At 59.7% G+C, this 114,555-nt stretch carries 103 protein-coding genes, 1 tRNA gene, 1 other RNA gene and 1 pseudogene (2 of these 106 cut by a window edge); 51 read left to right on the top strand and 55 right to left on the bottom strand.

What is annotated here, in order from left to right; genetic code table 11:
* Nucleotides 1–831, top strand: partial view of a flavin-dependent oxidoreductase gene (locus tag AB4Y87_RS10195; protein WP_442004226.1) — the 3' portion only. The gene continues 414 nt to the left of window position 1, outside the view; the window shows 831 of its 1,245 coding nt (coding positions 415–1,245); the start codon falls outside the window, past its left edge; it ends in the stop codon at nt 829–831.
* Nucleotides 818–3,637 (top strand): FAD-binding and (Fe-S)-binding domain-containing protein, encoded by a 2,820-nt coding sequence (locus tag AB4Y87_RS10200; protein ID WP_442004227.1) that lies wholly within the window; start codon nt 818–820, stop codon nt 3,635–3,637. Before AB4Y87_RS10195 ends, AB4Y87_RS10200 begins: the two co-directional genes overlap by 14 nt.
* Nucleotides 3,638–3,867: 230 nt before the next feature.
* Here AB4Y87_RS10200 and AB4Y87_RS10205 read toward each other — a convergent pair whose 3' ends face one another.
* Complete coding sequence (locus AB4Y87_RS10205; RefSeq protein WP_442004228.1) at nt 3,868–5,256, bottom strand: M24 family metallopeptidase; 1,389 nt, start codon at nt 5,254–5,256, stop codon at nt 3,868–3,870.
* A gap of 194 nt (nt 5,257–5,450) precedes the next feature.
* Nucleotides 5,451–7,007, bottom strand: a complete 1,557-nt coding sequence (locus tag AB4Y87_RS10210) for a carboxylesterase/lipase family protein (protein WP_442004346.1) — start codon at nt 7,005–7,007, stop codon at nt 5,451–5,453.
* A 259-nt stretch (nt 7,008–7,266) separates the two neighbouring features.
* On the opposite strand from AB4Y87_RS10210, the gene AB4Y87_RS10215 reads away from it, so the two are divergent.
* Entirely contained in the window at nt 7,267–8,088 is an 822-nt protein-coding gene (locus tag AB4Y87_RS10215; protein WP_442004229.1) for an IclR family transcriptional regulator, read from the top strand.
* A 13-nt stretch (nt 8,089–8,101) separates the two neighbouring features.
* Here the strand turns inward: AB4Y87_RS10215 and AB4Y87_RS10220 are convergent, their stop codons facing one another.
* The gene (locus AB4Y87_RS10220) at nt 8,102–8,647 is read right to left on the bottom strand and encodes a flavin reductase family protein (RefSeq protein ID WP_442004230.1); all 546 of its coding nucleotides are present in this window, start codon (nt 8,645–8,647) and stop codon (nt 8,102–8,104) included.
* A gap of 471 nt (nt 8,648–9,118) precedes the next feature.
* Here AB4Y87_RS10220 and AB4Y87_RS10225 point away from each other — a divergent pair, with 471 nt between their 5' ends.
* From AB4Y87_RS10225 to AB4Y87_RS10235, 3 genes are read left to right on the top strand one after another with little or no spacing between them, the layout of a single operon-like run.
* The gene (locus tag AB4Y87_RS10225; RefSeq protein ID WP_442004231.1) at nt 9,119–10,255 is read left to right on the top strand and encodes a cupin domain-containing protein; all 1,137 of its coding nucleotides are present in this window, start codon (nt 9,119–9,121) and stop codon (nt 10,253–10,255) included.
* Complete coding sequence (locus AB4Y87_RS10230; RefSeq protein ID WP_442004232.1) at nt 10,255–11,094, top strand: fumarylacetoacetate hydrolase family protein; 840 nt, start codon at nt 10,255–10,257, stop codon at nt 11,092–11,094. The genes AB4Y87_RS10225 and AB4Y87_RS10230 overlap by 1 nt, the downstream gene beginning before the upstream one ends.
* Nucleotides 11,094–11,849 carry a maleylpyruvate isomerase family mycothiol-dependent enzyme gene (locus tag AB4Y87_RS10235; protein WP_442004233.1) on the top strand — a complete coding sequence of 252 codons (756 nt, stop codon included), beginning with the start codon at nt 11,094–11,096 and terminating at the stop codon, nt 11,847–11,849. The genes AB4Y87_RS10230 and AB4Y87_RS10235 overlap by 1 nt, the downstream gene beginning before the upstream one ends.
* A gap of 717 nt (nt 11,850–12,566) precedes the next feature.
* Here the strand turns inward: AB4Y87_RS10235 and AB4Y87_RS10240 are convergent.
* From AB4Y87_RS10240 to AB4Y87_RS10255, 4 genes are all read right to left on the bottom strand, one after another.
* Complete coding sequence (locus tag AB4Y87_RS10240; protein ID WP_442004234.1) at nt 12,567–12,791, bottom strand: hypothetical protein; 225 nt, start codon at nt 12,789–12,791, stop codon at nt 12,567–12,569.
* 169 nt (nt 12,792–12,960) lie between these two features.
* Entirely contained in the window at nt 12,961–13,899 is a 939-nt protein-coding gene (locus tag AB4Y87_RS10245; RefSeq protein ID WP_442004235.1) for an aldo/keto reductase, read from the bottom strand.
* 372 nt (nt 13,900–14,271) lie between these two features.
* Entirely contained in the window at nt 14,272–14,658 is a 387-nt protein-coding gene (locus AB4Y87_RS10250; RefSeq protein ID WP_442004236.1) for a RidA family protein, read from the bottom strand.
* Nucleotides 14,659–14,743: 85 nt separating this feature from the next.
* Nucleotides 14,744–15,355: an HD domain-containing protein gene (locus tag AB4Y87_RS10255; RefSeq protein ID WP_442004237.1), complete on the bottom strand. Its 612-nt coding sequence runs from the start codon at nt 15,353–15,355 to the stop codon at nt 14,744–14,746.
* A gap of 164 nt (nt 15,356–15,519) precedes the next feature.
* On the opposite strand from AB4Y87_RS10255, the gene AB4Y87_RS10260 reads away from it, so the two are divergent.
* Nucleotides 15,520–16,857 (top strand): amidase, encoded by a 1,338-nt coding sequence (locus AB4Y87_RS10260; protein WP_442004238.1) that lies wholly within the window; start codon nt 15,520–15,522, stop codon nt 16,855–16,857.
* A gap of 316 nt (nt 16,858–17,173) precedes the next feature.
* On the top strand, nt 17,174–18,487 hold the full coding sequence (locus tag AB4Y87_RS10265; protein WP_442004239.1) for an MFS transporter: 1,314 nt from the start codon (nt 17,174–17,176) through the stop codon (nt 18,485–18,487).
* Nucleotides 18,488–19,444: 957 nt separating this feature from the next.
* Here the strand turns inward: AB4Y87_RS10265 and otnC (AB4Y87_RS10270) are convergent.
* The 4 genes from otnC (AB4Y87_RS10270) to AB4Y87_RS10285 are packed head-to-tail and all read right to left on the bottom strand — an operon-like array spanning nt 19,445 to nt 22,798.
* On the bottom strand, nt 19,445–20,092 hold the full coding sequence (gene otnC / locus AB4Y87_RS10270; protein WP_442004240.1) for a 3-oxo-tetronate 4-phosphate decarboxylase: 648 nt from the start codon (nt 20,090–20,092) through the stop codon (nt 19,445–19,447).
* Nucleotides 20,089–21,342, bottom strand: coding sequence for a 3-oxo-tetronate kinase (gene otnK / locus AB4Y87_RS10275; protein WP_442004241.1), 1,254 nt, complete (start codon nt 21,340–21,342; stop codon nt 20,089–20,091). The genes otnC (AB4Y87_RS10270) and otnK (AB4Y87_RS10275) overlap by 4 nt, the downstream gene beginning before the upstream one ends.
* The gene (locus AB4Y87_RS10280) at nt 21,339–22,013 is read right to left on the bottom strand and encodes an aspartate/glutamate racemase family protein (protein ID WP_442004242.1); all 675 of its coding nucleotides are present in this window, start codon (nt 22,011–22,013) and stop codon (nt 21,339–21,341) included. The genes otnK (AB4Y87_RS10275) and AB4Y87_RS10280 overlap by 4 nt, the downstream gene beginning before the upstream one ends.
* Nucleotides 22,010–22,798, bottom strand: coding sequence for a hydroxypyruvate isomerase family protein (locus AB4Y87_RS10285; RefSeq protein ID WP_442004243.1), 789 nt, complete (start codon nt 22,796–22,798; stop codon nt 22,010–22,012). The genes AB4Y87_RS10280 and AB4Y87_RS10285 overlap by 4 nt, the downstream gene beginning before the upstream one ends.
* 208 nt (nt 22,799–23,006) lie before the next feature.
* Here AB4Y87_RS10285 and AB4Y87_RS10290 point away from each other — a divergent pair, with 208 nt between their 5' ends.
* A complete protein-coding gene (locus tag AB4Y87_RS10290) occupies nt 23,007–23,672 on the top strand; it encodes a GntR family transcriptional regulator (protein WP_442004244.1) in 666 nt (221 codons plus the stop codon).
* Here the strand turns inward: AB4Y87_RS10290 and AB4Y87_RS10295 are convergent.
* The 5 genes from AB4Y87_RS10295 to AB4Y87_RS10315 form a co-directional block, all read right to left on the bottom strand.
* Entirely contained in the window at nt 23,665–24,360 is a 696-nt protein-coding gene (locus tag AB4Y87_RS10295) for a molybdate ABC transporter substrate-binding protein (RefSeq protein ID WP_442004245.1), read from the bottom strand. The two genes, AB4Y87_RS10290 and AB4Y87_RS10295, sit on opposite strands and share 8 nt — an antisense overlap.
* Before the next feature lie 77 nt (nt 24,361–24,437).
* Nucleotides 24,438–25,421: a phosphoglycerate dehydrogenase gene (locus tag AB4Y87_RS10300; RefSeq protein WP_442004246.1), complete on the bottom strand. Its 984-nt coding sequence runs from the start codon at nt 25,419–25,421 to the stop codon at nt 24,438–24,440.
* Between the two features lie 621 nt (nt 25,422–26,042).
* Complete coding sequence (locus tag AB4Y87_RS10305; protein ID WP_442004247.1) at nt 26,043–26,249, bottom strand: hypothetical protein; 207 nt, start codon at nt 26,247–26,249, stop codon at nt 26,043–26,045.
* Between the two features lie 199 nt (nt 26,250–26,448).
* Nucleotides 26,449–27,888 carry a dihydrolipoyl dehydrogenase family protein gene (locus AB4Y87_RS10310; RefSeq protein ID WP_442004248.1) on the bottom strand — a complete coding sequence of 480 codons (1,440 nt, stop codon included), beginning with the start codon at nt 27,886–27,888 and terminating at the stop codon, nt 26,449–26,451.
* Nucleotides 27,885–28,445, bottom strand: coding sequence for a hypothetical protein (locus tag AB4Y87_RS10315; RefSeq protein ID WP_442004249.1), 561 nt, complete (start codon nt 28,443–28,445; stop codon nt 27,885–27,887). The genes AB4Y87_RS10310 and AB4Y87_RS10315 overlap by 4 nt, the downstream gene beginning before the upstream one ends.
* 155 nt (nt 28,446–28,600) lie before the next feature.
* Between AB4Y87_RS10315 and AB4Y87_RS10320 the strand changes: the two genes are divergently transcribed.
* Nucleotides 28,601–29,161 carry a TetR/AcrR family transcriptional regulator gene (locus AB4Y87_RS10320; RefSeq protein ID WP_442004250.1) on the top strand — a complete coding sequence of 187 codons (561 nt, stop codon included), beginning with the start codon at nt 28,601–28,603 and terminating at the stop codon, nt 29,159–29,161.
* A gap of 274 nt (nt 29,162–29,435) precedes the next feature.
* Here the strand turns inward: AB4Y87_RS10320 and AB4Y87_RS10325 are convergent.
* The 12 genes and pseudogenes from AB4Y87_RS10325 to AB4Y87_RS10380 all read right to left on the bottom strand — a co-directional run.
* A pseudogene (locus AB4Y87_RS10325) lies at nt 29,436–29,672 on the bottom strand (aldo/keto reductase); the annotation flags it as partial.
* A 134-nt stretch (nt 29,673–29,806) separates the two neighbouring features.
* Nucleotides 29,807–30,502, bottom strand: coding sequence for a 3-oxoacid CoA-transferase subunit B (locus AB4Y87_RS10330; protein WP_442004347.1), 696 nt, complete (start codon nt 30,500–30,502; stop codon nt 29,807–29,809).
* A 2-nt stretch (nt 30,503–30,504) separates the two neighbouring features.
* Complete coding sequence (locus AB4Y87_RS10335) at nt 30,505–31,191, bottom strand: 3-oxoacid CoA-transferase subunit A (RefSeq protein ID WP_442004251.1); 687 nt, start codon at nt 31,189–31,191, stop codon at nt 30,505–30,507.
* Between the two features lie 14 nt (nt 31,192–31,205).
* Nucleotides 31,206–32,420 carry a thiolase family protein gene (locus AB4Y87_RS10340; protein ID WP_442004252.1) on the bottom strand — a complete coding sequence of 405 codons (1,215 nt, stop codon included), beginning with the start codon at nt 32,418–32,420 and terminating at the stop codon, nt 31,206–31,208.
* Between the two features lie 418 nt (nt 32,421–32,838).
* Entirely contained in the window at nt 32,839–34,038 is a 1,200-nt protein-coding gene (locus tag AB4Y87_RS10345) for an XdhC family protein (protein WP_442004253.1), read from the bottom strand.
* 211 nt (nt 34,039–34,249) lie between these two features.
* The gene (locus tag AB4Y87_RS10350) at nt 34,250–35,545 is read right to left on the bottom strand and encodes an MFS transporter (RefSeq protein ID WP_442004254.1); all 1,296 of its coding nucleotides are present in this window, start codon (nt 35,543–35,545) and stop codon (nt 34,250–34,252) included.
* Nucleotides 35,546–35,680: 135 nt separating this feature from the next.
* Nucleotides 35,681–36,205, bottom strand: coding sequence for a (2Fe-2S)-binding protein (locus tag AB4Y87_RS10355; protein WP_442004255.1), 525 nt, complete (start codon nt 36,203–36,205; stop codon nt 35,681–35,683).
* Between the two features lies 1 nt (nt 36,206).
* Nucleotides 36,207–37,085 carry an FAD binding domain-containing protein gene (locus tag AB4Y87_RS10360; protein ID WP_442004256.1) on the bottom strand — a complete coding sequence of 293 codons (879 nt, stop codon included), beginning with the start codon at nt 37,083–37,085 and terminating at the stop codon, nt 36,207–36,209.
* Nucleotides 37,082–39,454, bottom strand: coding sequence for a xanthine dehydrogenase family protein molybdopterin-binding subunit (locus tag AB4Y87_RS10365; RefSeq protein WP_442004257.1), 2,373 nt, complete (start codon nt 39,452–39,454; stop codon nt 37,082–37,084). The genes AB4Y87_RS10360 and AB4Y87_RS10365 overlap by 4 nt, the downstream gene beginning before the upstream one ends.
* Nucleotides 39,455–39,507: 53 nt before the next feature.
* Nucleotides 39,508–40,314 (bottom strand): enoyl-CoA hydratase/isomerase family protein, encoded by an 807-nt coding sequence (locus tag AB4Y87_RS10370; protein ID WP_442004258.1) that lies wholly within the window; start codon nt 40,312–40,314, stop codon nt 39,508–39,510.
* Between the two features lie 2 nt (nt 40,315–40,316).
* Nucleotides 40,317–41,105, bottom strand: a complete 789-nt coding sequence (locus tag AB4Y87_RS10375) for a cyclase family protein (protein WP_442004259.1) — start codon at nt 41,103–41,105, stop codon at nt 40,317–40,319.
* A gap of 244 nt (nt 41,106–41,349) precedes the next feature.
* Entirely contained in the window at nt 41,350–42,378 is a 1,029-nt protein-coding gene (locus tag AB4Y87_RS10380) for a LacI family DNA-binding transcriptional regulator (RefSeq protein ID WP_442004260.1), read from the bottom strand.
* A 1,122-nt stretch (nt 42,379–43,500) separates the two neighbouring features.
* Here AB4Y87_RS10380 and AB4Y87_RS10385 point away from each other — a divergent pair.
* Together AB4Y87_RS10385 and AB4Y87_RS10390 are read left to right on the top strand one after the other, a co-directional pair.
* Nucleotides 43,501–44,190: an aspartate/glutamate racemase family protein gene (locus tag AB4Y87_RS10385; RefSeq protein WP_442004261.1), complete on the top strand. Its 690-nt coding sequence runs from the start codon at nt 43,501–43,503 to the stop codon at nt 44,188–44,190.
* Nucleotides 44,191–44,274: 84 nt separating this feature from the next.
* Complete coding sequence (locus tag AB4Y87_RS10390; protein ID WP_442004262.1) at nt 44,275–44,556, top strand: hypothetical protein; 282 nt, start codon at nt 44,275–44,277, stop codon at nt 44,554–44,556.
* A 125-nt stretch (nt 44,557–44,681) separates the two neighbouring features.
* Here AB4Y87_RS10390 and AB4Y87_RS10395 read toward each other — a convergent pair whose 3' ends face one another.
* The gene (locus AB4Y87_RS10395) at nt 44,682–45,320 is read right to left on the bottom strand and encodes a VOC family protein (RefSeq protein ID WP_442004263.1); all 639 of its coding nucleotides are present in this window, start codon (nt 45,318–45,320) and stop codon (nt 44,682–44,684) included.
* A gap of 455 nt (nt 45,321–45,775) precedes the next feature.
* On the opposite strand from AB4Y87_RS10395, the gene AB4Y87_RS10400 reads away from it, so the two are divergent.
* The 4 genes from AB4Y87_RS10400 (at nt 45,776) to aceB (ending at nt 49,357) form a co-directional block, all read left to right on the top strand.
* Nucleotides 45,776–46,696, top strand: a complete 921-nt coding sequence (locus AB4Y87_RS10400; protein WP_442004264.1) for a VOC family protein — start codon at nt 45,776–45,778, stop codon at nt 46,694–46,696.
* Between the two features lie 69 nt (nt 46,697–46,765).
* Nucleotides 46,766–47,095: a hypothetical protein gene (locus AB4Y87_RS10405; protein WP_442004265.1), complete on the top strand. Its 330-nt coding sequence runs from the start codon at nt 46,766–46,768 to the stop codon at nt 47,093–47,095.
* Entirely contained in the window at nt 47,092–47,640 is a 549-nt protein-coding gene (locus AB4Y87_RS10410) for a DoxX family protein (protein WP_442004266.1), read from the top strand. The genes AB4Y87_RS10405 and AB4Y87_RS10410 overlap by 4 nt, the downstream gene beginning before the upstream one ends.
* Nucleotides 47,641–47,749: 109 nt before the next feature.
* Nucleotides 47,750–49,357: a malate synthase A gene (gene aceB, locus AB4Y87_RS10415; protein WP_442004267.1), complete on the top strand. Its 1,608-nt coding sequence runs from the start codon at nt 47,750–47,752 to the stop codon at nt 49,355–49,357.
* 412 nt (nt 49,358–49,769) lie between these two features.
* Here the strand turns inward: aceB and AB4Y87_RS10420 are convergent, their stop codons facing one another.
* Nucleotides 49,770–50,234: a cupin domain-containing protein gene (locus AB4Y87_RS10420; protein ID WP_442004268.1), complete on the bottom strand. Its 465-nt coding sequence runs from the start codon at nt 50,232–50,234 to the stop codon at nt 49,770–49,772.
* 228 nt (nt 50,235–50,462) lie between these two features.
* Between AB4Y87_RS10420 and AB4Y87_RS10425 the strand changes: the two genes are divergently transcribed.
* The 12 genes from AB4Y87_RS10425 to AB4Y87_RS10480 all read left to right on the top strand — a co-directional run bounded on the left by AB4Y87_RS10425 (nt 50,463) and on the right by AB4Y87_RS10480 (nt 63,835).
* Nucleotides 50,463–51,311 (top strand): fumarylacetoacetate hydrolase family protein, encoded by an 849-nt coding sequence (locus AB4Y87_RS10425; protein ID WP_442004269.1) that lies wholly within the window; start codon nt 50,463–50,465, stop codon nt 51,309–51,311.
* Between the two features lie 73 nt (nt 51,312–51,384).
* Entirely contained in the window at nt 51,385–51,789 is a 405-nt protein-coding gene (locus AB4Y87_RS10430; protein ID WP_442004270.1) for a cupin domain-containing protein, read from the top strand.
* 49 nt (nt 51,790–51,838) lie between these two features.
* Complete coding sequence (locus AB4Y87_RS10435; RefSeq protein ID WP_442004271.1) at nt 51,839–52,543, top strand: GntR family transcriptional regulator; 705 nt, start codon at nt 51,839–51,841, stop codon at nt 52,541–52,543.
* Between the two features lie 343 nt (nt 52,544–52,886).
* Complete coding sequence (locus AB4Y87_RS10440; RefSeq protein WP_442004272.1) at nt 52,887–54,443, top strand: sugar ABC transporter ATP-binding protein; 1,557 nt, start codon at nt 52,887–52,889, stop codon at nt 54,441–54,443.
* Entirely contained in the window at nt 54,440–55,483 is a 1,044-nt protein-coding gene (locus tag AB4Y87_RS10445) for an ABC transporter permease (protein ID WP_442004273.1), read from the top strand. Before AB4Y87_RS10440 ends, AB4Y87_RS10445 begins: the two co-directional genes overlap by 4 nt.
* A gap of 40 nt (nt 55,484–55,523) precedes the next feature.
* Complete coding sequence (locus AB4Y87_RS10450) at nt 55,524–56,921, top strand: amidohydrolase family protein (protein WP_442004274.1); 1,398 nt, start codon at nt 55,524–55,526, stop codon at nt 56,919–56,921.
* Between the two features lie 124 nt (nt 56,922–57,045).
* Nucleotides 57,046–58,239 carry a sugar ABC transporter substrate-binding protein gene (locus tag AB4Y87_RS10455; protein WP_442004275.1) on the top strand — a complete coding sequence of 398 codons (1,194 nt, stop codon included), beginning with the start codon at nt 57,046–57,048 and terminating at the stop codon, nt 58,237–58,239.
* Complete coding sequence (locus AB4Y87_RS10460) at nt 58,239–59,828, top strand: amidohydrolase family protein (RefSeq protein ID WP_442004276.1); 1,590 nt, start codon at nt 58,239–58,241, stop codon at nt 59,826–59,828. The genes AB4Y87_RS10455 and AB4Y87_RS10460 overlap by 1 nt, the downstream gene beginning before the upstream one ends.
* Nucleotides 59,829–59,873: 45 nt before the next feature.
* Complete coding sequence (locus tag AB4Y87_RS10465; RefSeq protein WP_442004277.1) at nt 59,874–60,278, top strand: Dabb family protein; 405 nt, start codon at nt 59,874–59,876, stop codon at nt 60,276–60,278.
* Nucleotides 60,279–60,340: 62 nt separating this feature from the next.
* Nucleotides 60,341–61,168 carry an alpha/beta fold hydrolase gene (locus tag AB4Y87_RS10470; RefSeq protein ID WP_442004348.1) on the top strand — a complete coding sequence of 276 codons (828 nt, stop codon included), beginning with the start codon at nt 60,341–60,343 and terminating at the stop codon, nt 61,166–61,168.
* A gap of 61 nt (nt 61,169–61,229) precedes the next feature.
* Nucleotides 61,230–62,249 carry a ketopantoate reductase family protein gene (locus AB4Y87_RS10475; protein WP_442004278.1) on the top strand — a complete coding sequence of 340 codons (1,020 nt, stop codon included), beginning with the start codon at nt 61,230–61,232 and terminating at the stop codon, nt 62,247–62,249.
* A gap of 866 nt (nt 62,250–63,115) precedes the next feature.
* A complete protein-coding gene (locus tag AB4Y87_RS10480) occupies nt 63,116–63,835 on the top strand; it encodes an amidohydrolase family protein (protein ID WP_442004279.1) in 720 nt (239 codons plus the stop codon).
* Nucleotides 63,836–64,405: 570 nt separating this feature from the next.
* Here the strand turns inward: AB4Y87_RS10480 and AB4Y87_RS10485 are convergent.
* Nucleotides 64,406–64,912 (bottom strand): heme-binding protein, encoded by a 507-nt coding sequence (locus AB4Y87_RS10485; protein WP_442004280.1) that lies wholly within the window; start codon nt 64,910–64,912, stop codon nt 64,406–64,408.
* 133 nt (nt 64,913–65,045) lie between these two features.
* On the opposite strand from AB4Y87_RS10485, the gene AB4Y87_RS10490 reads away from it, so the two are divergent.
* Nucleotides 65,046–65,240, top strand: a complete 195-nt coding sequence (locus tag AB4Y87_RS10490) for a hypothetical protein (RefSeq protein WP_442004281.1) — start codon at nt 65,046–65,048, stop codon at nt 65,238–65,240.
* Between the two features lie 543 nt (nt 65,241–65,783).
* On the opposite strand, the gene xdhC is transcribed toward AB4Y87_RS10490, so the two are convergent.
* The 6 genes from xdhC to AB4Y87_RS10520 all read right to left on the bottom strand — a co-directional run bounded on the left by xdhC (nt 65,784) and on the right by AB4Y87_RS10520 (nt 72,278).
* On the bottom strand, nt 65,784–66,587 hold the full coding sequence (gene xdhC / locus AB4Y87_RS10495) for a xanthine dehydrogenase accessory protein XdhC (protein ID WP_442004282.1): 804 nt from the start codon (nt 66,585–66,587) through the stop codon (nt 65,784–65,786).
* A 1-nt stretch (nt 66,588) separates the two neighbouring features.
* Nucleotides 66,589–68,976, bottom strand: a complete 2,388-nt coding sequence (xdhB, locus tag AB4Y87_RS10500) for a xanthine dehydrogenase molybdopterin binding subunit (RefSeq protein ID WP_442004283.1) — start codon at nt 68,974–68,976, stop codon at nt 66,589–66,591.
* The gene (locus AB4Y87_RS10505) at nt 68,973–70,460 is read right to left on the bottom strand and encodes a xanthine dehydrogenase small subunit (RefSeq protein ID WP_442004284.1); all 1,488 of its coding nucleotides are present in this window, start codon (nt 70,458–70,460) and stop codon (nt 68,973–68,975) included. Before AB4Y87_RS10505 ends, xdhB begins: the two co-directional genes overlap by 4 nt.
* Nucleotides 70,457–70,780 (bottom strand): hypothetical protein, encoded by a 324-nt coding sequence (locus AB4Y87_RS10510; protein ID WP_442004285.1) that lies wholly within the window; start codon nt 70,778–70,780, stop codon nt 70,457–70,459. Before AB4Y87_RS10510 ends, AB4Y87_RS10505 begins: the two co-directional genes overlap by 4 nt.
* Complete coding sequence (locus tag AB4Y87_RS10515) at nt 70,749–71,051, bottom strand: hypothetical protein (RefSeq protein WP_442004286.1); 303 nt, start codon at nt 71,049–71,051, stop codon at nt 70,749–70,751. The genes AB4Y87_RS10510 and AB4Y87_RS10515 overlap by 32 nt, the downstream gene beginning before the upstream one ends.
* Before the next feature lie 219 nt (nt 71,052–71,270).
* Nucleotides 71,271–72,278, bottom strand: coding sequence for a Gfo/Idh/MocA family protein (locus AB4Y87_RS10520; protein WP_442004287.1), 1,008 nt, complete (start codon nt 72,276–72,278; stop codon nt 71,271–71,273).
* Between the two features lie 122 nt (nt 72,279–72,400).
* On the opposite strand from AB4Y87_RS10520, the gene AB4Y87_RS10525 reads away from it, so the two are divergent.
* Nucleotides 72,401–73,174: a GntR family transcriptional regulator gene (locus AB4Y87_RS10525; protein ID WP_442004288.1), complete on the top strand. Its 774-nt coding sequence runs from the start codon at nt 72,401–72,403 to the stop codon at nt 73,172–73,174.
* A 302-nt stretch (nt 73,175–73,476) separates the two neighbouring features.
* On the opposite strand, the gene AB4Y87_RS10530 is transcribed toward AB4Y87_RS10525, so the two are convergent.
* On the bottom strand, nt 73,477–74,532 hold the full coding sequence (locus AB4Y87_RS10530) for a LacI family DNA-binding transcriptional regulator (RefSeq protein ID WP_442004289.1): 1,056 nt from the start codon (nt 74,530–74,532) through the stop codon (nt 73,477–73,479).
* Between the two features lie 150 nt (nt 74,533–74,682).
* Between AB4Y87_RS10530 and AB4Y87_RS10535 the strand changes: the two genes are divergently transcribed.
* From AB4Y87_RS10535 to AB4Y87_RS10565, 7 genes are all read left to right on the top strand, one after another.
* Complete coding sequence (locus AB4Y87_RS10535) at nt 74,683–75,900, top strand: M24 family metallopeptidase (RefSeq protein WP_442004290.1); 1,218 nt, start codon at nt 74,683–74,685, stop codon at nt 75,898–75,900.
* Nucleotides 75,901–76,422: 522 nt separating this feature from the next.
* Nucleotides 76,423–77,505, top strand: a complete 1,083-nt coding sequence (locus AB4Y87_RS10540) for an adenosine deaminase family protein (protein WP_442004291.1) — start codon at nt 76,423–76,425, stop codon at nt 77,503–77,505.
* A complete protein-coding gene (locus tag AB4Y87_RS10545) occupies nt 77,502–78,530 on the top strand; it encodes an ABC transporter substrate-binding protein (protein ID WP_442004292.1) in 1,029 nt (342 codons plus the stop codon). The genes AB4Y87_RS10540 and AB4Y87_RS10545 overlap by 4 nt, the downstream gene beginning before the upstream one ends.
* Before the next feature lie 28 nt (nt 78,531–78,558).
* Nucleotides 78,559–79,362: an ABC transporter ATP-binding protein gene (locus AB4Y87_RS10550; protein ID WP_442004293.1), complete on the top strand. Its 804-nt coding sequence runs from the start codon at nt 78,559–78,561 to the stop codon at nt 79,360–79,362.
* On the top strand, nt 79,359–81,020 hold the full coding sequence (locus tag AB4Y87_RS10555) for an ABC transporter permease (RefSeq protein ID WP_442004294.1): 1,662 nt from the start codon (nt 79,359–79,361) through the stop codon (nt 81,018–81,020). Before AB4Y87_RS10550 ends, AB4Y87_RS10555 begins: the two co-directional genes overlap by 4 nt.
* A 286-nt stretch (nt 81,021–81,306) precedes the next feature.
* Nucleotides 81,307–81,660, top strand: coding sequence for a YgjV family protein (locus tag AB4Y87_RS10560; RefSeq protein WP_442004295.1), 354 nt, complete (start codon nt 81,307–81,309; stop codon nt 81,658–81,660).
* Nucleotides 81,661–81,763: 103 nt separating this feature from the next.
* A complete protein-coding gene (locus tag AB4Y87_RS10565; protein WP_442004296.1) occupies nt 81,764–82,972 on the top strand; it encodes a hypothetical protein in 1,209 nt (402 codons plus the stop codon).
* A 761-nt stretch (nt 82,973–83,733) separates the two neighbouring features.
* Here AB4Y87_RS10565 and otnC (AB4Y87_RS10570) read toward each other — a convergent pair.
* From otnC (AB4Y87_RS10570) to AB4Y87_RS10585, 4 genes are read right to left on the bottom strand one after another with little or no spacing between them, the layout of a single operon-like run.
* Nucleotides 83,734–84,384: a 3-oxo-tetronate 4-phosphate decarboxylase gene (gene otnC, locus AB4Y87_RS10570; RefSeq protein WP_442004297.1), complete on the bottom strand. Its 651-nt coding sequence runs from the start codon at nt 84,382–84,384 to the stop codon at nt 83,734–83,736.
* A complete protein-coding gene (otnK, locus tag AB4Y87_RS10575; RefSeq protein WP_442004298.1) occupies nt 84,381–85,634 on the bottom strand; it encodes a 3-oxo-tetronate kinase in 1,254 nt (417 codons plus the stop codon). The genes otnC (AB4Y87_RS10570) and otnK (AB4Y87_RS10575) overlap by 4 nt, the downstream gene beginning before the upstream one ends.
* On the bottom strand, nt 85,631–86,302 hold the full coding sequence (locus tag AB4Y87_RS10580; protein ID WP_442004299.1) for a hypothetical protein: 672 nt from the start codon (nt 86,300–86,302) through the stop codon (nt 85,631–85,633). The genes otnK (AB4Y87_RS10575) and AB4Y87_RS10580 overlap by 4 nt, the downstream gene beginning before the upstream one ends.
* Entirely contained in the window at nt 86,299–87,087 is a 789-nt protein-coding gene (locus tag AB4Y87_RS10585) for a hydroxypyruvate isomerase family protein (protein ID WP_442004300.1), read from the bottom strand. Before AB4Y87_RS10585 ends, AB4Y87_RS10580 begins: the two co-directional genes overlap by 4 nt.
* A gap of 238 nt (nt 87,088–87,325) precedes the next feature.
* On the opposite strand from AB4Y87_RS10585, the gene AB4Y87_RS10590 reads away from it, so the two are divergent.
* The gene (locus tag AB4Y87_RS10590) at nt 87,326–88,177 is read left to right on the top strand and encodes a GntR family transcriptional regulator (protein ID WP_442004301.1); all 852 of its coding nucleotides are present in this window, start codon (nt 87,326–87,328) and stop codon (nt 88,175–88,177) included.
* On the opposite strand, the gene AB4Y87_RS10595 is transcribed toward AB4Y87_RS10590, so the two are convergent.
* Both AB4Y87_RS10595 and AB4Y87_RS10600 read right to left on the bottom strand, forming a co-directional pair.
* Nucleotides 88,154–88,894, bottom strand: a complete 741-nt coding sequence (locus tag AB4Y87_RS10595) for a substrate-binding domain-containing protein (RefSeq protein ID WP_442004302.1) — start codon at nt 88,892–88,894, stop codon at nt 88,154–88,156. The genes AB4Y87_RS10590 and AB4Y87_RS10595 overlap by 24 nt on opposite strands.
* A gap of 757 nt (nt 88,895–89,651) precedes the next feature.
* Nucleotides 89,652–90,320, bottom strand: a complete 669-nt coding sequence (locus AB4Y87_RS10600; RefSeq protein WP_442004303.1) for a four-carbon acid sugar kinase family protein — start codon at nt 90,318–90,320, stop codon at nt 89,652–89,654.
* 284 nt (nt 90,321–90,604) lie between these two features.
* Here AB4Y87_RS10600 and AB4Y87_RS10605 point away from each other — a divergent pair, with 284 nt between their 5' ends.
* The 6 genes from AB4Y87_RS10605 (at nt 90,605) to AB4Y87_RS10630 (ending at nt 96,918) form a co-directional block, all read left to right on the top strand.
* Entirely contained in the window at nt 90,605–91,987 is a 1,383-nt protein-coding gene (locus tag AB4Y87_RS10605) for an MFS transporter (protein ID WP_442004304.1), read from the top strand.
* 176 nt (nt 91,988–92,163) lie between these two features.
* On the top strand, nt 92,164–93,075 hold the full coding sequence (locus AB4Y87_RS10610; protein ID WP_442004305.1) for an alpha/beta fold hydrolase: 912 nt from the start codon (nt 92,164–92,166) through the stop codon (nt 93,073–93,075).
* Nucleotides 93,072–93,968: a carbon-nitrogen hydrolase family protein gene (locus AB4Y87_RS10615; protein ID WP_442004306.1), complete on the top strand. Its 897-nt coding sequence runs from the start codon at nt 93,072–93,074 to the stop codon at nt 93,966–93,968. The genes AB4Y87_RS10610 and AB4Y87_RS10615 overlap by 4 nt, the downstream gene beginning before the upstream one ends.
* A 239-nt stretch (nt 93,969–94,207) precedes the next feature.
* Complete coding sequence (locus tag AB4Y87_RS10620; protein ID WP_442004307.1) at nt 94,208–94,951, top strand: sulfite exporter TauE/SafE family protein; 744 nt, start codon at nt 94,208–94,210, stop codon at nt 94,949–94,951.
* 173 nt (nt 94,952–95,124) lie between these two features.
* Nucleotides 95,125–95,520, top strand: a complete 396-nt coding sequence (locus AB4Y87_RS10625; RefSeq protein WP_442004308.1) for a RidA family protein — start codon at nt 95,125–95,127, stop codon at nt 95,518–95,520.
* A 253-nt stretch (nt 95,521–95,773) separates the two neighbouring features.
* Nucleotides 95,774–96,918 (top strand): IS3 family transposase gene (locus tag AB4Y87_RS10630; RefSeq protein ID WP_442004309.1). Its coding sequence is split into 2 segments (ribosomal slippage): nt 95,774–96,050 and nt 96,050–96,918, totalling 1,146 coding nucleotides; the frame shifts between segments, so codons are not numbered across the junction.
* Here the strand turns inward: AB4Y87_RS10630 and AB4Y87_RS10635 are convergent.
* The 3 genes from AB4Y87_RS10635 to AB4Y87_RS10645 form a co-directional block, all read right to left on the bottom strand.
* Nucleotides 96,915–97,688 (bottom strand): GntR family transcriptional regulator, encoded by a 774-nt coding sequence (locus AB4Y87_RS10635; RefSeq protein ID WP_442004310.1) that lies wholly within the window; start codon nt 97,686–97,688, stop codon nt 96,915–96,917. The genes AB4Y87_RS10630 and AB4Y87_RS10635 overlap by 4 nt on opposite strands.
* Before the next feature lie 329 nt (nt 97,689–98,017).
* Complete coding sequence (locus tag AB4Y87_RS10640; protein WP_442004311.1) at nt 98,018–99,382, bottom strand: MFS transporter; 1,365 nt, start codon at nt 99,380–99,382, stop codon at nt 98,018–98,020.
* Nucleotides 99,379–99,942 (bottom strand): TetR/AcrR family transcriptional regulator, encoded by a 564-nt coding sequence (locus tag AB4Y87_RS10645; protein ID WP_442004312.1) that lies wholly within the window; start codon nt 99,940–99,942, stop codon nt 99,379–99,381. The genes AB4Y87_RS10640 and AB4Y87_RS10645 overlap by 4 nt, the downstream gene beginning before the upstream one ends.
* A gap of 933 nt (nt 99,943–100,875) precedes the next feature.
* On the opposite strand from AB4Y87_RS10645, the gene AB4Y87_RS10650 reads away from it, so the two are divergent.
* The 3 genes from AB4Y87_RS10650 (at nt 100,876) to AB4Y87_RS10660 (ending at nt 101,858) form a co-directional block, all read left to right on the top strand.
* Nucleotides 100,876–101,106: a hypothetical protein gene (locus AB4Y87_RS10650; RefSeq protein WP_442004313.1), complete on the top strand. Its 231-nt coding sequence runs from the start codon at nt 100,876–100,878 to the stop codon at nt 101,104–101,106.
* A 201-nt stretch (nt 101,107–101,307) separates the two neighbouring features.
* Nucleotides 101,308–101,667, top strand: coding sequence for a LapA family protein (locus tag AB4Y87_RS10655; RefSeq protein WP_442004314.1), 360 nt, complete (start codon nt 101,308–101,310; stop codon nt 101,665–101,667).
* Nucleotides 101,664–101,858, top strand: a complete 195-nt coding sequence (locus AB4Y87_RS10660) for a hypothetical protein (RefSeq protein WP_442004315.1) — start codon at nt 101,664–101,666, stop codon at nt 101,856–101,858. The genes AB4Y87_RS10655 and AB4Y87_RS10660 overlap by 4 nt, the downstream gene beginning before the upstream one ends.
* 101 nt (nt 101,859–101,959) lie before the next feature.
* Here the strand turns inward: AB4Y87_RS10660 and AB4Y87_RS10665 are convergent, their stop codons facing one another.
* A complete protein-coding gene (locus tag AB4Y87_RS10665; protein ID WP_216921958.1) occupies nt 101,960–102,259 on the bottom strand; it encodes a DUF4193 domain-containing protein in 300 nt (99 codons plus the stop codon).
* Nucleotides 102,260–102,416: 157 nt separating this feature from the next.
* On the bottom strand, nt 102,417–104,909 hold the full coding sequence (locus AB4Y87_RS10670) for a beta-glucosidase (RefSeq protein WP_442004316.1): 2,493 nt from the start codon (nt 104,907–104,909) through the stop codon (nt 102,417–102,419).
* Between the two features lie 139 nt (nt 104,910–105,048).
* On the opposite strand from AB4Y87_RS10670, the gene AB4Y87_RS10675 reads away from it, so the two are divergent.
* On the top strand, nt 105,049–105,645 hold the full coding sequence (locus AB4Y87_RS10675; RefSeq protein WP_442004317.1) for a TetR/AcrR family transcriptional regulator: 597 nt from the start codon (nt 105,049–105,051) through the stop codon (nt 105,643–105,645).
* A gap of 72 nt (nt 105,646–105,717) precedes the next feature.
* Here AB4Y87_RS10675 and AB4Y87_RS10680 read toward each other — a convergent pair whose 3' ends face one another.
* Nucleotides 105,718–107,064 carry an aspartate kinase gene (locus tag AB4Y87_RS10680; protein ID WP_442004318.1) on the bottom strand — a complete coding sequence of 449 codons (1,347 nt, stop codon included), beginning with the start codon at nt 107,062–107,064 and terminating at the stop codon, nt 105,718–105,720.
* Nucleotides 107,065–107,270: 206 nt separating this feature from the next.
* Here AB4Y87_RS10680 and AB4Y87_RS10685 point away from each other — a divergent pair, with 206 nt between their 5' ends.
* Entirely contained in the window at nt 107,271–108,392 is a 1,122-nt protein-coding gene (locus tag AB4Y87_RS10685) for a hypothetical protein (RefSeq protein WP_442004319.1), read from the top strand.
* On the opposite strand, the gene recR is transcribed toward AB4Y87_RS10685, so the two are convergent.
* From recR to ffs, 3 genes are all read right to left on the bottom strand, one after another.
* Nucleotides 108,346–108,945 (bottom strand): recombination mediator RecR, encoded by a 600-nt coding sequence (recR, locus tag AB4Y87_RS10690; protein ID WP_216921891.1) that lies wholly within the window; start codon nt 108,943–108,945, stop codon nt 108,346–108,348. The genes AB4Y87_RS10685 and recR overlap by 47 nt on opposite strands.
* A gap of 33 nt (nt 108,946–108,978) precedes the next feature.
* Complete coding sequence (locus AB4Y87_RS10695) at nt 108,979–112,224, bottom strand: DNA polymerase III subunit gamma and tau (protein WP_442004320.1); 3,246 nt, start codon at nt 112,222–112,224, stop codon at nt 108,979–108,981.
* Between the two features lie 34 nt (nt 112,225–112,258).
* An RNA gene (gene ffs / locus AB4Y87_RS10700) (signal recognition particle sRNA small type) lies at nt 112,259–112,355 on the bottom strand.
* A 465-nt stretch (nt 112,356–112,820) separates the two neighbouring features.
* Between ffs and AB4Y87_RS10705 the strand changes: the two genes are divergently transcribed.
* The gene (locus AB4Y87_RS10705; protein ID WP_442004321.1) at nt 112,821–113,309 is read left to right on the top strand and encodes a hypothetical protein; all 489 of its coding nucleotides are present in this window, start codon (nt 112,821–112,823) and stop codon (nt 113,307–113,309) included.
* 14 nt (nt 113,310–113,323) lie between these two features.
* Here AB4Y87_RS10705 and AB4Y87_RS10710 read toward each other — a convergent pair whose 3' ends face one another.
* Entirely contained in the window at nt 113,324–113,647 is a 324-nt protein-coding gene (locus tag AB4Y87_RS10710) for a hypothetical protein (protein WP_442004322.1), read from the bottom strand.
* 303 nt (nt 113,648–113,950) lie between these two features.
* Between AB4Y87_RS10710 and AB4Y87_RS10715 the strand changes: the two genes are divergently transcribed.
* Nucleotides 113,951–114,035 (top strand) — tRNA-Ser (locus AB4Y87_RS10715).
* 179 nt (nt 114,036–114,214) lie between these two features.
* Here the strand turns inward: AB4Y87_RS10715 and AB4Y87_RS10720 are convergent.
* On the bottom strand, nt 114,215–114,555 hold the final stretch of the coding sequence (locus tag AB4Y87_RS10720) for a LysR substrate-binding domain-containing protein (protein ID WP_442004323.1). It continues 589 nt past the right edge of the window; the window shows 341 of its 930 coding nt (coding positions 590–930); the start codon falls outside the window, past its right edge; its stop codon occupies nt 114,215–114,217.

Consider the following 114,555-nt stretch of genomic DNA (forward strand, 5'->3'; position numbering starts at 1 on the left):
GTGACCGCTGTGTTCGCTGGTTTTGAGGGTGCTGCGATTGAACCTGTACGGGGAGACTTCCAGGTTGGGGCAGACGGAGTCCACTCTGTGGTTCGAAAGTCGTACTATCCGAACGAAGGCGCACCTGTTTTCCATGGCATCAACTTGTGGCGCGGTGTCACAAAGATGCGGCCGTTCCTGAGCGGTGCAAGTGCGACCCGCATCGGTGCGCTCCATCGCACCGGAAAACTCGCAGTGTACCCAATCCGCAACAACATTGACTCCGAAGGTAATCAGCTCGTCAACTGGATCGCGGAGGTGGTCACCGATCATCAGGCACCCGTTGATTGGAGCGCGCCGGGAAACTTGGAAGACTTCATGCCTTACTTCGAAGATTGGCGATTCGACTGGCTAGACTGCAAGGAATTGCTCAGCAGTAGCGAAGGCGTGTTGTCGTATCCAATGGTCGACCGGGATCCCGTCGACCAGTGGACGTTTGGACGCGTGACGCTCCTGGGCGACGCGGCCCATCCAATGTATCCGCGTGGGGGAAACGGCGGGGCCCAAGCCATCCTCGATGCTGAGGCGCTGGCGAAAGCACTCTTAGCCGAGAACGATCCGAATGCGGCGTTGCTTGCTTACGAGAAGGAGCGTTTGCCGATCGTTAACAACATCGTGTTGACCAACCGTTCGACGCCTCCTGACAGCATCATTGAGGTGGTGGAGCAGCGGACAAACGGTGAGAGGTTCGAATCTCTCGATGAAGTGATCTCGCTCGAGGAGATTCAGGAGATCAGCCTCGGCTACCAGCGCGTCGCGGGATACGACAAGGAAACCATTGCAGGGAAATAAGAAAGCGCGGGAGACACACCGCCTGACAGAGATCATGCGTGCGTTCCAACAGGACCAGATCGAGGCCTCCACGAGAGCATCAGATCGACTGGCGATGGCGCATGATGCATCGCACTACCTCCTGACGCCGGCCGTGGTTGTCACGCCCGCGAATGTCGAACAGGTTGCCAAGGTGTTTGCCCAGGCAACCGCGCACGTGGCGCAAATCACCTTCCGTTCGGGCGGCACTAGCCTCAGTGGCCAGGCGGGAACGGACTCCCTGCTGCTCGACACACGGCAAAAATTCAGACAGGTCTCGGTCCTCGACGACGGGGCAAGGGTGACAGCCGGTGCAGGAATGACCGTCCGTCAAGTCAATCAACGTCTCATGAGGCATGGTCGAAAGCTCGGACCAGACCCCGCCAGCGAAATCGCATGTACCATCGGTGGCGTTGTGGCCAACAATTCCAGTGGCATGCTCTGCGGGATATCAGAGAACACGTACCGGACCCTTGATTCACTAGTCATGGTCCTGCCGAGCGGACTGGTGATCGACACTGCACAACCAGACGCTGATGACACACTCCGCACAGAAGCATGGGACGTTCATGCCGGCCTGGGGCGGATCCGCGACCGGATCCGCTCCGACCCGTCAATGATTGAGCAGGTCCGGGCGCTCTACTCAATAAAGAACACCATGGGATACGGTCTCAACTCGTTCTTGGACCACACCAAACCGATCGATATCCTCGAACACCTTTTAGTGGGCAGCGAAGGAACACTGGCCTTCGTCGCGGAGTCCACCTTTACGACCGTCCCAGTGAAATCGCACGTGGCAACCTCTCTCTTGCTGTTCAAGAACCTCTCCGAGGCCACCCTCGCATTGCCTTCTCTTGTACAGGCTGGATTTGCTGCCATCGAACTCATGGATGCCACGAGTCTTCGTGTCGGCAAAGGCGATCCTCAAGCTCCCGACGTCCTCGTCGAGTTGGACGTCGCTGACCACGCCGCCTTCTTGGTGGAGCTCCAAGAGGAGACAGCAGAGCAACTAGAGAAGCGCATGAGCGAGGTCTCGACACTGCTGGGCTCTCTTGCTCTGGTCCACCCACCCTCGCTGTCGACAGAGCCGGTTGCCCGCGCACGCCTGTGGCGTCTGCGTAAGGGTCTGTACACCCTCGTCGCAGGGAACAGGCCCTCCGGGACGACCGCACTTCTTGAAGACGTTGCCGTTCCGGTCGGCCGGCTCTATGAAACGTGTACTGAACTCATACGCCTCTTCGAGTGTTATGGATATGAGCAGAGCGTGATCTTCGGGCACGCGAAGGATGGCAACATCCATTTCATGCTCAATGAGCACTTCGATGATCCGGAGTGTGTGAAGAGGTACAGGGCCTTCACCGAGGATCTTGTAGCTCTCATTCTGGCCCAAGGTGGCACTCTGAAGGCCGAACACGGAACTGGTCGCATGATGGCACCATATGTCCGTCGGCAGTTCGGTGATGCGCTGTACGAAATCATGGTCGAAATAAAGCGGCTCGTGGACCCAAAGGGCATCCTCAACCCGGGGGTGCTCCTGTCCGAGGACCCGGAATCGCACGTCCGTAACGTGAAGAGCGCACCCGCGGTTGAAGCTGAGGTCGACAAGTGCGTCTCGTGCGGCTACTGCGAACCGGTTTGTCCGAGCAAGGATCTGACGCGCACTCCTCGTCAGCGCATCATGTTGCGTCGCGAAATCCGCCGCGCACAGCTGGCGGACAACGCGTCCCTGGTGCAAGAGCTTGAACGTGACTTTCGCTATGAGGGCGTCGAAACATGTGCAGCCGACGGTATGTGTGAAGTAGCTTGCCCGCTACTTATCAATACCGGCGATCTGGTGAGAAGGCTCCGTGCCGAGCAGGCAAATCCGGTGCAGTCCGCCATCTGGGAACAGGCGTCCGGTCACTGGGATGGAATAACACGGATCGCGGGGACCGCGCTTAGCGTAGCGAGTAAGGTTCCTTCCAAGATCCCAGCAGCGGCCACCCGCGTGGGACGTCTTCTCGCAAAACATGACGACATGCCCCTTTACGACGAGGGCCTGCCCGCCGGTGGCGGGCGGCGACCGGCATTGTCTTCGACATCACCGGCAGCTGTCTACTTCTCGAGTTGCACCGCGACCATGTTCGGGCCCGAAAAGGGGATCGGCGTCGCGGAGTCCTTTGTGCAACTATGCAAACGAGCCGAGGTCCCGCTGATCACGCCTGATCGTCTGCCCTCGCTATGTTGTGGCACACCCTGGAAGTCGAAGGGTATGACAACTGGATACAACTCCATGAAGAAGCAGGTTGTTTCAGAACTTGGCAGGGCAACAAACAACGGTCAGCTGCCCGTCGTTTGCGATGCATCCTCTTGCACGGAGGGATTGAAAATTCTCCTCGAGGCGACCGACGAGCTGGACATCCGTGTGCTCGATAGCGTTGCGTTCGTCGAAGAGCACGTACTTCCGCGGCTCAAGGTGAACCGCAAGCTTTCCGACATCACCCTTCACCCGACGTGCTCATCCCACAGGTTGGGCTTGGACCCGGCGCTCGTTCGCACGGCAGCGGCGATCGCCCAGATGGTGGTCGTTCCTGACAACTGGGGGTGCTGTGCGTTCGCAGGCGACAGAGGGATGCTGCATCCGGAACTCACCTCATCGGCGACAGCCCTCGAGGCCCAGGAGGTGGCGGCACATCCTACTGCCGCGCATGCATCGCTCAATCGGACGTGCGAACTCGGCATGACGCGGGCGACTGGAGAGTCCTATCGGCACATACTCGAACTCGTCAATGAGGCCACCGCGCCTTGACGAGCAGCCGCCGCCAAATTTCACCTTCCAGAGGTCTTCGTCGCAGATCGAGGCATAAGGCGGTTTGTTCAGTAGTCAGAAACGCTCGGCTGGGTAACCAGCCGAGCGTTTCTCAGTGGTGGGGTCACTTCTTAGGTGACTGACTGATGCTGCGGGTCCCTGGACGCCAGGAGGCCGATTGCGTTAGAAACCCAACGTAGAGCAGGGTACTCGCCCTAGGAGCAAGGGGGTCAGCTCACACCCAGTTCTTTCGGCGGATTCACAAGAACCTCGGCGCCGCCCCGGCGGACGATCATGCTCCCGCCATACATGATGCCCACGTCAGATTTCCATGACTGATCGTGGAGGTCGATGTTGTTGCCAAAGTGCATGCCCTCTTCGAGCACAAGGTGACCGATACCCGAACCGTTCAACGAACGCGACCCGTATCCGTCGTCGTAGACAACCGTCGGGAACTCGGGCGAGGCCAATCCCATCGCGTGGAATCCCAGCTCTACCCAATTGACGCCCGCCTTGGCTGCCGGTTTGCGGATCTCTGCCACGGCCTCGGCGATGGTCTTGCCGGGCACCAAGGCTGACTTACTGGCCTCGAAGCACTCCAGTGCGACGTCGAACAGACGGAGTAGCGCGGGAGGCACCCGTGGGCCGACATGACAGCTGTACTCCGTGTGTACCAGGTACCCGCCCCACTTTGTGTGCCACTCGGCGACGACGAGGTCGCCGTCGGCGATGGGACGCATGGTAGGGACCATCGGCTGGTCAGAGCCGTGAAGCAGGTGCCACAGCTCCGACTCAGGATGCTCGACTGGGCCTGAGGCGAAAAGGTTGAAAATGTTCGGCTCGCCACCGTTCGCGATTTGTGTTCGCACCATTTCCGCGTAGACCTCGGCCTCTGTGGCGCCCACTTTGGCAGCGCCCACAAGTGCCTCAATGGTCTTCTCCGCGACCACAGCGGCCTTGCGGAGCATTCCGATTTCTTCTGCGCTTTTGACCATGCGGAGTTTCTGGAAGGCGTATCCGAAATCCACAAGCTGAGCTTCCGGCAATAGCGCCTTCAAGGCAGCCTCGTCAGCAGAGAGGATTGTTGAAGTCGTCTGGATTGTGGACGAGAAGCCGACCAAGCCGACCCGTGCCCCGCCGAGACCCCTGTCCTTGAGTTCTGCAGCAATTTCAGGGATACCGTGCCCGATACGAATGTCCTCAACCCAGCCGTTCAGCGCCTCTTGAAAGTGGAACGGTTGACTCATGTGGGCGACCGCGTTGTAGAGCACCGGATCTTCATCCATGAAGAACAGCGCATTCGACCCCATCTTCGCAGCGATGCCCGTAACGTAGCGAATATTCGCGATGCCCATGTCCCAGTAGATGTCATTGCCGAGAAGCACAAGTACGTCGAGGTTAGCCATCAGCATGTCCTTGCGCAGCGCATCCCAGCGACGGTCCCGTTCGGTAAGACTCAGTCTTGGATGGTAGTCGCCAGGCACCTTTGACGGCTTGGCACCTCTCGGGATGGGGTGCGGCGGGAACGGGGGAATGAAGTCCAGCGCCCTCACTCGGGGCCCGAGTCTCGACGAGATTCCCGTAACAAATTCGGTGTCCGTGGTGACTTCAATGGTCATAGCTCTTCTATCCTTACTGGGTTCTGCGCCCCGGCCCATAATGAGAGTGCCGATTCTCCGATTCCCCACATGTCGAACGACGTTGTTCGGCATTCGTTGATGCATCGAATGCCATACGTCATATCGTGGGCGCGATCGACAGTTCGAGGAGCAAAGTTCTTTCAGGTGGAAATCGCCGGGCCGTTCGCAATCCCTCAGTTTGCGAATTTTGAGGATGCACGATATTTCTCCCAAAAAGCGACCTTGGCCGGGTCGGAAATGTCGCCCAATCCATCGGAGACGTCCCAGAGCTTTGACATGCGAACGCTGCTCCGGAACGCCGGCCATTGGATGGTTCCGCCGTCGGTAGGATCCCCGGTCTTGGCGAACGAGATCCATGCGCGTTGCATTCGGTCGGCGAGTGCTCGGTCCTCATCCGTCCAGCCCCACTCTAGATCGGCATATGTGCCGAAAACGTAAAGGACATCGGCGCCGTGAAATGCTCTGGCGTAATCCTTTTCGGCCACATCGCCCTCGACTGGCGGCTCGCGAAGGAACCGAAAGTGCCAGACGGGCGCGGTCAGCGTGCTGCTATGAAGCATCGCGGCGTTCCAGGACGACAGGATGAATATCTCATCACCAAGGAGATCCAAACTGGCCTGTCTTGCTTCCGCATCGGAATGGGCGGGATACAGCTCGAATGCTGTATCGGCTAACGCGCCGAATGTCTCGGAAAGGTACCTTTTAACCGCAGCTACGGAGGTGAGGTAGCGGATCCCAGGTTGCTCGTTCGTCACGTTACCGACGATGGAGGGCACATCTGCGGCGCGTCCTTCCATAAACGTGCGTTGCTCAGGTTCGACCAACACATAGCCGTCGATCACTGGATACCCAGTGTCGTACCGGTGGACACTGAGCCCAGGCCCAGGGGCTGTATCAGAGGACCAATCGCCCTTAGCCCGCGCGATACCGGCGGCAAGGATGCTCTCCGGGCTAAGGGCGCGGGCCTCGGTTATCGAGTTGACCCCGAGCGATGTCAGTAGCTGGGCGCCCGCCTCTTCGCCCGCTGCCAAGGTCGAGACGTAGGCAGGATGTCCTGGTCCATTGATGGCGGGAGCCACACCAGGTCCGCTGTGGGCAATTGTCTTATGAAACAGTCCCGCTGCCAGCGGAGAGCAACGCAGCTTGTGCACACTGTCGCCCCCTGCCGACACGCCGAAGATCGTGACATTCTGGGGGTCGCCGCCGAACGCAGCTATGTTACGACTGACGAACCGAAGCGCCTCTATCTGATCCATTAGGCCATAGTTGCCCGACCCGCCATACCCGGATTCGGCTGTTAGTTCAGGGTGAGCCAGAAAGCCCAGACGGCCGAGGCGATGATTGATCGACACGAGCGTGATCCCCTGCGCTGCGAGCCGTTCTCCGTCGTACATCGGGTTATTGGCGGAGCCGAACTGGAATGCGCCGAGATGAATCCAGACCATCACCGGGCGCCCTGTTTCCCCCTCGGCTCCCGTCCAGATATTGAGATTAAGACAATCTTCGCTAAAGTTCTGCTCACCGCCCGCGTAGAGGGAGTTGGGTGCCACGGGGACCTGCCAACTAACGGAACCGAAAGCGGTAGCATCTCGAGTGCCCTTCCAGGGAGTCGCCGGCCGTGGCGGACGCCAGCGGTGCTCACCTGCCGTTGAGGCCCCGTAGGGCACTCCGAGGAATCGTCTCACGCCTGATCCAGGCAATGACGTTCCCCGGAGTTTTCCGTTTTCCATGGTCACCTCGGTATAGACCAATGAACCGTTCCTCCTTGGACATGAGGTACTGACTGACAGTCAGTACCTGCGGCCGGGAGCATCAATACACTCGCGGACTAGGGCAGATTTTATTTGGAATTGAGTGCCGGGCGGCGCGTTCGGGCCCGGGTCTTTGGGAGCGGCTGTAGTCTCCACGTGTCCCTTCAGCACTAAAAACTTCTTGACCGTGGAACTCGCCACCGGCGACAATAAATTGTTCTGAAAGTGGGATCCCGCAATGAGGCAAGAGATTTCTGAGTACCATAAACCTACGTACTCCATTGGCTCGATAGACAATGTGCTGAAGACAATACATATTCTTCGCGACTTCGGGTCGACCCGGTTGTCTGAGTTGGCGAAGATTCTGGGTGTCGCCGATTCGACGGCTCACCGGATTATGGCCATGCTGACGTATCACGGCTTCGCCGTTCAGGACGACCACCGACGGTACTGGGCAGGTCCAGCAATGTACACGCCGGTCATCTCTTCTGAGAAGGTGCGGGCCGTCCAGGAACTGGCCCAACCGATCATCGACACACTTGTTGCTGAGTTCCGCGAAACCGTGTCCCTCTGTACGCGTATCGGCGAACACTCGCGAGTGCTTCTCTCCGTCGCGCCGGAGTTCTCTGACCATGTTCCGGAGCGTACAGGTAACGTGATGATGGCCCACGTAAGCGCCGCTGGGCGTGCTCTCCTGGCTTTGTTGCCCCAAGAACAGGTGGAAAGGCTGTATCAGAGCAAGGCTGCCGAATCTCGAGGATCGATCCTCTCCGAGCGAGACTATGCGATCTTGCTCAGTGAACTCGAAGCGACGCGTAAACGAGGATATTCCCGCTGTGTCGATGCGATTAATTCCGGGATATCGGCGATTGGAGTTCCTGTTGCTCCGCCTAATACGCCGCCTGTTGCCATTGTCATCAGCACTCCAACTCCTCGGTTGCCAGCCCTGTACCGTGACCCTGGCCGCCTGAGGTTGCTGTTTCATGCACGTGACGAACTCACCGCCGCGCTCCGATCTGATAGCGTGCTGGCCGAGGATTCTGTCGAATTCATAGCTTGACCACCAGACACCGCTAGCCTGCAAGTACGGACTGGTCACCGAGTTGGTGCCATGTGCGATTGCAGTAGACCAAGGGGACGGCCGGCTGTTCGGAACCGAACGCGCGGCCGCCGATTGCCTGACCCTCGACCGCGAGAATTGTTGCGCCCGTGACGTCGAGGCGGCCGATAACCTTGGCCTGAATCCAGATGCGAGCGTCTTTGAAATATGGTTCACCCGTATCGAGGCGGCCCCAGAGGGCAGAATCCTCAAAACGGTTGATGCCGCTTGTTGCGCCAAGTTTTGCCAGATGGATGCTGTCCGCGTCGAGCAAATGCACCACGGCAGTTTCAGCCACCCGGAGAGCTGGCGTACTGGAAGAGAACTCGGAGACCGAGAACGCCATCGTTGGCGGTTCGGCACTCAGCGAAATCACTGAGGTAGCTGTGAGCGCTGCCGGAGCGAATGCCCCGCCCGGATCAGCGGTGATCAAGGCTACTCCGCCTGGGTGTTCCCGGAAAACGTTCTTGAAATGGTCAGCGGACATGGGATGGCTGTTTAGGCTCTCTGTCGCAATCACGGTCATTCTCCTTCATCGGTTGTCGCCCTAGCCCGCTTTGCCGGCCCGGGCTTGTATCTGCGTATGAATCACTGTGCGACGGGACTTCGAAGGCATGCGGCACTTTCTTGATGGTGGAAATCCGCCTTCGCTGGTGCGGGAAAATGTAGTTTGGCTGCCTAACCAGTCGAGTGAGAGGGGAAGCCCCGCAGGCCACGAGTCGAAGGAGAAGGCCACAATGAACAAGCCCGAGGGCGCCCCGCGCTTTGCGAAGGATCAAGACCACAGAGCTAACTCAAGACTGGAAAAGGTTGGGGCGGGGTGACCCGGTTGTCGTTATTGACACTCAGGACCAAAAGCCTCTGGGCTGATGGGGCCTGCGCGACAGTTGGATTGGCCAGTTGCATTCTTCATTGCAGAATCTTCGGCGTGGTCCTGAGGGTCTGCCTTTACTGTGGCGCTACACCGAACATCATATTGAAGGAGACCATCGTGTCCATCAGCGCCGAAAATCCGACGCACGAGTCCGTTGCCCAAGGCATGGCCGTTCCGGAACCCACACCCGAGGAAACCGCCCAACTGGAGCAGCTTTACCGCGACTTCGACAGCGAAAACCTCATCCCGCTCTGGACCGAGATCGCGGACCTGATGCCCTTGGTCCCGTCCCCCAAGGCGGTGCCCCATGTCTGGCGCTGGAACGATCTGTACCCGCTGGCTGCCCGCGCCGGCGATCTGGTCCCGGTCGGCCGTGGCGGTGAGCGACGCGCCATCGCCCTCGCCAATCCGGGTCTTGGCAACGCCCCCTATGCCACCCCCACGCTGTGGGCAGCCATCCAGTACCTCGGGGGACACGAAACCGCACCCGAGCACCGGCACTCGCAGAATGCGTTCCGGTTCGTCGTCGAAGGAGAAGGAGTGTGGACCGTGGTGAACGGCGATCCCGTGGCCATGCGCCGCGGTGATTTCCTCCTGACTCCCGGCTGGAACTTCCACGGTCACCACAATGAGACCGACCAGCCCATGGCTTGGATCGACGGCCTGGACATCCCGTTTGTGCACTACTCCGATGCGGGGTTCTTCGAGTTCGGCACCGAGCGCGTTACTGATGAGGCCACTCCGGACATCTCGCGCTCCGAACGTTTGTGGGCGCATCCTGGCCTGCGTCCGCTCTCTGGGCTGGATGACACCACCAATTCGCCCATCGCCGCCTACCGCTGGGAGCACACAGACACCGCACTGCGGGAACAGTTGCTGCTTGAGGACGAGGGCCATCCCGCCACGGTGTCCCAGGGCCACGCCGCCGTCCGGTACAGCAACCCCACCACCGGCGGTGATGTGATGCCAACCATCCGCGCAGAGTTCCACCGTCTCCGTGGCGGTGCTTCGACCCAGCCGCTTCGAGAGGTCGGTTCCAGCGTCTGGCAGGTCTTTGAAGGCACCGGCACCGTGAACATGAACGGCGAAACCAAAGCCCTGGCCAAGGGCGACCTGTTTGTTGTCCCCTCCTGGGCCCAATGGTCCCTGCAAGCCTCCGCTGACGGTGAATTTGACCTCTTCCGCTTCAGCGACGCGCCCATCTTCGAACGCTTGAACTTCAACCGCACCTACACCGAAGGACGCACCCAGTAATGAGACTCCTCACCCTCCGCCTCCTGGGCGGCACCGGCAATGACAGCACGACGGCGGTCCGTCAGGACGGGGGCACCCTCACCGAAATTCCGGGCTACTCCGACGTCGGGGCCTTGCTGCAGAATCCCGACTGGGAAACCACGGCGAAGGCGGCCAACGGGGTAACGCACGCGCTCGACGGCGCCGACCTCGCCGCCGTCGTGCCTGCACCCGGAAAGATCATCTGTGTCGGCCACAACTACCGCAACCACATCAAGGAAATGGGCCGGGAAATCCCGGAGCACCCCACCCTGTTCGCGAAGTACACCGAGTCGCTGATCGGCCCCAATGATGACCTGGCGTTGCCGCAGGAATCAGACACTGTGGACTGGGAAGCCGAACTGGCGGTGATCATCGGCAAGAAGGGCCGCCGCATCGCCGAAGCCGAAGCGGGAGACCACATCGCCGGGTACGCGGTCCTGAACGACATCAGCATGCGCGACTACCAGTTCCGTACCATCCAGTGGCTCCAAGGCAAGACGTGGGAGAAATCCACCCCGTTCGGGCCCGCGTTGGTCACAAAGGACGAATTCACTGCAGGCCCGCTGATGACCTCTGCGGTGGACGGCGAAATCCAGCAGTCCACCCGTGTCTCGGACCTGGTGTTCACCCCGGCGTTCCTGGTCTCCTATATCTCCACCATCATTACGCTGAACCCCGGCGACGTGATCGCCACCGGCACACCCGGGGGCGTGGGCCATGCTCAGGACCCCAAGCGCTACCTGCAGGAAGGCCAGGTCTTGGTCACCACCATTGAGGGACTCGGCCAGCTGGCCAACCGCGTGGTTAAAGAAGCCTGATGGTCGCTCGGCACGACGAAACCACCGATCCTGTCCTGCTCGACGGACTCCTCCAGGCCAGGCGCGGCACCGCGTTCTTTGCCCGCAAGCTGAACGAGTTGTCCGACATGGACCTTGACGCCCCCTCGCTGCTTCCGGGCTGGACGCGGCGACACGTCGTTTCCCACGTGGGCTACAACGCCCGCGCCATCGCCAGGCTGGTGGAGTGGGCGGCAACAGGCGTGGAGAACCCGATGTACCCCTCGCTGGAGATCCGCAACCACGAGATCGACTTCGGCGCCACGCTGAGCCCCATCGCGCTGCGCAACCTATTCGACCATTCGGCGATCCACCTGAACGTCGAATGGCGGGACCTGCCCGCCGACAGCTGGCACCACAAGGTCACGACTGTGCAGGGCCGTGTAGTCCAGGCCGAGGAAACTGTGTGGATGCGGACGCGGGAAGTGTGGGTGCACGCCGTCGATTTGGACAACGGGGCGTCCTTTCACGACATCCCCGCCCCCGTTCTGGCCCGTCTGCTCAAGGACATCTCCGGTGCCTGGTCCTCCCGAGGCACGGATAAGGGACTGCTGATCGAGGTTACGGGCCACTCCTCCACCTTGGTGTTCGGCGACGTCGCAGGGAGTTCACCGGTGAAGGTCTCCGGTCCGTTGGCCGCGATGACCGCGTGGGCCACCGGCCGGGGCACCGCCAGCGTCACGGCAAAGCACGGAGTCGAAGCAATTGCGCCGCCGGCTGCGCCCCCCTGGATTTAGCCCGATGCGGTATGGAAAACTGGCAAACGTATTGTGCCGGTTCGTTTCCCTGGCGTGCTCAGATAGATAAGGAGGAATTGGAGGCCTGCCACGTAAACTACGCCTCGACTTTGTAGAAGACGCTTCTTCGCCCGCTCCGGCTGCTCACCTGTCCGGCAACATCGGGGCGATTTGATTGATGTCCTTTTGGTCGTCGTCGTGATCGTCCTGATCATTCACTTTGGCCGCAGCCCGTCCCGAGTCTAAATCTGTAGGGGAACGGCAATCTTCGCAGCCACTTCTACTCCCGTGGGTTAGACGCCGATAAGCACCCTTCCGTCAATCTGGGGCGGCCGAATCGGATACTTGGAACGACCACGCCTTGGGTCAAGACGGCGGCCGACGGCGCGGCACCACCGCCTGGGCGCGAACGAGCAGCCAGAGGCAAGAAATCACGCAGCCGCGCAGCAAGGGATGCTACGTGTTTCAAGGAATGGCCTGACCGTCAAGGGGCTTCAAGAAGATCACGAGGGGTTCTCACGAGCGATCTTCATGGGGCACGCTGAGCTTTCCGTACCGAATGTATACGTGAGCGTGTGCGGACCCCATACGGGCTTCTACGACGGTGCCGTCGGGATCAGTGATCCCAAGGCATGTGTTTCATAGCGGCTGGTTCGAGGGCTTGCCAATGGCCGACAGACATACAGTGGCGAAATGTACACGGGCTGTCCTCCCGCACTACGGCTTTTCAAGCCACTTTGCGTGCGTTTGCCCGTGCGGTACATCATCGCTGGCAGCGACGACGAACGTAGTAGGACTGGTCCGGGTAATCAAGATACCGCCACGACTTTCCGAGGATATGTCGGCCCGGATGGCGAGCTCAGCCCGCTCAAGATCCTCGTCCATGGTTCTAGGGTTGGTGACGGTAACGCTAATTGATTTCTGTTGAAATTTACCGCTCATTTGGGCTTTCCTTTCAAGTACGAACGTGGAGCAGATAACAGGATCCTGAGCCTGCCGTCCCGGGCTCAGCCGCCATTTCCGACCGCGGCCAGTGGATGGGGGTGACTAGGGACGTTCCACGAGGTGATACCGCTGTATTGTCCTAGCTCCAGAATGACCGGTGTTGGGACTACGTCCCTACAGTGGTGATTCGCTCCAGACGGGAGATTTGGGCGCTTGAAAGGCGGAGACCGGCCGCTGCCAATATGTCCGGTAACTGTTCCGATGAACTGGCAGAGACGATTGGCCCTGTGACACTCTTCCTCGACAGCTCCCAGGCGAGGGCGACTGTAGCCGGTGCGACGTTGGCTTCATCGGCAATTCCGACCAGCACGTCTACCACCCGGAATGCGTGGTCACCGTAACTGCTGAGTCTGCGTTCTCGAGCGGTTCCGTGCACGGCAGCAGGCGTGCGGTACTTGCCCGTCAGGAAACCGGCAGCCAGTGATAAGTAGGGAAACACTCTTAGCCCGTGCGTACGCGCGAGCGGCTCATAGTCTTGCTCGTAACTTCTTCGGGCAAGAAGATTGTAGTGAGGCTGGAGCGCGGCAGGACTAGCGAACCCATTGACCTCCGCGGCCCGCACCCATGCGGCGATACGCTCCGGACTCATGTTTGAAATTCCGATCCGTAGCACCTTACCCGTACGGATCAGCGAATCGAATGACGCCGCAATGTCCACGATGTCCTGCTGTGGGTCGTCGTTATGGGCGTAGTAGAGGTCGAGGTAGTCGGTCCTAAGACGACGAAGGGTCTGTTCGATGGCCGCGCGGATGTTTTCGCGAGCCAATCCACGGTACTGCGGATGCTGGCCCACTTTCGAAGCAACGAAAATCTCGCTCCGGCACCCGCGCGACGACAACCAATTTCCTATGACGGTCTCCGATTCGCCGCCCTCGTTTCCAGGCGCGAATGCTGAGTAGTTGTCAGCTGTGTCAATGTGGTTGCCGCCGGCTTGGAAAAACGCATCCAAGACTTTGAATGAAGTAGCCTCGTCGCTCGTCCACCCAAAGGTGTTGCCGCCGAGCGTGATAGGGAAAAGGTTAGGAAACGTTGCTGACTTGCCCATTGTGTGCCCTCTCTATGGCGGTCCCAGCATCTGCTTGACGTCCGCTGGCTTACTACTAAACGCGTGGCGGGTTTTCGCTGCCGGTGGAGAAGTGCTGGCCTGGCGCCGCACTGGACCGCCAAGTTCCAGTGCGGCCGGCCAGGGTCGAGGGTAGCTTTATCTGTGCCCAGCACCCAGTTCCCGTGCACGCCGCGAATACTAAGAGGTATCTAATTATTCGTAGGACTGTTCCGGACAAATCCTCACGAGATCCAGCGGACGAACGTGCAGCAATGAGCACCAATAAGGCATTGAAGAGAGTGGCCTACTCCGGTTTAGAAGAAGCCGACCGCACTTTTCGTCGTTGCGCCTACGAGGCACCAAGAATTGTTCCTAGTCTCCGACAGGAATGTATGCGACCGCTTCGATTTCGATACGGAGGTCGGGGTTGGACAGCGGCGCTACGATCGTTGCCCGGGCGGGATAGGGCTTTTTGAAGTATTCACGATACACACTGTTCATCGGTTCGAACAGAGTGGCGTTGAGCAGAAATACCGTGGTCTTGCAGACATCGGCGAGGCTTCCCCCGGCAGCTTCAACAGCGGCGCTGATGTTGTCCAAAACTGCGCGCGTCTCCGCGGGGAAGTCACCAATAACCAGGCTTCCGTCAGAGCGAACGGCGATCTGTCCGGAGACGTATACGTAGTCACCGGCTCGCACGACATGGGTAAGAGGGACGTCGATGGGGGCAATGCGGTCGCTAACAATTTCCTTGATCACAGTTGTTTCTCCTTTGATGTATGCATTTCCTGCGAGTGGTCATCAGAAGGGCGGAGCCCGTTCTGATTGTGTTGATGATGCGGACCTAGCCTTTCTTGGACAGGCGGTCCCTTGGATTCATGTCGAGAAGGCCGCCCTTCTCCGCCGCCGCCCAGAAGGCATGGTCCGCGTGGTGCACGATGCTGTTCAAAAGGCTGCGATAGATCAGCTCTCCCTCACCGGAATGCGCGCCGCACACGTGGGCAAGTGACTCCGGCAGCCCAACGGTCAAGGCGATGTGGACGCCATAAACTGAGTGGCGTATTGAAGGGAACCCGGTCTTGCCTGGGTCGTCCTGCCACCGCTTCTGGTTTATTCGACTGTTTTCGAAAGGCTTACCGAGGTCGTGCAATACGCCTCCTGCATAAAGCATGTCGCGATCAAGCCCGAGAGGGCCGAGTACCCGTTCCAGCTCCTCGCCCAACGCGACGGTAAGTTGGCCAACTCCTCGGATGTGAGTGGCCTGGGTACCACCACGCAAGCTCGGGGAGTCCGGATTTGCTGATCCGGGCATATCCTCGATGCTCTCGAATTCCGTTTGGGACAAAGACAGAGTCCAAGCCTCAACGATCTTCTCTGCAAGATCTTGATCAGCAAAGTCTGCAAGTTCTGGAAGGCTGGCACGCACTCCGGATCGGATTCGTTCGATATCAGGCATTTCCTTCTCCTCTATAGTATAGCGTAAGGCTATATCGTGTCGTATGCTACACACCATGGAAACGATATTCAATACTCACGATGTACCCGAGGGCTCGGCGAGCTCGTGGAGCAATCCCATCAGCCGGAGTCAGCCGGCGGGACGACGAGACGGGCGGATCCGCCATGACCTCTGATACCGATCTCCCCATGAAGATGCCAAACGAGACTCGAACACTGACGGAACTACGCCGTGGTCTTGACCGGGGGGAGTTCAGTCCAGTTGACCTCGTAGAGCACTACATCGGGGCCATTGACGCCACTGCCGAATCAGTCAATGCATTCGTAGGCGTACACCGCGCGGAAGCCACAAAGGAGGCGGCCGAGAGCGAGAAGCGGCTCCGCGCAGGGGATCGACTCTCCGCGATTGACGGCATCCCCTTCGGCATCAAGGACGTGATTCACATTCGCGGGCACGTCATGGCCGCCGGTTCCCGCTCAGTCCACGTGGTTCCCGAACTTGATGCAGGGATCATCACCAGGCTCCGACGGGCGGGAGCAATAATTCTTGGTAGAACGCGACTTCATGAGCTCGCCTATGGACCCTCCGGGCTGAACGAGTACGACGGTGGGGCGAGAAATCCGCGATTCCCGGACAGCATCCCTGGCGGATCCAGCAGCGGCTCGGCGGCAGCCGTCGCGGCCGGACTTTCGCCCATTGCCCTAGGCACAGATACCGGAGGCTCAATCCGCGGTCCTGCAACACTGTGTGGAGTCGTTGGATTCAAGCCGAGCTATGGATTACTACCGACGACGGGAGTACTGCCCACCGCGCCAACAATGGATCACGTCGGATTGCTGGCACTGTCAGTTGAGGACGTTCAGATTGCCATGGGTGCGCTAACGGGCAGCCCATTTCACAATGAAGGCGCCGGCACTGGTCGTCGCTTGGCCATCTTCGAGGACTCCGACGTGCCGGTCGATTCTTCGATCGCCGCAAGGCTGGAGGCTACGTGGCAACAACTGGCACGTCACGGTTGGAGCATTGATATCGTCGAGGCCCCCACTGACGTTGACATCATGGACGTATCCTCGACGATCATGGCCTATGAGTCATACCGAGTCCACAGCCGACGGCTGGCCGACGCCCCGGAATTAATCGGGGGGGACGTGCGCCGGCGACTGCAGGATGGAGGGCAAGTGTCGCGGGAACAGTATGAACGAGCTCGCTGGGAAGTCCGTAAACTCCAGGTAAGAATGGCGGAATTGACTATTCAGTACGACGCGCTGATGAACGCTACGATCCCGATTGAGGCACCGACGATCGCCGAGGGGGCGACATCAGGGGTCCGTCGGCAACTGGTGCGGAACACTCGTTTGCAGAACATGTTGGGTACACCGGCGATCGCCCTGCCTGGCAATGCGGAGTCCGGGCCCTGGAGCGTCCAGCTTTTCACTACTAAAGGCCGTGACGCGGCACTCCTTGCGACGGCGTCTGGAGTCGCTAACCAATTGCTCGGATAGCCAAGCAGAAACCGCTCCGCTACGAGCATGCGAATTCTTCTGGTCGCAGAGACCCCGGCAGGGCCGGCTATGGCTTGCCGCCTCTGCCGGGGGACCGCAGGGCTGCGGCCGGACAGCAGGTGCTAGGTGGGCAAAAACGCCGCTGCGCGGCCGGAACTATCGTCGAGCAAGCTACCCATTGCGATAGCATTTATGACAACGCTATACTATATCCAGTGGGTCGGTTTGTTTGCAGTGCCTTCGCATTGACGCGATGTGTTGGTCCGACCTTTACTTCGGCTTCACCCTGAGAACCACTTAAAGGAGAGTGTTTTTCATGACCACGAGCAATAAGACGAAACTGGCGCCGGCACCGGCGCAAAGTGTTCGCAAGGTTACCGTCGCCGGCAGCATCGGCATGTTCGTTGAGTTCTACGACAATGGTGTTTACGGGTTTCTTGCTGGCATCCTCGCGCTCAACTTCTTCCCACCAGGCGCAGAGAGCGTAGCCCTGCTATTTTCATTTGGCATCTTTGCCGTTACCTTCGTCTTCCGCCCGGTTGGCGGTGTCCTGTTGGGAATGATGGCGGACCGCGTTGGTCGTCGACCCGTGATGGTGCTGGCGTTGACGCTGATGACCGGAGCAACAACCGTGATCGGTTTGCTGCCTGGTTACGCCAGCTGGGGGATAGCGTCGGTGGTGGTGCTGCTTCTGATGCGGATTATCCAGGGAATTTCCGCAGGGGGTGAGGTATCCACAGCGATGTCGTTCGTTGGGGAGTACGCCCAAGCGAACCGGCGGGCCTTCATGATGTCGTGGCCGCAGATGGGCACCACAGTCGCACTGCTTACCGGAACGGGCATGGCATATTTCTTGACGTCGACGCTCGCGCGGGCCGACATGGAGAGCTGGGGCTGGCGTATTCCCTTCCTCGTGGCAGCACCTTTGGGAATCATCGGCTTTTACATCCGCAGGAAACTAGAGGACACGCCCGCCTTCGTCGAACTCAAGAGCAGGGGAAAGGTCTCCCGCAACCCGTTGCGTGAATCGTTCTCTCGCGGTAACCGCGGAAAGCTGGCATTGGCATTTGCCATCCCAATGCTCAACAGCTCAGGTTTCTACGTGCTCTTCGTTTACATGCCGACCTATCTGTCCACCCAAGCTGGATTCTCCCGCCCCAATAGTCTGATGGTTGGCGCGGCTGTGATCATATGCTCCACCCTTGCGATTCCATTCGCCGCACATCTCTCCGATAGAAGGGGACGCCGCCCTGTGATGCTCGGGTCCTGTATCGCTATCGCGGCCTTGGCCTACCCCTGTTATCTCCTGCTCGGCACCGGCGACATAACTCTCGCCCTGCTCGCTGGAGTGCTGCTTGGGCTGGCATTCGCCGGGACCGCGGGCGTCATTCACCCAGCACTTCTCGAAATGTTCCCCACAAATGTCCGCAATACGGCATACTCGCTGGGCTATAACCTCACCACAGCGATTTTCGGCGGAGCAGCTCCACTGATTCTCACCGCTCTCATCGGCCAGACTTCGAACATCCTCATGCCGGCTTTCTTCGTGATTCTGACCGCAGTGGGTTCAGGTGTGGCGGTGCTTGTACATAAAGAGACGTCTCACCGCTCCCTGACAGACGAGGCATAAAGCGACAGGAGTCCAAAGGGATATTCGTCGGCGCAGACGGCGACCAGGACAGGACGGCAGCATTCCCACTGATGTCCACGGGGATGCTGCCGCCGTTCGATGCAGTTGGGCTTCTCTAGCATGTTCACCCGTTCAGAGGCATGGTGACTGTCCGGGTCCCCGACAGGAACGCTGCCGTTTGTACTACATCCCCGTTATCGGTTCCGTCCACCAACAACGAAGGCCTGGCATGGAACCGTTCGTCGCCTCTGATTGAGTGAGAGGACTTCGTCCCGTGTGTAGACCGCTTCCAGCTCGCCGTCACCCAGCAAGTCGAGGGGGCGAGTCCTTCAGGCCATCCGTGCTGTTTTCGGTTTCGTGTGTTGTGCATCACCGCCAAGACTCGAGATGCGCACCCTACGCGGCACGAGTCACCAAGCCGTCCCGATCTTCCTAGGAAGTGGCGGAATCACCTTCCAAAAACGGACAAGCCCGCGTCCATCTCGTGCGCGGCAAGGTACGTAATCCCGGAAATCGAGCGCCCAGGGAGCGTGCGACGTGGCCTCCGATGTACCGTCGCTACCGCAAATTGTTTGAGCACAGGACTCATGAGCCCAGCCTCTCGTGGCGGCTACGCCGCGGAAGCTTCAGCAGGGCGTTGGTCGAGCGGCTGGACATCCGGAGCAGGGATTTCGGGCTGCGGGGTTGTGTCATCGTGGCGAGGCTCAGGCATGTATGGCGGTAGATGTTTGCGTGTCGGCTTGGGTGAGCAGCGAGTGATACCTGATGAGGACCCCCTCACCCCGTTCATCCAGTGCCTAGCAAGGTCCCCAGGTACGCAATATCGAGACTGTAGGATCATTGCTCATCCGAGGCGATGTCGGGCCCGTTTGTTTCGTGCGCGATTGATTATGTCTTCGACGGTTGGGGGTTGAATAGCTGGGTGAATCGGACAGAAGTTGTTATCTGGTCAGACACTTATGCTCTTGGTGCCCTCTGACCCGAGGAAAGCGTTGTCGCCTGTTCCGGGGTCAGCGGCCTGGTCGGGATGTTACGAAGTAGAAGGAAGAGTCGTGCGGTTTCTTCCAGCTCTTCGAGCGCATCCATGCCCGCGGGAAGGGTTTTTCCGGCCACGACCGGCCCGTGATTACTTAGCAACATCGCGTGGCTGTCGACGGCGGTGGCTTCGGCAAGACCTTCCAACTCGGCGTCACCGGGGGCGTGATAGGGGAGAAGTGGGAGCTGCCCGATGCGCATAGCGTAGTAGGCGGTGAGCGGAGGCAACACGTTATCCATATCGAGGCCGCTCATGCAGGACACCGCGGCGCTGTAAGTCGAGTGGGTATGGATGACAGCGTTCGCGTCAGGCCGTGCACGTAGTACTGCAGCGTGCAGGAACGATTCTTTCGAGGGCTTCGGTCCGGACAGGTGCCCGCCGCCACCATCGATGAGCGACAGATCTCCTACGGAGACCGTGCCCAGACTGCATCCTGTTGGGGTAACCAGGATTCCTTCTTCCGTGCGCACGGAAATGTTTCCCGTGCTGCCGTGCGTGAGCCCTCGCGTAAATAATGAGCGGGCAGACTGAATGATCTGCTCAGCGGCTGTTTTCCTGTCGATGCTCATGGGTGGGTTCCTTCAGTTGAGGCGGCAACGAGGAGGTTGGGTTCACCGAAATTGCCGGACTTCAACAGAACGTCCAAGTTTTGATCAGTGTGGATCCAGGGCACTCCCAAGGCAGCCTCGGGTCCGATGATGCCGCCTTGAATGCCAAGGGCGCTGACTATGGATCCAGAGGTCTCGCCACCTGCCGCGACAAAGCGAACGACACCACGATCGCGGAGGCCACGCGCGACCTCGCCGATTGCGCCTTCAAGAATCTCGGCAGAACGTTCCACGCCCAGGATGTCCTGTACTTCGTGGAGCTCTGTTGGTGGAAGTGACGAATAAATAAGTGGTGCGGGCCCACCCGGCAGTGCGTCGTACCAGTTGAGCGCTTCTCGGGCCAGGCTCGACGCGTCCTGTGCGCCCAACGCATCCAACCGGTAGGCCGGCCGCCCCGCGCGATGCATTTGCTCGATCTGTTCGAGCGTGCGGCGCGAGCAGCTTCCTGCAAGAACAACTGCGCGGCCCGTGGGCGCTGGCTGAAAGTCGTCGGTGATGCTGACGCCACGGCGTTCCACGTGGGCCCGTGCGATAGCTCCGGCCAACCCAGCTGCCCCGGCAACGAGCGGCTCGTCGAGGACCCCGTGGGCAATGGCGAGGAGGTCATCGTCAGTGATCGCATCCGGGAAAAGGTATCTCGCCGCGCCACGGGCATGGTCGAGACGCTCTCTGATTGCGTGCGGACCGCGGCGTACGGTTTCGTGATCGATCACGACGCTGCCACCTCGGGTCTGCGCGTCCATGAGACGTGTGAGTGCAGAGTCCGTCATTGGAGTGAGGGGATGGTTGCGCATGTGGGATTCAGACAAAAGCAGTTCGTGCACGAAGAGGTATCCGTTGTAGGTTGTTCGCCCGTGCTCTGGTGAGCTGGGCGTTGAGACTACCAGGTCGGTGCCAGCGAAGCCGGCCAGGGCATCCAAGACCGGGCCTATGTTGCCCGACGGGGTGGAATCGAACGTGGAGCAGTACTTGAAATACAGTTGTCGGGCTCCGGCAACCCGTAGTAACTCGGCTGCTTTCAGTGTCTGCCCGACCGCGTCGGGTGAGGGGAGAGTGCGAGACTTCAGAGCGATGACAGCTGCATCCAGGCCGGGCTCGATCACGGAGGCGTCGGGCAGGCCGAAGTAAACTCCAACCCGCAATCCCTGACGACGGAAAGCGACAGCTGCGTCGGTGGCGCCGGTAACGTCGTCGGCGATGATCCCGATCATGCCCCGCTACCCCCTGAGAAAATGCGGTGCAGGGCAACGGCCGAACTTTTCGGTCCTGAGATGACAGGGACGCCCAACGCTTCCTGCAATCTGGCACCGGCTGGGGCGAGGGAATACTGCGCGAGGAAGACAGCCTCCACGTCGCCTGGACGCAGAAGGCATGCGTCAATGAGGGCGGTGACGAGTGCTTCGTGATCTCCCGCCTTTGTCGCCGCCATTGCGGAGGGCACCGTTAGACCAGTGACGCGAGTGTTCTTGCCGGTTGTTCGTAGCGTTTGCTGAAGGCGTTCAACCGAGTCGTCCCTTGCACCGTCGAACGAAGCTATGACCAAAACGGATCCGTAGTCGGCGGCGGCGATATCGGCGAACGCGGCCTCATCGGGTGCCAAGACGGGTACGTCGGAGTGAGTTGCCTGCGCAACGGGACCGTAGAGAGAACAGGTAAGGAGCACTGCCGCGGCGTGCTCTCGCAATGCGTGCTCGATAAGGCGGTTCATTCGAAGGCACAGGTCGTCGTCCAGTCCGCCGCGGTCTTCTGCATCACTAAGAAGTCGGTCGTCGAGGATGTTCCAGACCACCACGTCAGGGAAACTCTCACGTAAGGCGGATTGCGCTGGTGGGATGGAAGCGGGGACGGCACTGATTAGCGCAATCTTGGGGGTGATGTTCATCGGGTGATCTCTTTCATCCATGTTAGGCCGGCCACAGTTTCAGACTTAGGCCGGTACTCGCAGCCGATCCACCCGTCATAACCGGAGGATTCGATGGCCGCAAAGAGCGCCGCCCATCCGACCTCACCGGTGCCTGGTTCATTACGGGAAGGGGGGTCGGCGATCTGCAGGTGGAGTGTGATGTCCTTAAACCGCTCGTACGTATGAATGAGGTCGCCTTCGTCAATTTGCGCATGATAAAAGTCCAGCAGCAGCCCCACATTATCGTCGCCAACTGCTTCGACCACGGCGGCGGCGTGCTCTTGTGACCTCAATACGAAACCCGGAGCGTCACGCTTGTTCTGTGTCTCGAGAAGCAAGCCGATTCCGGTCCCGTGCGCCTGTTCCGCAGCCCAGGCTATGTTGTGTACGTAGCGCGCATGCGCTCTCTCAGGGCTGACCCCGTCAGGGACGATTCCGCCGACAATGTGGAGGAACCGGGCGTCCAACGCAACTGCATATTCCAAGCCGCGAAGTACACCGTCCCGGTATTCGGGAACCAGATCGGGCATGCATGCAAGTCCAGACCGTGTAGGCGATCCGGGCGGCCCCATGGGCGTATTGATCAAGACCTGTTCGAGGCCCGCATTATTCAATAAACTGCGCAACTGCGCCGGTCCATATTCGTATGGAGAGGCATACTCGACAGCTGCGAAACCCGCGTTGGCGGCTGCATCGAACCGCTCGACGAACGGGACCTCAGTAAATAACCATTTCAGATTCGCGTCGAATCGAAGCCTCGTCATTTCGTCCTTTCGGGGGGCATCCCCGCTCCGATGAACAGGGCCAATGTGCGCAATACCATCTAAGTGACTCAGATACTATATTACTGACTCTTATAGTACAGTTAATATGGCAGTACGATCGGTGAGAAGAAGTAACAATAGTTAACAGCCCTGCCCTTCTGTCAATGAGCATGGTCGACGTAGCTGAAGAACCATCCGAGGAGAACCGTTGAGAAAGCTTCCCCTGGCAGATCGCATGTACGAGGTACTGCTCACCCAACTTATGGACGGTACCCGTCGCCCTGGTGAACCACTGAACATCGGGGCCATTAGTCGAGAATTGGATGTGAGCCAGACACCTCTTCGCGAAGCGCTTGCACGGCTGGAACATTCCGGTCTGGTCCAAAGGGAGGCCTTGCGGGGCTATTTTGTCGCTCCACCTTTCACGGCTCGAGAAATGGGTAAGCTTGCCACTGCACGGGAGTTGATAGAGCCTGCGATCGCCGCCGAGAGCGCGCTGCGGCGCACGCCCGATTTTCTTGAGGAGCTCGCAGGGACGATCCAGGAACTCATTGACTCTGCGGCGGGTGCGGATGAGGACCCTGCTGCGTTCCGGCTCTATTGGAGCGCGGATGACAGGTTCCACCGGCTGATTGCCGCCCAGGCAGACAATCCATTTCTTGAAAGCGCCTATCTTGCGCTCAGCGGGCAGGTGCAGCGCTTCCGGCTGTTCATGAAGTCTGGCCACACCAATGCTTCCGAAGCGGCCGCCGAGCACCAGAGCATCCTGGACGCTCTGGCGACCGGTGACCCGAATGCCGCTTCGGAAGCAATGCGCATTCATGTGCGGGCTGCTGTAGAGCGAGCTCAGACTGCTCTGGAGCCTGTCAGCTGAGCGGTTCGAGAGCGGTGGCACGGTACGCCGGCGCTGACTGCGGCCCAACGATGTATTCGACGAACGCGCGTACATCTGGGTTACTCACGGAATCTACCGCGATCCCAGCAGCGAATTCCGTCCATTTTTGAAGTTCCTCCGGGAGCGGCCCGACAATCTCGGCCTCGGGCACGAACATGAGTTCGCTCAGCTGCTGGACTGCGAGGTCGGCCTCTCCTGTGAGCAGAGCTGCGGCGGTGAAGCCCCTATCGAGGACTGTGGCTTTAGGCAACACCATGTCGTCGATGCCGAGCCGTTTGAGGAGCTCTACGAAGTAGATTCCGCTCTGCCCCGTGCGCGAGTAAGCGACAGAGCGGGCAGCGGTCAGGGTCTCAATCAGCTCCTCCGTGGTGCCGATTTCGGGGTGGTTTGCACCGGAAGCCACAGCGAAACCGATTCCAGTGCGCACAATAGGTGCAGGCGCCGGGGCAACGATGCCACGCGCGACCAAGTCGCTAAATGATGGCATCGCACTGATCAACACGTCGAAGGGTTCGCCGGCTTCGATGCGCCGCAACAGCTGAACTGTTGGATCGAAAACCGGGGTGACTCCGACCCCGGTTTGCCTCAGGAAGGCTGCAAAAATCTCGTCATCAAACGCTTTGCGCGTGGCGAGTCCACTCATCATGATGATGGATCGGTTTGGCATGAATGATCTCCCTATATTGAGGAGAGGCTGGCGGCCTGCTCCTGTCGTTGTTTATCGCGGCCGGCATTGAAGACCGGCTAGCTCTTGATTGCAGTCGCTTCCCGGTTGGTGGCATAGCGGGGAATTGAGCCAGCCAGTGCGTCGATCACGGCCTCTGCCGCCATCGCACCAGACCGATCCCGGCCCTCAAGCGTTGCCCCGGCGATGTGAGGGGTCAGCAGCAGATTCTGGACCCCGAGCAGAGGGCTGTCGGAGGGCAACGGCTCTTGCTCGAAAGTGTCCAACGCTGCACCGGCAAGCTTGTTCGAGCGGAGAGCATCAAGCAGTGCCCCCTCGTCGACAACACCGCCACGGGCGGCGTTGACAATGATTGCGCCATCTTTCATCGTCTCGATCGCGCGAGCGTCGATCAGGTGCCGCGTATCGTCGCTAAGAAACACGTGCAGGCTGATGGCGTCGGAACACGCGATCAGCTCGGGCAAGTCAAGGCGCCCAACCCCCATCTCCTTTGCGAATGCCTCATCGAAATAGGGATCGTAGGCCACCACTTCCATGCCGAACGCCCGAGCCAACTGGGCAACTGTCTTGCCGATGGCGCCCAGACCAACGAGGCCCAGGGTCATGCCATGCAATTCGCGGCCGCTCGCTTGATCCCAACCGCCCTCCTGCAGCGCCAGACTATGTTCAGGGATACGGCGAACCAGGTTCAGCAATGACGCGATAGCGAACTCCGCGACGGACTGCCGGTTCACGCCAGGCGTTGCGCACACGACGATGCCGAGTTCATTGGCAGTAGCGAGGTCGACGTTGTCATATCCAACCCCGGTCCGGGCCACCACTTTCAGATTTGGTGCGGCCCTCAGCACGTCGGCATCAAAGAGCTCGACGCCGGCGATTACTCCGTCAGCATCCGCGATGACGTCCTTTAGCGTGAGCCCCTTGCGTCGAAGGTCCGCAGGCCGACCATAAATGACCTCGTGCCCGGCGTTGACAAGAGTGTCATGTACGGTTCCACCTTCGGCTAGCCACGACGTAGTGACCAGAACTCGCTTTTTGTCCATGCCCATCGTTCTCCTTATCGAATACGGAGGCAATACCACATTTCCCGTAAAAAGTGAATGCTGAAATCTCCAGCAGTACAGCATTACCATAATTCTATAGTATAGCCTATTTTGCATTCTGAAGCCTCGATTAGGCCTTAGAATCGTCAAGACCGCACAGGATTGCGCGGTAGAGGGTGAAGACACAGGGGTGAAGGGGCTATGCCGGTATTACGACACAAGACCGAAGGCGGGTTTGGCGCCGCCGGCAAACCCGCCTCGGCCCGCGGGTCAGCCCTCGACGAGTTCGTCCATGAGCTGTTGGCGAGGGTGTGTTCCCGGTAGCCCTTCTCGGCCGAGGCAGATGGTTAGGTGGGAGTTCCCGGTGCCGGAGTCGCCGGTCAGGCTTTGAGATGATCCTTTGCGATCCAGTTCACGGTGGCCAGAGTGCGGATGGTGCCAGAGTCGATGTTCGTATTGGGATAAAGGTTTGCTTGCAAGGACATCACCAAACGCCCGTGGGTGCTTGGTGAGCCGGGCAACCGAGCGTGACTTGCCACCCTGGCGCCTTCACTGTGCGGGTCTTCCTCACTGTTCCTTGCAAGTTGTCGTTAGAGTCGACCCCGCGTGCTTTACGGGTCTTCAGAACGAGTGATCAACGTCTGTGAAGAGTCCTGTGAAGGTGGTTCCGATCGCCCCGATCCCACCGAAGAAACCACGGGCTTCGCTCGCTTCCACTGCTGCTGAGGCATCCTCGTAGTTGTCAAAGTACAGATCCAGGGTCCGATGGGCTGGGGTTTGTGTTCCGTCTTCTTTGGGCCAGACTTTGGCCGATTCGAGCCTTTGCAACTTGGGAATATTCCGCGCCAGGTTAGGTAGCTGATTGAAGGCCTCCTCGAATGCTTCCGGGTTGGGGGGTTGTCGAAGATCAGTGTGATCTTGGTTGTCATGGTTTTTCCTTTGCGTCGGTGGGGTGTTTGGTGCCGGGAAGCTCAGGGATGCGTGTTGTGACAGCTGGCACGGGGCGGCCCGGGCTTGGGCGGCGTCGTTATCTGCCTGCGGTTTCGAGGAGTCGGAGCCAGACTTCGCTGGTGGTGGGGTAGGCGGGGACTGCGTGCCAGAGCCGTTCCAAGGGGATCTCGCCGACGATGGCGATGGTGGCGGCGTGGATGAGTTCCGTAACGTCCGGGCCCACCGCGGTGAACCCGAGGATGGTGTTCGTGTGTTCGTTGATGACGATGCTCGCCCTGCCTTTGTAGTTGTCGGCGTGCAGAGCTGCTCCGGCTACGGCGCTCAGGTCATATTCGACTGTCCTTATTTGATGCCCAGCTGCTTGTGCGGCTTTGGTGGTGAGGCCGACGGAGGCGATTTCCGGGTCGGTGAAGACGACTTGCGGCACGGCGCGTTCGTCGGCGGTAGCAGCGTGTCGTCCCCAGGGGGCGTAATCGACGGGTGAACTCACGGCTCGAGCGGCGATGGCATCGCCCAAAGCGCGGGCCTGATACTTGCCTTGATGCGTTAGCAACGCGCGACGGTTAACATCCCCTGCTGCGTACAGCCACTCAGGGCCGGCGGGCGCACCTTCTGTATTGACCACTTGAAGGGTGTCGTCTACGGTCAGCCAGCTCCCGGGCGCGAGCCCGATCTGGTCGAGTCCGAGGTCCCCGGTGTTGGGCTTTCGACCGGTGGCGACGAGAAGCTCTTCTGCTTCAATGACGGCTCCGTCAGCCAAGGAGATATGCACGGTGCCTTTGGTATCGCGGGTGATCAGGGAAGGATCGGCACCGATCATGACGTGCACGCCCCTGTCCCGGAGGGACGCGACGACGTGTTCTGCTGCGTATGGCTCGACGTTTGGCAGAACTCCGTCGCGTGCGATGAAGGTGACGGCTGAACCTAGAGCGTTGTACGCCGTGGCCATCTCCGCTCCGACGACGCCTCCGCCGATGATGGCCAGCCGGTCAGGAATGGTGCTCGAGGATACCGCTTCACGGCTGGTCCAAGGTTTAGCGTCGGCGAGGCCCGGAATTGGGGGAAGAACGGCGCTGGTGCCTGTAGCGATGACTACTGCGTGACGGGCGGCCAAAGAAAGCACGCGCCCATCTGCGTCGGTCACCGAGACTCTGCGGGGGGCAGTGATGCGTCCGCGGCCTCGGACTAGGGTGATGCCTGCTTGGTTGAGCCAGGCTACTTGGCCAGCGTCCTCCCAGTTAGAGGCGAAGCGATCGCGGCGTGCCAGGATCGCGTTGACGTCCAGTTCGCCGGTGACCGCGGCGGCAGCACCAGGAAGAAGCCGGACAGCGCGAAGAGCGGCGGCATCGCGTAGCAGTGCTTTCGTGGGCATGCAGGCCCAGTACGAGCATTCGCCGCCAACGAGTTCGCTTTCGACGACCACCGCTGTGAGTCCGCCTTGGACAACACGGTCAGCGACGTTTTCCCCTACCGGTCCGGCACCAATGATGATGACGTCGTATTCCGTGGCGCTCATCGGTTGCCGGCTTTCCCAGCGCGGCGCAGACGCAGGGCCGAGACGAGGAAGAACACGCCGCCCAGCGTCGCGTAACCGGCGAGGCTGGCCAGGGTCGCCTTGGGCCCACCGGACTGCAAAATGAACCCAGCGCCGGCAAGAACGGAGATGCCACCGCTAAGAATCATCGGCCACTGCCCGCCCATGGCGCGCCGGCTGACCCCGACGATGAGTTGCACGATCCCGGCAGTTATGGCCCATGCACCCCAGACGATCAGGACGGCCGGAAGACCTGAAGTGACTGCCACACCCAGGCCGATAGCAGTCAACAGGCTCAGCGCCATATTGACGTACAGCGCAGGCGTGGGCTTCGTAAGGCGGGACGCCCGGTAATCAATAACCGCCGCAGCGAGGTCGAACCCAGGATAGAGCAGGAGAAGGACGACGCTCAGCGGACTAAGCGTGGACGCGGAAATGGCCAGAAGCAAGGCCCATACAATCGCAAACCCAAATCGGATGAAGTACAGCTTTCCCAATGCCCCGGTCATGGTCGGAGCCTGAACAACACTGGTAGTCATAGCAATTCTCTCTTTTCACTGGTTGAGCCGAATCATTTGATAGATAGAACGATCGGTCTATCGATCATTGCACATCAAAAGGATGGCTGTCTAGACCGATCGTTCTATCTGCTACGTTTGAGTCAGCGAAGCCAACAACGTGAAGGAGGAAACCAGTGTCCGAAGCGCGATCTCGATTGCTGGAAACGGCTACCCGGCTCTTCTACACCGAAGGGCTGCACGCCGTTGGCGTGGACCGGGTGATCTCGGAAGCGCGGGTTACGCGAGCTACTCTGTACAAGCATTTTCCGAGCAAAGATGACCTCATCGTCGCCTACCTGACCCAAGCAGACGAGGCAATCCGAGCAGGAATCAGCGCCATTGCCACCCAAGGCATGGATCCTGATGATGCCGTCCGAACTATCAGTCGATCCATCGCCGATGATATTCAAAGGGCTGACTTCCGAGGATGCGCTTTCCTTAATGCAGCGGCCGAGTACCCCGACGCGGGCCACCCTGTTCACAAGGCAGTCCTCAAGCATCGACAGTGGTTTCTGGCGACCATGACTGAGCTCTTTTCAGGTACCGGCAAGATCGATGCAGAACCCGCTGCGCGGCACTTCGTCATGTTGCGAGATGGTGCCATGTCCGCCGGGGGCCTGACCGAACCGGAACCCATTCGGGAGACATTCCTGCGCGGGGTGGAGGGACTTCTCACATATCGCAGTGGTCAGTGATTAGCTTACGGGACAGACTTTGGGCTGGCACGGCGCGCCGAACGCAGTGCAAACCTGCCAAGGGATTATTGATTTTGTTGGCAGCCTCCTGCAGCTGTAAGCATGACAACGCAGTGACGGGTCCGGAGATCACGGTCAGATCGATGGCGCCGATAAGGATGGAGAAATTCTACTTGAGATGTTCCAACGAAGACGTACCCGGGATTGGAGGCGCAACAGGCCACCTCTTCAGTAGCCAGGCTATCGCCAGCTGCGCTGGCTAGGGCACGGATAAAAGCGCTTCCTCGATGAGTTCCTCGGCGATGAAGGGACCGTATGAATCAACGGTGTCGATGAAATCGACGCCCGTTCAACGGCATGACGCAAGGTTTGAATCGCCTCAGCGCGATCCCGGGGAGGACCCCAGACTCCGGGGCCAGGAAGGCACAGTGCCGAATCCAAGGCGGTGGACCGGCAAATCGCCACCCAAGCTGAAGATTCCAGAAGAATGAACGGAAAGTTGAGATGTCATCTGTTCTACTCCATCAGTTCAGAAAATGCGTCTGGCACATGCGGCAACGCTTGCTTGGCGTGGTAGCGGGCATGAATTGACTCGGAATGGATTTCGGGATCTGAAAACTACAACTGCGCGGCCGCTTTATAGGATTACATAACGAGATTTAGAAGCCCGAAAACAGGCCCGGCTGCCAAGGGCAGCGGCACGAGTTCCTGGATTTCTTCGAAGGTGCAGCCGAACGTCTCGCGGACAGTGACGCCGTCGGGTCCTGTGAGGAAGACGGCCTTGTCCGTGTACACGCGGGTCACGCAGCCCACTCCGGTCAACGGGTAGGTGCACTGCTCCACGAGTTTGGACACGCCCTCGCGCGTCAACAAGGTCATCATGACGAACACGTCCTTGGCGCCCGTGGCCAGGTCCATGGCACCACCCACAGCCGGGATGGCGTCCGGGGCGCCGGTGTGCCAGTTGGCGAGATCGCCCGTTGCGGAAACCTGGAACGCGCCCAGGACGCAGATGTCCAGGTGCCCACCGCGCATGATCGCGAAGGAGTCGGCGTGGTGGAAGTACGACGCTCCGGGCAGCTCGGTGACGGGGATCTTTCCGGCATTGATCAAGTCACCATCGATCTCGCCGCCCTCAGCCGCGGGGCCCATCCCCAGCATCCCGTTCTCCGTGTGGAGCGTGATGTTCTGTTCCTCGGTGAGGTAGTTGGACACGAGGGTGGGCTGGCCGATGCCCAGGTTCACGAATGAGCCAGGCGCGATGTCGCGTGCCACCAACTGGGCGAGCTCGTCGCGACCCAACGGCTTCTCGGACGTCTGGATACTTGTCGCAGTGCTCATCATCAAGCCACCTTCCCATCGAATTCTGCAGAACCAATCCGGACCACACTGTTGACGTAAATTCCCGGCGTCACCACGTTCTCCGGATCCAATGAACCGGTGGGGACGATCTCGGAGACCTGCACAATGGTGTGCTTGGCAGCGGCCGCCATGATGGGGCCGAAGTTCCGGGCAGTTTTTCGGTACACGAGGTTGCCCTTGCCGTCGGCCTTGAGTGCCTTGATGAGGGCGACGTCGGCGTGGATGGGGGTTTCGAAGACCTGCCACTTTCCATCCAGCAAGCGCGTTTCCTTGCCCTCAGCAAGGGTGGTGCCGTAGCCGGTGGGTGTGAAGAACCCGCCAATCCCAGCGCCCGCGGCACGGATGCGCTCGGCCAGGTTGCCCTGCGGAACGAGTTCCAGCTCGATCTCACCCGCGTGGAACTTGGCATCGAAGTGCCAGGAATCGGACTGCCGCGGGAAGGAACAGATCATTTTGCGGACTCTGCCTTCCTTGATCAGCAACGCGAGGCCCTGATCGCCCTGGCCTGCGTTGTTGTTCACCACGGTGAGGTCCTTCGCGCCGCAGTCCATCAGGGCGTCGATCAGTTGGAATGGCTGCCCGGCGTTGCCGAAGCCGCCGATCATCACGGTGGACCCGTCCTTGATGCCGGCAACAGCCTCACTAACAGTGTCAATGAATTTCAGCATGACTCTTTACCCTCCTATGCCGACGCGCCGGCAGTGACGTTTTCGAGCAGCACGGCCAGGCCTTGGCCCACGCCGATGCAGATTGCCGCGACACCCCAGCGCTGTCCGGAGGCCTGCAGGGAACGGGCAAGCGTGCCTAGGAGGCGGGTGCCGGAGGCACCGAGTGGGTGGCCCATCGCGATAGCCCCGCCATGCTGGTTCACGATTCCGGGGTCGATCCCCCAGGCGTCAACGCAGGCCAGCGATTGCGCTGCGAACGCTTCGTTAAGTTCGACGGCGCCAACCTGGTCCCAGCCGATGCCCGCCTTCGCGAGGGCTTTGTTCGCCGCCTCCACCGGGGCGAACCCGAAGAACTGGGGATCATTGGCATGCGCACCACGGCCAGCGATACGGGCCAGGGGTTCGAGACCAAGGATCGAGGAGGCCGCCTCAGAGCCGATCCACGCGGCCGAAGCACCATCATTCAAAGGCGAGGCATTCCCGGCGGTGACCGTGCCGCCGTCGGGCCCGTCAGACTCGGCACGGAAAACGGTCTTCAGCCCAGCCAGCTTCTCCGCGGATGAACCAGCCCGGATGCCCTCATCACGAACCAGGTCAGTGCCCGGAACCTGCGAAACAAGGTTGTCATAGAAGCCTTCGTTCCACGCAGCATCGGCCAGGTTGTGCGAGTCCGCAGCGAACTGGTCCTGGCGCTCACGCGTGATCCCGTACTTCTCACGCAGCCTCTCGGTGGCTTCGCCCAGTGAGATGGTCCAGTCTTTGTTCATGGCCGGGTTCACCAAACGCCAGCCGAGTGTCGTGGACGCCAAGGTCATGTCCCCGGCGGGGTACGGCTTGGAAGTCTTCGGCAACACCCACGGCGCACGGGACATGGACTCTGCCCCACCTACGAGGATGAGTTCGGCGTCGCCGGCATTGATCTGGCGGGACGCAATAATCGCCGCATCCAACGACGAGCCGCACAGGCGGTTGACCGTTGTCCCGGGAATCGACACGGGCAATCCTGCCAGCAAGGTCGCCATCCGGGCCACGTTGCGGTTTTCCTCGCCGGCGCCGTTGGCGTTGCCGAACACCACCTCGTCGATCCGCTCAACATCCAAACCCGGAGCACGCTTAACGGACTCGCGGACCACATGGGCAGCAAGGTCATCCGGACGGACAGCAGCAAGTCCGGAGCCGAACTTGCCAAAGGGTGTGCGTACGGCGTCGTACACAAAAGCCTGATTCATGCTTTATTCCCTTCAGGGATTCGTAATGATCCTTTGGTATGTATATATTTCGAACAAAGGCATATGTTCACCTATATAGACGTTTAGGAGCGGCGCGCCTAAGCGCTGCGAGAATCTATTTTGCAGTCGTAGGCATTGAGTAGCTTTCTTCACGAGTCAGCGTATATACCAGACCACGCCATGACTCGGCGCGGACATGTCGACGATTCCTCGCACAAGACCTCCGCTTGCGTCCAATGCTTCTACATAGTCACTTGGTTTCAGCGACTCGTAGGCGCTTATGATTTCTTGCATATCGTCTTTCACAGTGAATCTTCTTTCAGTGAATGACCTTCCCAGAGGGATCAGGGGCTATGCCTAGCACGGGGTGATTCTGTCCCGATATTTAGGCGGTCCTTGTTTGGACTGCCCAAGCGTTCTATCGACTTTGGACAGTTAGGTCATCCGACCCGGAATAGTGCCTTTTGTAGTCGAACGTATCAGGCTCCTCAGAGGTTGCTGCCCGGCCGACTGCCGGAGTAAAGGTCCGATGGATAGGGGTTTCCATCGATCGCAAAGGCTTGCCACTGCCACCCCATGCGGACGCGATGATTTCTGCAGCGATTGACACAGCTGTTTCCTCTGGTGTGCGCGCTCCGAGGTCCAACCCGATGGGTGAAGAAAGACGGTTCAGGCTCGACCGGGAAACACCCATTTCTTTAAGGCTCGCAATGCGCATCTTATGCGTGCGACGGCTTCCCATGGCCCCTATATAGGCAGCGGGTGATGCCAGGGCGACTTGGAGTAATGGCACGTCAAATTTTGGATCGTGAGTCAAAACACAAATTACCGTCCGCTCATCTATGGGTGCATTGGACAAGAATTCATGAGGCCATCGGACTACAACTTCATCGGCATCGGGAAACCGTTGCGGTGTAGCAAATATAGGCCTGGCATCACATAGCGTGACATTAAAACCAAGGAACTTTCCAATGCGTACCATTGCTCCGGCGAAATCGATGGCGCCAAAAATGTACATCCGGGGAGGCGGTACAAAGCAAGAGATGAAAACTGTCACTTCGTCGTCCAGAATCTCTCCGTTTCGGCCTAGCTGAACTGTCGCGGTACGTCCGGCGGCCAGGAAGCCCTGGGCTTGATTCAAAGCGGCTCGGTCTATACCTTCGTTCCCAAGAGTGCCTAGGCAGCTGTCCCCTTGAATGAGCAGATGTTGCCCACCTACAGGGCCGGAACCCAAGACAGTAGCGACAGCGACCGCATTACCGGTGTCGATCTCTGCTAAGAGGAGGTTGAATTCCGGAAAGGTTTCTACGTTTACCGGCTCTATGAACACCTCAATCGTTCCGCCGCACGTCAGCCCAACGTTGTAGGCGTCTTTTTCGGATACTCCGTATGCCTGCAACGCTGGATGCCCTGTGTTCAGGACTTCCATGGCCAGTTCGTATACTGCGCCTTCAACGCATCCGCCCGAGATGCTGCCTACAACGTCTCCTGATGCCGCTACGGCCATGACTGCGCCGGGGGGACGCGGCGCGGAAGACCATGTTCGCGTAACAGTTGCCAATGCAAAGGGTACCCCCTCTTCAAACCAGGTCCTGAGGACGGACGTAATCTCCCTCATATCGGTGTGCTCCTTCCGGAGGCTCAGTCCCTACGGAACCTGGCGTAGTCGATGCGGCGAGGTCCAGAAGGAGTGAGCCGCCTCTCGTGCCGACTTCTTTCAAACGTTCTTCATGTGGGGGAGAACCACACGGGCTTGACGGCCCCTGCCTCTGGTCCGCAAGGACTTATGCGGACCAGAGGCATGAAAGGTGGACACGGGCGGTGGGGCGCTAGTGTCGTTCGGGCTCCATGGCAGGGCGTTCCTGATCCAGGTGGTCCACGGGATCGGCAAAATTGGCCTCAAGCTCTTGTATGTCTCGACCGGCGTTTTCTTTGAACATCCAGCCCAGGACGGCCAGGATGGCGAAGAGCACACCACCGCCAAAGACCAGTACTGAGTAGCCGTAGATGGGGTAAACGGCTGCCGCAATCAATGGCGGGAAGAAGGACACACCGCGAGCCAACTGTAGTGCAGATCCCATCCCCAGGGAACGGACTCTCGTCGGGAACTGCTCACTGAACACCATGCCGAACATGGCGGCCACACCGGTACCAACGTAGAGGAGAAAGATTGGAACCAGGACCCAGTAACTCTGGATCGACGCCTCGAAAGTGATGCCTACGACAAGGCTTCCCAGCGCCGCAATGCAGGCCATGATGGTCCAAGTGACGCGCCTACCCAGCCGGTCAGCGAGGTATCCGGCCATCACGGATCCGACGAAGATGGCGAGCCCGGTGACGACGGTGAACCAGGCTGCCTTACCGAAGCTAAACCCTTGGTATTGGATGAGGTACGTCGGCAGGAAAGATGCCACGCCGTAGAAGGCAAAGAACTCCACTGATCCTGCGACTAGGCAGAGAAGAAACGGCTTGATGAACCGTCGGGAACGGATGAGCTTCCAGTCCATAGTGTGCTTCGTCTTCGCCTGCTGCTTTTCCCAAATATCGGATTCGGGTGCAACAAAGCGAACGAGGAGTGCAAGCAGGATGGGGAAGCACGACACGGCGAAAACCCACCGCCAGCCAATTAGCGGAAGAACATAACCACCGACTAGTGCTGCCGCAGCCAGGCCAAAGCCCACGCCGCTGTACAGCGCTCCGCTCCACCAGCCGCGCAGGTGCGCGGGCATGACCTCGGATACGAGCGCCTGGCCAACCCCGAACTCCCCGCCTAGGCCGATCGCGGCGAGGATGCCGCAGATTAGCAGGGTATTGTAATCGGGAGCAAAGGCCCTTGCCAGGGTGAAGACACCGAAGATGAGCAGTGTCAGCATCAGTACACGCTGCCGGCCGATCTTGTCGCCGAGGAAGCCGAACAGCACACCTCCCACCGCGATGCCGAGGAGTTGAAGGGACAGCAACATGGCGGTTTGTTGGGGAGCCAGCTGGAATTCGACGGCGATCGGCACGATGAGAAAGGTCATGAGCGCTATCTCGTAGTAGTCGAAAACCCATCCGACGAATGCCGTAAGCCAGGCCATGAATTGGGGTTTGGTTGTCTTGGTAGACTTGTTTAAGAGGGTCATGGGATTATCTCATTCTGGACTTGGGAACGTTCCTAGACGTCGGTGTGTAGGAACGGGCGGTACTTCGCGAAGCCGCCTTTGCCCTGCGTCGGATACGCGCTGGGCGAACGCGGGTGGGGATTTTCCCTGTTTAATTCATCTCCTTTCCGGTCCTGCATCCGTAGCAGTGTCGGGGCCGTGTTCCTTCATGATTTGGGAGGCCCGCTGTACCCCTCGGACAAAATTTTCGTAACCGGTACAGCGGCAGAGATTTCCGCTCAGGGCGTCACGGATCTCGGCTTCGGTTGGTTCCGGGACTCGTTCCAGCAACCCTGTCGCGGATAGGATCATGCCCGGCAGGCAAAATCCGCACTGAAATGAGTAGCATTCCATGAAGGCCTGTTGGACGGCGCTGGGGTTCTCTGCCGTGCCCAGGCCTTCTATGGTCCGGACGTCGTACCCGCTCGCCCGGCCGGCGAGAATCAGGCAAGTCTTCACGCAATCACCGCCTACCAACGCCGTACAGGTTCCACAATCTCCATTTCTGCAGCCAGCACGAACGCCTTTGGCTCCGAATTCGTCACGGAGCACATCAACGAGCGTCGAGGTGTTGTCGACCGTCGCGCTGACGGGTTCTCCGTTGAGATGCAAATCCACGCGGTGCTTTCCGGTTGAAGTCATTTCACTTCCTCTTACTTTCCTGTGTCTGCACGAAGGCCCGGAACGCTATATCGCCTGCTACTTGGGCGCGGTATTCTGTTCCAGCCCTTATGTCCGACCATCGCCGGTCCGGTGGCAGGTTACTCACGGCCTCATCCACAGCGCGGACGATAACGTCGTGGTCGAGTTCATCAGGGCTTACGTTGGACAAGTTGACTGACAGGGGAGTGTCGCCGACGCCGCCGATGGTGATCTCAACTGCGGCTTGGACATCAAGGCGCCCAGGGGCGACAAGGCAGGCTGCTGTTACGACCGGCCAGGAGGACTCCGCAAATTTCAGTTTCTGGTAGCCGGAGGAGCGACCCGCGAGTTTGTGCAGCGGAAACCCCATGTCGAGAAGTATCTCGTCTGCGGCCAATGCAGTAGTTTCGGCCCTTTGGAAGAAGTCGCGTGCTGGCACTAGCCGTGTGCCCCGATGGGAAATAAGTCTCATTTGGGCTCCCAAGGCAACAAGTACTGCGGGCGCGTCGGAGAAAGGTCGCGCCGCACATGCTGCCCCGCCCAGGGTTCCTTGATTACGGATCTGTATGCCACCAGTGATTCCACTGGCCATGCGGTGCAGTAGCGGCAATAGTTTGGCAATCTCTGGAGAAATGATCAGCTTTTGATAGCTCACCGTTGAGCCGATGCTTAACAAATTCGACGAAACGTCAATGCCGTCGAGATTTGCCCGGCCGAGGTCCACGATGTGGGTCGGGTTGAGTGTTCCTTGTGCCAGCATCGCAACGGTAAGGGTTCCGCCCCCGACTACGAGCGTCTGCCCTCCTCGTTGCTTTGCCCAAAGCAATGCCTCCGCAGCTGCCGCTGGTGAGCATGGATATTCAACATGAACCGCGGTCATTTGACGCCTCCCGCAGGATGCAGCAGCGACAGCACTTCCGGGGGTGTCAGCGGGAAGACCGGTGTTTGTGTAACACCCCGCCCTTTGAGGGCATCCGCGACAGCGTTGGCGACGGCAGCGAGGGCACCTCCGACTCCCGTTTCACCTGCTCCTTTGGCTCCGAAGAGGGTGTTCGGTGACAGGGTTTCGTGATGACCGATCTTAAACGGGGGAATGTCATTTGCTCTGGGCGCTAGGTATTCCTTGAACGAGCGAGTTGCCAGGGTTCCCGATTCATCGAACAGACTGCATTCCTGCAGAGCGAGTCCAATGCCCATGGCCATCGCCCCCTGCAGCTGGCCCTCAACTAAAACCTCGTTGATGACGCGGCCGCAGTCGTGGACGGCAGTGAGGCTGCGCACTTTGACCATGCCTGTACTGGGATCCACCGAGACCCGAGCGACGTAGGCACCACTGGAGAAGTAGGGGTAGCTATATCGGTATGGAGTCTTCTCTTGCGGCGACCGCAAGTTGCCTGGGCGGTATGTCCGTGTGGCAGACAGGACCCGATCGGGCTCGTCAGCAAGGAGCCTGCCGCAGAACTCGCCGAACGTCATTGCTTCAGAGTCTGGAACGCGGATGAGGCCAGATTTTATCGTGACTTGGTCGCGAGTAACGGCAAACATATCAGTGGCGGCGCTAATCAACTCCTCAACCAAGGCCCTGGTTGCCAACACGACAGCGGAGCCTCCAATGGCGGTCGCCCGGCTGCTTGCGTTGCCTGTTCCTGGGGGGCAGAGATCAGTGTCCCCCTGAACAACGGTGACAAGATGACGTTCTAGCCCTAATTCCTCAGCTGCCAATGTGGCCAAGGATGTCTCGTTCCCGCCTCCTGGGTTCGTCACCCCGCTGAGGATTCGAACTCGTCCCTGTGCATCCATCTCGGCAGTGGCGGCCTCAGCCAGGGCAATTGTTGCTGTCACGCCCTCGGCTATTCGGCCAGAGGCGTGACCGCCGCCCTCAGGGGTAACCTCAAATGAGATGCCCAGACCATCCAGCCCTTCAGAGTGGTTGGAGCGCTCCACTTCCGCGCGTTGATCTTCGTAATCAGCGAGCAGAAGAGCCTTATCAAGGACCGCATGGAAGTCCCCGCTGTCGATGAGATAGCCCGAAGGCATCCGATGAGGAAAGGCATCCGGGGTCAGCAAATTGACCTTTCTCACTTCCCGGGGATCAAGACTGAGCCGCTGCCCCACCAAATCCATGATTCGCTCCATGACAAGCACCGGAGCTTCTTTCCCGTACCCCCGGCAGGAGTGCCACGGGGGTTCGTTTGTCGTAACGACTGTCGATTTGATAGCAATATTCGGCACGTCGTAGGCAGTCGGGAAGGAGGCGGCACTCACAAATCCTTGTCTCCACCCCGGTGAAGTCGATTCCGCCCCAACAGGGATGACGATGTCATCACTGAGAGCGGCGACCTTTCCGTTGCTGTCGAAACCCACGCGCACACTGTGGAACTGCTCGCGGCCGCCGCCAAGGAAGCATTCAGCTCTGCTTTCGATCCACTTGATCGGGTGGTTACAGAGCATACTCATCAGTGCGACTAGCGGTTCCTCCGCCCATCCCGTCATTTTCAGGCCAAAAGTCCCACCTACCGACGGCACGATTACGCGCACGGATTCTTCTGGAAGCCCCAACATTTGTGAAAGATGCGCACGCAACTGGAACGGCTGCTGGTGGGATGCATGGACTGTCAGCTGGCCACTGTCCTCGTCCCATGAGGCTACATATCCACGCGGTTCGATGGGTGCCGTGGTGCTCCGTTGCATGGAGAAGGTTAGCTCGAGCGTGTGCTCTGCAGAGGCGAGGGCCGCTTCCGCATCGCCGCCGCTAAAGTGGTTCTCTGCAATGACGTGGGACTTAAGGTCGTCGTGCAGCGGTTGCGATTCCCGCTTGCAGAAGATCCGGGCGTCAAGAAGCGCCGGCAATTCCTCATAGGTGGCTTCGACCTTGTTTGCGGCTATTTGCGCTGCCCGTCTGCTATCGGCCACGACTACCGCGATCGGTTCGCCCACATAACGAACTTCATCAACGGGCAGCGCATTGAGCGTTACCCGCCGCCCACCGATGAGCTCCGGGTCACCCATGCTATAGGGCAGGGGTCCCAGGTATGCCGCAGCTTCTCGACCTTCCAGCACGCGGACGACACCGGAAGACTGCGAGGCTGCGGTTGTGTCCACTTGGAGGAGGCGCGCATGCGCTGACGTGCTGCGCGCCACGGCCATATACAGCAAACCTTCGGGTCTGATGTCGTCGACGTACGTCGCTGTGCCGCCGACATACGCAAATGCGTCGGTCTTCGGCCACGCGGTCGCGTTGTTGGACATTGCCTTCCTCCGTTGTAGATGTGGTGCAAACAGCTCGGAAAATGTGGATGCTGCTAGACGGACTTCATCCGGGCTAAACCCTCAAGCGCCAACCCATATCCAAGGAGTCCGTGCATCCGAAGCTTGAGGTCCTCAGTAAGGACGGCTCGCGTGTACCGACGAACCAAACGGGGCTGCTGATTGATCAGACGGGCGAGCTCCCGTGCCCGTTCTAGGACTTCGTCTTTGGGCACAACCTCGTTTACGATGCCAATCTCAAGCGCCTTATCGGCATTGATCTTTTGCCCGGTCAACAGGAAGTAGCGACCGCGAGTGGGCCCCATGAGGAGAGGCATAACGATGTGCATTCCATCACCGGGCACCATGCCTCCGGCAAAATGCGCGGTGTCCTGGAAGTACGTGTCTTCCGAAGCAAGGACGATGTCCGAAACAAGAGGAATTTCGGCGTGACGGACGGCAGGTCCATTGATTGCGGAAATGACCGGCACTTCAATGGCGAGCAGATTTGGCAGAAGGTGCTTGCCCTCCCAGTAGATGGGGTCATACCCTTCGGCAGTCATCGATTTGCGGTTGGGATGCTGCCCTGGTTCGATAGCCGGACCACTGAAGTATTCTCCAGTTCCTGCCAGAATTACTACATCGTTTTCACGATCCCGCCCGACTTCGAGGAAAGCATCCTCGAGTTCGTTATGAGCCAAGAGGCTCCATTGAAGGGAACCGCCACCAGTGTGGAGATGCATCTCCAGAATGCCGTTTTCACGGTGCATCTTAATTGATTCATACTTATTTTTGTAGGAATCGAAGGTGGATTCCACCCGATCGAAGTGCGTCATGCTGGGTGCTTCAGTGACATCAGTCATAATTATTTCTCCATTTCGGCATCATCAAAAATCGCAACTGCTCTTGTCCACCCGGCGGATGCCCCGTGGATTTTCACAGGGAAGCACGAGACGGTGAACTCGTGGGCGGGCAATTGATCCAGAAAGCGAAGCTTCTCAACCTGGCAGTACTCGGTTGCGCTTCCGGCCCTGTGCCCCTCCCAGATGATGGAAGGGTCATGGTCTTCCGCATATCGCTCCGCTACGTACTTAAAAGGAGCGTCCCAACTCCATGCGTCGGTTCCAACCACGCGGATCCCGTTGTCGCAGAGGAAGAGAGTTGCCTCACGGCCCATTCCACAGCCGCTCTCCGCGTATTCCGGAGTCCCGAACTTTGCACCGGCTGAGGTATTGACCACGACTATGTCAAGTGGCTGAAGAGTGTAATTGATTCGCTCCAGCTCCTGCTGTATATCTTTGGCCGTAACGACGTAACCGTCTTCAAAGTGACGGAAGTCGAGTTTTACCCCGGGGCGAAGGAACCAATCCAACGGCATTTCGTCTATGGTCCGGGGCTTTGTGCCGTCCTCCAGTACGGAGGAGTAGTGCCACGGCGAATCTACGTGGGTGCCGTTGTGGGTGGACAAATGCACTGTTTCCAAGGCGAAGGCCTCACCATTCGGGAGGTCGTCTGCCTTCAGGCCCGGATAGCGCCGCGTCAGGATCGGGAGCGTGTCTTTGTGACTCGCGTACTCGATTTTGAACTCATATCCAGGAGGATCGGAGGGCACGTCATTTTGGAGGGTCATCGTGATATCTACGAAACGCTGCATCGTGAATCCAATCATTCAAATGTGGAGCGACCGCGGGGCATCAACGCTAGAAGACCCTGGGATTGCTGGGTCAACGAGTTACCGCCGGCAGTTCTGAAGATGTGAAACGGGGTGATGTCATCCGCACCTTGTCGCTTCTTGGGGTCTGCATCTGAGGTTAGTCACCTTCCCGGGGTAGATCAAACGTTTGATATCAATCCTTGGACAACAAAGGCGGGGAATGTTGTCCTCGTGGAGATGCCTCTCAGGAAGCGGGACCGGTGGATTCGCGAAGCTTCAGCTGGGGCGCATCCGGGACGATAATCCGCCGTGGGGTTCCTCCGTCAAGGAGGCTTAGGGCCAGCTCCACGGCTTCGGCTCCCATCCTTCTGGCGGGGAGGGAAACAGCTGTCAGTCTTGGAGAAAGGTAATCGGCGAGGTGATCGTCATGCAGAGACAGCACCGAGATATCTCCTGGCACGACGTAATTGAGGTGTAGGGCAGCGGCCAGGACTCCAACACCCAGCGGAAAGGCACCTGCGAGTAGAGCTGTTGCGGGCCTGCTTTGCCGCAATGCGCGCAATCCGCCTTCATAGCCGGCCTCGTAGTCACGATCCAACATGTCTACGAATCTTGCCTCGATACTCAGTCGTCGACAGGCCTCAAGGAATCCCTTTTTGCGCCTAGCCATCGTGTCGAGACTGCTGGGACCGAATATGCCACATATGGACCGGTGGCCAAGCTCGGCCAGATGCTCGACTGCCATAACGGCAGCGTCCGCATCGCGCATCACAACGCTCGCCGCCACACCTTTGACCTGGCGGTTGAGGAGGACTACGGATCGGGGCGCCCGCTCTACCAGCTGCCGTAGAGATTCGTCTTCGACTTTTCCTGACGCGACCAGCATGGAATCAACTCGTCCGTGCATCAGCATGTCGGTTATGGTTTCGTGTGGATCTCCGGCGGCGTGTGTTCCCAGGACGATGCCGTGCCCACGAGCCTTAGCTTGTTCCTCTACGCCCTGTGCAATCGCAGAATATACAGGACTTGAAAAACCAGGCAGGAGCAACCCAAGGGTCATGGCTCGCGATGTGCGCAATCCCTGAGCGGCAGCATTTGGTCGGTATCCCAGCGACTGGGATGCTTCGAGAATCCGGGCCCGGGTGTCCTTCGAGGCAAAGCCTCGAGGGTCGTCGCGCAGGACGCGGGACACCAGGCTCACATCGACACCCGCCATTCGAGCCACGTCAGCCAATGTTGGCCGGGCGCGGGTTGCCTCAGACTTTTGAACCATTGCTCCTCTTTTCCTAGGTTCGGCGTACATGTCGATGTCTGCAGCCATACGCTAATTCATGGGAAAGAAGCCGTGTTCAAACAGGACGGCAGTGCAACCTGCGTGGCACCGATAAGGGCTGCGTTTCCCTGATGTAACTATCCAAAACGTATGACACTCGTCCGAACTCGTTGGAGATCAAGCCGTCTCGATCGGCGGTGTAGGGTTCTTTCCGGCAGAGTCTACTTCTAGGTTATAGCTGGGACGGCGGGGCGACCACGACGAACCGGAAGTGACGTGCTCGATTGATTGGGCCATCGCGCAGGTTAAGTGTTCGTGCCCCGATCCGACAGTTTCGTTAGGCTGATACTTCGTTTGCAACCGCACCACCTGTATGCGGCGCTAGCTTTGGGATGCCGACCCGGGCTGGCACGAAGAAGAGACTGGGCTATTACTCTATTTCAACGAAGGCCCCGCGATCGGTGGCGGGAGCATTTGTCATCAGATCACGCCCCAACCTTGCCTTTTGGATGATTATCCTCATGACCGGCGAAACCAATATTGACTCCAATGTGCCACTCAATGGTAAGAATTGGTCCGAGTCCTGGGACGATCTGGCCGCCGATGATGGTTGGCAAGCCCCATGCAAAATATGTCATCGTGTAGATCCGGGAGAAGACCTTGCCGCGTTGATGCGATCAGCGGTGTAACGAGGCGCAGGTTTCCCCGAAGGATCGCTCCTGCACCGGAGGGCTAATCCGGTGAGCGTGCTTCCACGAGCGGGCAGGCTGTTGAACACAAACCTTAAACGGTAGCTGCAAAGAGGACCAGAAAGCCAGTAAACCCAACTATGATGCTGTCTCTGAGAGCAAGTGCTGGCGCATCGATATAGGTGCGAGACCCCGAAGGATAGCCGGCACCATCCTTGTCGAAGTGCACACAGGGATGCCGGCCATGAATTCGGCGCAGATTTCATCAGGAAGACCAACCCGAGAGCTCAAATTCAGCACTTGCCTCAGTGCCACGCTTCATTGCTTCTAGTGGCTTTTGGAAAACGACGAGTTGCTTGAAGCACCCGGCTAAATGTTCTGTAGGTACCGTGGGCAACATCAGAACTGCTCAGACATAAACAGGAGAGGATAGATGCGCATAATAGGGATGCTCGGCGGGATGAGCTGGGAATCAACGGCTGAGTACTATCGGCTGGCAAACGAACTCGTACGAGATCGACTGGGCGGCGTTCATTCAGCCCGCATTCTTCTAGACTCTATGGACTTCGCGGACATGGAGGAGCTGCAATCAGCGGGGAGATGGACGGAAGCCGGCGACCTGCTCGCTGAAAAGGCAGCCGCACTGGAAGCTGCTGGCGCAGAGATGCTCATACTTTGCACGAACACAATGCACATCGTTGTCGACGCCATTGAGCAAGCTTTGACCATTCCCGTTTTGCACATCGCCGATGCCACTTCCAGCAAAGTCAAGCAAGCTGGACTGAAGCGCATCGGCCTGCTGGGCACAGCGTTCACTATGGAGCAAGCCTTTTACCGCGACCGGTTGGCTGCCACCGGGCTTGAGGTGCTGGTCCCCGACCGGGCAGATCGTGCGACAGTGCACCGAGTCATCTACGAGGAACTTGTCCGTGGAGTCATAACGGAACAATCCCGCGCCGAATACCAGGCAATCATCCGACGCATGGTCAAAGCCGGTGCCGAGGGAATCATCCTCGGATGCACCGAGATCGAGTTGCTCGTCACCGCGGACGACAGCCCCATTCCAATATTCCCGACGACCCGGATTCACGTTGAAGCGGCCGTGGAGAAAGCAGTGATCTAGCAGAGCTCCTAGCAGCCCAGCCTACGACGGTAGCGGCTTCTGGTTACGGTCGGGCAGGGAACTAGTGGACGTGGACTCTGGAAAATGGGGCCGTCGGTTCGTGCGGCCGCCGTCGGTGGCTTCTTCTTTGAGGTGCTGGCACTTGCTCTACGCTCCGGATCACCGACGCTGTACGATTTGCAGTCCCTGGCATGTCTGGTTTCATCGGACTTCAGTACCAGAAGTGCCAGCGATGGCGTAGCCGATGACCCCAGCATGCTCCGCGAGGGGGTAGTGGTCACAGGATGCAAGGACGATCGCGACACCTTGGGCGCGCCCTGCCTCCGCAGCAGCCGTACGCTCATGCCGGTCAAATCGACTCGCTAGTCTTTGGGCTAACTCCCCGATATGGAATCCGGCGCGGAAGAAAACGCGGGAATGAGCAGAGAGAGAGAGCTGCGACGGAGTGAAGACGCTGGCACCTAGGTGTTGCCGGTCAGATTCCACAAACTCTACAAGAGTTCGGCCGTAGAGACACGGTTCGGCGCATCGGGTAGGAGTATGGATGCAGGGACCTGGGCTGGCGTAAATTCACCGTTTCGGGTGCGCCGATGGATCTGCTCGAAGCTTTGACCGTCTTCGCGGGCTTTGACCAAGAATTCGGGATCAAAGTGTGAGCCGAGTTGGTCCGTTGCAAATTCGATGGAGGCGAACATCCACTCCTTGGACGCCGCCCAGTTCCCGAAGGTATCAACCTGGATTTCCACTCCGTTGCCGTCGGGGTCCGCGTAGTACAGCGACATGGTCATGCCGTGATCCAGGGTAAGAAATGGGGTAATGCCTGCTTCCCGGAGCCGGATGTAATTGTCGAGCCATTGATCAAATGAGGCGTATTCGAACGCGGTATGGTGCAAGCCCGTTGTGTGGGGCTTGTCCGTTGGATCCACTAAACCGTCGGGCACCAGCAGCGAAATCCGGTGGTTGGCCTCATCGTTGGTGAGCCAGGCGCCGCGATCTCCGTGATAGACGGGGGTGAGCCCGGCGACCTTCTCGTACCACCCAACCATGGCGTCAAGCCGAAGTGTTGTGATCGCAGTGTGGTGAAAGCGCGGGGGCAGGATCGGCCGCTTGGGCGTTCGCTTGTTAGACATAGCGTTTCCTAACTTTGCAGGGTCAGTCGTCAGACCTCACGGAGGCATCTGTGACCCAGAACCTCGGCCACTAACAGCATTGTCTCGAGGCGCGGCCCGGCGCGATAGACCCATCCTACGCCGAAAAAAGAAAATCTGCATCATTTTCGAAATAACATTGACATGCCGAATTTTCGGATGCGACTATCGTTCTGAATCCAAAAGGATTACAGACTCAATGTGGAGTGGAAGGTAGTCGTGGAGCGCGAAGGATTATCCGAGAACCAGTTGCCCTGTGGAGCCGCCACTTGTGGGCGGTCGTCGCGTTCTGGCGATGGGTGCCTCGTCGGCGGGGACCTCGCAGGTGAGGCAAGGGAAAGAGACTCCTCGGGAGGGGTTTCCCGCGTGTCGATTTCGTGGCCGGTGAGCCGGCTGGCTCATCCCGAAGTTCAAGTTCAGAAGCGGGGGTGCTGATAATGGCGCTGCATCGATTGGCATCAGTCACCATGGGCGTTCCCAATGTCGCCGAGACGGAAAAGTACTACGAGGATTTTGGGCTCACGCCTCTCGGCGAGGGTAGGTTCGCAACCACGGACGGGGGCGAGCAGCTCCGGGTGGTCTATGCTCCAACCCGCAGGCTGGTTGAGTTGGCCATAGGCGTCGATCACCAGGATGACCTTTCCCGGATCGTAAAGAATTTGGCTGTTCTCGGCTTGCCCGTCGAGCAGACGTATGATTCTGTCTCAACGATGGAACCCGTCGCCCAGATCAGGGTCGTTGTGCGCTTGGCAACGAGAGTCTCGCAGAAGGCTACTCCCGCGACGCCATACAACGGACCAGGGCGTTATGACCGTTTCGGCAGGGCGCCTGGCGTCCTTAGGGAAGGCCCGGTCAAACCCAGGAAACTCGGTCACGTCGTTTTAGGCTCAGTCAACCTTGAAGCGACCCTTAAGTTCTTCACCGAGGGAATCGGCTTCAAGGTCAGTGATCAGATTAAGAACGAGGGCAGCTTCCTCCGGTGCTCCATTGATCACCACAACGTCCTCGTGCTGAACTCGCCGGTGAACTACCTTCACCACACTTCATGGCAGGTAGATGACATAGATGATGTCGGACGCGGCGCCTTCGCGATGTTGGAAGATAACCCGGAACGGCACATCTGGGGCCTTGGCAGGCACCACGCAGGATCAAACTTCTTCTGGTACCTCAAGGACCCAGCCGGTAACTTCTCCGAATACTACTCGGACATGGATTGCATTCCAGAGGACGAAATTTGGACACCCGAAGTCTTGGAAGGAGCCAAGGGATTGTTCAACTGGGGCCCACCACCGCCACCCTCCTTCCTCAAGCCGGAAGACCTTGCTGCGCTGATGACCGGCGTGCACGGCCCCAAATAATCTCAGGCCCGGCTCCCGTACGCACGTGAATGGGATGCCGGAGTTGGCCACTCCGAATGGATGATTGATGTGCTTTTCGACGATCTCACCTGGCCCATACCGCCCGTCATTGACGTCTGGCGCAAAGACGGCCTGCAAGAGGGATGGGGCCTCGGCGACAGATTCACCCTATGGTCCGAACTGCCGAAGGGGCTACTGGTGCTCCTCATCGGACGCGGACGCCCTGCCCTCACAGCTCGTATAGACACCACGGCTTCAGCCGGTTCCGTCGTATGGATCAAGGACGAAAACTGGCAGCGCCGCCTCATCCATGAAGACGACGGTTACGAAATCCACGCCCTGGCCAGGATTCCAACAGCTCCGCGAATCCCGATTGCAACTTTTGAAAGGATGCCATGACTGACATGGATCGAATCGACCTGGCTCTGCTCATTGTCAGGACCGGTGTGGGCCTGACGATAGCCGCTCATGGAACTCAGAAACTCTTCGGATGGTTCGGGGGGAAGGGCCTGACCGGTTCGGGTCAGATCTTCTCGTCTATGGGGTTTGAACCAGGCAAAAACAACGCCCTTGCCGCGGGGGTGGGAGAGACTGCCGGTGGCCTCCTGATGGCCCTCGGCTTCGCGACCCCCATGGCAGCAGCCGCGGCCGCCAGCACCATGGCCGGGGCCACCGCCTCAAGCAGCAGAAAAGGCTTCTGGGCTATTAACGGCGGCTACGAATACCCAGCCGTCCTTACGCTGACAGCCTCAGCGATCACCATCTCGGGCCCCGGCCGATACTCGCTGGACGCAGTCTCCGGCAACGTATTCAACCAAGCCTGGATGAGCGGTGCGGCACTGAGCGGCGCCGCCCTGGCTATTGCCATCGTGCTCCTTCGGCGCAGCTCTGAGCTCAAGCGACGCGAAGCCCAAACTGCAAGCCAGAGTGCCTCTGCTTCGTAGCTTTAGCGCTGTGGTGACCTGAAATGGCTACTGACCACGACGTCGCAGCCATCGATGAGCGACGCACGAATACCAAACTGAACGTCGCCGCAACGCGCTAAGGAAAGCAATGACACTACAGGCACTTCCGACCACAATTGAGATCACCGCCGAAACCGACCGGCAGGACGAGGTCCTCACACCGGACGCCCTTGAGTTCATCGGCAAGTTGCACCGCGCTACGGCTGATCGTCGTCAGGAGCTGATGCAGGCACGGCACGCCCGCCGCAACGAGATCTCCAGTGGCCAGGATCCGCGGTTCCTGCCCCAGACCGAGGGCATCCGCAATGACCCGTCGTGGCGCGTCGCTCCCCCCGCACCGGGTCTCGAGGACCGCCGCGTGGAGATCACCGGCCCGGTGGATAAAAAGATGACCATCAACGCACTGAACTCCGGTGCGAAAGTCTGGCTCGCTGACATGGAGGATTCCTCGACGCCGACGTGGCGCAACGTCATCCAGGGCCAGCTGAACCTGACCGACGCTTTGGAGCGTCGCATCGACTTCACCAGCCCCGAGGGCAAGGAGTACAAGCTCAAGCCGGCCGGGGACCTGCCCACCATCGTGGTCCGTCCCCGCGGATGGCACCTTCCCGAGAAGCACATGCTCATTGATGGCAAGCCGATCGCCGGTGGCATCGTGGACTTCGGGCTGTTCTTCTTCCACAACGCCCGCCGCCTGCTGGCCCAGGGCAAGGGCCCTTACTTCTACCTGCCCAAGATCGAGAACCACCTCGAAGCCCGCCTGTGGAACGACATCTTCGTCCTGGCACAGGACCTGCTCGGCATCCCGCAGGGCACCATCCGCGCCACCGTGCTGATCGAAACCATCACGGCCGCGTTCGAGATGGAAGAGATCCTGTACGAACTCCGGGACCACGCCTCCGGCTTGAACGCCGGCCGGTGGGACTACATCTTCTCCCTGATCAAGAACTTCCGCACCCGCGGACCGCGCTTCGTGCTCCCGGACCGCGGCCAAGTGACCATGACCCAGCCGTTCATGCGTGCCTACACCGAACAACTCGTCCGGGCCTGCCACCGCCGCGGTGCCATGGCGATCGGCGGTATGGCCGCCGCCGTCCCGAACCGCAAGGACGAAGCCGCCAACACAGCCTCGTTCGAGAAGGTCCGCGCGGACAAGACCCGCGAAGCCAACGACGGCTTCGACGGCTCCTGGGTTGTCCACCCGGACCTCGTGCCGGTATGCCGCGAAGTCTTCGACACCGTTCTCGGAGATCGCCCCAACCAACTGGACCGCTCCCGCGAGGACGTCACGCCAGACGACCGCGCCCTGATCGACATCGCCAGCACCGAAGGCACCATCACCGAGGCCGGCGTTCGCCTGAACATCGAGGTAGGCATCCGCTACATCGAGTCCTGGCTGCGGGGCAACGGAGCCGTGGCCATCCACAACCTCATGGAAGACGCGGCCACCGCCGAGATCTCCCGCTCACAGCTCTGGCAGTGGATCCACTCACACGCCATCACCGACCACGGCGACATCATCAGCCGCGAATGGGTCCAGGACATGCTCGACGAGGAATTCGCCCGACTGGAACGCTTCGACGGAGACCGCTTCGCCGACGCCCGGAGGGTCTTTCAAGAGCTTGTATTTAACCCGGGATTCCCCACGTTCTTGACCATTGCGGCCTACGACCTCCTCGATTCGGGCCAACCCTAAAGCCACCCAGAGCAAATCCCGCCGTACCGGTAGCGGGAAATAACGTCGGCTGGGTCCTTGGCGCGCCTTCGCAACAGCAGCCCGAAAGTCGGGTGCCGGGGACCCAGCGACGCCTAACCAACTACACAAGTGTTCAAAGGGGCCCGCATGCAAGCTTTAACCACGCTCACCGACAAGGCGCGGCGGTTTCCTTGGAAGCACTGGCTTTTTGGGGACGGCCTACGCCAAGACTGTGTCAGTGACGATGAAGCCAGGATCGCATGGCTGGCTTCACTAATCGGAGTTCAGCTTCCCACTTGGGCCAGCCAGCCCGCGGACGGGGCGCCTGCCACGCATATCGGCGACTGTCCACAAAAAGGCATGGCCCGGTCCTAAGCCGGTAACGGCTCAGCACCGGGCCGGCGAACTCTATTTAGAGTTTAACGCCGTAGCGCAAGCTGAGATCGTCAGCCCAGCCGTCAACCCCTTGAACACTAAACCGCTCAAGAAGCTGCGCGCGTCCGGCTTCATCGCCCGCGACAGTCAGCTGGCCCAGGGAGGCGAAATACTCGTCAAAGCGTCCAGGTGACGTGATTTCCAACATCTCCACGGCTTCGGAACCAGCGTTCCACACCGTATGGGGTTCCCCGTGGGGCCGATAGACAACTTCCCCGGCCGCAGCTGTCCATTCCCGATCACCCACACGGACGCCAAGGTTTCCCTTCAGCACCACCAGAATCTGATCTTCAACCTTGTGGACGTGCGGCCAAAACAACTGCCCCGGTTCGATGGACTGCCTCACAATGCAGTAGGCGCCACCCACCATCTCCGCTGTAATTTCGAATTTTGTGGGCACTGCCCCGGCCATGACCGTTTCGCCATGCGTGGGATGAACCATCTGAACTCCTCGACAATGAAGGGTTTGTCGGTTGCGGCGCACCCGACGCGGAAGCCAGCCGAATCGGCTGACATCGCAAGTCTAGTCAATGTCGAAAACGGCGGCAATATTCGAATCAGCGAGTCTACGTATATGTCGAAGATAAAATCATCTTTCGAAACTATGTTGACATCTCGAAGTTTGCTAGAGACTATGGAGGCATACCAACGACCGCCAAGGAGGCCATTCGTGCGTTTTGCCAATATCAAAGGTCGCGCTTCGCTCATTGTTGACGAAGGTCGCGCCATCGACGTTGAATCAGCAAGTGGAGGCAGGTTCTCCGCAGATCCACAGGGAATCTATGAAAAGTGGGGCGAGTTCCTGTCGTGGGCGCAAGGTGCTGCGGAGGGCGAGCCAGGTTCCGCTTTTGCCCTGGAAGACCTGGAGAATCCCGCACCGGCACCTTCCCAGGTGCTTGCCATCGGTCTGAACTACCGCGCCCACGCCGAAGAGTCCGGTTTCGATATCCCGTCCAGCCCTACCGTCTTCACCAAGTTCCCGTCCTCGCTGGCGGGCCCCAACGCAACGGTGGTTCTGCCGCCGCGGGGCCACACGGATTGGGAGGTGGAGCTTGTCGTTGTGATTGGCGTCGAAGCCTCCAATGTTCCCGAAAGCGAAGCTTGGAAGCACGTAGCGGGCCTGACTGTGGGGCAGGATCTTTCCGAACGAATCACGCAGGCGGCTGGCCCCGCTCCGCAGTTTAGTCTCGGTAAGTCCTTCGCGAATTTTGGCCCCTTGGGCCCCTGGGTGGTGACGCCGGATGAGTTTGAGAACCCGGACGACCTTGAGCTCGGCTGCTCAATCAATGGCCAGGAAATGCAGAAGAGCCGCACGAGCGATCTTGTCTTTTCCGTTCCGGAGCTGATTGCCCGACTCTCAGCGGTATTGACGCTCAGGCCAGGAGACGTCATCTTCACCGGGACGCCTGCGGGAGTCGGACTCGGCCGCAAGCCTCAGGTGTGGCTGCAGCCCGGTGACGAGCTTGTTAGCTGGATCACCGGGCTCGGCTCTATACGCCAGGTAATGGTCGCTTCGTAGCAAAGCTGCCGGCGACGTATCCTCAGACCCACCGGAGCCGACGGCTCTGGAACCAAAGCGCGAAGGAACAAACATGAACAAGTGGTCCGTAGACATTGGCGCTGTCCCCGAGCACGGCGGGACGGCCAAGTCGACATATCTGATCCCGAAGGAATCCCTCGAAGCCCAGACTTTGGGGACCTACCTTGCTTTGGCTTCGGTTTTCGAAGTCAACCCCGGGGAGGAGCTCCTTGCTCACCGGCACCCCACGCATGAATACTGGTTTGTGCTTCAGGGAAGTGGTGTCATGCAGGTCGGCCAGGAGGCATTTGAGGTCAGGCCGGGGGATCTGATTTACACAGAGCCCAATACTCCCCACAAGCTCAGGGCTCATCACGGCGAACTGTTCCGCTCCTTCTGCTTCGCCCAGGGGTACCCAGGCCAGGGATCCCAGCACATCGACGTAGATTTGGCGGACGTCGAAATAGCCGCACACTAATCAGTATTTCGAATCTTAGGAAGAACTTCGATTATGGTAAGATGCGGCCATGGCCCCCAAGACTAAAACCCGCCAGGAGAAGGCATTCAATGCTCTCCGCGCCGACATCTTGGCCGGGAGATTGACTCCCGGTCAGAAACTGCCTTTCGCCGAGCTCTGCGCCGACTACTCGGTTAGCGTGGGGGTTATACGGGAGGCGTTGTCCCGGCTCGCCGAACAAGGCCTGGTTCAAGTCGAGCCGCAGCTCGGGTTTCGGGTGACGTCCATTTCCGAAGCCGATCTGGTGCACTTGACCGAAGCCCGACGGGAAATCGAAACCCTTACTCTCAGGCATGCCCTTGCTGAGGGCGGCGTCGCGTGGGAGTCCGAAGTGCTGGCGGCGCACTACCGCCTGGGGCGCTGCCCGCAGCGTGATCCTGAAGATCCAGACCGCTTGAACGACGACTGGGTGGAAGCTCATGCCGTCTTCCACCAGACGCTGCTCGATGGCTGCGAGAATCCAAGACTTAAGGCCATCGCATTGCAGCTCAGGGACGCCGCCGAGCTCTACAGGCGCTGGTCTGTCCCCTTGGGCCATCGGCCCGGACGGGACATTGCTGGTGAGCATCAGGCTCTTGTCGATGCGGTAACCGAGCGCAACGCCGATGAGGCGGTCCGCGTCCTGGATCGGCACATAGCCCTTACCACGGAGTTGCTCCTCGATTCAGGTCTTATCGAACCGAGCGATGGACGGCGCGGCAGCGTAGCCAGCTAACGCCGCTCCAAGCCGCAACAACGCCCCAGGGGCGCCTGCAGACTCTTGCAGGCGCCCTTGTTCGTGTCCGCCCCTCCGATTACCGCGGATCTGAGCGGAAAATACATATTTTCGAAACTTGCTTGTACTGTCGAAAATGCTGCCATATAGTAGAGATGTCGGTCACACTTGGCATTAAGTTGCCGGAGTCCAGCCTTCGCGCTGATGCGAAGCATTGTTCACCTTGACAAGGAAGTCCTGTGAAAATTTCAACTACGGCAAACCTCACACGCCGTTCTCCCAGTGGTGCACGCAGCCGCAGTTTGGTCCACGCGAAGCTCCTAATGGGCGCGGGGGTGCTCTCATGAGCCGTGAGATCAACGCCGTCCCTGGCGGCGCGGCATTGCAAATCGCCAACCTGTCCAAGACGTTCAACGGCGGAAAAGCGTTGGACGATGTATCTTTTGACGTCCAAGCGGGAACTGTCCATGCGCTTCTGGGTGGCAACGGCAGCGGCAAATCGACCCTCGTCAAGAGCCTGGCAGGGGTGCAGGCCGCCGACGCAGGCGGAATCATCACTGTCGGGGGATCCGCCGTCACTACCGAGGCCCACTCCCCAACATGGGCCAGGCAGCACGGGCTACGGTTCGTCCACCAGAATCCCGGCATCTTTCCGACCATGACAGTCGCCGACAACCTGCGGATGGGGCTGGGTTTCCCCCACAAGCTTGGCCGCATCCAGAAGCGGCAATTGAATCTACAGGCCGGGGAAATCCTGGACCATATGCAAATCGACGTCTCGCCCAACGCGCTGATGGGTAGCCTGCGGATCGCCGATCAGACCATGGTTGCCATCGCCCGCGCCCTGCAGCGGGACGAAGCCGATGCGGCCATCTCCACCCTGGTCCTGGACGAACCGACCGCGGCCCTGCCGGAGGAAGAAGTCGAGGTACTCCTGTCGGCCATCAAACGTGCCACTGAATCCGGCATCGCGATTATCTACATCAGCCACCGTCTGGAGGAAGTCCGCCTGATCTCTGATGCGATGACCGTTCTGCGTGACGGAAAGGAAATCGTCACGCAGAGCACTGAGGGCATCACGGAAAAGGAACTCATCTCCTACATTGTCGGTAAGCCCCTAACGGAAATTTCTAGGCCCGTTGCTGCTGCGGACACTGCTGCCGCGCCCGTAGTTGCCGAACTGCGAAACGTCAGCGGAGCCCCGCTGCGCGGAGTCAGCCTCAAAGTGCACGAGGGCGAGATCCTCGGCATCGCCGGGCTGCTCGGAGCCGGCCGCAGCGAGATGCTCCAGGTCTTCTTCGGTGATCACAAGATCGACGACGGCCAAGTTTTCATTGGCGGCGAGGAGATGACGTTGAAGTCCCCGGCCGAAGCCATCAAGCAAGGCGTGGCCTATATCCCCGAAGACCGCGACACCCACGCTGCGTTCTCCGATCTCACCGTCCGGCAAAACATCTCCGCAGCCGGACTGGACGAGTTCAGCCAATTCGGACGCCTCCGGCACCGCAGGGAAAGGCAAGCATCCCGCAACTCGATCGTTGACTTCCGGATCAAAACCGCGAGTGACGAAGCGCTGATGTCCTCCCTCTCCGGTGGCAACCGCCAAAAGGTCATCCTCGCCCGGTGGATGCGGCGAAAGCCCCGCCTGATCCTCTTGGATGAACCCACGCAAGGCGTCGACGTCGGCGCCCGGGCCGACGCCTACCACCTCATCCGCAGAGCAGTTTCCGATGGCGCCGCAGCCATCCTCGTCAGCTCAGACCTGGAGGAGCTCGCCGAAATGGCGGACCGGGTTCTCGTTCTGAGTAACGGCCGAATAACCGCCGAAATCCCTGGACATCAACTCAGCCGGCACCACCTGACCGAGATGGTGTTCACGGCACGAAAGGAAAGCGAATGACCGCGACAACCAGCACCAGCACCCCGTTGGAGACCCCATCCGCCGAGACGGGGAAGGAGCGCCGGCCGCTCACGTCAATGTCTGGCATTCTGGAAAAGTTCGGACTTGTAGGGCTTCTCGTCATTCTTGTGGCGGTTTTCGCCGTCCAGTTGCCCGGCGTCTTCCTTTCCGGGGCAAATCTCCGCTCCATTGCGTTGTCACAGTCGGTTTTGGCCGTCATGGCCGTCGCCCTGGTGTTTCCCTTGGTCGGCGGCAGGTTCGATATCTCCGTCGGCGCCAACCTGGGTTTGTGCTCCATCGTTACTGCCTCCATGATGTCCAAGACCGGGCTGCCGCTGCTGCCCTCGATCCTCATCGGCGTAGCCACAGGCCTCGCCATCGGCGCCATCAACGGCATTCTCGTCGCCTACCTGGGCATCAACTCGATCATCGCAACCCTGGGTGTATCGACTGTCATTGCCGGTATCGTCCAGGCCTATACCCAAGGCATCCCGATCAGCTCCAACATCTCCCCGGCATTGACAGGGATGAGCAATCAACTCGTCCTCGGTATCCCCGTACTGTTCATTCTGATGCTTGTCCTTGCTGCCGCCGCCTGGTTCGTCCTGACCCAAACAACGTACGGCCGGTACCTTTTTGCTGTCGGCTCCAACGCTGACGCGGCCACCCTTGTAGGTCTCCCGATACGTCGCATCATCATGATGAGCTTTGTATGGGCCGGTGGCTTCGCCGGAATAGCGGGAGTACTGCAGGTAGCCGCGCAAGGCAACGGAAACCCCCAGGTGGGAGGCATCACCTTCATGCTGCCCGCACTGGCCGCAGTATTCCTCGGCGCAACAACGTTCACTCCGGGCAAGTACAACATTCCTGGCACCGTTCTGGGTCTGATCTTTATCGCCACGGCAGTCAGCGGACTCGCTCTGATGGGCGTCCAGCCCTGGGTCACGGACGTCTTCAACGGTGGAGCCGTCGTCGTCGCAGTAGGCCTGTCGGCACTGTTCAAACGCCGCCGTACCGGCACCGCGGCCCTCGGCGAATAGCCTGGGCGACAGCCCACCGCCGTCAGCTCCAGGAGAAACCATGACACGAAGAACCCTCGTCCGGAACGCAACAGTCGTCACCGTCGATGACGAAATCGGCAACCTCTATGAGACCGATGTCCTCATCGAGGACGATGTCATCGCAGCCATTGGCAAAAACCTCCCTGACAGTAGCGCCGAGACCATTGACGCCACAGGGTGCATCCTCATGCCAGGCATGATCGATACCCACCGGCACCTATGGCAAACCTGCATCAGAGGCGTCTTCGCCGACTGGTCAACACTGCAATACATGCAGGGGATCAGGCTCCACATAGCACCGTTGGTAACAGCCGAAGATACCCGGCACGCCACTTATGCCGGCGCCATGGAATGCATAAACAACGGCGTCACCACGGTGATCGGCTACGAACACAACGTCAACACTCACGACCACGCCTATGCCGGCGTTGAAGGCATGGTAGAGGCCGGAATCCGAGGCGTCTACGCCCTGGGGATGGGTCAGGCACCACTGGCGCCACGGGTCTTCAATGACACAGCGTCCTACGTGCCACTGCTCAACGGGCTAAAGGAACGCTACTTCAAAGATGCCGGTCTGCTCTCCTTGGGAGTTGCCCCGGTGGAGTTGTTCATGGCCCCTTTGGAAGTTGTAGAAGAACAGTTCAAACTCGCAAGATCCTATGATGCTCAGCTAACGCTCCATGCCAACGCAGTCCAAAGCGGCCACGGAGAAATCAACATGCTCGACGAAGCGGGCCTACTCGGACCAGATATCGTTTTCGTTCACGGCAACACCAGCTCCGACCACGAACTACGTCGCGTCGCGGACGTCGGAGCCGCAGTCAGCGCCGGCATCGAGGTGGAAATCGGCATGGCTTTGGGCACGCCCTCACTGGCCAGCCAAAGACGCGTGGGCCTGCACCCCACCATCGGCGTCGATTCCGTCGGCTGTTGCGGAGGCGGCCTCGTGGGGCAGATGCGCCTAGGAATGCAGACTGTGGCGCTGTCGGAAGCCCAGGAAGCGCTGGCGGCCGGGAAAAACCCTGAGGCGTTGGCGATCACATCCAAGGAAGTACTTCGCTGGGGCACCATAAACGGGGCCAAAGCGCTCCATATGGAAGACCGCTTGGGCAGCATCACGGTAGGCAAGCAGGCGGATCTGGTGCTTATCCGCACCAACAGCCCCGACATGGCAGGCTGGGATGAAAGCGAGCCGGAGGCAGCGATCATCACGCAATCCTCCGTGGCGGACATCGACCTGGTCATGATCGCCGGGGTCATTAGGAAGCGAGCTGGACGCCTCATGACACCCAACTGGCCCGAAAAGCTCTCGGCAATTACAGCCTCTACCCGCCGGATTATCGGCCAAGCCCGGCAAAGCCACGGCGGCCTGATTCCCTCCCCACCGCCGGAGCTTCCCGCCGGACATGGCTGGTAGGAATAAAAAATCATTCACATTTTCGAAATCTGTTGACGTTATCGAATACGTGACCTAGATTTCAATGGAAGGCATCGGCGCCCGTTCAGCCCAGGCCTCACAATCTCAAAGAAGAGAGAAGTCAATGACGACAAGCAAACTAGGTTCCGGGCTCGCCTCGGGTCCAATGAAGGGTATGGGCCGGCTGATTCTTGGCCTTGGAGCCGTCGCAGTAGCGGTGAGCATGGCCGGTTGTAGCACGGTCAACGAGACAAGTGCCGTGGCCGAAAATTCCTCCAGCCTCAGCGCGGAGCAGTCAGCTGTTTTGAAGGCCGGGTATGCCGGCGAGGCCATGCAGAAGCCGACCGAGACTGGCCCCAAGGCTGTCAAGGGCAAGAACGTCTGGGTCATCTCCTGCGGCGAGTCCTACCAGGCCTGCGCCAACCTGAGCGCTTCATTCATTGAAGCGTCAAAGGAACTTGGTTGGACTTCGAAACTGGTTGACAGCAAGGCTGACCCGTCGGTCTACTCCAACTCCATTAACCAGGCCGTCGCGGCAAAGGCCGACGCAATCGCCCTGTTCTCAGGAGACTGCCCGGGGATCAAGAGCTCCCTTGTCGGGGCAAAACAGGCCGGCATCCCGGTTGTCCAGTTCACCTCGATTGACTGTGACGATCCGGCCTTCGGTAGCGAGGAGCCGTTGTTCACGGGCAGCGTCAACGTCATGGGATCCACCAAGATCGCCGACTACTACAAGAAATGGGGAGCTGCGCGAGCGGACTACCTTGCAGCGTTAATGGGTGGCGAGGGAAAAATCCTCGAGGTTCGGGAAGCGTCCCAGCGAACACACGCATACAGCCACGAGGGTTTCACCGAGCGCATGGCCCAGGCATGCCCTAAATGCAAGATTGTAGACGTGCCGTTCACATTCGCTCAGGTCCCCAACCAGGCCACGCAGATCTGGGCCTCGGCACTGTTGCAGAACCCTGACGCGAAAGCTGTCTCCGTTAGCATCGACTCTTTGATGGGCCTTGGGTTGGAAAGCGCTATCAAGCAGGCTAACTTCAAGGGCATCATCGCCGGCGGCGAAGGACTGAACCTGGACCTCGTCCGCAGCGGAGCACAGACTACCGAAACGGCTATCTCCTATGAGATGGCATCCTGGGGTCTGGCGAGCACACTGAACCGCATCTTCGCGGGAGAAGACCCGACCAAGCTGCCGACCGAGGGCGGTGGTTGGGTGTTCCTGGACAAGGACCACAACCTGCCCGAAGCTGGTAAGCCCTGGACCTTACCCTTCGACTACAAGGCCATCTACAGGAAGATCTGGAACGGATAATGTCAATCGATCACGCCGGGCTCACCGGCATCTCCACCACGGCTCAACTTGGACCACAGGTCCCGGCAAGCCCGGCGGGATCGAACACCGTCGACGCGACCTCACAACGGCCCGCCCGGCGCTACTACGAAATTTCACCCGCCGAATCAGCGCATACCTTGGCGCGCATACAAAACCAGTCACCAGCAACCCGGCGCGTCCTCCTCCGAGGCGCCACAGTGGTGACGATGGATGCTCGCCTCGGAGACTTGCCCACAGCAGATCTGCTGATAGAGGGATCCAAGATCGTCGCCGTGGGCAAGGATCTTGCGGCTACCAGCTCCGTTGACACCATCAGCGTGGATATGGCGGGGATGATCCTGATGCCCGGCATGATCGACAGCCACCGACATTGTTGGCAGTCAGCCTTCAGGCGCCTTGCGGTTGACGCCGACCTCGACGCCTACGTGGCCACTACCCACGGAGGCATGGCATTGCACTACCGGCCCGAAGATATGTATGCCGGCACTCTCGCCGCGTGCCTTGGTGCTCTGCAGTCGGGCATCACCACCATCCTGGATTTCTCTCACAACTCCCGCTCCAGGGAACACTCAGATGCTGTATTCCAAGCCTACAAAGATGCCGGTATCCGTGCCGTGCATGCCGCCGCGGCGCCAAACGCCGGGGAGTGGGATCACCAATGGCCCGAGGACATGCTCCGGCTTCGTGATGAGTACTGCTCTTCCGGCTCCGCGTCCAGCATCCGAATGGGAATCGACATGTACCGGGAGCGGCCGGTCCGGGAGCTGCTCGACTTCGCGCGCGACAATGGCTTCGGTGTCACCTTTGACGGTGTACACGGCCTCGGGTCGGCAGACGAAATGATCCAGCTCGGATCAGAAGGCTACCTGGGACCCCACGTGTCGCTCATCCACTGCAACGACATGCCCGATGAGCTGTGGCAAATGCTGGCAGCAACAGGAACCGGCGTCACACTCGCTCCGACCTCAGACGAACAGATCGGCATCGCCGATGCCATGCCGCCGATTCAGCAGGCCTTGGATCACGGGATCGCCCCAAGTCTCAGCGTGGACGTTGAGATCAGCTTGGCCGGGGACATGTACACCCAAATGCGATGCCTCCTGGCCACTCAACGCATGGGGATCGCCGGCCGCCGCTACGCGGGAGAGACCAACCCACCGAGGATGTTGACCAATAAGGATGTCTTGGCCTTGGCCACCGCTAATGGCGCTGCCCACGTCGGTCTCGGCTCTACCGCAGGCCTTTTGGCCCCTGGGTTTGAGGCCGACATCGTTGCCCTACGGGCAGAAGACCTTGCCACCATGCCACTGAACAACGCCATCGGCACGATCGTCCAAGGCGTGGACTCCGCAGCCGTGGACACTGTCATTGTCGCGGGCTCCATCCAAAAGTGGGCGGGATCCTCCCTGTACCAGGGCACAAATGCGCTGCGGGAGCGAATCCATGCATCACGCGACTACCTCGCCGCGCAAAGCGGATGGACCGTTGACCCCACGCAGCCAACGGGCAACAGGAAAAGCAGCTTCGAGCACCTCAACAGTTACCTCAATGCCCGCAAGGGACATTGACCGGCCGAGACCCAACGCCATCGACCAACAGGAAGAAGACCCCCAATGAGCTCCGCCCCGGCAGACCGATTGCCCGCAGCACCATCGCCACACCCCGCCAGCGTGCTCCATCTGGTTGAGCTCACTTGGAAACCAGGAGTCGAGCAGAAATCAGTGGACGGACTGACCGCCAATCTCTACGAAATGGCGTCGGAATTGGACATGATTCGATACTTCACTTGCGGCCCGGCACTGCATTTGAGGCCCGGCGGGGCAGACTATGCGCTCCTTGCCGGTTTCGACTCCAACCAGGACCTGCTCGATTACCTGGCCCACCCATTGCACATCGAAACACTGCACCGGTGGGCATCGATCATGGTCCAAGAGAAACAATCCATTCAGATTGCCACCCCGACTGATGAAGCCCTTCCTGTCGCTGCAGGAATCCGAGAGACAGCGAGGCACTCATGACCATCGACCTATTCCCCGGCTTCACTTCCCGTTTCGTCCGGGTCGACGGAGTCGACTTCTTCATGCGCATCGGCGGGCCCGACAATGGGTCACCGGTTGTCTTGCTACACGGATTCCCCCAGACACACGAATGCTGGCATGGCGTAGCGCCAGAGCTGGCACGCACACACCGCGTCGTTTGTCTGGACCTGAAAGGCTATGGCCAAACGAGTGCGCCCAARGGTGACAATGGCGTATCAGCATATTCGAAGCGAACGATGGCGCAAGAAGTCATTGCCGTTATGAAAACACTTGGCCATGATCGATTCGCGGTAGTCGGCCATGATCGCGGCGCCCTCGTCGGTTACCGCATGGCTCTGGACACCCCGGAAGCCGTCGAGAAACTGGCAATTTTGGACAACTTTCCCACACACGTGATCTGGGAATATATGGCCACCAATGCTGCCTTTACACCTCACTGGCGAGCCTACGCACAGCCAGCGCCAGCAGCTGAGGAGTTCATGACAACAGTGCAAATCGAGGAGTTGCTCCGAAACCACACCGCTGACGGCACCTTTGCCGCATTCGCCCCCGCCGCGCTGGAAAGCTACCGTCGCTCTTGGGACGATCCGGCCCGAATCCACGCGTTCTGCGAGGATTACCGCGCGGGTGCCGGACCAGACCCGAAGGCTGACCGGGCTGACATCGCAGCAGGGAAAACCCTGGAATGTCCGACACTGATCATTTGGGGGGAGAAGTTCCTCGGCCACGGCGACGAAACCCCCACGGAAGTCTGGCAACGGACCTTTGCCCCTCACGCTACGGGTGTTGAAGTGCCAGCGGGGCACTTCAACGCCGAAGAAAGCCCCAAGGAAACCACGGGCAGTCTGGTTGCATTCCTTAATGAGTAAGCCGGACGCGGAGACGCTCGAGCGACCAGCCGAATGAAATCAACAGAAAGCAGTGACTACATTGTCTGAGAAAAAGATCGCGGTGCTCGGTTCAGGAGCAAACGGCGCCTCTATAGGGGCTGACCTGTTCCGCGCAGGCCACGACGTGACCTTCATCGAACAATGGCCCGAACACGTCGAGGCCATAAGGACCAATGGCATTCGCATTGAAATGCCTGATACCACTGAAACCACGAACGTCCCCGTTCTTCACCTGTGTGAAGTGGCGACCATTAGGGAGCAGTTCGACGTGGTCTTGGTCCTTATGAAGGCATATGACACTCGGTGGGCCTGCGAGCTGATTAAGCCCCACATCAAAGCTGACGGTCTTGTGGTCGGTATGCAGAACGGAATGACAATCGACGTGATGGCCGATGTCGTTGGCGCTGAACGGACGATCGGAAGTGTGATCGAAATAGCATCCACCATGTTCATTCCTGGAGTCGTCCAACGTGACACAACCCGTGCCAAGTCCTGGTATGCGGTGGGCGCCTACGACGCCGAAGCACAGGGGAGGGAAGAGGAAGTCGCGGGCTTGCTCCGCAACTCCGGGCACGTCGAAATAACCTCTGACATCCGATCGGCAAAGTGGATGAAGCTGGTGGCCAACGCCACTGAACTCGTCCCGTCGGCAATCCTCGATATGACTGTCATGGAAGCAGTCGAAGTCCCAGGAATGCGTGAATTCATGATCGAAGCCGGCCGGGAAGCTGCAAGGACCGCGGTGGAACTGGGAAATCACCTTGTTCCGATCCTCGGTCTCCGAGAAGAGAACGTTGGCACTCCCGAAGAATTTGCAGAGCAGCTCCTGGGAGTCGTCCATGACGAGTACTCCATTCCTGGCCAGAAAACCACCGTCCTGCAGGACTGGATCAAAGGCCGCCGCAGCGAGGTGAACCAAGTCAACGGACTTGTTGTGGAGCAACAGCGGAAACTCGGAGGGAAGGCACCCGTGAACGAACGCGTTGTTGAGATCGCCCACAAGATCGAAAGTGGTGAGATCGACAGAGAAGCGGGAAACGTCGACTTGCTGCTGGCCTAACGTCCGGGAATCACAGCCGCGGCGGATATGCGAGATATGCACCAGCCGCGGCTCCTTCCTACGCCTCATCGATATTCCGCTCAGAGCTGTTGGTCCTCAAGGACTGGCTTGTGCCCCGCCCCTTGGCGGAATCACGAGCTGCCCGCTGCGTCGCAACCAGCGAAGTACCCGGGTGGCACGGCCGCGCCGCGGGGTCGAGTTTGGCATAGAGCAGCGGCAGCGAGCCTCCAATGAGTCGTGCCTTCACTTTCCATTCAGCAGTCAGGGACTAAGCACCAAAGGATAAATTCGAAATATTTCTATTATTTCGAAGATGAGTGACAGGCGATAGACGCACCCAAAGTCCAGAGAATGGAGCTCCATGACACCGCCAAGCTTTCTGCTAAGAGGTGGAAGCATCCTGACGTGCGATGCTGAGAGACTTATACAAAGGCGACGTACTCGTTATAGATGGAAGAATCGCCGCCGTCGGGGGATCCCTGCCGTCAGGAGAGGTGGACATCATCGATGCCGACGGCTTGATCATCCTGCCTGGACTCATCGATGCTCCCAACACCTCTGGGAAGCGCCCTACTTGGTGCAGCACCCCGACATGGAACTGGCGACGTATTTTTCACAGTTCGTTTCAAGGGCTTCGGCCGGTTTAACACCCGATGGGCTATTCGACGAAAATAAGACTGCCCTGACAGCTGCGCTGCAGTCCGGAACAACCACCACCTTTGACTGGTGCCATGCCGCCAACTCCATCGAACATGGCGAAGCATCTTTGAGTGCTGCAGCCGAGTCCGGGGCGCGGTACATCTTTGGTTACGGCCCCCCCGGTCGCATTGGGATACTACGGCAGCCCCAAGGAGCACCCACAGGTAATGGAGTCCCTCGTGGGCAGGCATGGCGCCACAGTCAACGATCGCGTGAGCATTGCCGCTGCCCTCCGAGGCCCGGATCTATCGCCTATCGAGGTGGCACGTAAGGAAATCGAACGCGCCCGAGCTATCGGGATCCCAATCAGCATGCACGTCGCAACCCGTCGAGCCGGTCCAGGGGGGATTTCGGCTCTAAGCGAGAAAGGCCTTCTAGGGCCTGACCTGCAATTCGTTCACGTCACCGATGCATCCAATGATGAAGTCGCCATGATCGCAGATGCCGGAGCGCAAATCGTGGTCCCCCCTATCGCTGAGCTGAGCATGGGTACAGGATTCCCACCCCTGCGTAGGTTGGCCGATTCCCACAGCCACTTCGGGCTGGGCGTTGACTCAGTTTTGGGCTCCCCGCCGGATATGTTCTCCCAGATGCGTCTAGCGGCGGGACTTCTTCGGGCTGGGGAGTGGACAGCGGGGGAACCACCTGCGGGCAGCGGGATAACGTCCGTCCTTGCTGCCGCGACGATCGGAGGAGCCCGGGCGTGTTGGATGGCCGAGGAGACAGGCTCGCTAACGCCGGGTAAATCTGCCGACCTCCTATTGTTCAGGCCGAGCCGGGCTGTTGAAACGCTAGCTGAGGCTTACGGCCAGGTTATCTGGATGGGTGATCCTTCCCGGCTAGTCTCTGTCAGGGTTGCCGGTGAAGAAATGTTGACGCAAAAATGAGCCAAAAGGAGCTATTTCTTCAACGGGGCCAAGGCTGTATCCGGGACCATCGTCCCGACCACTAGACGCCAATCCGTCATCATGGCTTACTTTTCGACAATCGCGAACACCCTTAAGGCACAACTCGAAAGCTTGGCTGTAGGCCAGCTCCCGTCCAACCTGGTTCAGCATGGGACGTTTCCCCAACCTCCCAACGGAACATCGCCGGACCGAGCCTAATCCTCACGTCCACCGTGATTGGGGACATGAGATTCAATACTAGGAACTCGCACCAGTTCCCCTTCCAGGCTGCCGGGCCCTGTCGGCACGCTACAACCTTGACCTGGCATTCCGTCTGCAGCAGGCAGCCCGAATGCCGGGCCAGGTCGAAAGCAAAAGAAGGCAGTGCGATCAAAGTCGCCCTGCCTTCCGCGTCCGCGCACCGGCGCTTGGTTAAGACGGTCTCGAATAATGATGCAAGTTCAAATCTTCGTGTGCGCTACCCTAGCGGCTACAGTGCGCGGCAAAGTTGGCAACACCAACCGTCCCACCCACACGTCCCGCTGTCAGCCCCTGTAAAGCTCGTGGTGTTTATGAGATCGACATTTGCCGCGCCGCAAACCTGATTGCGTCCACGGCGACCGCGTGGTCTTCCTCCTGAGTTAATCCGGTGACGATCACCCATGCACAAATATCGCCCGAGTCGCTTGTTCGGATTGGTACGGCTCCGCCGAACGGCGCGTACTCCGGGAACGTCAGGCCGGTTTCCGCTTCAAACGTTGTACCTCGCGAGAGGCGCAAGTTCCGTTCGAAGAGGCTGGAGTGTTGCCCACGGTGTGCGGTGCTATATTTTGCGTCCAGCACGGCATCGCTGATAGGCGGTGATCCCGGCAGCTTTAGTCGGAAGATCTCTCGCGTGTCGAGCCGGACGGATATGGCGAGAGGTTGGTCAAGGTACAGAGCTCTGTCGGCGATCCAGCAGCCTAACGCGTAGCATGTCTGTTCGTTAACTTTGTCGATTACTAATTCACTCTCCTCCTTTAACAATGCCTCAGGGGGCTTGAATCTAACGGTGATGTCTCTGTCATTCGGATGCAAGTGGCATCTCCTCCCAGTCGTCGCTGCATTTTGCATTTCTGATTCGGACCGAGCCTACGGGCTCAGGAAAGCGTGCTGACTCCGATCTACGGAATCTCGGGTCTAGCCACCGGACCCACGATATTCCCCGAAGTTGCACTTGCTGGGCTTGCGCAAGCCGGGGGCGGGTGCCGAGGGCATCGTCGTCAACGAACCTTCGGACCTCGAGCGTGTCGCCTCGTGGACCGAGGAACCCGCGCAGAGCCGGCGGTTCCTCCTCCTGGACGTACCGGTCTCCCCGCATGTCATTGAACCTCACCAACGCGAGATCATCTGTCTTCACAGCTAAGACAGGTATCCCTTGGAAGCCCCTCGATAAGGGCGGATAGACTGAGCGGAAACCTGGTCAAACGATCTACCGGCCAAAGACTTGGGCAGAACCCAGCAAAACTGCTGACCTGCCGGACGGCCAGCAGAATCAGCGGTGGGTCACTCGCGGCTCCGCCGGACCTTGGTACTGGCCATATCCCTGACGTTGTGACACTCCGCGATGAGCAGAAGGAATAATAGACCAACTAGCTCAGTAGGAAGCACCTTAGCCTTGGCCGTCTGTGCGTTGGATCTCGGGCAAATCTCTGCCTCTACATTCCGGTCTCGTTTCCGAGAGATTGGACGCCAGCTCCGACGCACCGTCACGAGAATCGTTCGAAGTAGGAGGCCAGCCCACAGCCATACGGTCATAGGGGATGGCGAAGTAAGTAACGTGTTTCTCAGGTCATAACCGTCGGATTTGCCGCACCGGGAGATGCCAAAAGGCTTAGGAGAAGCGATTGGGGGAGTTCCTGTTGGCACCGGAGGAACACCGCGCTGCCGGTCTCTCAGCGATCTCAGCTCAGTGCTCCTTGTGTCTAAGAGTGCGGAGCAGGCTGGCAGCGGCGCTCACGGCGATTTCGGCCGGGGCCTTGCCAGGGACGTTCGTCAGCCCTATGGGGCATTGAATCCTGTCAATGGCAGCCACGGCAAACCCTTCCTCCGTCAGCTTTTTCCGAAACCGCAGCCACTTGCTGCGCGATCCAATCAGTCCAATGCTTCCGAAATCTCCGCGTCGTAAGGCCGCATCGCAGAGGAGGAAGTCCTCGGAGTGATCATGGCTCATGATGAAGACGTGGGCACCGGCCGGTAGGTCCTGGAGGAAGGAGTCCGGGACCGGCGTATGTACGGCGCGTACGTCCGCAACACCGGTGCACACGTCGGCCAACCGGGTCTGATTCAGCTGCTCTTCCCGGCTATCCACCAAGTACAGCTTCATTGGCATCCGGGACAGGATTCGGCCAAGTTCGTAGCCAACGTGCCCGACACCAAAGATAGCCACCGTCGGCAAAGACAAGAAGGGTTCGAGCAGCACGCGCACCTCGCCCCCACAGCACTGCTGCCCGTGCACTGTAACAGCATGCTCGTTAAGGGGGAGCTCGACATGTCGTGGAATCGAGACCCTCTGCACCATCATGTCCCTGGCTTGATCCACCACCGTCGCCTCTAGATTGCCGCCCCCGATGGTTCCCCACATCGAGTCCACGCCCACCACCATCTTGGTGCCTGCATCCCTCGGGGCGTGTCCGCGCACATCGGAAACGGTCGCCAGAACGCCGGGCAAGCCCTCGGACCGCAGGTACTGCAGGGCTTCCAGCCAGTCCATGTCAGCGCACTGAAACCGGAAGCGACGGACTTACAGTGTCTTCGTCACCGTTGTCCGCGGCGTGCACGCTGGCCTGTTCGATGGCCCAGAAGACGGCTTCGGGCGTGGCGGGACTGGCGAGCTCCACTGCGCTGCCCGGGGGACCGAAGGCGGCGGCCGCTTCGCGAAGCGCCTCCCTGACGCTGATCGCCAGCATGAGCGGCGGCTCGCCTACGGCTTTGGAGCCGTAGACGACGCCGCTTTCGGTGGCACGTTCGAAGAGGTGGACGTTCAGTTTCTCCGGCATCTCCGAGAAGCTCGGCAACTTGTAGGTGCTCGCTGATTGAGTAATCAGGCGCCCCCGGCCCGGCCCGTCGGTCAGGTCCCACCGCAGGTCCTCAAGGGTCAGCCATCCCGCGCCCTGGACGAAGCCACCTTCGATCTGCCCTACGTCGATGAGCGGCGAGAGGCTATCGCCGACATCGTGAACGATATCAGCTCTAAGTTGACGGTAGGCACCGGTGAACCGGTCCACTTCCACCTCGGTGACGGCTGCGCCGTAGCTGAAGTATTTGAACGGCTCACCCTGCATGCGGGCGCTGTCCCAATGGAGTCCTTCCGTGCGGTAGTACCCCGCCGCCCAGAGTTGTACGCGCTGGAAATAGGCGTCGTGGACGACTTCAGCAAAGCTAAGGTCGCGGTCATGGAAGCCTATTCCCGTTACTTTGCCGTCGTAGAACCGCACGTCGTCAGGGTGGATGTTGAGCTTCCGGGCAGCCACTTCCGCAAGCCGGGAGCTGATCTGTTCGCATGCATTCTTCACTGCCCCACCGTTAAGGTCGGCACCTGAGCTCGCCGCTGTTGCCGATGTATTCGGCACTTTGTCAGTCCGGGTAGGGGCCAGTCTGATAAATGACAGCGGAACGCCCAGCGCGGTAGCCGCGACCTGGCACATCTTGGTGTGCAGTCCTTGGCCCATTTCCGTACCGCCGTGATTAATAAGCACCGACCCGTCCTTATATACGTGCACAAGAGCGCCGGCCTGATTGAATGCGGTGAAATTGAAGGAAATACCAAACTTCACGGGCGTTATTGCGATTGCACGCTTGGTGTTGGCATGTGCTGCGTTGAACTCGGCGATATCCGCCCGACGTTGCGTCACATCTGCCAGGTCCAGCAATGTCTGCCAAATCGCGGTCAGACGTTCCGCATGGCGTACAGGTTGCCCGTAGGGTGTGGTCTGCCCGGGCTCGTAAAGATTACGGCGGCGGAGCTCTGCCGGGTCCAATCCCAACAACGGCGCGCAACGGCCCAGCAGGTCTTCAATCACGAGCATCCCTTGTGGTCCGCCAAAACCCCGAAATGCTGTTTGGGAGGTCTTGTTGGTCTTTGCGACCCGGCCGTGCACTTGTATGTTCGGGATGTAGTACGCGTTGTCAATGTGACACATCGCCCTGGCTAAGACAGGTTCGGAGAGGTCCAGGCTCCAGCCTCCGTCACTGGTGAGGGTTGCCCTAAGCGCCTGGATGCGGCCATCGCCGTCGAATCCTGCTTCCCACTTGGCATGGAACGGGTGGCGCTTGCCTGTCAGGGTAATGTCCTGTGTCCGGTTCAGACGGAGCCTCACCGGGCGCCCTGTCAGGGTTGCGCCGAGGGCCGCGATGGCTGCGAGGCCGTGCGGTTGCATCTCCTTGCCACCAAAGCCCCCGCCCATGCGGAGGCACTGCACGGTGACCTCATGGTTGGAAAGTCCCAACACATGTGCCACGATTTCCTGCGTCTCAGACGGATGCTGGGTGCTTGATTGCACAAAAACCTGTCCGCCTTCATCGATGTACGCAAAGGCGGCATTTGTCTCAAGGTAGAAGTGTTCTTGCCCGCCGAACTCGAATTCGCCGGCAAACCGATGGGCAGCACTCTCTAGTGAACTGTCAGGGTCACCCCGGGAAATTGTCGGTTGGTTGCCCTGGAAGCTGCCGGCCTTTATGGCTTCGGCGAGTGTCAGGAGCGACGGCAACGGCTCGTATTCAATTTCAACAGCCTCGGCGCCTAGTCGCGCTGCCTCCAATGATTCGCCGAGAACCCAGCACACAGCGTGTCCGTAGAACATGACTTCGTCCGGGAAAAGCGGTTCATCATTCTTGACGCCGGCGTCATTTACACCTGGAACATCTGACGCCGTTAGTACCCTCACTACGCCCGGAACCTCCATAGCAGGCTCAACTTGCATTCTGAGGATCCGGGCATGAGCGTGCACCGCCTGTACGGGCCAGGCGTGTAGGACATTCCGGGTGCGGACGACAAGGTCATCGGTATAGAGAGCCGCCCCTGTCACGTGCGCGTCGGCGCTCTCGTGGGATACGGCGAGGCCTACCATTGGGTTGATGGGGCGCTCTGCTAGGGATTTCATTTCGCTACCTTTTGGGTGGGGGCTGTCTCGGCACGGAATCTGTACAGGGCTTTCCTCAACATTGCGGAACGATAGAGGGCACTGGCGCGCATGTCGTCGATGGGGGTTCCCTCGCCTGCCATAACTGCTGAAGCCTCAATCACGGTCTCCGCAGTCCATGGCCGGCTCACCAAGGCTTCCTCGGTTGCGTGCGCCCGAATCGGTGTTGCGGCTACGCCGCCGAGTCCGATCCGGGCTGAGGTAACCACGCCATCGGTCACCTGCAGGGCGAAAGCGACCGAAACGCTTGAGATGTCGTCAAAGCGCCGCTTGGTGATCTTATAGAACGCGGTGTTTTCGGCCAGCGGCAGCGGAATCCGAATTGCGCGGAGCATCTCGTTCGGTTCCCTGACGCTCTGCCGATAGCCGGTGTAGTACTCCGAGATCGGAACCTCACGTTCTCCGTCGGTGGAGCACAGGACCAGGCGGGCATCCATGGCGAGGAGGACAGGTGCGCAGTCGCCGATGGGCGATCCCGTGGAAATGTTCCCGCCGATAGTTGCCGCGTTTCGGATCAAACGTGATGCAAACTGGGGAAACAACTGGCTTAGGAGCGGCACGCGGCCTTCGAGACCTCGCTCAACTTCAGACAGGGTGAGAGCAGCTCCGATGTCGATACAACCCGCGTCGACCGTCAGTGACCGGAGCTCGTCCAGCCGGTCGATAGCGAGGACCAGTGCCGGTCGGGAATGACGGAGGTTTACTTCGACACCTGAATCGGTTGCCCCTGCAACCAGCTGGGCGTGGGAGTTTTCGCGCAGCATTTGCAGTGCTTCAGGCAGGGTCCTGGGGCGTAGGAAGCGTGCATCGCCATCCGTGTGTGTGGGTTTCGCCGGTGGGGCAGGTCGGTATTGCCTTTCCAGCATCGGATCTGCACTCGTTGGAACCCCGAGTGCGTAGGCGGCGTCCCGTATTGGGCGATAACCGGTACACCGGCACAGGTTCCCGCTGAGGGCGTGCAGGTCAAACCCGTTGGAGCCACGTTCGTGATCTGAAGTGGTGTTTTCATCGCCCATGATGTCGTCGGGGGTTTTCGCCTTTGCTCGATCGGGGCGGTAGTACTCTGCCGCCATGGAGCAGATGAATCCCGGAGTGCAATATCCGCATTGGGAACCGCCGCGGTCTGCCATTTCCTGCTGGACGGGATGAAGGGCTCCCTCAGGGCACGGTCGGGCTACGGTTCCAAGGCCTTCGGCTGTGATAATCTCCTGGCCGTCAAAAGCCAGAGCAGGAGGCAAGCACGAGTTTAGGGAGGTCCAGCGACTGTTGTCGGACCCGTCCGGACGTGCCACCAGAACGGCGCATGCTCCGCACTCACCCTCTGCGCAGCCTTCCTTTGCCCCTGTCAGGCCCTCATTCCGTAGCCAGTCCAGAAGTCTGGTGTGCGCTGCGGCCCCACTGCTGTCCCGCTTCTGCCCATTGACGATTATCTCGGTTCCGTTCATGCTGTTTCTCCTTTGAAATGACGCTCGCCCGACTGCCGGAAACTCGGCCAATCGAGCGAGGAGGCATCCGGTTCCCTTTCGTCTCTTACCTGGTCAAAGGGCAGTATGAGGATGCCCTCGGCGTGGCAGAAAACCTGACGTGTCCTTATCAGGTCATCATGAATGACCCATATTGCATCGGATGCATCTGTCTTTGTTTCGACGAGGCCCGTGAAGGACCAGCCGTTATCCAGGCAAACCCATACGCGTTGTGCTGGCTCCAGAGCGGTCCAGTCTTGCGACTTAAAGTCAGGAGGCGGACAGGACGTTGTCTTTTTCATCTGAGATACCTTCAAAGTTCGTTGATCGGCGCCCATGCACTTCTGAAGGAGAACGCAGGTCAAGCTCCTGGGTGATGCCGAAAGGCACTTCGGCAGTAAGTTCGACGGTAAAACGGTCATGACTGTGGCGAGTGACTCTGATCCCTTTTTCAGGTGATTTGAGGGCCTCCTCAATGGCTCGCCCGACTGCCTGGTTTAGTTGCAACTCGAGCCCTCGTCGAGCGGTCACGGTGACCGTGCGAGCGAACGGGCGGCGTTCCGTTAGGTTCATTGAATCCTCGAAAGGGTCGTTGGTCCGACATATCCTCGGGTTATGAGCTGGTGGGGCTTGCAAAGCGGTGAAAGTCGAGGAAACCGACCTTCTGCCACGTCCAAAGAGAGCGACAAAGTGCCCAAGAAATGTCCGCCTCGGTGACGCCGAAGCCGTGGGGAGCGACGGGCGGGGTTGAACACAACGACGAAAGCCATCTTCGATCGTTTGTTCATCTCCCTACAAGGAGAGGTTGACCCGCTTAGCGCCCCGGCCGGCTTCAATGGACGCGAACAGGATCTCCGCCTCTTCAGCGGCCCGATGAATTGATGTTGGGAAACCCGCCCGGAGCGAGGGGTTGCGTACGGCGTCAGCAAGATCTGCGAAGAGTTCCGCTTGGGACTGATAATCGTCACGGGGCCACTCAGTGGAGCCCGAGGTAAAGCCTTCCTCTGTCCACAATTGCCAGCCCTTAGTGAGCGAAGTCCAGATCCTGCCCTTCGACCCGGTGATTTCAATCTGTTGCTGGTAGTAGATCACATCCTCCTCGGGTAGGACTGGAGCGGACGGGCCAGCCAGCAGATGAAGGCGGGCGGCCCCGAGATCCATCACAGCAGTGATGTCCCCGGGCACGGCCGCATCTCCGTAGCGGACCTCCTCGGCACTGCCTGCAAGAACCCATGTTGGTAACGGCAAACCGGCTACCCGTGCCGCGCTCAACGCCAAGCTCAGGAGATGTGGTCCTTGTTCCAGGATGTCAACCGCCGTGCTTGCACGAATGGTATGAACCTCGCCGATGCCTCCATCCGCTATTACTTGCCAGAATCGCTGCCAATGCGACATCCAGCGGTATTGGGTGTTCACGGCAATGAACACCTCTTCACCCATCGTTCGGACTAGGGCCAACTCTTCGGGTGTCAGCGCTATCGGCTTCTCAAGGAGGATCACACGGGCGCCGGCATCGATTGCTTCCCTCAGCAGTGGTAGCCGGGCGGATGGGTGGGTCACGATGTTGACGACATCGGGAGCAGTGGATTCGATCATTTCTGTGACTGTTGCGTATCCACGCTCCAGACCTACTTCTTTTGCTCGGGCGTCAGCGAGCTCGGGAGTTCGATTCCAAAATCCGACGGGCACAGCTCGCCCACTTCGTCGCATGGATTCCACCTCATCACCGGCACGCCGCCCAGAACCAACCATTGCCACCCGGATCGGAACATCGTTGTTGACCCCTGAAGTACTAAGCATGCATCGATTGTGGCAGGAGCTCTAGTGTCGGTCAAGACAATTTTCTTGTATTGCGCAATTAGCCTGTTTATTGCGCAGTACTGTTGAGTCTAAATTTCTGAACAACACAAGAAGGTCATGACATGCGTCAGGATAGTTTCCATTTCCTCACTCAGCTGGCTGCCCAGTCTGGCCCGCCTCTACGGGTTAGTCTGTTCAGTCGGATTGCCGAGGCCATCCGCAACGGCCTCCTGAAGTCGGGCTCGAAGTTCCCCAGCGAAAGTCAGCTTGGTGCTGACCTGAAAGCGAGCCGCAACATGATCCGTGAAGATCTCTTTCTGCACAAAGAAGATGGGATATTCGGGGTGGGGGGAAGCGTCGGACGATCCGTCGCGGAGACRCAGCCCTGCGTCGGCCTTGAACGCATCCGCCCCTTTGAGGAAATCCTTTGCAGCCCCGGCCAGCACCTCGAAGTCAAGCGCATCCGCTTGCTGCGCACATCGGGATTCGCCGCCCTCGAGGCCGGAGATGAGCCGAGCACTGAATGGCGGATCTGGGAATCCCTCCTTATTCGCGACGGCGAGACCATCGCCCACTTGCAGGAGACCGTCTCCACCCAACACCTCAACCCCGGCGGCAGAGCCGCTACAACACCGAACTTTGAGGACGACCCCGGGGTCACCTTGTTTGGCTCGTTGAAAACACAGCTGAGCCCTCTGTCAGGCCCTGCGGAGTGCCAGATCGGACTCCGCCAAGTAGGGACGGACCACGCCGATCACCTGGATCTTCGCCCATCAGATCCAGTGCTGGTCCTTACCCAGCAGATCAGGCACGACCATCTGCCCTGCTACGTCGCTACGTGTCTGATCACGGCCCGAGCGGGGCTTCTCTCTGTAGTGCAGTCTTTTCAGTCCTAACCCTCAGGGTGCCTGCTGAGAGCTGGTAATTTTTAGGCGTATCCTAAGCTGGCGTGGCCGGCAGAGTCCCGAAGAGCCGGCCGGGACTGCTTTCTGGTGATCTCGCGCGGCTCGAAGTCCATCGCCGAGGTTAACGGCTCAGAAGATGCCGCAGCATCTCTTTCCCGGGATCGGAAGGCTCGTATCCGGAACTACCTGGCTACGCTTCTCCTTGGCTTCGGGTACCTTTCACGATGACCCGCGTCGGCGATTGCGGACGTACTTGAACCGTGCGGGTGTGGCCGGACCCGGCGGTGGGAGCTTTAGGACGTGCTGGTACGAATAAGTTCTGTATTCGTTTTTCCGTCGTGTGACGTTTCCGCAACGGCGTCAGCTGACTCGCGAATCACCATCCCCACCGGGACCACGACATGTCGGGGCCGAGATGCAGGACTTTTGATCACGTGGACGATCGTGTCCACGGCAGCACGGGCAGTTTCCGGCAAGGGCGAGTGGACGGTTGTCAATGGGGGGCTCAGGTACCGGGCCGCAGGAATGTCGTCATATCCCACGATCGAGAGCTCAGAGGGGATGGATACGCGCATAGACTTCGCCGAAACTGCCATGCCAACCGCAATGATGTCACTCGCCACGAATACCGCCGTAGGGCGGCGCTCCAAGGCCAGGATCTGCGCCAGTGCTGTCGCACCGTACTCCTCGGTGAAAGAACCGATTCCGTGGAATTGCTCCTCCGGGTCGATGCTGTGCTGGCGAAGAACGTCACCATATGCGCGGAACCTATCCTGTGCGGTCCGCATCACTGCAGAGCCTGAGACGAAACCGATCCTCCTGTGGCCCAGCCCGATCAGGTAGCTCACCGCTTGGAAGGCTCCCGAGTAGTCATCCTGAAAAACAGTGTGGGACTGCTCTGTGAGTTCCTGGGGCTCATCCACTACAACTATGGGAAAGCCGGCTTTGAGCGCCCTATTAAGAGCGTCGTTCCGAACCGTCGTTCCGACGTACAGGAGGCCATCAAGCCCCAGACGTTGCGCGAGTTCTACATAGTGGCTCTCGTTCCTTGGCAGGTACGCGGCAGAAAAAACCATCGTGGACACCGATTGCTGGTCCGCCGCGGCAATAATTTCTTCAGCAAGGACCGCGAAATACGGGTTGGTTAGTTCTGGGACGATGATTCCAATAACGGGACGATGCTCCACAGCAGGTCGCTTGGCGCGTGGCCGGTGCACGTAGCCAGTCTCCTCGAGCGCTTCATCCACTCGACTCTTGGTATCGCCTTTGAGTGCCAGGCTTCCGTTCAGGTAGCGAGAAACAGTTGATGGAGACACCGACGCTATTTGCGCCACCTGCTGGATGCTCAAAAGATCGCCCCTTCGGCTGATTGATGCGCATTCTCCTGCGCCGCCTAACACATCATATAACACACATACCTTGCGCGCATTTTTAGTGTTGTTGCGTAAAATTTTAAAAAGTTCTTGACGTTGCGTGGTGTTGGTGCCAGCATTGTCGGCATGACAGACGTCACAATCAAACAAGCGCCGGCCCTCGTGGCCCAGCGCCCCACCATTCCCGATTCCGAGTTCAACGACCGCCTGCTGCGCGTCCAGCGGCTGGCTGAATCCCTACAACTGGACGCGATCGTCGTTTACAGCGACGACCGAGCAGTCATGGGCGCAGGTAACGTCCGATGGCTGATGGATTACTTCCCACATTTCGAGCCGATTGCTGTCCTGGTCGCTCCCGGACAGGAGCCCATCGCTATCACGGGCCCAGAGTCCGGTTCCTACATCGAATCCACGTCACGTTTCCGTGGCGAAATTGCTGTAACAAACGAATTCGTTCACCCTGACGAGGAGTACGCCTTCACAACAGTTGTGACGCTCGAATCGGTGCTTCGACGCCTGATTCCCAAGCAGCCCGGCTCCCGCCTGCGCCTTGGCCTCGTCGGCGCGGACATTGTTGCACCGTCGCTCAACGCTGCCCTCCGGGAACTTGCCGAGGTGATCATCGTCGACAGGCCATACTCACTGCTTCGCGCACGGAAGACGGCATCGGAACTGGCAGTAATCCGGTATGCCTACGACATCGCCGCCCAAGGCATCCTCGCCGCTGTCGAAACCATGGCGTCCGGGAACGTGACCGAACGTGAGGTAGGAGCAGAGATCGACTACGCACTCCGACGCTGGGGTGCGGAAGGTTCCGGAATCGACACGATCGTCGCCGCTGGCGCCGAGCACACATATCCGGTCCTTCACCGCACGAGTAACCGGCCTATCAAGTCCGGCGACAGTGTCATCCTAACGGTCGCACCCCGTTACGAGGGCTACCACGGGGCCATTGGACGAACTGTGCTCATCGGGTCTGTGGATCCCCGCATTCGTGAAGCCCGGGAGGTCGCTATCCAGGCTCAGCAGGTGACCGCGGCGCGATTGCGTGCTGGCGTGACGGCTGCCGAGATGGACAGTACTGCACGTGGCGTCGTTAGCGAAGCCGGTTATGGCGATTACTTCCTCTATTCCGGCATCCACAGCATCGGCGTCATGGAGTTCGAGCCGCCCATTCTGTCGAGCTTTGGCGACACGACAGTGGAGACCGACATGGTCTTTTCGATCGACATTCCGATGTTCCACACACCGTGGGGAGGACTCCGCGTCGAGGACGGCTTCCACATCGGCCCCGAGGGCGCTAACGCCTTGCAGGCGATTCCGTCGGTCCTGGACATCGACTAATTCCTAGCCGGAGCGGCAGCGCACCCCGTACCACCGCACCTGACGTGTAGGAGAAGCTAATGATCACCAGATCCTCGGCCCGCCGGTATATCACGCTCGGGACAGGCATTGCCTCAGCCCACGGTCATACAGCTGGGTGCGCTTGTGTCGGCGTGGCCGAGGATTGTGTCAAAACCATAAACCGCTCCAAGCCTGCGGGTCCCTTTCTGCCAATTCAACGGCGCAGATCTGGCCCTGAGCACCAATGCGTCGAAGACAACAACGGTGTCCAAGTTACTATCCTGCCGTCCGGCCCGGTCATCGACGCCCTGCAGCAGGTTTTCGTCGAAACCGACGCCAGGAAAAGTCAGGGTTTGCCCCTGCACTCAGCGCTTTTTTGGGGAAGCGTCGCTGCCAGGCTGCCGCTGGAGATCATAAAGTCAAGAAGATGATCCGGCTCAATTCCGCGGCAAGTTTAGACAGGCGTATGGCCCACGTCCACGACGGTCCAATCCGACCCCGATTCTGATAACAGGAGAACTCATGAATCCCGCCATCACCCAACCGTCCAGCACACGCGGACTTGACCATGCAAAACGCGACGAGGACGCACTACGCGTCACGGAAGACCTGTTGGCCATCCTGCCGAAAATCGAGCTGCATACACACCTCGCCGGCAACATTCCCGAATGGCTCTTTGTCGACATGGCTCGCAAATACGGTATACAACTCGCTGATCCAGCGAACCCCTACGAGTACGTAGAAGGAATGGAGCCCTTCCTCGCCCTCTTCAAACAGGTCACAGACACGTTCAGGACCCCCGAGGACCTCTACCGAGTCAGCTACGAATCTCTCGTCGACGAGCACCGCTCAAGCAAGCTGCGCTACCGCGAAGTGCACTATGCTCCCACCATCAACCCGCACGTCGACTATGCCGACTCAATTGCTGCGATCGCCGAAGGCATGGAACATGCAAAACGCGATCACGGTGTCGAAGGTCGCATCATCATCGCCATTTACCGCAATCAGGGCGCAGCGGTTGCCGAGAAGCTCGTTGCTGAGATGGCAGCCAACCCGCACCCAGCTGTTGTCGGCATAGGAATTGAAGCCGACGAGACGGTCGGCCCGATCCAACTCTTCGAACGGACTTACGCGATGGCGCGCGATGCCGGCTACCGTCTCACGGCACACGTTGGTGAACACGCCGACGTAAATGAAGTGCTCTGCGCCGTAGACCAACTGAAGGTCGACCGGCTCGACCACGGATACGCACTAGCCCAGGACAAGGTCGCTACGGCACGGGTGGTGGAGGCTGGCCTGCACCTTGCGTCAACGTGGGTGTCCGCCCGGCTCCACCCACGGGGACTTCAAAATCCGCTTCGCACAATGCTCGACGCCGGTCTCGATGCCTCCATCTCAAGCGATGACCCCGGAATCTGCAAAGTCACGCTCAATGAGCAGCTCCTCGAAGCGGCATTGGAGCTCGAACTGCCGGATTCGTACCTCATTAACCAGACGTATTCCCAGCTGACTGCCGCATGGATCGACGACGCCACTCGATCAGAAATCCGTGCAGATATCGACGAAGCCCTTACAAACCTCCGCCCAACACACTTGGAGAAATGATGAAAATTGCAACACACGCAAAGAAGCGGGTGGCAGCGGTTGCTGGCCTCCTCCTCGCCATAGCGCTCTCGGCAACGGCCTGTAGCGGCCCAGCCGACAGCGCATCAGAGGCTAAAGAGCCAATCAAATTCCAGACGTCCTGGTTACCGTCGGTTCAGTTCAGCGGCAGCTACATCGCCGATTCCAAGGGCTATTACGGCGAGGAAGGTCTCGACGTAACGTTGCTTCCCGGAGGGCCGGACGTTGACCCCCAAGCCGCCATAGCCTCCGGACAGGTGGATATTGCCTTAAGCAACGCCGACTTCGTCGCTCGAACCAACGCCCAAGGCGCTGACCTGGTCATCGTAGCGGCCGGATTCCAAAAGGACCCCTTCGCATTGCTGTCTAAGCCCGAGGCCCCGATCAAAACCCCCCAGGACATGATCGGCAAGAGCATCGGCGTCCCAACAGCCGACGCGGCACTGTTTGACACGTTCCTCTCACTCAATAAGATCGACCCCAGCAAACTCAAAGTCGTCCCTGTGGGATTCGATGTGGCACCACTTGTTTCCGGTGAGGTCGACGGGCTGGTTTCTTTCTACACAGAGCAGCCAACCGCCTACAAATCAGCCACAGGCAAAGATGGCTCCGTTATGATGCTCGGCGATTTCGGCATGGACGTCTATGCTCAGGTTTACGTTGTGCAGCGTAAGTCACTGAAGGATGACAAATCACGAGACCGCATCGAGCGTTTCCTGCGCGCCGAGCTCAAGGGCTGGAAGGACTACGTCAAGGACATCCCGATGGCAGTGGACCTCACTGTCAACAAGTACGCGAAGGACGGCGGCCTTTCAGCTGAGCAGCAGCGCGCCCAGGCGACTCTCCAGCTCGACCTGCTCAACTCCCCGGACACTGCCGCCAATGGCCTGCTTTGGCTCTCAAAAGACGGCATCGAGCAGAATCTGGCCACCATCAAAGCACTGGGCATCGAAGGTGCCGACGCGTCGCTGTTCGATACGTCTATCCGGGAAAAGCTGGCCAAATAGCAGCCCGACGACTGCGGAAAGGACCATCGTGGTCACTTCAGGTATCAAACTCAACAACTTGACGAAAGTCTTCACTTCGGGGTCCCGGGAAGTTGTCGCTCTGGATAACGTCTCGCTCGATGTTCCACGCGGCTCGTTCACTGCCCTCCTCGGACCTTCCGGATGTGGTAAATCGACCATTCTTCGAATCCTTGCGGACCTTGAAGAAGAATCTGCAGGTGTGGTCACCATCCACGACGAGAGCCCACGGCAGATCCGTCGCGAGCACCGCCTCGGCCTGGCCCTTCAAGATGCCTCCCTTCTTCCTTGGCGTAGCGTCCGTGACAACATTCGGTTGCCAGGGCAGGTGATGAAGCTACCCATTACAAAGGAGCGCATCGCCCATCTGATTAGGCTGGTCGGACTCGAAGGTTTTGAGAAATCGCGTCCGTCGCAGCTCTCTGGTGGCATGCGGCAGCGAGTAGCCATCGCACGGGCGATCGTCGCCAACCCCGAAGTGCTGCTTCTGGATGAGCCTTTCGGTGCTTTGGATGAAATCACCCGACAGCGCATGAACGAAGAATTGCTGTTGGCGTGGGCGGAGTCGGGTGCAACGGCGGTGCTCGTAACCCACTCGGTTTCAGAAGCAGCATTTCTGGCGGATCGGGTCGTCGTCATGTCACCACGGCCTGGCCGGATAGTAGGGGAAGTCGCCATCGATTTCCCTCGCCCCCGCGGCCCGGAACTTCTCCGGACATCCGAATTCCATGCAGTATGCGACCAGTTGAGCGGGATGCTTCACGGCGGAATGGAACCCGCTCATGCTCCGGCAGGTACAGGGACGCCATCATGAACAGTCTCTCCGTAACTCCGAAGCCGTCGGTGCTCGATTCTTCCCGAATAATTGAGCATGAGCGAAGTCGTGCGCGTGGACGAATACGCCGCACGAAGATCGTCCACGGGCTGACGACAGCGGCGATCGTAGTCGTCCTGCTTATCGCGTGGCAGATTGCCGCCGTGCTGTTCCTTACACCTCTCGGGGTGGCCGCCTCGCCGTCTGCAATCGTTCAAAGCCTCATCAGCGACTGGAGCCTTTACTCCAACGCAGCTGTGGTTACCGGATGGGTAGCCATACGCGGATGGCTGTGGGGCAACCTCATTGCCGTCGTCGTGGCTGTCCTCTTCGTTCAGATCCCGTTCGTCGAGTCACTCTTCCTGCGCCTGGCCCTGGTGCTCTTTTGCTTGCCTCTTGTGGCCGTCAACCCGATTCTCCAACTTACATTCGAGCCTGACACAGCGCGAGTAGTACTGACCGGGCTTTCGGTTTTCTTCACCACGTTGGTCGGCACAATCCTGGGACTTCGCTCCGCGGATGGTGGGCCGCTGACGATGGTTCATGCCTGGGGCGGGGGCGGTACTTCGAGACTCCGTTATGTACGCTTCCCCTCGGCATTCCCGGCCATTATGACCGGGCTGCAGGTTGGTGTCGCAGCCGCGGTGCTTGGCGCCATCTTCGGAGAGTTCATCGGTGCGACACGCGGAATCGGTGTACTGCTGATCAATGGGCTGATGTCGCTGCAGCTCGACCGCATCTGGTCAATTGCCGTCATTGCCACGCTCATGGCAGCGATCCCCTATGCCCTGTTCGGAATACTGCGGGACAGACTCGCACCATGGAGCTCGACCATCTCCTCGGCCAACCCGATCAAAAAAAGGACGGTGACAGGACCGGCACGAATCCTTCTGCCTCTCGCTTGGTCTATTGGATCAGTCGTTATCGTCTTGGTCGCATGGTGGGCCTACCTAGCGATCTTCGACGTGTCCCCTTTCGTCGGAAAGTCGCCAGCGGATGTACTGGCCTACCTGACCACAGTGCCCGATGCGGCTGAGAACCGAACGGACATCGCTGCCGCCCTTGGCATCACACTGCTGCACGGCGGTGTGGGCTACATTGCCGGGCTTACAGTCGGCGTCACGGCGGCGGTGACCTTCGTGCAGTTCCCCGTGGTCGAGCGGATCATGACGCCAATCGCCGTTGCATTCCGGACAGTCCCGATCATTGTGATCATCCCTATCCTCATTCTGTCTCTCGGCCGGGGCCTGGGAGCTGTTGTTGCAATCACAGCCATCGTGACATTCTTTCCCACGCTCGCCAACACGCAGAACGGTCTTGCTCGTGTGCCGGCCGACGGATTCAGTGTCATGCGTAGTTACGACGCGTCACGATGGACCACTCTTTGGCGGTTGCAACTGCCCTACACGCTCCCAGCAATCTTCACCTCCGCCCGAATCGCGGTTCCGTCCGCGCTGCTGGCGGCCACACTTGCGGAATGGTTGGCAACTGGCGATGGGCTCGGGCACTACATCGTGGCCTCGCGTGCTTCCGCTGACTACACCGGGCTGTGGGCAGGGGCAGCTGTGCTGACAATTGTCTCGCTCCTGGTTTACAGCGCAGTTAGCATCGTTGAGCGACGTGTACTGGCGAAGTACAGCCCTGCGCACGTCGCCTAGAGGGGTATGCGCCCTGCTGCTCATCCCACTAGCCCACTCAGGTATCGAAAGAGGTCGCTGACTTCGGAGAGCCCGAACGGGCAGCAACTGACGCGATCTTCTTACCTCGGACCGATCGGCAGGCCCTCGGGAACAACTAGACGCCGCAATTGCGCCATTCGGTGCCTGACCCATAACGAGGAAGCGGGGCGCTGGAGCCCATGGGTGAGCCCATTCGAGAACCAGCAGGTGCGAGCCCACGGTTGTGTGGTCCAGCCGCCCCGCTACAACACACAGATTGATTGACGTGCAACTACCTGATCTCTTCTTCGACATTCTGGGATGGGTTGGATCCGTCCTTCTCGTGATTTCAATCCTTCAGACCAGAATCGACCACCTGCGGTGGCTCAATGTCGCTGCATGCGCTGTCCTGATCGTCTACAACGTTTGGCTACCTTCCTGGCCGATGGTCGCCATGAATACAGCGTTGGTGGCGATCAATCTGTTCAATCTCATCCGGCTCCGGAAGACACCAGCAGGCCTTCCCAATAAACAGCAGAACCTCCTTCTTCCGATTCGTCAAGACTCGGGGAAGCACGATCGTGCCGACGAAACCCAGTTGCCGGACGCAAGAACCAGGCCGTCTGCACATAGGTGCTGAAACGAGACCCTTGGGGTCAGCTAAGACTGCGGACACAATAATTCCTAGAAAGAAGTCGACGATGACGGAGTGCTACACCAACATCTCATCGAGTACAGCGCGAATGGACAGCACACTCGAACGCGGTGAGGGGATCGTTCGCCTGGCGCCGACGTGGGTCCCTCGCTCGTTCTGCACACCGGGACGACGCATCCGACTGCACCCGGACGACTATTATTCGTTCGGTCCGAAGCGGGGTGGAATCGATGAGCGGTGGCTCGCCAGCGCCGTGACGGCAGACAACGGTCCGCTCACCGGCCCTCATGAGGGACTGAGTCTTGTGGTTGATCCCGCCGGATATCTTCTGCCGTTCAATGACTTCGTCGAACATCACAACGCGGGCTTGCTTGGGGGCCGTATCTGGGAGGAGCATCAGCGATGGCCGATGTACTCGAAATTCTTCGACAACCTCAATGCTTTGCCCTTTCACGTACACCACCGCGATGAACACGCGGCCCTAGTGGGCAAGCCTGGAAAGCCGGAGGCGTATTACTACCCGCCGCACATGAATAACCACCAAGGTGTACAGCCCATCTCTTTCCTTGGGTTGTCCCCGGAAGTGACCGAGGAACAAGTCCTGGAGAGGCTACGCGGCTTCCTTAAAGGTGGCGATAACCGAATCACCGAACTGTCCCGTGGTTACCGCACCCAGCTCGGCACAGGCTGGGACATCCCGAGCGGAGTTCTGCACGCACCCGCCAGCGTGTGCACATATGAACCGCAGGCGGCGTGCGATGTCTTCTGCATGTGTGAGTCGTGGAGCAACAACAGAGAGGTCCCTGAAGAGCTGCTCTGGAAAGATGTGCCCGCCGACCTTCGCGGTGATTTTGACTTCATCATCGGACTGCTCGACTGGGATAAGAACGTCGATCCGGAGTTCGTGCGCAATCGCTTTATGGCGCCCTATTCAACCCAGCAGTCACTCGACGATGGCGAGCACGCGTACGCCGAGCGTTGGATCGTTTATAGATCTCCTAGCTTTTCGGCCAAGGAACTTACCGTATATCCCGGGCAATCGGTCAAAATCACTGACTCGGATGCTTACGGCGCCATCGTCGTTCAAGGCAGGGGCTCACTTAACCGGCATCCTGTAGCCGCCGCAACTGTGCTCCGATTTGGTCAACTAAGCCATGACGAATTCTTTGTGTCAGAACCTACAGCACGCGCAGGCGTCCTGGTTAAGAATGAGAGTCCGAGCGAAGAGCTCGTACTCCTCAAACACTTCGGTCCGGGTAATCAGGAACTGGCAGCCGTTCCACATTCGATCCCTTAGCATCAAGATCCCCGGCTGCAACATAGCTCCACCACCGACCGTGTCGAAGGGGTCCTGGCTCGATGGGGTGCCTGGGTGGGGGGAGCCAGAAGCCTGACGGGAAGCTCTCCAGCCCGAGATGCCACGATCACTTTCCCTATCAGAGGGCATTGGTTCCAGTGGGGGCCAGCGAACGCCCAACTCCTTCGAAGTATCTGGAGCTCGACCTCTGGCAGAAAGTTCATGGGAACTCGCACTGCATATTTCGTCGAGCCCTATGTCGCCGCATGGGCCACTGGCCGTATCGATGGCCGGAACAGACCTTACTGGCACCCGCCCGGCTCCTGAACCGCTCACCGGCCGTATCAGGAGCCCGACACCGGTCCGCGAGTCCGGGGAACCGCTCGTCGAGCTCGGTTACCGGAGAAAAATCAGAGACCGCGTTCTTTCGCCGTTCTGCACCCCGGATTCGGTTTGCGAAGGATCTTCGTATACGGCAGAGGGTCGACCGGCTCCCCAAATTCAAACTCACCCAGGTGCAGGCCTCCGTCCAGTAGCACCTGCACCACCGAAAGACAGGCCTGCACAGCGCAGTTTACTGGGCCGCCGCACGTGAGACGGCGTTTGTGTCATTTGGGTAAAGCTGAGCGAAACCTGCCGCACACATCGCCAAGTCCTGGTCTGCATCCATGTACGTGGTCAGAACGCAGAATTCAGGCGCTCTGCGATGTCCATTCCAGCCGACCGGGGGAGGTCCTGCCTTTGGGCGCGAGTTCCTACAGCTACTTCATACCGATCGGTGCCAGGCTTGGAGCAAGAGAGGCCGCTTGCTCGGGCGTCAGTGGTTGGGTAGGAAATCCACGAAGCAGGAAAAAAAGTTTTGCTGTTTCTTCCAACTCTTCGAGCGCATCCATCGCCGTCTGCAGGGATGATCCTGCGACCACCGGGCCGTGGTTGCTTAGGAGCATGGCATGGTTAGCAGCGGCTGTCGTTTCGGCGAGGTTCTCCAAGGCGGTGTCGCCTGGGGCGTGGTAGGGGAGCAGCGGTAGGTTTCCGATTCGCATCGCGTAGTAGGCGGTGAGCGGAGGTAAGACGTTGGTTGTGTCCAGCCCAGCCATGCACGAGACTGAGGCGCTGTACGTGGAGTGGGTGTGGATTACGGCGTTGGCTGTGGGGCGCGCCCGGAGAACTGCGGCGTGCAGGAACGCCTCTTTCGACGGTGCAGGCCCTTTGAGGCAAACGCCCTGATCATTAATCAGAGAGAGCTCAGTTGCCTCTACTGTGCCAAGACTCGACCCCGTTGGTGTTACTAAAATGCCGGCACTGGTGCGCAGGGAAATGTTGCCGGTACTACCGTGCGTCAGCCCTCGGGAGAAGAGAGAACGAGCTGCTTGAACAATTTGATCGGCGGCCGCCTGAGCGTCGATGTTCATGATCGGGGTCCTTTCGCTGATGCTTTGAGAAGTAACTCTGGGTCGCCGAAGTTTCCTGATTTCAGCAGGATGTCAAAGCCTCCGTCTGTGTGAATCCAAGGCACGCTCCGTGCAGCTTCCGGGCCGATGACGCCTCCTCCGATACCCAGGGCGTTTACTACCGAACCGGATGTCTCACCTCCGGCGACTATGTATCTTGTAATGCCACGGTATTCCAGCCCTTGGGCGACCAGGCCCATCGCGGTTTCGAGAATTTCCGCGGATCGATCCACCCCTAGGATTTCCTGAACTTTGTGATGCTCGGCCGGCGGCAAGGATGAGTAGATTAGCGGTGCAGGACCGGGGGCGAGTGAGTCAAACCAGGAGAGGGCTTCCTGGCTGAGGGCTTCCGGATCTTGCGTTGCGAGTGCGTCCAGGTGGAAGGCGTGTGTGCCTGCCCGGTGCATCTGCTCGATTTGTTCCAAGGTCCGCTTGGAACAGCTGCCGGCTAGAACAATTGCTGGTCCAGTGGGTTCCTGCTGGGGCTGGGGGCAATTGCTTTTGCCGCTGCGCTTGGCATGCGCCCTTGCGATTGCACCAGCCAGCCCTGCGGCACCGGCAACCAATGGTTCATCAAGCACATGTTGGGCGACGGCATAGAGGTCATCGTCTGAGATTGCATCGGGAAATAGGTACCGAGTTATGCCCCGGACGTCGTCAAGCCGTTCCTTGATCGCAATCGAACCACGCTGGATGGTTTCGTGGGTGAGAATACTGCTCCCTTCCTCGGTTTGGGCGTCCATCAGACGGGTTAGGGACGAGTCCTTCATCGGCGTCAGTGGGTGGCTGCTCATGTGGGACTCGGATAAAAGTTGTTGATAAACGTAAAGGTATCCGTTGTAAGTGGTGCGTCCGTGTTCCGGCGAACTGGGCGTGGACACTACCAGTTGCGTTCCTGTGAGTTCGGCCAACGCGTCCAGGACCGGGCCGATGTTGCCCGTGGGAGTCGAGTCGAAGGTGGAGCAGTACTTGAAATACAGCTGGCGCGCACCCGCCGCCCGGAGGGCTTCGGCCGCAGCAATTGTCTGGCGTACTGCGTCCGAGCTGGGAATAGTGCGGGACTTGAGGGCGATAACGGCGGCATCAAGATCGTTCTCGATATCACCAGGATTAGGCAGTCCGAAGTAGATGCCTACCCGAAGCCCTTGACGTCGGAATGCGACTGCGGCGTCGGTCGCGCCGGTCACGTCATCTGCGATCAGCCCGATCATGCCGATGTACCTCCTGAGATATGGCTGCGCAGTGCGGCAGCTGAACTTTTGGGTCCTGAAATGACGGGGATTCCCAGTGTTTTCTGTAGATGGGCGCCCGCCGGGGCCAGTGAATACTGGGCGAGATAGACGGCATCTGCTGTGGACGAGGAACTGGCTTTTGCCAGGGCCTCGAGCAACGCGGCCCGGTCGCCGGTCTTTGATGCTGTCATTGCCTCTGGAACCGTCAGGCCGGTGATTTTCACGTCGTTCTTGCCGGCGGAAGATAGGCTCTGCTCCAGCCGTTGAAGGGTGTCGTCTCTGGCCTCATCAAACGACGCAATGACCAGCACGGATCCGTAGCCGCCGGAAACGATATCGGCGAAAGCTGCCTCGTCTGATGCCAATACTGGTACATCTGCGTCAGTGGACTCTGCTACTGGAGCGTAGAGGGAGCAGGTAAGCAGTACTGCATCTGCGTTATCGCGTAGTGCGTGATCGATCAGCCTTTTCATGCGGCGCCGGAGCTCATCAGTCAACCCGCCCTGTTGGCTGGCCTCCAAAAGGAGCCGGTCATCGAGGATGTTCCAGATAACAGCGTCGGGCAGTATCTCCCGCAACGCCGATTGGGCAGGGTCGATTGCGGCTGTTACGGCACTGATCAGGGCGATTTTCGGAGTTTTGGTCATCGTGCTAGTTCTTTCATCCATGTCAGACCCGCGGTGGTCTCACCTTTTGGCCGGTATTCGCATCCGATCCAGCCGTTGTAACTGGAGGAGGCAATAGCTTTAAAGAGTGTGGGCCAACCGATCTCGCCGGTGCCCGGTTCGTTCCGGGTTGGTGGATCCGCTATCTGCAAGTGAAAGATCACGTCAACAAATCGCTCGTACGTGCGGATCAGGTCACCCTCGTCAACCTGCGCGTGATAGAAATCCATCAAAATTCCGACAGTGCTGTCGTCCACGGCTTCAACCACAGCGGCAGCTTGCTCTTGGGAACTGAGGATGAAGCCCGGGGCGTCACGCTTGTTTTGCGCTTCCAGCAGCAGTCGGACGCCACTTCCCTGCGCCTGTTCCGCAGCCCAAGCGATATTCGCTACATACCGGGCGAAGGCTTGGTCTTTACTTATCTCTTCAGGAACGACTCCGCCGACGACATGGAGGAACTTGGCGCCCAGGGCTGTGGCATATTCGAGTCCTTGAAGCACCCCGCTCCGGAATTCGAGGACCCTGTCCGGGATGCAGGCCAATCCAGAACGAGTGGGGGAGCCCGCCGGCCCCATCGGAGTGTTGATCCGAATCTGTTCAAGGCCGGCGTTCCTGAGCAAGGCACATAGTTGCCGGGGTTCGTACTCGTAGGGCGATGCATATTCGACTGCAGTGAATCCTGCCGTGGCCGCCGCCTCAAAACGCTGCGGGAAGGGGAGCTCGGTAAACAGCCACTTCAGATTGGCGTCCAATCTAAGCCGCGTCATGAGGTCCTTTCACGAGGGGAATGCGTGCCTGATCGAGCACTGCAGAGGGATGGCCCACTAAATATATTACAAATATATACTCAGGTAAAGCGGGATGTTTCGACAGGGAAGCCTCATTCGCGAATACGCCCTTAGATCCCCCTTGGGCGCGAGGTCGGCCGGTGCGTGGCTTCCGCTTCCTTCCGCTGGGAGGCGACCCGGACGATAGGATTGAGACCACCGTGCAGGAGCGCGGTCAATGTCGAACAAAGGAGTGGGCACCTTGCCGTCCCTGGGGAAGAAGGCCGCCAAGAGGGCAGCTATTGATGATGCTGGGCTGGATTCTTCGGCCGGGATCAAGCTTGCGTCCAATGAACCGAAGCCAACTCAAACAGATGCTGCCTTGGAGCAGATCCGCTCACGAATCATCGACCTTAGGATGGCTCCGGGCAGTCGCATCGATGAGCAATTGCTCATCACCGATTTTGGTCTGGGGAGGACTCCGGCACGAGAAGCTATCAACCGCCTCGTAGCCGAAGGGTTCGTCAATGTGCTCCCCAACCGGGGCGGGACATTTGTGCGCAAGCTGGACTTCGAAGAGATCGGCGAGATTATCGTGGCGCATCAGTTGGCGGAGAATGTCCTCGGTCAACTTTTCAGTCTAGAAGATGAAACCATGGTGGAAGACCTTGAGGGGATCCAGCGCCAGTATGAGGAGGCAGTCAAGGATCTTGACTACCTCCTCATAACCGCCTTGAATGAGCAATTTCATTTGAGAATTCATCGCGCACTAGGTAACTCGTTCTTCTACGACTTCGCGCAGTCGACGCATCGGCACGTGCGCCGGCTGAACGTTCACCTGTACAAACTCGAAGCAACGGATCCTCAAGCCCACCACGAGTTTTTTCAAAAGAATCTTCGTGAACATGAACTCATCATTGATGCCATCCGCACCAACGACCGTATGACCCTGACCAAACTGCTTCCAGAACACGCCCGAGGGACTCAGGACCGGCTTGTTCGCATCCTTCAGAGCCTCGCTGTTCCTGAGTTAAAAGTAGAGTCGAGGCTGGCGGATCTTCTGGCATCAGGACTCGCCGGCCTGCACTGACCTCCCGGGGACGGAGGCGGCAAATTCCTTAGGGGCCTTCACGACGGGCAGTTCCAGAAGTGATTGGGCGTACGCCGCTCCTGCCAACGGTGAAGTCAAGAACGCAACGAATTTTTCCGCTGCCCCCCTGTCTCCCGGTTGAACAGCCACTGCCGCCGAAAATTCGGTGTAATGCTGGATCGCCGTAGGAAGCGGCCCTGCGATTCTTACCCCGGAGACGAACAAAAGTTCGCTCAGCTGTTGAATGGCCACGTCCGCACGGCCGTCAATGACTGCTTCGGCTACAAAACCCTTCTCCAAAACGGTTGCCTTTGCATTGACTCCCGCAGCGATCCCAAGATCCTCCAGCAAGGAAGCAAAGTAGATTCCACTGGCACCAGTGCGTGAATAGGCCACGGAGTTGGCATCCAGGACTGCGGCAATAAATGCGTCGAGTGTCGAAATATCCGGGATCGGTCCTTCGGGACCGACTGCTACACCGATGCCGGTTCGGGCCAGCGCTGTGAAATCTTTCGCATCCACGACTGCTCCGAGAGCTGCAAAGGAGTCCGTGACGCCGATCATCACATCGAATGACTCCCCGGCATCGATTCTGTGCAGAAGCTGCGCCGTCGGATCAAAGACGGTTTCAACATGAATGCCCGTCTCCTCCTTGAAGGCATTCAAGATCGTTTCATCCAGTGCTTTCTTGACGGCAAGTGTGCTGAAGAGTTTCATTGCTGTCGGTCCTTTCCATTTTTGTTGATCGTGTACCGGAATATGTTTGGCATGCCCCGACCCTTTGATGGGTTAGGTCGTTGTTAGTCATCTACTGCCCGTGCCGCACGTCGAGCAGGTCCGGACAGCCGCCGACGCCGTTGGTCAGTAGTAGAGACAGCGCTCCAGGGCCGCCAGTATGAATCCATGTTGCGCCGGGGACCACTTCGCGACCTATGGAACCGCTGGCGATGTCTAACGCAGAAATGACTGCGTCGCAGGTCTGACTTCCGACTGTTATCAGACGGCGAACGTCTCTGGCGGCCAGTCCACGCACTACGAGTCCGTTCGCCTCTTTCAGAACGAGGTCCCTCGCGGTTCCGCCGTATTGTTCTCCCCGTGCCAGATATGAGGGGCATTTCAACGGCTGAATAGATCAGCGGTGTAATCTCGATGGCAAGACTGTCGTACCAATCCAGTGCTTTCGCCGCGAGTCGACGGGCGTCCAACGTGGATTCGGCGTCCATGAAATAGGCCAGGTTACCTGCGTGGTGCATCTGCTCAATTTGAGTGAGTGTTTGTGCCGAACAACTGCCTGCGATCACGGCGGCGCGGCCGAACTCAATAGGCGACCCGGCTTTCGCATCCGCAGTTCCATAAATTTCGCAGACCGCGTCGGCCAATCCACTAGCGAGTTCCAGGCCCCCGGCGCTGAGTCGGTCCAGGAGTGCCGCCAGGCCCGTTTCTCGTAGGTCAGTCTTGGTGACCGCATCCACCACTACGTAGCGTGTCCCGGACGCCGCAGCGTCATGCATCCACCTGATTTGTAGGGCGCCTCTGCGGACGAATCCATGCCGGACGAGCGCGGTCTTGCCTGGCACCGTTCCCCGGGGCATTCTTCGGAACCCCGGCGCAGTTGCGGAAGTAGGCACAGGGGCTTCCCCCGGGAATCACTGGCATCGACGGCCGCTTGATCATCCCGTTGAGTGCAGTCAAATGGAGGGCAGTTCGAAGTGGCAATGATGCTTCGGGCATCAAGGGTAGATGCCAGTGCATCCAACATCGGGCCAAGATTTCCGTTAGCGGCGGTTCCGTTCGGTGACGGAATGTGCAAGTTGGTGTGGTCCACAGCGTTCTGCCTGAGCCAGTGACCGGCACTCAAGGCAAGGTCGACCGCTTCGATGGCCGGGATTCCCCGGGTTCTCAGCGCGATGACCAGGGCATCATGAGGAGGCAACGGCTCACTCCCGGACGGGGTGCCGAAAAACAACAGAGTCCGCAGTCCCCGGCGGTGGAAAACCGCTGCAACATTTGCCCCTTCCGCGGCGCCATCCGCTATGACTCCTAGTTTTGGGCGTGAACTGCTGTCCCATCTCTCGATGCTGTCGAGGTCAGAATGCGTGTGAGCGTCCGGCCTCGGGCTGGACGGGGACGTTCGCGGCCTCACTGTTCTTCAGCTTCCGGAACCCCCGCCAGATGTTGGGTAGGTGACCCGACACTGCTGAATTGACTGCCTGTCATGAGGACCTTCCGGCTTGGACTATTGAGCCTGCCAAGAGTGCAGCAAGCACGAGCGTGATGACCTTGGTGTACCCACCCCCGGCATCCCGACGGGCTTGGAAGCTTCCTACTATTGCATCCCGGTCGAGTATATGCGATATATATTAGAAGCTGAAGTGAGCCAACCCACACGTGCTTATGGACCAGCTCTCTCTATTCGTAAGGAGCACTATGTCTGTCCCCAGACCGGCTACAGCCGGTACAAGAACCACTTCGGAGAATCCGAAGGGTCTGTTCAAAGCTTTTTTCGCGAGCTTGGTTGGTACCTCGCTCGAGTACTACGACTTCGCCGTCTATTCGGTAGCTGCGGCGTTGGTCTTCCCGCAGGTTTTCTTCCCCGCTGAAGAGCCCCTGACCGGAACGCTTCTGGCCTTCTCCACCTACGCTGTCGGTTTCGTGGCGCGTCCGGTTGGAGGATTCATCTTTGGCCGACTCGGCGACATTGTCGGGCGAAAGCGCATCCTCGTGATTACTTTGCTTTTGATCGGCGCATCGACTGTCGTTATTGGCATCCTTCCTGGTTACGACACCATTGGGGTGGCGGCACCTCTCATCCTTGTAGCCCTCCGCTTCGCGCAAGGCGTTGCTGTCGGTGGGGAATGGGGAGGAGCTGTTCTCCTATCGAGCGAGTACGGCAATCCTCGCCAGCGAGGTTTCTGGGCTTCAGCGTCTCAGGTCGGTTCGCCTATGGGAACACTGTTGGCTAACGGTGCCCTAGTGGTTCTGGCGCTCATGTTCTCGGACGAGGACTTTGTCAACTGGGGCTGGCGAGTTGCGTTCCTCGCATCTGCGATCCTGGTGGGCTTTGGAATTTGGATTCGTCTTAAACTGGAGGACACTCCAATCTTCAAAGCGATGGAAGCCGCCGGGGACCGTCCTTCGGCACCCATTCGCGAGCTTCTTCGCACGCAGAAGCGTGCGTTGCTTGCCGGCATGCTGGTCAGGATCGCCCCGGACATTTTCTACGCCCTTTTCCTGATTTTCGTGATCACCTACGGAACGAAGCGCTTGGACTTCACCAAAGATGACGTTTTGGTTGCCGTCCTCATCGGATGTGCTTTCCAGCTCGGACTCATCCCGCTGGCTGGCTGGGTTTCAGACAACATCAACCGCCGGGTTGTTTACGCAGCTGGCGCCATCGGAGGCTTGGTGTGGGCTGTCGCGTTCTTCCTGCTCTTGCACACCAACTCGATGCTGATGCTGGTTATCGCAGTCTGCGGCGGACTTATCTTCCATGCCTTCACCTACGGCCCCCAGGCGGCCTTCATTACTGAACAATTTCCCGTGCACCTGCGGTCGACAGGAAGCGCATTGGCATACACGTTGGCCGCACTCCTTGGCGGAGCTTGGGCACCGCTCATCTTCACTGCGCTCCTGAGCAATTTTGACGGCTGGCTGCCGATGGTGATCTATGTTGCCGTCGCGGTGGTCCTTACCCTTGTCGGACTCAAACTCGGTCGCAACCCGAACCCCTCAGAAGACGAACACTATGCACGAATTGCACAGCAGCACGGCCTGAACGAAGCCGAAGCAGCCCCCGCCAATCAACGCTAAAGCACCCCACGCTTGATGCTCCTGCTTGATCAGGGCGGCGAAGCCTTATTCGGGCAGGAGCATCAAGGCTGATTAGGCGGACGACAATCGGGAAGAGCCCTATGGATCAGCTCCGTGGGCTTCTCCAGACCGCTGTGCAGTACACAGCGGCACAATCTAACTATCGAAAGAGAACAATGAGTACCGGATCCTCCATTTCCGAACGTCAAGCCGACGGCTGGCAAGCCGGCGATCATCGCATGGTGATGTCAGAGGGCCTGAGGTACCACACTGTGACGAGCGGCGAAGGCCCGGTAGTGGTTTTGGTTGCTGGGTTTCCCCAGAGCAGCTACGCGTGGCGGAAGGTCGTGCCGTTCCTCGCTGACAAGTTCACGATAATCACTGTCGACCTTCCTGGCCAAGGCGACTCAGATAAGCCGCTTGACGGGTATGACACTCGCACTACCGCCAAACGTATTGACACTCTCCTGAAAACATTGGGCCACGACCAATACGTCTACATCGGCCACGACATTGGAGCCTGGGTCGGTTTCGCCTTGGCTCACGACCACGCTGATTCCCTCCGAGGGATTGCGCTGATAGACGGCAACATCCCGGGCGTGTCCCTTCCATCCACGTTCACCTTGGAATCAGATAGCTGGCGCCGATTTCACTTCCTGTTCAACGCGGTCCAGGACCTCCCCGAAGCACTCCTTGCCGGCCGCGAACGAATCTACATCGAGTGGTTCTTCCAGCACAAAACCGGGAGCATCCGACAGGCTTTCACTCACGCAGACCTCGATGAGTACGAACGGGCTTACAGCATGCCAGGCGGCATGCGGGGAATGCTCAACTACTACCGGGCCGTCGTGGAAGATATCGAGATCCACACCGAAATGGCAAAAAACCTCATCCAAGTGCCGCTGCTGGCAGTTGGTGCGGACGAGGGGAGCGCCCCAGACATTTTCGAACGGATGAAACCCCTGGGGACGGACGTGCGCGGCGGCAACATCGCCGACAGCGGCCACTACATTCCGGAGGAACAACCCGAGGCCTTGGCCAATCGACTGCGGGAATTCCTCGAATCGCTTCCAGGGAGCACCAAATGATCAACACAGACACTGCAAGCACCAACCCCGCCAAGACCGTTTCACCAAACGCCCTCCAGCCACCAACTGTTTCCGATACGACCCGCATTGTCGGGGTTGCGCAGATAGGGGCACAGCTCGCTGACCCCGCTGCCAACGCCCAGATGGTCGAGAAGTATTTGATCGAAGCAAGCGCCAAAGGTGTCTCACTGATCGTCTTTCCCGAGTGCTCGCTCACAGGGTACATGTTCGAATCACGGGCAGAGGTCGAAGCTGCGGCGCTTTCGTTGAATCATCCCGTCATTGAACGGCTGACGCGACGATGTGCCCAACTGAACATCACCGCCATCGTCGGCACCCTTGAACGTGAGAAGGACAAAGTCTATAACGCGGCACTAGTCCTCGGCCCGACCGGTCTTATCGGCGTGCATCGCAAACGCCACCTGCCCTTCCTCGGCGCTGACCGATTCGTGGACGAACCCGCAGGGACCGAAACAGCCATCTTCAACACTCCAGCTGGCCGAGTGGGCGTGGCCATTTGCTACGAGATCCGTTTTCCCGAGATAACCCGCACACTCACGCTGGCCGGCGCCGAGATAGTTGCACTGCCGACGTGCTTTGCAGGAGCCTCCCACATGCTCGCTGAAGACTTCACGAGAGTTCGGGCAGCAGAGAATTTCGTATGGTTCCTGGCAGCCAACCGAAACGATACTGAAGGCTGGGTCGATTTCATGGGACGCAGCAGCATTGTCGACCCACTGGGCAAGGTCATAGCGGACGCCGGGAAAGACAGCACTCTTCTTACCGCCTCCATCGATCTCGAGCGAGCACGGGACAAAACTCTCACGTTCCGGCCAGGAGAGCATTCGGTGGCACCATGGGCGGACCGGCGCCCAGCAACTTATCGCATTTAACGCACCGGAGCAGACAGCGGCCCCGCCTCAGACCTGCAAGGCAATCATTGGAGCCCTAAGAAGAGAACGCAACCATGAGACTTGACGGTTGCGTTCTCTTCTAATCCAACGCGTCCGGCGGGTCCCCATTCTCAATGGAATGGAGACCCCGCCGCCTTTAAGAAGGAGCCCAAACTCTTGTCCAACGGCAACGTTCCAACCCCTCTACGCTTCGAAGCCTTCCCCTCAACTAGGCTGCCATGAGTCCCTGGTATGCCGGTGTGCTGTTTGTGGCAGGCATCGGAGGCGGTCTCGCCGGAAGTATCGCCGGACTTGCATCGCTGAGCACCTACCCCGCCCTTCTTGGACTGGGACTTGTCCCGGTCTCTGCGAATGTCACGAACACAGCAGCCCTGATCCTCAACGGAGTAGGCTCCGCTTTAGGATCCGCACCTGAGCTGAAAGGTCAGGCTGGTGCCCTGAGAAGGCTCATACCAATGGGGATACTAGGGGGCGCCGGGGGCGCCCTGCTCCTTCTGTCCATTCCGCCAGGGTATTTTGAATATCTTGTCCCCGTGATACTAGCCAGCGCTGCTGTGGTTATCGCGATTCCCCGTCGTCTAGCATCTCCGTCAGGCCGCCCTCAAGGACCTCTGAAAAGTGCAGCCATGCTAACAATCTGCATTCAGGGCGGATTCTTCGGCGCAGCGGCGGGAGTCATGCTCCTTGCGGTACTCATGAGCTCAGGAACAGGTTCCATGGCGCGGGCTAACGCAGTCAAGAATGTGGTGCTGGGCGCCGCGAACCTTAGCGCAACCCTGATCTTTATCGCCTTCGCCCCCATCAACTGGGTGGCGGCCATGATCCTCGGCCTGGGTTGCCTTATCGGTTCTAGACTCGGACCTCCACTAGTCAGAACCATCCCCGAAACTCCCTTGCGGTTACTCATCGCAGCAGCCGGCATAACACTGGCACTGAAACTGGGTATCGAAACATACCGCTGAGCGCGGCATTATCTTGCGGACGCTCTACCTTCAGCACCTCCCCAAATCGGGACCATCCTGCAGCGTGGCCCGACCTTGGATCCATCGGAGATCATCTGAAGTTGACGAAACGAAATGGCAAACATGCGAGAAAGTATTGGCCGATAGCCACGTATATGTGTAATATATGTAGCATGATCGAAGAAATTAAGACTGACAAAGTTGTTGAGATGCCGCACCCGCTTCCCCAAGGGATTCGAGCTGGTGACTACGTATATACGTCTGGGTGTGTTGCGGTCCTGGCGGACGGCACGAAAGTCCTCGGCGATTTCGAAGCAGAAGCCCGCGCCGTCCTGGACAATGTCCGCCACGTCGTCGAAGCAGCCGGCGGAACCCTGGCAGACGTTTGCAAGACGACGGTCTTCCTCGGTAACACCGTGCTGTTCCCTGCCATGAACAAGGTCTACAGGGAATACTTCCAAGAGCCCTTCCCCGCCAGGTCAACGATTTTGGCCCCGCTGTCCGATCCTGATCTGCGAATCGAGATCGAAGCAGTGGCTTACATCCCACAAGGCGACAAGAAGGCCTAAGACCCCGCAGTGAGAGAACTGCTCCATTGAATAAACTAACGTCGCCCCCGCGAAGCGGGGGCGACGTTCATCTGTGTCAACGGTCGTTTTCTCCGGAAGAGGTACGTCACCGACTGAAGTAAATCGGCGAATAGCTTCGAAACTACCTTGGGCCGTCACCCAGGCCGCCGAGATGCAGACTGAGATCGGGACTGCCCCCGGTTTTGTTGACTCCTTGACCTAGCGAGCTGGTGCTCGTGGAAGGATGTTGACCATGCCCACGGCTTATGGGGCGGAGTTCCGCCAGGATGTTATCGATGTGGCCCGCAAGGGCGAGGCGCCACTGGCGCAGATTGCGAAGGATTTTGGGCTTTCGATCACGACATTGAAGCGCTGGATTGCCATCGCCGAGCGCAAGGAAACCGGGGCCGGCCCGGCATCGACAGAGTCAGCGGAGATGCGGGAGTTAAGGAAACGCAACCGCCTGTTGGAGCAGGAGAACGAGATCCTGCGTCGGGCCGCTGCCTATCTGGCCAGGGACATCAACCCAAAATGACCTACCCGCTGGTCACGGATCTTGCCGCAGACGGTGTCCCCGTGGCGGTGACCTGCAGGGTGTTGGAATTCAGCAAGCAAGGCTATTACCGGTGGCGAGCGAGCCCGGTGACGGAACGGGATTGGGCGGATGCGCACCTGGTCAACGCCGCCCTGGACATCCACATCGACGATCCCGCGTTCGGCTACCGTTTTATCGCCGACGAACTCCCGGAGAAGGGCGTCACAGCGGGCGAGAACAGGGTCCAGCGCTTGTGCAGGGATCACGGCATCTGGTCGGTGTTTTCCAAGAAGCGTGGCCTGAACCGGAAACCGGGACCACCGGTTCACGATGACCTTGTGGAACGTGACTTCACTGCCGCGGCGCCGAACGAACTGTGGCTGACAGACATCACCGAGCACCCCACAGGCGAAGGGAAGCTCTACCTCTGCGCGGTCAAGGACGTCTATTCCGGGAGGATCGTCGGGTACTCAATGGACTCGCGGATGAAGTCCTCGCTGGCCTTATCCGCACTGGAGAACGCTGTGCGGGCACGCCGTCCGGCCGGGACCGTGGTGCACTCGGACCGCGGCTCCCAGTTCCGTTCCCGCCGCTTCGTTGAAGTGCTCCGGCACCACGGGCTCGCAGGGTCGATGGGCAGGGTCGGCGCGTGCGCGGACAACGCCGCGATGGAATCTTTCTTCTCGCTACTGCAGAAGAACGTCCTGGACCGCCAGAGATGGACCACACGGCAGGAACTCCGGCTTGCCATCACGATCTGGATAGAAAGGACCTATCACCGCCGGCGACGGCAAAGACGGCTGGGGAAACTCACACCCATTGAATATGAAACAATCAACCGGACCGCGCTCGTAGCGGCCTAAGACCCCAAGTCAACAAAAGCCGGGGCAGTCCCATCTTCAAGAGTTCGCTGTCGTAAAAGTTGCACTAAACGGCGCTGTGTACCGTCGGCGTGCTCGTTCAGTAGGCTCTGTAAAAGGTCGCGGTCCCTTGCTGCTACAGCGTGGACGATGGCATCGTGCTCCTGCAAGTCGTTCTCGAACTCCCACAAGTGCTGCGCCGCAACGTTGGATTCGAGCTTGTATAGATAGACGTTCAGCCGACGGTTGTGCCGGTGTGTTGACTCGGCGAAATCGTAAAAAAAAGAATTACCGACCGTACGGTGGAGACGCATGTGGAAGCGCTCGTTGATCTCCGTTATCAGCAGGTAATTGCGGTCCCTTACCTGCAGTGCGTACTCGGCGTGAATGGCAGAGAGGTCATCGGCCAGACTTTCATCGTCAAGCCGACACCGCTGAGAAAGAATGCTCTCTGCCAGTTGCCGAGCACCCAGTATGTCGCCGATTTCGTCCAAATCCAGCGGACGGACAAAAGTGCCACCCCGTCCGGGCTGTATGATAACGAAGCCTTCGGCAGCCAGCCGATTGAGGGCCTCGCGGGCCGGGGTCCGTCCGAGACGGAACTGCTCAAGCAATAAGGGCTCATCAATGCGGCTCCCGGGAAGAAGCGTAAGGTCAATGATCCGCGACCGGAGCTCGGCAACAGCCGCGTCGGTTTGCGAGCCACGTTGTGCACCGACCTGGCGGGTTACCGCATCTTCCTTTACCCGCGCACCTAATTCGGTCGAATTCATGTCAACGTCCTTCCGCCGAAACGCGACCCGATCCGGATACAGCCCGATCGAGGCAAGCGACGACGGCTCCCCATTGCAGCAGAAGATCTTCGATAATGCATATGCAAAGTATATTTCAACCGACGGGGTGCGTCGCTCAGGGTGTTGGGGTCACTTCCGGGCTGGAGCAGAGAGGCAGCCAAACAGCCCGAGCCTGCCGTACTGGCTATATCTGCACTTGAGGCGGTAGCCTGCGGGCGACTATTTCGACCTTAGGTGCGGGATGGGCCGGGTGAGTGAGCGCTCCATAACCTTTTGCCGCCTTCGGGGCAGAGCTACCCGTTCGAGTGTCACGAGACCGGGGCCGGGCGTGACCGCAATTCAGTTGCCGCGATGGCGATGGCACAGGAGGTGACTAGGACGATCGCAACAATGAAACCTGCACGCGCATCCGCAAGGGCGGCGAGAGTGCCGAGGACCGCGATACCGACGGATTGTCCCACCTGCCGCGAGGTGTTGTAGACGCCGGAGGCTAGACCCGCCGAGCTTGTGCCGAGGGCGGTACTAGCGGTCTTGTTCAAAGCGGTCGAGTAGATCGCGGTGCCAGCCCCGATCAAGAAGTCTGCGATCACGAGTACCCACCATCGCTCCGAAGTGGTCGCGCCAAGGAGCAGGAGAGTTCCGGCAACAGCGCCGCCGGAACCCAGGAGGATCATCTGACGGGTTCCGCGAAGCAGCAGGTACGGGTTTGCAAACACACCCGCCAGAACGGTGCCAACCGCGAAGGAGGCCAACAGCAAACCGCCCATCAATGCCGAGGCACTCCAGGCGGCCTGGAGGTATAGGGCGAGGAAGAACTGGAGTCCGTACGCACCGAACTGAAAGGCGAAGCCTCCGAGGACCGCACCGGGGAACCCCGGGGTGCGGAACACTCCCAACGGCAACATCGGAGCCTGTGCGCGGTGCTCAACCAAGGCAAAAGCTGCTAGCAGCACCACACCGGTCAGCAGGAGCATCCAGACCAATACCGGACTCGTGTCTCGCCCAGCTTCAATGAGTGCCCCGACAACCGCGACAAGACCCGCGGTTCCTGTGAATTGCCCGGCAAGGTCGAAGCGGGGGTGGTTTTGCCTGTTGCGCCGGTGGTCCGCGGCCCCGACAAGGACCGCAGCGGCGATCGCAATCGGCGCTGTGAGCCAAAACACGGACCGCCAGCCGGCCGTATCAGTGAGCAGCCCGCCGAGGATCGGTCCGACAGCCATCCCGGCCCCGCCGAAAACTGTCATCAGGTTCACCGCGGTCGAGCGATGCCCGGGGTTGTCGAAGCTCTTGCCAACGAGCGCGAGGACCATCGGCAGCAGCAGCGCAGCGAACACCCCCTGAGCGGCGCGACAAGCGATCAGCAACCCAAGCGACGGGCTGAGCGCGCACGCAACAGACGCCACAGCAAAGCCGATCGCACCGATGCGGAACAACCGCTCCGCGCCGATCCGGTCGCCGAGACTCCCGCCTAGGAGCAGCAGGGATGCCAACGGGAGCGTGTATGCGTCCACCACCCAGGAGATTCCCCCGACCTGTGCATGCAGGTCCTCCGCGATCCGCGGCAGAGCCAGGTTCAGCGCACTGCCGTCCACGGTGATCACAATCCAGCCCAAATAGATCGCCCAGCCGCGAGCCGACCATGCCGTGCGGACCGGCGCGACGACAGCGGTCATGCGCGCGCTCCTTCGAGCAGAGCGAGCACACCCTCGACCGCATCATCGAACACCGCGACATCCTGCGCCGCCCGGGCCAACACATACGCACCCTGCAAGGTCGCCGCGACCGCCGCCGCCGTGCGAATCGGGTCCAGGTCCGGTCGGAACTCGCCGCTGTCAACGCCGCCGGAGATCACGGTGGCAAGCTGCCCGCGTATCCAGGCAAACATCTCCTGAACTTCGGCCCGCAGCGCGGGAGCGTCGATCACTTCCGGCTCCTGCACCAGTCGACCAAATTGGCAGCCCTTGAGCGCATCCCGGTCCCGCGTCAGGTACGCACGGATCCGTGTGACAACACTCGCACCTGGAGCCAGTTCGCGCGCGATTCGAGCCCGCATCTCTTCCGTGTTGCGCTGGACCGCTGCCTGCGCCAGCGCCTCCTTGCCATGAAAATGGTGATACATGCTGCCCTTCCCGGCACCAGCAGCATCCAAGATTTCTCTCGGACTTGTCGCCCCATAGCCGCGCTCCCACAACAGCTCCCGGGTCGCCTCAATCAGGTCATCTCGTGTACTCATGCAGAGCACTGTACCTACCTTCAGGTACAAAGTCGAGTCACAGTTCGGTACTTTTGATAACCTTGGTAGAATTCCACAGCGCCGATAGGAACCCTATGTCGTCTCTACGGTTGGAGCGTATCGACGCAACAGGCCCAGAAGTTTCGTCGGCTTGACCTGCGGAAACGCCAGATTCGTTGATGCACGGGAGTTCTCGCAGCTACTTCTACTCCCGTTGTTTTTTAGCCGATAACCGTCGTTTCGTAAAGCTGGATGTGTAAGAGGCACTTGGGTGCAACTTCCCACTGCCATCAGTTTGGTGAGGTTCGCACGCTCGACCTGAGTACGACGCCAAGAGCTTTGTTCCAGCCTCCTTGACACAAAATGCTCAGGAGCTTGTCACGCTGGGCGACCGTCCAACGATCTCGGCAACTTCGCTGTGATAAGGCTCCATAATGTCAGGCTTGGCCATTTTTTCGAGTATTCATTTGCGGCCGTAGGAGTCCGCATTGCGCCACTCATCGATCCAAACACAGAGAGTTTCCAGCCATGCGGCCTCAGATCCGGAATCAGTCCACACCTTCCGTAGATCAGGGAGCAACTAAGGAGCCACGTTCCCGACCTCGTCTTTGTCTACCTCGACGGATCCGCTGGGACCATCGCGGAGCGGCTGATCCAACGCCAACACGAATGTATGCCGGCGTCGCTCCTGGCATCCCAAGTAGCAATCTTGGAGCCCCCTGGCGTAGACGAATCCCACATTGCGGTCCTTTGGAATCGCCGCTGAACGTCGCAGTGGAGTCCGTTCGGGCCGCGTTGGGAGTCATGGCCCGGCCCCTTCCGGCCCCAAACGCTCGCGCCTTTTCCGGCCCGCGGGCGTAAAATTGGCGTACTGGTACGGCATCCGCCGTCCTACCGCTTTTTCTCTCTCCAGTTGAAAGGAGGTGGAAGAACATGGGACGCAAGTTGGAAACCTTTCAGCACGTGACCGAGCGGCTGCAGTCCGTCTTCGGACCGGCAACCCATGGGGATACGGATGCCCCTGTTGTGCATAAACACGACGACTTCGAAACGGCTTCCGAGGAAGACTTGAAGAATTTCGAGGTTGAGACCGATTCGGAGGGTCATCACTACGCTGTCCGGAGGAACGATTCAGGACCAACTTCAACCGACTACACCGTGTGATCGCCAGTAACCATGAGTAACTGTGACCGACAGTAACAACGGCACCCAAATACCGAAGGACCGGACCGCGAACTCCGGTCCTTCCTTATTCCGATCCAGCCTTGCCCTGCCACTGTTGAGCCACTTATAAGCATGCTTATTATATGAGTGCACGGACAAGTGATGAGCACGCATACGTTCTGGGAAATGAGGGGGCTGTCAATGAGCGCTCAAGATGATGCCGCAATGGCCGGGGGAGGCTCTGGACGAGCGGATTACACACAGCCACGGGTGGCGCCGGGCAGTTCCCGGCCCACACGAACAGCAGCGATCTGGGTAGCCGTAGCTGTGGGCCTGGTGGTGCTGGTCCTGTTGATCGTGTTCTTCGTCCAGAACCAGGACATGGTCACCGTCCGGTTCTTCGGATTGGAAGGCGCGCTCGCCCTCGGCACCACGCTGTTCATTGCAGCTGTTGGAGGAGGCGTGCTGGTGGCGCTTGCCGGCGGTGCGCGGATCCTTCAACTCAGGGTGAGCAACCATCGGCGCCAGAAGATGATCGGCGGACAAGGAGGCGGGCTATGACGGACACTCCTCTGGAGGACGACAAGTCGCCGGACCGGCCTGCTCCAGAGGATGGCAGGGAGGCCGCCGGCCTCCTTGCTGACGCTCTTTCCCCGGTGGTCGCTCCTGAATACACCGACGAGGAGCGACTGTCCGAGCCCGGTAAGTCCCAGCCCGATAAGGAGGGCACGGAGGAAGCGGCCGACAAGTAGTTAATTGCGGAAGGACCGGAGCGTGCGCTCCGGTCCTTCCGCAATTATCCCGACGGCGGCACTCCCTGACGATTAATGTTCCGTCGGGGTGGTGGTCGTCTTTAGCCTTCGCAGTCAGTGCAGTAGGCGACGCCGTCCTTTTCGCGGGCAATCTGCGAACGGTGGCGGACCAGGAAGCACGAGTTACAAGTGAACTCGTCATTTGCCTGGGGGATGACCTGGATGATGAGTTCTTCAGCGACGATTTCGCCGCCGGGACCGTTGGCGTCCAGGCCGTCAGTTTCGTCGAGTTCAAGAACCACGCTCTTGGCCGTGGGGGCGCTGGCGGACTGGAGCGCCTGGAGGGACTGCTCCTGGTTCTCTTTTACATCGGTACGGAGTTCGTCGTAGTCGGCTGCCACTTTTTGATGCCTCTTCGTGTTAGGGGGTTACCGGGTATGCAACGTACAGCATGCCATGAAAATTCCATACCATACCCCAGATTTGGCGCTTGTGGCGAAAACCACGTGCGTGGCGGTCCAAAAAAGGCCGCCACGCCGCGCCAATTGCCCTCTATTATTACCGCACCTCGATGTCCAGAGTCTGGAAGCTGTCCGCAACATGGCGACCCACCAGCAGTCGGAAGCTTCCACGCTCAAACTGCCAGCCGCCGTCGTAGTGCGCAAAAGCCTTTGCCGGGATGCGGACTTCAACGCTGTCAGTCCCCGCTGGAGCAAGGTGGGTTCCTGCGTAGCCTGCCAGCCAACGGACCGGACGTTCCACAGCGGAATCGGTGCGCTCGAGGTAGACCTGAACCACTTCACGTCCCGTACGCGTGCCGGTGTTCTTCACCGGGACGTGCACAACCACATCGTTGCCGGCCGTGACCGACTGTGGCGCGTGGGCGGTGCCGAACTCGAAAGTCGTGTACCCCAGTCCGAAACCGAAAGGTAGCGCCGGAGCAGGGCCGCCGGCGCCTTGCTGCTTGAGCCACGCGCGGTAGCCCACGTGAATTCCCTCGGAGTAGACCACTTTGCCATCCACGGGAGTGGTGTTCAGGACCGGGACATCTTCCAGGGCTGCTGGCCACGTTGTAGGGAGCCGGCCGCCAGGTTCCTCCGCGCCAAGCAGGATGTCTGCAATGGCGGTGCCGAACTCCTGTCCACCGAACCAGCCCAGCAGCACCGCGTTTACCTTCTCGAGCCATGGCATCACCACAGGTGAACCCGAATTCACAACCACCACCGTGCGTGGGTTGACGGCGGCGACAGCCTCCACGAGTTCGTTCTGGAACCCCGGGAGGTCCAGGTCCTTACGGTCAAAGCCCTCGGATTCGATGGCTGCATTGGTTCCCACAACCACCACAGCTACATCGGAAGCACGGGCGACTTCCACTGCGGCGTCGATCTCCGCCTGAGGATCCGCCACCACAGTTTCTTCGCCCAGCAGGATGGCCGTGAAGGGGATGATCTGTTCCTTGGGCAGGCGGTATTCGGCCTCGATGCGAACGCTCTGTCCCGCCGCGGTCTCGATTGCGTGAACAGTCTTGGGCGGATCGAACAGCGCGGCACCCAGGACGTCGGTGTCGTCCTGGATCTCGTCGTTGAAAACTTCGGCTCCATCCAATGAGAGACGGATGTGCCCCACTGTGCCCACTCCGAGGTGGTGGACACCTGCCGAATCGGCCGTCCAGTCGGTTTCCATCCGGATGATGGCGGCGCCTTCCGGGATGCCGATGCCGAACCAGATCAAGTGTGACGCCAGGCGGTCTTCGCCCGAGATCTCCGTGCCGTCATCTGCGAGGAACGTCACGCGGATCCCCGGGACGTTGGAGACCGGATTGTGCAGGGAAGTCCGGGGGAACGCCTGAAGGCCCTCAGCCACCTTGGCGCCGCGCGCGTAGGTGACACGGACGCCGTCGGGCAGTGCATTCCGCAGCCCCTCCAGCGGCGAGACGGTGTACTTAGGCATCACGGTGGCGCTTCCGCCGCCCTGCGTCCGGGCCTCTGACGCATTGTGGCCGATCACCGCAACGCTGTTCAGCATGGCGGCGTCCAGCGGCAGGATGCCGCCTTGGTTGCGGACCAGCACGGCGCCGCGGACGGCAACTTCGCGCGCGACGGCGGCCCCGTCCAGTTTGGCGGGGAGCCCGGTGACTGCGGGCTCGAAGCCTTCGAGGGAGCCGACCCGGGCAGCAAGGCGCAGGATGCGGGTGACCTTTTCCAGGATGGCCTCCCGGCTGACTCGGGCATCATTGACGGCGGCCAGAAGTTTTGGTCCCCAATGGCCCACAGGCCCCGGCATTTCCAAGTCCTGGTGGGCGTTTGCAGCATCAATGGAACGCACTCCCGTCCAGTCGGAAACCACCACGCCGTCGAATCCCCATTCTGTGGAGAGCGGGGTCTCCAGCAGCTTGTTTTCGCTCGCCGTGGTGCCGTTGATGGAGTTGTACGAGCTCATGACCAGCCAGGCCCGGGCCTCCGTGATGGCGTCTTCGAACGCTGCCAGGTAGAGCTCACGCAGCGGCCGTTCGTCCACTACCGAGTCGGAAGTGAAGCGTTCCGTCTCGGCCTCGTTGGCCAGGTAGTGCTTGGGAGTCGCCCCTACGCCCATGGACTGCACTCCCGCAACGTACCCGGCGGCCATGGTTGCTGTGAGCCGCGGATCCTCGCTCATGCACTCGAAATGACGTCCACCCAGGGGTGAACGATGAAGGTTGATGGTGGGGCCGAGTACGGCGTGGACGCCCTTGCGTCGGGCCTCCTGGCCGAGAACCTGCCCGTAGCGTCGAGCGGTTTCCACGCTCCACGTGGCGGACAGGGCGGACGACGACGGGAGGGAGATTGAGTCGTGACGCTCGTCGAAGTCTTCGCCGCGGACGCCTGCAGGCCCGTCGGACAGGACGACGCGACTGAGACCAATTTCAGGGATGGCGTGGGTGGACCAGACATCCGCTCCCGTCAGTAGTTGGATCTGCTGCTCCAGGGACAGGCTCTGTGCGAGCTCCCGGATGCGCTCTTCGGCGTCGGGGACGCCTGTCGCCAGGACTGCTTGCGAGAGTGAGGGGTTCATTTACTTGCCTCCTGATGAACGAATGACCCACCGGTGGGTCTTATCAGGAGACTTTAGCGACAAAAATCGAGTGTGACTAGATTTGTAGTTAATAAATCTAGAGTCACTCGGTTTTTGACGGGTGAAATAGACTGACTCAATGTCTACTTCCAAGGCCCGCGGGCAATACGCGAAGGGTGCGGAACGCCGCGAACAGATCATCCAGACGGCTACGGATGTCTTTGCGACCGAAGGCTTCGAAGGGACTGCGCTCAAGCGCGTGGCGGAACTCGTTGGGGTCAAGGAAGCCACCCTCTTCCACTACTTCAAGGGCAAGCAGGAACTCCTCACCGCAGTCCTGGCAGAGCGCGACCGGCGGTCCATAGCAGTGGTCGGCCAGGAGGAAGTGGGGCTTAGCCACATGCCGCCGATCGCGGAGAGGAACCGGCACGAGCCAGGGCTGACCACGCTCTACGCTGTCGCATCGGCCACAGCCAACGATCCAGGACATGACTCCCACGGCTACTTCAAAGAGCGTTACGAAAACGTGGTGCAGGGCCTTAGTGAAGACATTGCCCGCCGGCAGCAAGCCGGTGAAGTCCGGGGCGACGTTGACGCGGCCATTCTGTCCAGATTGGTTGTTGCGGCGTTCGATGGCCTGCAGTTGCAGTGGCTCTATGACAAAGACGTGGACATGGCGGATGGGCTGAGGCAGCTCATCGACGTCCTGCTGGCTCCGACTCATCCAACTGGGTAGCAGATAAGGCCGTTCTGAGAGCTCAGAACGGCCTTATCTGCGACTTACTTGGGGGCGTTGCCCGTGGTGACCCTAGCGGCCGGTGCCGCCGTAAACGGTAGCTTCAGAATCGCCGTCGAGCTCGAATGCAGCGTGGATGGCACGGACGGCGTCATCCAGGGCATCTGCGCTGGTGACAACCGAGATGCGGATTTCCGACGTGGAGATCATGTCGATGTTGATGCCGGCGTCGGAGAGGGCCTTGAAGAAAGTTGCCGAAACGCCGGGATGTGAACGCATACCCGCGCCGATCAGGGACAGCTTGCCGACGTGCTCGTTGTATTCGATGCTCTCGAAGCCGATCTGGCCTTCAGCTGCACGCAGGGCAGCCAGAGCATCGGCGCCTTCAACGATTGGGAGGGTGAACGAGATGTCGGTGCGGCCCGTGCCGTGGGTGGACACGTTCTGCACGATCATGTCGATGTTCGAGTGCGCGTCCGCGATCACCTGGAAGATCGCAGCGGCCTTGCCCGGAATGTCCGGCACGCCTACAACGGTGACCTTGGCTTCGGACCGGTCGTGTGCAACGCCGGAGATGATTGGCTGCTCCAAGGCAACTCCCTCTTGAATCGTGAACTTTTCATCGGCGCCCGGGATGACCCACGTGCCTTCGTGCTGGCTGAATGACGAACGGACGTGCAGGGGCACGCCAAAGCGGCGGGCGTACTCCACGCACCGCAGATGCAGAATCTTGGCGCCGGAAGCAGCGAGTTCCAGCATTTCCTCGCTGGAGATGCGGTCGATCTTCTGGGCCGAGGACACAACACGGGGATCGGCGGTGTAGATGCCATCCACGTCGGTGTAGATCTCGCAGACGTCGGCTTCGAGCGCTGCAGCCAAAGCAACGGCCGTAGTGTCCGAGCCGCCACGTCCCAGGGTGGTGATCTCGTTGGTGCTGCGGCTCATGCCCTGGAAGCCCGCCACGATCGCAATGTGCCCCTTGTCCAGGGCGGTGCGGATGCGGTGGGGGTCGACGTCAATAATGCGGGCCTTGCCGTGGATACCGTCGGTAATCATGCCTGCCTGGGAGCCCGTGAAGGACTGGGCGGAGGCGCCAAACTTGTTGATGGCCATGGCAAGCAGTGCCATGGAAATTCGCTCACCGGCGGATAGGAGCATGTCCATTTCGCGGGCAGGAGCGGAGTCCGTGACCTGGCCTGCGAGGTCCAGGAGTTCGTCTGTTGTGTCTCCCATGGCGGAAACAACAACCACAACCTCGTTGCCGGCCTTCTGCGCATCCACAACACGCTGAGCGACCCGCTTGATACCATCAGCATCGGCAACCGAGGAACCGCCGAACTTCTGAACGATCAGCTGCTTGGTAATGGCAGCCCCGTCGGAGAGCTCTTCGGTCTTCACTTCGGTAGTGGGCATAGTCATGCGCGCACCCTCACTGCATCAATAGGGTTCGAACGCGGCATGCCAAACTCCAAATTCCAAATTTGAGCACGCCTGCGTAGCTTATTCGGCCAGTTTATCGCCGTGGTGTGTCCCCACAGGAATTGTGACCACATGGCGGCCGCGCAGGCAGTTTCGGGAGCAGGTTACCGGGCGTACGATCCCTTTTATGAGCATTGCGTGGTGCCATGGCCTGGGTTCCTGAGGACCCGGACGATCCCGGGCCAGCGCGGAGCGATTCGGAATACGAAGTGATCGGCGGCGGCGTGATCGACGACCGGTTTCCGCGGCGTGACGGGACCGCGAGTGAACACAGGCTAAACCATCAGCCTGGGATCGCCGACATTCTTGGAGCCGCTGTGCGGGAGGCTTGGGATGACTGCCGCACGTCCTTGCGATCGTGGTGGTTCTGGTTGGCCTCCGCGTCCGCGCTGATTCTCGCCTGGGCGATGGCCGCAGCTGTGGTGGCCTTCGGCGAAGCCAACGGATGGTTTGAATCGAGCCTGCCAAGCGCCACGTACATGCTGATGGCCGGACTTATGGCAGTCGTTTCTGCTCTCCTCGGGGCAGTCTGGGGCTTCCGTCAAAGAGCTCGAACATTCTTTGGCGTGCTGTTCGCCGGACTCTTCCGCGGGGCGGTCTTCGCCGTGCCGTCCGGCATCACGTTGCTGGTGGTGGGGGTGGCCGTCGGCGGGCCGATCGCATTGGCGGGTGCCGGCGTCGTGGTTGTTGTCCTTGAAGTTGTGCTCTTTGGACTCATAGGCGCTGGTGCTCGCGCATGCTCGGCCCAAACCGCGGCAGGTGTTGCCCTGGCTGCGGCGCTGGTGGCGTTCTTGTGCCTGGGCAATGTAGCAGCCACCATCGCGCTGCTCCCCGGGACGGCGGTGATGGACCAAGCGTCAGTGCCCATCAACGTGGAGCGGGACGACGCCGGACGGATCACAGCATACGAGTGCGTGGGAGGTCTCCGCCCCGTGGAAGTCGCGCATACAGAGCGGGTTGCCTGGCTGGCAGCGTCCAACCCGATTCTGCTCTTCGGTAGCATCGCCGCCGAGGCGCTCCCCAGGGAGCATGAACTGGCATGGGTGTTGTCCGGCTTGCAGTGGGCTGCCGATGGACCGAGCCGTGATGTTCCGTGTATCGGAGGGAAATCAAGTGATCAGCTTGCGCCACCGGTGCCCGTCGCCGTCACCGGCCTCATGATTCAGGCAGCGGTGGCTGCGTTGGTGCTGCTGCCGGGCCGCTGGTTGTCGTCACGCCGCCTTACGTCAGTGCGTTCCGGCGGCCCTCAAACGCCCGGCCAAGCGTAACTTCGTCGGCGTATTCAAGGTCCCCTCCCACCGGCAGTCCGGAAGCCAACCGCGTGACGGTGATCCCGATCGATTTGAGCATGCGGGCCAAATAGGTAGCAGTGGCCTCGCCCTCAAGGTTGGGATCCGTAGCGATGATGATTTCCTGGATAGCGCCGTCGTTGAGGCGTGTGAGGAGTTCGCGGATCCGCAACTGCTCGGGGCCAATGCCCGCGATGGGATTGATGGCTCCGCCCAGCACGTGATACCGGCCACGGAATGAGCGGGTGCGCTCTACAGCAAGAACGTCCTTGGATTCCTCAACCACGCAAATGACCGACGGATCCCGCCTCGGATCGCGACAAATGTTGCACATTTCCTGCTCGGTGACGTTGCCGCACACAGTGCAGAACTTGACCCGTTCCTTCACCGTGGTGATGGCTGTCACGAGCCGTTTCATGTCCTCGGGATCGGCCTCAAGGATGTGGAACGCCAGGCGCTGTGCCGATTTCGGGCCCACACCGGGAAGCCGGCCGAGCTCGTCAATCAGCTCTTGAACTGCACCTTCGTACAAAATGTCCTCGTTTGTTTGGTATCAATGCTGTCATCAGCGGGGTTGCAGGGGAGAACCGTCCAAGGCGCGCTCTTCGATCAGCTTTCCGCCCAGAATACGCTCCACGGCAGCCCGCCCAAAGACCCTCGATTCCTCGATCGTCTCGTCCTCCGGGCTGGGGATGTCCTCCGGTGCCGGCTCCGGCTTGGCGTGGGTCCGCACAGGCGCCTGCACCCGGCCGGCTTGGGCTTCGGGGCTGTTGGTCAATCGCTGGTACAGGCTCTGGCGGGCTGAAGAACCGCTCGACGGCGCGCCCTCCTCAAGCGTCGCAACGGAGCCGCCCGCGTGCTGGGTTTCCGGGGCTGTAGTGGGCCACGCCGCAGGCGCTTGGGCACCTGCCTGCGCTGGAAGGGTGCCAGGCCAGCTCGACGCCGGGGCGACGTCCCAGCCCGACGAGCCGTTTTGCTCCGCGCTGGTCGGGTGGCCATATGTCGGGGCTGCTGCGTCTGCCGTGTTCGCCGGAGTCTGCGCCGCTGCCGGTTCGTAGTCGGGGACGCTCGACTCGCCCGTGTCCGCCTCGACCGAGGCCATTGGCTGGGCGCCCACGTTGGATTTACTGCCGACCACCCACGTGCCGGGCGCTTGTTCTAYTGCCCTGGACCAGGGGTCGTGGGAAGCGTCCGGTTCTGAGGATTTGATGGCTGTATTGGCCGCCGATGCGGGGATATGCTGCGCCGCGGTTTGGTGGTCAGGGGTGTGCTGCCCTGGGGTTTGGTGGTCAGGGGTTGGCTGCGATGACGCTGACGGAGCCGGACGTTCCGAGGAAGCCGCTGCCGGAGTAGTGTCCGGGCCGGAAAATGAGGGAGACGGTTCCCAATCCATCGGGGGTTCTTCGTCCAATGGCGGCGCATCTTCGTCGAGCGGAGGACCCCAATCCTCGTCAGGGTAGGAGTAATCGCCGGTCGGCTCCGGCGCGGGAGTAGGCGCGGGCGCATCTGCATGGGGAGGTGCTGGTGCGGGTGGTTCTGGCGTCGCCGTCTGGGCAGGTTCCGGCGCAACACTGGGGACCGCAGCTTTCCTATTCGGCGCAACGGGTGCCGAGGGAACAGCAGCGGCGGGTGCCGGCGTCGTGCGTTCGGCTTGAGCCGGCGCAGCTGGAACTGGTGCCACTGATTCAGGCGTGGCCGGAACAGGCGTTGCTGCGACAGGGGCAGCGGGTGCCAAGCCCCAGGCAGAGTCGACCTGCGAAACAGGGCTCGGGGCCGGGGCCGGCGCGGCCGGCACCGGGACAGCTGGCGCTGGGCCTGCTGGTACTGGGCTTGCTGGTACTGGGCTTGCTGACACTGGGCTCGTGGCCAATGCCGCCGACTGTGATGGCGACGGTGATGTGGTGCCAGGTGACGCCGGAAGATCCCGGCTAGTAGGTGCTTTTGGGTTTGGCTCAGAGCTCGCTGAGCTGTTGCCGCCAGCCACTGCGACGATCTGGCAGTCGATGCCGATGGTCTTATGGATTGCTTGGCGAAGGTTCTCGGAGTGATCTGCGCGCCCAAAGGCACCGGCGAGCCCGGCGGTGGTAAAGGCGAGTGTCAGCACTTGACCGTCGAACTGTGCCACCTGGGCGTTCGGTTCAACCAAGGCCCAGGTGCTGCGCTTGATCTTGGTCAGGGTCTGCAGGACTTCCGGCCAAGCACGACGGAGGGCTTCGACATCTCCACCAGCGGCAGGAGCCGGCTTTGACGTGGGGGCCGGTTGGGAAGCGGGCGCCGTCTGTGGGGCGGGCGCAGTCTGCGGAGCCGGTTGCGGTGCGGCGGGAGGGGCCGTCGCAGCGGCAGGCTTCGTCGAGGGAGCATTCTGGACAGGACGCTGTGTAGCCGTCGGCTCGTCCACCGGCCAGTCGTTTGTTGAGACGCGGGGAGCCGAGAGTGGCTCCCGCGACACGGGCGCTGATGACGTGTCCGGGACAGGTACAGGTGCTTGAACTGGTGCAGATGCAGGAGCCGCCGTCGGTGGGGCCGATACACCTGCCGCCGGCGCTTGCGCGGGAGCGGACTGGGCAGCGGGCGCCACCGCTGGTGAAGAAGCGGCGGCTGAAGACGTGCCAGAAGCGACAGCCGGGATCCCGGCGTCGCCGGCGTAATTGAGCCGACGCTCCACGCGGTCGATCCGGGCCGCAATGCCCCGTTCCGTCTGCTCGGAACTGGGCAGCAGGATGCGCGCGCACAGAAGTTCCAAGTGCAGGCGTGGCGAGGTGGCTCCGGTCATCTCCGTGAGTGCCGTGTTGGTGACGTCCGCCGCGCGGGAAAGCTCCGCAGCACCCAGGTTCGTGGCCTGGTTGCGCATCCGCGCAATCTGGTCCTCGGGCACGCCGCGAAGAATTGCCTGTGCGCTCTCAGGCATTGCCTGGACGATGATGAGGTCCCGGAAGCGCTCCAGCAGGTCTTCCACGAAGCGGCGGGGATCGTGCCCGGTCTGGATGACGCGGTCAACGGCGCGGAAGACAGTTGAGGCGTCGGCGGCTGCGACGGCGTCCACGACGTCGTCCAGCAAGGAAGCGTGGGTGTAGCCGAGAAGCGCGACGGCGAGCTCGTAGTCGAGGCCGTTGGGTCCGGCGCCTGCCATGAGCTGGTCCAGCACGGACAAGGTATCGCGGACAGAACCTCCACCGGCTCGGATGACGAGCGAGAGCACGCCCGGAGCCACGGGGACGTTCTCCTGGTGGCAGAGGAGCTCAAGGTACTTCATGAGTGGCTCGGGCGGCACCAGCCGGAAGGGGTAGTGGTGGGTGCGCGAGCGGATGGTGCCGATGACTTTGTCCGGCTCCGTGGTGGCAAAGATGAACTTGATGTGTTCCGGCGGCTCTTCGACGATCTTCAGGAGCGCGTTGAAGCCGGCCGACGTGACCATGTGGGCTTCGTCAATGATGAAGATCTTGTAGCGGTCCCGCACCGGGGCGAAAGTTGCGCGCTCGCGGAGATCACGGGCGTCGTCCACGCCACCGTGGCTGGCGGCGTCAATCTCGATGACGTCCAGGGAGCCGGAGCCGCCGCGCGCGAGTTCGATGCAGCTGGGGCATTTGCCGCAGGGGGTGTCGGTGGGTCCCTCGGCGCAGTTAAGGCAACGGGCCAGGATGCGCGCGGAGGTGGTCTTGCCACATCCGCGTGGGCCGGAGAAGAGGTAGGCGTGGTTCACGCGGTTCTTCCGCAGCGCCGTCATCAGGGGCTCGGTGACGTGTTCCTGCCCGATAACGTCCGCGAAAGAGTCCGGGCGATACCTTCGATACAGGGCAGTTGTAACAGTCACAAGTGAAACCTACCTATAGGGACTGACATTTTAAATAAGAGACCCCTCATGCACCCGCCAGAGCCCATCTACCCTTGCTACCTTCCGGTCCTGGGGGAGTTCAACAGGATGACGCCACATGAGGGGCCGTCGACAAGCTTACCTGAACTTGGTTATTGGTTCGAATCGGCACAAAGGGCTGTGGAAAACGCTCGACGGCGGCTGGTTGGCGCCCTCATTATGTCGGGGCTGGGTGGTAAACCTCGCACTACATGAGATGTTCATTTGAGAGGGCAAGGCTATGGGGCTGCATGGGTAGCGGTGACTGGGTGGATCCAAAGGATGTGTCCAGTGAGATTCATAAGGACGTGCTCGCCGTGGTTCGTGTCCTCACCTCGTCCGGATGGAGGTTGAGGCGGCAAGGTCACAAGTTCTACATGTATTGCCCCTGCGGATCTGACGGCGCGCAGTTAAGGGTTGATGGGTCTCCTAAGAACTCGACCCAGCGAGCCAAGATCCTTGCGCGCGATGCGCGTCGGTGTCCAGGTCAGCACGAATTGCTCAGGAGGCGGCGTTAGGTGTTGTCACTTGTCAACAGTGCGGGCTATGCTGAAACCATGACCACGGAGCAGCCATTCGAAGTACGTCTCCGCCTCGGGGAACTTTCAGAGCAGGTTGAAGACTTGCTCGTGGAACAACTCGACGCGATAGTTTCCCGCTTGGCCGACGTTCCGTACGTGACTTTCCTCCAAGATGCCCCCAGTGGTAGAGAGGCTGCACGCCGCCTTGTTTCCCGGGTCCATGATCTCGGAGGGAAGGTTCAGTCCGTCGATTTCGACTACGTCACCCGGAGTGAAATTGCTGAACGGCTGGGTGCAACTAGGCAGGCTGTCGCCCTCTGGGTCGCTGGCGACCGGAAGGCCGGCTTTCCATTCCCTCGCCCAGCCATCCAAGCTGGAGTTTCGCTATGGTGCTGGTCCGACGTCGTGGACTGGGCCACCGTTTGTAACCATGCCGTTGGCGAGGGAGTGAGGCTGCTGTCAGCCGATGAGATCGCAGTAATCAATGGTGAGTTGGCTGCAGGGCGAATGCCCAGTTTCGCCTGACGCGCAATTATGGATCACCGCCACCCCCTCACCGGCCACGTCATGAAAGCCGGCTCCTCGTAGGGGTGCGCCGCGCGCAGCGCCAGCACAACGGCGTCGAGCACGTCCTCCCCAACCACGCACTCAACCCGGGTTTCCGGCACCTGCTCGCTGGTTCCGACGTCGCCGATGAACGGCTGTGCGCCCGGCAGGGGAGTGAAGTGACCGGTACCCGGTGACGTAAACGAGCAATGCGAGTAGTCGCCGATCCGTCCTGCGCCGGCGTCCCCGATTGCCCTGAGGACGGCCGAAGTGTGGGTCTCGGGAACGTAAACAACCAGGGCGTAGAGCTGCGTCATGGGAACATCCTGTCAGTAACTTCGGCTGCAAAGCAGCGCACACCATTGCATATCTGCGGGTCACAGCGGACCATGGGTATGTACACCGATTGGGGCAATCTCAAGATTGTGAGCTGCGGGGCCTGGGGGCGAGGGGCCGGACCCGGCAGCTCAACGGTGATACCGCAAGAATGGGCGCGTTGGGGGCGTCCATTTTTCCGTTAAGGCGCGGTTTTGGCCGACCTGCCCGGAGGCCCCGCCGGCCCGATTACACGATGCCGAAATTCTCAGGTACAGTAGTATCTGCTTTCGATTCGGAAGCAAGGAGAATTCGCCTAGCGGCCTATGGCGCACGCCTGGAACGCGTGTTGGGTTAACGCCCTCGGGGGTTCAAATCCCCCATTCTCCGCGTTTGGCCCCGGTCCCCAGGACCGGGGCCTTTTGCGTTCCTGACACCTACGTTGTCTCCTGCCCGCGACCCGGACTGGGGACACCCATATCCGGGCGTCGCCAGTGTGTTTCGAAGGCGTGGGCGAATTTGCGCGTCGCCAACGGACGCCCGGCGCTGCGGAAGTGAGCTGGCTACTGCTACCCCGCATCCGCCTGCGGCCCTGCGTCAACTTGCTGCGCAGCGGCCACGCGCTCCAGTACTTCGCGGCACGCAAGAATCGCGGGGTGGATCCTGCCGGCCGTCCTGGTGGACGTGAAGACAGTCCGCGTTGGGAGGCTGGGGAGGTCCAGCAGTTGGACGGGGCGGGTCCGGCCTGTCCAGACGAGGTCCGGCATGAGGGCAACGGCGTTGCCGGATTCAATGAGGCGGATCTGCGCCTGGAGGTCCGCTGTTTCGTATCGGACGTCCGGTTCGAAGCCGGCGGATCGGCAGGCCTGCTCAGCCCAGTGCCGGGAGGCGGCGCCTCGGGGCTCCATGA

Source organism: Paenarthrobacter sp. RAF54_2 (assembly GCF_052113945.1).
In the GTDB taxonomy this organism is placed as follows: Bacteria; Actinomycetota; Actinomycetes; order Actinomycetales; family Micrococcaceae; genus Arthrobacter.

What these genes read in the sequence shown, in the direction of transcription:
- AB4Y87_RS10205 (WP_442004228.1), bottom strand. Translation starts at nt 5,256, where the DNA reads ATGACCATTGAAGTCACCACGGACACCGAATTTGTTACGGGAATCTCG.
- AB4Y87_RS10210 (WP_442004346.1), bottom strand. Translation starts at nt 7,007, where the DNA reads ATGGAAAACGGAAAACTCCGGGGAACGTCATTGCCTGGATCAGGCGTG.
- AB4Y87_RS10215 (WP_442004229.1), top strand. Translation starts at nt 7,267, where the DNA reads ATGAGGCAAGAGATTTCTGAGTACCATAAACCTACGTACTCCATTGGC.
- AB4Y87_RS10230 (WP_442004232.1), top strand. Translation starts at nt 10,255, where the DNA reads ATGAGACTCCTCACCCTCCGCCTCCTGGGCGGCACCGGCAATGACAGC.
- AB4Y87_RS10235 (WP_442004233.1), top strand. Translation starts at nt 11,094, where the DNA reads ATGGTCGCTCGGCACGACGAAACCACCGATCCTGTCCTGCTCGACGGA.
- AB4Y87_RS10240 (WP_442004234.1), bottom strand. Translation starts at nt 12,791, where the DNA reads ATGAGCGGTAAATTTCAACAGAAATCAATTAGCGTTACCGTCACCAAC.
- AB4Y87_RS10245 (WP_442004235.1), bottom strand. Translation starts at nt 13,899, where the DNA reads ATGGGCAAGTCAGCAACGTTTCCTAACCTTTTCCCTATCACGCTCGGC.
- AB4Y87_RS10255 (WP_442004237.1), bottom strand. Translation starts at nt 15,355, where the DNA reads ATGCCTGATATCGAACGAATCCGATCCGGAGTGCGTGCCAGCCTTCCA.
- AB4Y87_RS10260 (WP_442004238.1), top strand. Translation starts at nt 15,520, where the DNA reads ATGACCTCTGATACCGATCTCCCCATGAAGATGCCAAACGAGACTCGA.
- AB4Y87_RS10265 (WP_442004239.1), top strand. Translation starts at nt 17,174, where the DNA reads ATGACCACGAGCAATAAGACGAAACTGGCGCCGGCACCGGCGCAAAGT.
- otnC (WP_442004240.1), bottom strand. Translation starts at nt 20,092, where the DNA reads ATGAGCATCGACAGGAAAACAGCCGCTGAGCAGATCATTCAGTCTGCC.
- otnK (WP_442004241.1), bottom strand. Translation starts at nt 21,342, where the DNA reads ATGATCGGGATCATCGCCGACGACGTTACCGGCGCCACCGACGCAGCT.
- AB4Y87_RS10280 (WP_442004242.1), bottom strand. Translation starts at nt 22,013, where the DNA reads ATGAACATCACCCCCAAGATTGCGCTAATCAGTGCCGTCCCCGCTTCC.
- AB4Y87_RS10285 (WP_442004243.1), bottom strand. Translation starts at nt 22,798, where the DNA reads ATGACGAGGCTTCGATTCGACGCGAATCTGAAATGGTTATTTACTGAG.
- AB4Y87_RS10295 (WP_442004245.1), bottom strand. Translation starts at nt 24,360, where the DNA reads ATGCCAAACCGATCCATCATCATGATGAGTGGACTCGCCACGCGCAAA.
- AB4Y87_RS10300 (WP_442004246.1), bottom strand. Translation starts at nt 25,421, where the DNA reads ATGGACAAAAAGCGAGTTCTGGTCACTACGTCGTGGCTAGCCGAAGGT.
- AB4Y87_RS10310 (WP_442004248.1), bottom strand. Translation starts at nt 27,888, where the DNA reads ATGAGCGCCACGGAATACGACGTCATCATCATTGGTGCCGGACCGGTA.
- AB4Y87_RS10315 (WP_442004249.1), bottom strand. Translation starts at nt 28,445, where the DNA reads ATGACTACCAGTGTTGTTCAGGCTCCGACCATGACCGGGGCATTGGGA.
- AB4Y87_RS10330 (WP_442004347.1), bottom strand. Translation starts at nt 30,502, where the DNA reads ATGAGCACTGCGACAAGTATCCAGACGTCCGAGAAGCCGTTGGGTCGC.
- AB4Y87_RS10335 (WP_442004251.1), bottom strand. Translation starts at nt 31,191, where the DNA reads ATGCTGAAATTCATTGACACTGTTAGTGAGGCTGTTGCCGGCATCAAG.
- AB4Y87_RS10340 (WP_442004252.1), bottom strand. Translation starts at nt 32,420, where the DNA reads ATGAATCAGGCTTTTGTGTACGACGCCGTACGCACACCCTTTGGCAAG.
- AB4Y87_RS10345 (WP_442004253.1), bottom strand. Translation starts at nt 34,038, where the DNA reads ATGAGGGAGATTACGTCCGTCCTCAGGACCTGGTTTGAAGAGGGGGTA.
- AB4Y87_RS10350 (WP_442004254.1), bottom strand. Translation starts at nt 35,545, where the DNA reads ATGACCCTCTTAAACAAGTCTACCAAGACAACCAAACCCCAATTCATG.
- AB4Y87_RS10355 (WP_442004255.1), bottom strand. Translation starts at nt 36,205, where the DNA reads ATGACTTCAACCGGAAAGCACCGCGTGGATTTGCATCTCAACGGAGAA.
- AB4Y87_RS10360 (WP_442004256.1), bottom strand. Translation starts at nt 37,085, where the DNA reads ATGACCGCGGTTCATGTTGAATATCCATGCTCACCAGCGGCAGCTGCG.
- AB4Y87_RS10365 (WP_442004257.1), bottom strand. Translation starts at nt 39,454, where the DNA reads ATGTCCAACAACGCGACCGCGTGGCCGAAGACCGACGCATTTGCGTAT.
- AB4Y87_RS10370 (WP_442004258.1), bottom strand. Translation starts at nt 40,314, where the DNA reads ATGACTGATGTCACTGAAGCACCCAGCATGACGCACTTCGATCGGGTG.
- AB4Y87_RS10375 (WP_442004259.1), bottom strand. Translation starts at nt 41,105, where the DNA reads ATGCAGCGTTTCGTAGATATCACGATGACCCTCCAAAATGACGTGCCC.
- AB4Y87_RS10380 (WP_442004260.1), bottom strand. Translation starts at nt 42,378, where the DNA reads ATGGTTCAAAAGTCTGAGGCAACCCGCGCCCGGCCAACATTGGCTGAC.
- AB4Y87_RS10385 (WP_442004261.1), top strand. Translation starts at nt 43,501, where the DNA reads ATGCGCATAATAGGGATGCTCGGCGGGATGAGCTGGGAATCAACGGCT.
- AB4Y87_RS10390 (WP_442004262.1), top strand. Translation starts at nt 44,275, where the DNA reads ATGGGGCCGTCGGTTCGTGCGGCCGCCGTCGGTGGCTTCTTCTTTGAG.
- AB4Y87_RS10395 (WP_442004263.1), bottom strand. Translation starts at nt 45,320, where the DNA reads ATGTCTAACAAGCGAACGCCCAAGCGGCCGATCCTGCCCCCGCGCTTT.
- AB4Y87_RS10400 (WP_442004264.1), top strand. Translation starts at nt 45,776, where the DNA reads ATGGCGCTGCATCGATTGGCATCAGTCACCATGGGCGTTCCCAATGTC.
- AB4Y87_RS10410 (WP_442004266.1), top strand. Translation starts at nt 47,092, where the DNA reads ATGACTGACATGGATCGAATCGACCTGGCTCTGCTCATTGTCAGGACC.
- aceB (WP_442004267.1), top strand. Translation starts at nt 47,750, where the DNA reads ATGACACTACAGGCACTTCCGACCACAATTGAGATCACCGCCGAAACC.
- AB4Y87_RS10420 (WP_442004268.1), bottom strand. Translation starts at nt 50,234, where the DNA reads ATGGTTCATCCCACGCATGGCGAAACGGTCATGGCCGGGGCAGTGCCC.
- AB4Y87_RS10430 (WP_442004270.1), top strand. Translation starts at nt 51,385, where the DNA reads ATGAACAAGTGGTCCGTAGACATTGGCGCTGTCCCCGAGCACGGCGGG.
- AB4Y87_RS10435 (WP_442004271.1), top strand. Translation starts at nt 51,839, where the DNA reads ATGGCCCCCAAGACTAAAACCCGCCAGGAGAAGGCATTCAATGCTCTC.
- AB4Y87_RS10440 (WP_442004272.1), top strand. Translation starts at nt 52,887, where the DNA reads ATGAGCCGTGAGATCAACGCCGTCCCTGGCGGCGCGGCATTGCAAATC.
- AB4Y87_RS10445 (WP_442004273.1), top strand. Translation starts at nt 54,440, where the DNA reads ATGACCGCGACAACCAGCACCAGCACCCCGTTGGAGACCCCATCCGCC.
- AB4Y87_RS10450 (WP_442004274.1), top strand. Translation starts at nt 55,524, where the DNA reads ATGACACGAAGAACCCTCGTCCGGAACGCAACAGTCGTCACCGTCGAT.
- AB4Y87_RS10455 (WP_442004275.1), top strand. Translation starts at nt 57,046, where the DNA reads ATGACGACAAGCAAACTAGGTTCCGGGCTCGCCTCGGGTCCAATGAAG.
- AB4Y87_RS10460 (WP_442004276.1), top strand. Translation starts at nt 58,239, where the DNA reads ATGTCAATCGATCACGCCGGGCTCACCGGCATCTCCACCACGGCTCAA.
- AB4Y87_RS10465 (WP_442004277.1), top strand. Translation starts at nt 59,874, where the DNA reads ATGAGCTCCGCCCCGGCAGACCGATTGCCCGCAGCACCATCGCCACAC.
- AB4Y87_RS10480 (WP_442004279.1), top strand. Translation starts at nt 63,116, where the DNA reads ATGGAGTCCCTCGTGGGCAGGCATGGCGCCACAGTCAACGATCGCGTG.
- xdhC (WP_442004282.1), bottom strand. Translation starts at nt 66,587, where the DNA reads ATGGACTGGCTGGAAGCCCTGCAGTACCTGCGGTCCGAGGGCTTGCCC.
- xdhB (WP_442004283.1), bottom strand. Translation starts at nt 68,976, where the DNA reads ATGAAATCCCTAGCAGAGCGCCCCATCAACCCAATGGTAGGCCTCGCC.
- AB4Y87_RS10505 (WP_442004284.1), bottom strand. Translation starts at nt 70,460, where the DNA reads ATGAACGGAACCGAGATAATCGTCAATGGGCAGAAGCGGGACAGCAGT.
- AB4Y87_RS10510 (WP_442004285.1), bottom strand. Translation starts at nt 70,780, where the DNA reads ATGAAAAAGACAACGTCCTGTCCGCCTCCTGACTTTAAGTCGCAAGAC.
- AB4Y87_RS10515 (WP_442004286.1), bottom strand. Translation starts at nt 71,051, where the DNA reads ATGAACCTAACGGAACGCCGCCCGTTCGCTCGCACGGTCACCGTGACC.
- AB4Y87_RS10520 (WP_442004287.1), bottom strand. Translation starts at nt 72,278, where the DNA reads ATGCTTAGTACTTCAGGGGTCAACAACGATGTTCCGATCCGGGTGGCA.
- AB4Y87_RS10535 (WP_442004290.1), top strand. Translation starts at nt 74,683, where the DNA reads ATGACAGACGTCACAATCAAACAAGCGCCGGCCCTCGTGGCCCAGCGC.
- AB4Y87_RS10540 (WP_442004291.1), top strand. Translation starts at nt 76,423, where the DNA reads ATGAATCCCGCCATCACCCAACCGTCCAGCACACGCGGACTTGACCAT.
- AB4Y87_RS10545 (WP_442004292.1), top strand. Translation starts at nt 77,502, where the DNA reads ATGATGAAAATTGCAACACACGCAAAGAAGCGGGTGGCAGCGGTTGCT.
- AB4Y87_RS10555 (WP_442004294.1), top strand. Translation starts at nt 79,359, where the DNA reads ATGAACAGTCTCTCCGTAACTCCGAAGCCGTCGGTGCTCGATTCTTCC.
- AB4Y87_RS10565 (WP_442004296.1), top strand. Translation starts at nt 81,764, where the DNA reads ATGGACAGCACACTCGAACGCGGTGAGGGGATCGTTCGCCTGGCGCCG.
- otnC (WP_442004297.1), bottom strand. Translation starts at nt 84,384, where the DNA reads ATGAACATCGACGCTCAGGCGGCCGCCGATCAAATTGTTCAAGCAGCT.
- otnK (WP_442004298.1), bottom strand. Translation starts at nt 85,634, where the DNA reads ATGATCGGGCTGATCGCAGATGACGTGACCGGCGCGACCGACGCCGCA.
- AB4Y87_RS10580 (WP_442004299.1), bottom strand. Translation starts at nt 86,302, where the DNA reads ATGACCAAAACTCCGAAAATCGCCCTGATCAGTGCCGTAACAGCCGCA.
- AB4Y87_RS10585 (WP_442004300.1), bottom strand. Translation starts at nt 87,087, where the DNA reads ATGACGCGGCTTAGATTGGACGCCAATCTGAAGTGGCTGTTTACCGAG.
- AB4Y87_RS10590 (WP_442004301.1), top strand. Translation starts at nt 87,326, where the DNA reads ATGTCGAACAAAGGAGTGGGCACCTTGCCGTCCCTGGGGAAGAAGGCC.
- AB4Y87_RS10595 (WP_442004302.1), bottom strand. Translation starts at nt 88,894, where the DNA reads ATGAAACTCTTCAGCACACTTGCCGTCAAGAAAGCACTGGATGAAACG.
- AB4Y87_RS10605 (WP_442004304.1), top strand. Translation starts at nt 90,605, where the DNA reads ATGTCTGTCCCCAGACCGGCTACAGCCGGTACAAGAACCACTTCGGAG.
- AB4Y87_RS10610 (WP_442004305.1), top strand. Translation starts at nt 92,164, where the DNA reads ATGAGTACCGGATCCTCCATTTCCGAACGTCAAGCCGACGGCTGGCAA.
- AB4Y87_RS10615 (WP_442004306.1), top strand. Translation starts at nt 93,072, where the DNA reads ATGATCAACACAGACACTGCAAGCACCAACCCCGCCAAGACCGTTTCA.
- AB4Y87_RS10620 (WP_442004307.1), top strand. Translation starts at nt 94,208, where the DNA reads ATGAGTCCCTGGTATGCCGGTGTGCTGTTTGTGGCAGGCATCGGAGGC.
- AB4Y87_RS10625 (WP_442004308.1), top strand. Translation starts at nt 95,125, where the DNA reads ATGATCGAAGAAATTAAGACTGACAAAGTTGTTGAGATGCCGCACCCG.
- AB4Y87_RS10635 (WP_442004310.1), bottom strand. Translation starts at nt 97,688, where the DNA reads ATGAATTCGACCGAATTAGGTGCGCGGGTAAAGGAAGATGCGGTAACC.
- AB4Y87_RS10640 (WP_442004311.1), bottom strand. Translation starts at nt 99,382, where the DNA reads ATGACCGCTGTCGTCGCGCCGGTCCGCACGGCATGGTCGGCTCGCGGC.
- AB4Y87_RS10645 (WP_442004312.1), bottom strand. Translation starts at nt 99,942, where the DNA reads ATGAGTACACGAGATGACCTGATTGAGGCGACCCGGGAGCTGTTGTGG.
- AB4Y87_RS10650 (WP_442004313.1), top strand. Translation starts at nt 100,876, where the DNA reads ATGGGACGCAAGTTGGAAACCTTTCAGCACGTGACCGAGCGGCTGCAG.
- AB4Y87_RS10655 (WP_442004314.1), top strand. Translation starts at nt 101,308, where the DNA reads ATGAGCGCTCAAGATGATGCCGCAATGGCCGGGGGAGGCTCTGGACGA.
- AB4Y87_RS10660 (WP_442004315.1), top strand. Translation starts at nt 101,664, where the DNA reads ATGACGGACACTCCTCTGGAGGACGACAAGTCGCCGGACCGGCCTGCT.
- AB4Y87_RS10670 (WP_442004316.1), bottom strand. Translation starts at nt 104,909, where the DNA reads ATGAACCCCTCACTCTCGCAAGCAGTCCTGGCGACAGGCGTCCCCGAC.
- AB4Y87_RS10675 (WP_442004317.1), top strand. Translation starts at nt 105,049, where the DNA reads ATGTCTACTTCCAAGGCCCGCGGGCAATACGCGAAGGGTGCGGAACGC.
- AB4Y87_RS10680 (WP_442004318.1), bottom strand. Translation starts at nt 107,064, where the DNA reads ATGACTATGCCCACTACCGAAGTGAAGACCGAAGAGCTCTCCGACGGG.
- AB4Y87_RS10685 (WP_442004319.1), top strand. Translation starts at nt 107,271, where the DNA reads ATGGCCTGGGTTCCTGAGGACCCGGACGATCCCGGGCCAGCGCGGAGC.
- AB4Y87_RS10705 (WP_442004321.1), top strand. Translation starts at nt 112,821, where the DNA reads ATGACCACGGAGCAGCCATTCGAAGTACGTCTCCGCCTCGGGGAACTT.
- AB4Y87_RS10710 (WP_442004322.1), bottom strand. Translation starts at nt 113,647, where the DNA reads ATGACGCAGCTCTACGCCCTGGTTGTTTACGTTCCCGAGACCCACACT.